Annotated in this window: 68 protein-coding genes, 5 pseudogenes and 1 riboswitch (2 of these 74 running past the window's edge); of the genes and pseudogenes, 33 read left to right on the top strand and 40 right to left on the bottom strand. The window is 65.6% G+C overall.

Going from position 1 to position 115,343, the window contains the following annotated elements; genetic code table 11:
• Together JX552_RS13480 and JX552_RS13475 are read right to left on the bottom strand one after the other, a co-directional pair.
• A protein-coding gene (locus JX552_RS13480) for a PPE family protein, SVP subgroup (RefSeq protein ID WP_205877861.1) crosses the window boundary here: on the bottom strand, positions 1 to 474 show its 5' end (the start). The gene continues 834 nt to the left of window position 1, outside the view; only the first 474 of its 1,308 coding nucleotides appear in the window; the start codon lies at positions 472 to 474; its stop codon lies off the left edge, out of view.
• Entirely contained in the window at positions 474 to 2,381 is a 1,908-nt protein-coding gene (locus JX552_RS13475; protein ID WP_205877860.1) for an NAD-binding protein, read from the bottom strand. Before JX552_RS13475 ends, JX552_RS13480 begins: the two co-directional genes overlap by 1 nt.
• 604 nt (positions 2,382 to 2,985) lie before the next feature.
• Between JX552_RS13475 and JX552_RS13470 the strand changes: the two are divergent.
• Both JX552_RS13470 and JX552_RS13465 read left to right on the top strand, forming a co-directional pair.
• Positions 2,986 to 4,905, top strand: a pseudogene (locus JX552_RS13470) (APC family permease); the annotation flags it as partial.
• Positions 4,906 to 5,000: 95 nt separating this feature from the next.
• A pseudogene (locus tag JX552_RS13465) lies at positions 5,001 to 6,932 on the top strand (APC family permease); the annotation flags it as partial.
• A 68-nt stretch (positions 6,933 to 7,000) separates the two neighbouring features.
• On the opposite strand, the gene JX552_RS13460 reads toward JX552_RS13465, so the two are convergent.
• Positions 7,001 to 8,887 carry a lysophospholipid acyltransferase gene (locus JX552_RS13460; protein WP_205877857.1) on the bottom strand — a complete coding sequence of 629 codons (1,887 nt, stop codon included), beginning with the start codon at positions 8,885 to 8,887 and terminating at the stop codon, positions 7,001 to 7,003.
• A 677-nt stretch (positions 8,888 to 9,564) separates the two neighbouring features.
• Between JX552_RS13460 and JX552_RS13455 the strand changes: the two genes are divergently transcribed.
• Positions 9,565 to 11,607, top strand: a complete 2,043-nt coding sequence (locus JX552_RS13455) for a PPE family protein (protein ID WP_205877856.1) — start codon at positions 9,565 to 9,567, stop codon at positions 11,605 to 11,607.
• 24 nt (positions 11,608 to 11,631) lie between these two features.
• On the opposite strand, the gene dnaE is transcribed toward JX552_RS13455, so the two are convergent.
• Together dnaE and JX552_RS13445 are read right to left on the bottom strand one after the other, a co-directional pair.
• Positions 11,632 to 15,165, bottom strand: coding sequence for a DNA polymerase III subunit alpha (gene dnaE / locus JX552_RS13450; RefSeq protein WP_205877855.1), 3,534 nt, complete (start codon positions 15,163 to 15,165; stop codon positions 11,632 to 11,634).
• A 68-nt stretch (positions 15,166 to 15,233) separates the two neighbouring features.
• Complete coding sequence (locus tag JX552_RS13445; RefSeq protein ID WP_205877854.1) at positions 15,234 to 15,665, bottom strand: type II toxin-antitoxin system Rv0910 family toxin; 432 nt, start codon at positions 15,663 to 15,665, stop codon at positions 15,234 to 15,236.
• A gap of 461 nt (positions 15,666 to 16,126) precedes the next feature.
• Here JX552_RS13445 and JX552_RS13440 point away from each other — a divergent pair, with 461 nt between their 5' ends.
• The 3 genes from JX552_RS13440 to JX552_RS13430 are packed head-to-tail and all read left to right on the top strand — an operon-like array spanning position 16,127 to position 21,458.
• The gene (locus JX552_RS13440) at positions 16,127 to 17,977 is read left to right on the top strand and encodes a serine/threonine-protein kinase (RefSeq protein ID WP_241011030.1); all 1,851 of its coding nucleotides are present in this window, start codon (positions 16,127 to 16,129) and stop codon (positions 17,975 to 17,977) included.
• Complete coding sequence (locus JX552_RS33325) at positions 17,974 to 19,875, top strand: serine/threonine-protein kinase (protein WP_205877853.1); 1,902 nt, start codon at positions 17,974 to 17,976, stop codon at positions 19,873 to 19,875. The genes JX552_RS13440 and JX552_RS33325 overlap by 4 nt, the downstream gene beginning before the upstream one ends.
• Positions 19,875 to 21,458 carry a hypothetical protein gene (locus JX552_RS13430; RefSeq protein WP_205877852.1) on the top strand — a complete coding sequence of 528 codons (1,584 nt, stop codon included), beginning with the start codon at positions 19,875 to 19,877 and terminating at the stop codon, positions 21,456 to 21,458. The genes JX552_RS33325 and JX552_RS13430 overlap by 1 nt, the downstream gene beginning before the upstream one ends.
• Before the next feature lie 3 nt (positions 21,459 to 21,461).
• Here JX552_RS13430 and JX552_RS13425 read toward each other — a convergent pair whose 3' ends face one another.
• Positions 21,462 to 22,265 (bottom strand): SDR family NAD(P)-dependent oxidoreductase, encoded by an 804-nt coding sequence (locus JX552_RS13425; RefSeq protein ID WP_205877851.1) that lies wholly within the window; start codon positions 22,263 to 22,265, stop codon positions 21,462 to 21,464.
• A gap of 4 nt (positions 22,266 to 22,269) precedes the next feature.
• Complete coding sequence (locus tag JX552_RS13420) at positions 22,270 to 23,286, bottom strand: SDR family NAD(P)-dependent oxidoreductase (RefSeq protein WP_205877850.1); 1,017 nt, start codon at positions 23,284 to 23,286, stop codon at positions 22,270 to 22,272.
• Positions 23,287 to 23,610: 324 nt separating this feature from the next.
• Here JX552_RS13420 and JX552_RS13415 point away from each other — a divergent pair, with 324 nt between their 5' ends.
• Genes JX552_RS13415 through JX552_RS13405 form a run of 3 tightly spaced genes read left to right on the top strand, consistent with a single transcriptional unit; the run spans position 23,611 to position 25,798 of the window.
• Complete coding sequence (locus JX552_RS13415; RefSeq protein ID WP_205877849.1) at positions 23,611 to 24,255, top strand: MliC family protein; 645 nt, start codon at positions 23,611 to 23,613, stop codon at positions 24,253 to 24,255.
• Complete coding sequence (locus tag JX552_RS13410; protein ID WP_205877848.1) at positions 24,252 to 25,013, top strand: class I SAM-dependent methyltransferase; 762 nt, start codon at positions 24,252 to 24,254, stop codon at positions 25,011 to 25,013. Before JX552_RS13415 ends, JX552_RS13410 begins: the two co-directional genes overlap by 4 nt.
• A 2-nt stretch (positions 25,014 to 25,015) precedes the next feature.
• Positions 25,016 to 25,798: a class I SAM-dependent methyltransferase gene (locus JX552_RS13405; protein ID WP_205877847.1), complete on the top strand. Its 783-nt coding sequence runs from the start codon at positions 25,016 to 25,018 to the stop codon at positions 25,796 to 25,798.
• Here JX552_RS13405 and JX552_RS13400 read toward each other — a convergent pair.
• Positions 25,781 to 26,707 (bottom strand): RluA family pseudouridine synthase, encoded by a 927-nt coding sequence (locus tag JX552_RS13400; protein WP_205877846.1) that lies wholly within the window; start codon positions 26,705 to 26,707, stop codon positions 25,781 to 25,783. The two genes, JX552_RS13405 and JX552_RS13400, sit on opposite strands and share 18 nt — an antisense overlap.
• Positions 26,700 to 27,314: a signal peptidase II gene (lspA, locus tag JX552_RS13395; RefSeq protein ID WP_205877845.1), complete on the bottom strand. Its 615-nt coding sequence runs from the start codon at positions 27,312 to 27,314 to the stop codon at positions 26,700 to 26,702. The genes JX552_RS13400 and lspA overlap by 8 nt, the downstream gene beginning before the upstream one ends.
• 33 nt (positions 27,315 to 27,347) lie before the next feature.
• Here lspA and yaaA point away from each other — a divergent pair, with 33 nt between their 5' ends.
• Positions 27,348 to 28,106, top strand: coding sequence for a peroxide stress protein YaaA (gene yaaA / locus JX552_RS13390; protein ID WP_205877844.1), 759 nt, complete (start codon positions 27,348 to 27,350; stop codon positions 28,104 to 28,106).
• 49 nt (positions 28,107 to 28,155) lie between these two features.
• Complete coding sequence (locus JX552_RS13385; RefSeq protein WP_205877843.1) at positions 28,156 to 29,094, top strand: asparaginase; 939 nt, start codon at positions 28,156 to 28,158, stop codon at positions 29,092 to 29,094.
• Here the strand turns inward: JX552_RS13385 and JX552_RS13380 are convergent.
• Entirely contained in the window at positions 29,059 to 30,474 is a 1,416-nt protein-coding gene (locus tag JX552_RS13380) for a DNA polymerase IV (protein ID WP_488663605.1), read from the bottom strand. The two genes, JX552_RS13385 and JX552_RS13380, sit on opposite strands and share 36 nt — an antisense overlap.
• 258 nt (positions 30,475 to 30,732) lie before the next feature.
• Between JX552_RS13380 and JX552_RS34110 the strand changes: the two are divergent.
• Together JX552_RS34110 and JX552_RS13370 are read left to right on the top strand one after the other, a co-directional pair.
• A pseudogene (locus JX552_RS34110) lies at positions 30,733 to 30,998 on the top strand (PE family protein); the annotation flags it as partial.
• Between the two features lie 21 nt (positions 30,999 to 31,019).
• The gene (locus JX552_RS13370; RefSeq protein ID WP_205877841.1) at positions 31,020 to 32,225 is read left to right on the top strand and encodes a hypothetical protein; all 1,206 of its coding nucleotides are present in this window, start codon (positions 31,020 to 31,022) and stop codon (positions 32,223 to 32,225) included.
• A 9-nt stretch (positions 32,226 to 32,234) separates the two neighbouring features.
• Here the strand turns inward: JX552_RS13370 and JX552_RS13365 are convergent, their stop codons facing one another.
• Positions 32,235 to 33,197 carry a dTDP-glucose 4,6-dehydratase gene (locus tag JX552_RS13365; protein ID WP_205877840.1) on the bottom strand — a complete coding sequence of 321 codons (963 nt, stop codon included), beginning with the start codon at positions 33,195 to 33,197 and terminating at the stop codon, positions 32,235 to 32,237.
• Positions 33,198 to 33,343: 146 nt separating this feature from the next.
• Between JX552_RS13365 and JX552_RS13360 the strand changes: the two genes are divergently transcribed.
• Positions 33,344 to 34,375: a hypothetical protein gene (locus JX552_RS13360; protein WP_205877839.1), complete on the top strand. Its 1,032-nt coding sequence runs from the start codon at positions 33,344 to 33,346 to the stop codon at positions 34,373 to 34,375.
• Here the strand turns inward: JX552_RS13360 and JX552_RS13355 are convergent.
• The 6 genes from JX552_RS13355 to JX552_RS13330 all read right to left on the bottom strand — a co-directional run bounded on the left by JX552_RS13355 (position 34,359) and on the right by JX552_RS13330 (position 43,439).
• Positions 34,359 to 35,579 (bottom strand): peptidoglycan DD-metalloendopeptidase family protein, encoded by a 1,221-nt coding sequence (locus tag JX552_RS13355; protein ID WP_205877838.1) that lies wholly within the window; start codon positions 35,577 to 35,579, stop codon positions 34,359 to 34,361. The genes JX552_RS13360 and JX552_RS13355 overlap by 17 nt on opposite strands.
• 24 nt (positions 35,580 to 35,603) lie before the next feature.
• A complete protein-coding gene (gene ileS / locus JX552_RS13350) occupies positions 35,604 to 38,729 on the bottom strand; it encodes an isoleucine--tRNA ligase (protein ID WP_205878421.1) in 3,126 nt (1,041 codons plus the stop codon).
• A gap of 382 nt (positions 38,730 to 39,111) precedes the next feature.
• Entirely contained in the window at positions 39,112 to 39,342 is a 231-nt protein-coding gene (locus JX552_RS13345; protein WP_205877837.1) for an Rv1535 family protein, read from the bottom strand.
• 273 nt (positions 39,343 to 39,615) lie between these two features.
• Positions 39,616 to 39,785, bottom strand: a riboswitch (M-box (ykoK) riboswitch).
• Positions 39,786 to 39,960: 175 nt separating this feature from the next.
• The gene (locus JX552_RS13340; protein WP_205877836.1) at positions 39,961 to 41,079 is read right to left on the bottom strand and encodes an NAD(P)H-dependent flavin oxidoreductase; all 1,119 of its coding nucleotides are present in this window, start codon (positions 41,077 to 41,079) and stop codon (positions 39,961 to 39,963) included.
• A gap of 17 nt (positions 41,080 to 41,096) precedes the next feature.
• On the bottom strand, positions 41,097 to 41,678 hold the full coding sequence (locus JX552_RS13335; protein ID WP_205877835.1) for a carboxymuconolactone decarboxylase family protein: 582 nt from the start codon (positions 41,676 to 41,678) through the stop codon (positions 41,097 to 41,099).
• A gap of 9 nt (positions 41,679 to 41,687) precedes the next feature.
• Positions 41,688 to 43,439 (bottom strand): AMP-binding protein, encoded by a 1,752-nt coding sequence (locus JX552_RS13330; RefSeq protein WP_205877834.1) that lies wholly within the window; start codon positions 43,437 to 43,439, stop codon positions 41,688 to 41,690.
• A gap of 206 nt (positions 43,440 to 43,645) precedes the next feature.
• Here JX552_RS13330 and pks2 (JX552_RS13325) point away from each other — a divergent pair, with 206 nt between their 5' ends.
• The 7 genes and pseudogenes from pks2 (JX552_RS13325) to JX552_RS13295 all read left to right on the top strand — a co-directional run bounded on the left by pks2 (JX552_RS13325) (position 43,646) and on the right by JX552_RS13295 (position 74,962).
• Positions 43,646 to 49,846: a sulfolipid-1 biosynthesis phthioceranic/hydroxyphthioceranic acid synthase gene (gene pks2, locus JX552_RS13325; RefSeq protein ID WP_241011130.1), complete on the top strand. Its 6,201-nt coding sequence runs from the start codon at positions 43,646 to 43,648 to the stop codon at positions 49,844 to 49,846.
• Between the two features lie 66 nt (positions 49,847 to 49,912).
• Positions 49,913 to 51,352: a condensation domain-containing protein gene (locus tag JX552_RS13320; RefSeq protein ID WP_205878420.1), complete on the top strand. Its 1,440-nt coding sequence runs from the start codon at positions 49,913 to 49,915 to the stop codon at positions 51,350 to 51,352.
• Positions 51,353 to 51,776: 424 nt separating this feature from the next.
• On the top strand, positions 51,777 to 58,070 hold the full coding sequence (pks2, locus tag JX552_RS13315) for a sulfolipid-1 biosynthesis phthioceranic/hydroxyphthioceranic acid synthase (protein WP_205877832.1): 6,294 nt from the start codon (positions 51,777 to 51,779) through the stop codon (positions 58,068 to 58,070).
• Positions 58,071 to 58,803: 733 nt separating this feature from the next.
• Positions 58,804 to 65,012: pseudogene (gene pks2, locus JX552_RS13310) on the top strand (sulfolipid-1 biosynthesis phthioceranic/hydroxyphthioceranic acid synthase).
• A 55-nt stretch (positions 65,013 to 65,067) separates the two neighbouring features.
• Complete coding sequence (locus JX552_RS13305; protein WP_205877831.1) at positions 65,068 to 66,513, top strand: condensation domain-containing protein; 1,446 nt, start codon at positions 65,068 to 65,070, stop codon at positions 66,511 to 66,513.
• 887 nt (positions 66,514 to 67,400) lie between these two features.
• Positions 67,401 to 73,715 (top strand): sulfolipid-1 biosynthesis phthioceranic/hydroxyphthioceranic acid synthase, encoded by a 6,315-nt coding sequence (pks2, locus tag JX552_RS13300; protein WP_277396070.1) that lies wholly within the window; start codon positions 67,401 to 67,403, stop codon positions 73,713 to 73,715.
• Complete coding sequence (locus JX552_RS13295; RefSeq protein ID WP_205877829.1) at positions 73,712 to 74,962, top strand: glycosyltransferase; 1,251 nt, start codon at positions 73,712 to 73,714, stop codon at positions 74,960 to 74,962. Before pks2 (JX552_RS13300) ends, JX552_RS13295 begins: the two co-directional genes overlap by 4 nt.
• On the opposite strand, the gene JX552_RS13290 is transcribed toward JX552_RS13295, so the two are convergent.
• From JX552_RS13290 to JX552_RS13280, 3 genes are read right to left on the bottom strand one after another with little or no spacing between them, the layout of a single operon-like run.
• A complete protein-coding gene (locus JX552_RS13290; protein WP_205877828.1) occupies positions 74,959 to 75,729 on the bottom strand; it encodes a glycosyltransferase family protein in 771 nt (256 codons plus the stop codon). The genes JX552_RS13295 and JX552_RS13290 overlap by 4 nt on opposite strands.
• A 49-nt stretch (positions 75,730 to 75,778) precedes the next feature.
• Positions 75,779 to 77,026: a glycosyltransferase gene (locus JX552_RS13285; protein ID WP_205877827.1), complete on the bottom strand. Its 1,248-nt coding sequence runs from the start codon at positions 77,024 to 77,026 to the stop codon at positions 75,779 to 75,781.
• A gap of 36 nt (positions 77,027 to 77,062) precedes the next feature.
• A complete protein-coding gene (locus tag JX552_RS13280) occupies positions 77,063 to 77,896 on the bottom strand; it encodes a phthiotriol/phenolphthiotriol dimycocerosates methyltransferase (protein WP_241011029.1) in 834 nt (277 codons plus the stop codon).
• Positions 77,897 to 78,152: 256 nt separating this feature from the next.
• On the opposite strand from JX552_RS13280, the gene JX552_RS13275 reads away from it, so the two are divergent.
• The gene (locus tag JX552_RS13275; protein ID WP_205878419.1) at positions 78,153 to 81,563 is read left to right on the top strand and encodes an MMPL/RND family transporter; all 3,411 of its coding nucleotides are present in this window, start codon (positions 78,153 to 78,155) and stop codon (positions 81,561 to 81,563) included.
• A gap of 124 nt (positions 81,564 to 81,687) precedes the next feature.
• Here JX552_RS13275 and JX552_RS13270 read toward each other — a convergent pair whose 3' ends face one another.
• The gene (locus JX552_RS13270; RefSeq protein WP_205877825.1) at positions 81,688 to 83,442 is read right to left on the bottom strand and encodes an AMP-binding protein; all 1,755 of its coding nucleotides are present in this window, start codon (positions 83,440 to 83,442) and stop codon (positions 81,688 to 81,690) included.
• 64 nt (positions 83,443 to 83,506) lie between these two features.
• Here JX552_RS13270 and JX552_RS13265 point away from each other — a divergent pair, with 64 nt between their 5' ends.
• On the top strand, positions 83,507 to 84,862 hold the full coding sequence (locus JX552_RS13265; RefSeq protein WP_241011028.1) for a hypothetical protein: 1,356 nt from the start codon (positions 83,507 to 83,509) through the stop codon (positions 84,860 to 84,862).
• Here the strand turns inward: JX552_RS13265 and JX552_RS13260 are convergent, their stop codons facing one another.
• Together JX552_RS13260 and JX552_RS13255 are read right to left on the bottom strand one after the other, a co-directional pair.
• On the bottom strand, positions 84,863 to 85,816 hold the full coding sequence (locus tag JX552_RS13260; RefSeq protein ID WP_277396094.1) for a glycosyltransferase family 2 protein: 954 nt from the start codon (positions 85,814 to 85,816) through the stop codon (positions 84,863 to 84,865). It abuts the gene before it with no gap.
• A gap of 28 nt (positions 85,817 to 85,844) precedes the next feature.
• Positions 85,845 to 86,603 (bottom strand): GAP family protein, encoded by a 759-nt coding sequence (locus tag JX552_RS13255; RefSeq protein WP_205877824.1) that lies wholly within the window; start codon positions 86,601 to 86,603, stop codon positions 85,845 to 85,847.
• Positions 86,604 to 86,883: 280 nt separating this feature from the next.
• Here JX552_RS13255 and JX552_RS13250 point away from each other — a divergent pair, with 280 nt between their 5' ends.
• From JX552_RS13250 to JX552_RS13240, 3 genes are read left to right on the top strand one after another with little or no spacing between them, the layout of a single operon-like run.
• Positions 86,884 to 87,903: a glycosyltransferase gene (locus JX552_RS13250; RefSeq protein ID WP_488663604.1), complete on the top strand. Its 1,020-nt coding sequence runs from the start codon at positions 86,884 to 86,886 to the stop codon at positions 87,901 to 87,903.
• 45 nt (positions 87,904 to 87,948) lie between these two features.
• Complete coding sequence (locus JX552_RS13245) at positions 87,949 to 88,803, top strand: class I SAM-dependent methyltransferase (RefSeq protein ID WP_205877823.1); 855 nt, start codon at positions 87,949 to 87,951, stop codon at positions 88,801 to 88,803.
• A 39-nt stretch (positions 88,804 to 88,842) separates the two neighbouring features.
• The gene (locus JX552_RS13240; RefSeq protein ID WP_205877822.1) at positions 88,843 to 89,643 is read left to right on the top strand and encodes a glycosyltransferase family 2 protein; all 801 of its coding nucleotides are present in this window, start codon (positions 88,843 to 88,845) and stop codon (positions 89,641 to 89,643) included.
• Positions 89,644 to 89,667: 24 nt separating this feature from the next.
• Here the strand turns inward: JX552_RS13240 and JX552_RS13235 are convergent, their stop codons facing one another.
• From JX552_RS13235 to JX552_RS32300, 6 genes are all read right to left on the bottom strand, one after another.
• Positions 89,668 to 90,402, bottom strand: coding sequence for an FkbM family methyltransferase (locus tag JX552_RS13235; protein ID WP_205877821.1), 735 nt, complete (start codon positions 90,400 to 90,402; stop codon positions 89,668 to 89,670).
• Positions 90,399 to 91,361 (bottom strand): GDP-L-fucose synthase family protein, encoded by a 963-nt coding sequence (locus tag JX552_RS13230; RefSeq protein ID WP_205877820.1) that lies wholly within the window; start codon positions 91,359 to 91,361, stop codon positions 90,399 to 90,401. Before JX552_RS13230 ends, JX552_RS13235 begins: the two co-directional genes overlap by 4 nt.
• Positions 91,358 to 92,380 carry a GDP-mannose 4,6-dehydratase gene (gene gmd / locus JX552_RS13225; protein WP_205878415.1) on the bottom strand — a complete coding sequence of 341 codons (1,023 nt, stop codon included), beginning with the start codon at positions 92,378 to 92,380 and terminating at the stop codon, positions 91,358 to 91,360. Before gmd ends, JX552_RS13230 begins: the two co-directional genes overlap by 4 nt.
• A 173-nt stretch (positions 92,381 to 92,553) precedes the next feature.
• Positions 92,554 to 94,011: a glycosyltransferase family 87 protein gene (locus JX552_RS13220; RefSeq protein WP_241011027.1), complete on the bottom strand. Its 1,458-nt coding sequence runs from the start codon at positions 94,009 to 94,011 to the stop codon at positions 92,554 to 92,556.
• A 147-nt stretch (positions 94,012 to 94,158) separates the two neighbouring features.
• Positions 94,159 to 94,659 (bottom strand): GtrA family protein, encoded by a 501-nt coding sequence (locus JX552_RS13215; protein ID WP_205877819.1) that lies wholly within the window; start codon positions 94,657 to 94,659, stop codon positions 94,159 to 94,161.
• 67 nt (positions 94,660 to 94,726) lie between these two features.
• Positions 94,727 to 95,515, bottom strand: coding sequence for a class I SAM-dependent methyltransferase (locus JX552_RS32300; protein WP_241011026.1), 789 nt, complete (start codon positions 95,513 to 95,515; stop codon positions 94,727 to 94,729).
• Between the two features lie 512 nt (positions 95,516 to 96,027).
• Between JX552_RS32300 and JX552_RS13205 the strand changes: the two genes are divergently transcribed.
• Positions 96,028 to 96,915: a glycosyltransferase family 2 protein gene (locus JX552_RS13205; RefSeq protein ID WP_205877818.1), complete on the top strand. Its 888-nt coding sequence runs from the start codon at positions 96,028 to 96,030 to the stop codon at positions 96,913 to 96,915.
• Positions 96,916 to 96,991: 76 nt separating this feature from the next.
• Here the strand turns inward: JX552_RS13205 and JX552_RS13200 are convergent, their stop codons facing one another.
• Positions 96,992 to 97,882 carry an NAD-dependent epimerase/dehydratase family protein gene (locus tag JX552_RS13200; RefSeq protein ID WP_205877817.1) on the bottom strand — a complete coding sequence of 297 codons (891 nt, stop codon included), beginning with the start codon at positions 97,880 to 97,882 and terminating at the stop codon, positions 96,992 to 96,994.
• A gap of 543 nt (positions 97,883 to 98,425) precedes the next feature.
• Between JX552_RS13200 and rfbF the strand changes: the two genes are divergently transcribed.
• Genes rfbF through JX552_RS13185 form a run of 3 tightly spaced genes read left to right on the top strand, consistent with a single transcriptional unit; the run spans position 98,426 to position 101,014 of the window.
• A complete protein-coding gene (gene rfbF / locus JX552_RS13195; RefSeq protein ID WP_205878412.1) occupies positions 98,426 to 99,199 on the top strand; it encodes a glucose-1-phosphate cytidylyltransferase in 774 nt (257 codons plus the stop codon).
• A gap of 43 nt (positions 99,200 to 99,242) precedes the next feature.
• Complete coding sequence (locus JX552_RS13190) at positions 99,243 to 99,794, top strand: dTDP-4-dehydrorhamnose 3,5-epimerase family protein (protein ID WP_205877816.1); 552 nt, start codon at positions 99,243 to 99,245, stop codon at positions 99,792 to 99,794.
• A complete protein-coding gene (locus JX552_RS13185; RefSeq protein WP_205877815.1) occupies positions 99,791 to 101,014 on the top strand; it encodes a class I SAM-dependent methyltransferase in 1,224 nt (407 codons plus the stop codon). Before JX552_RS13190 ends, JX552_RS13185 begins: the two co-directional genes overlap by 4 nt.
• Positions 101,015 to 101,054: 40 nt before the next feature.
• On the opposite strand, the gene JX552_RS13180 is transcribed toward JX552_RS13185, so the two are convergent.
• The 6 genes from JX552_RS13180 to JX552_RS13155 form a co-directional block, all read right to left on the bottom strand.
• On the bottom strand, positions 101,055 to 102,113 hold the full coding sequence (locus JX552_RS13180) for a class I SAM-dependent methyltransferase (RefSeq protein ID WP_205877814.1): 1,059 nt from the start codon (positions 102,111 to 102,113) through the stop codon (positions 101,055 to 101,057).
• Positions 102,110 to 102,943: an NAD-dependent epimerase/dehydratase family protein gene (locus tag JX552_RS13175; protein ID WP_205877813.1), complete on the bottom strand. Its 834-nt coding sequence runs from the start codon at positions 102,941 to 102,943 to the stop codon at positions 102,110 to 102,112. The genes JX552_RS13180 and JX552_RS13175 overlap by 4 nt, the downstream gene beginning before the upstream one ends.
• A 58-nt stretch (positions 102,944 to 103,001) precedes the next feature.
• Positions 103,002 to 103,976 carry a glycosyltransferase gene (locus JX552_RS13170; RefSeq protein WP_241011024.1) on the bottom strand — a complete coding sequence of 325 codons (975 nt, stop codon included), beginning with the start codon at positions 103,974 to 103,976 and terminating at the stop codon, positions 103,002 to 103,004.
• Positions 103,977 to 105,002: 1,026 nt separating this feature from the next.
• A complete protein-coding gene (locus tag JX552_RS13165; RefSeq protein ID WP_205877811.1) occupies positions 105,003 to 106,487 on the bottom strand; it encodes a glycosyltransferase in 1,485 nt (494 codons plus the stop codon).
• A gap of 29 nt (positions 106,488 to 106,516) precedes the next feature.
• Entirely contained in the window at positions 106,517 to 107,536 is a 1,020-nt protein-coding gene (locus JX552_RS13160; protein ID WP_205877810.1) for an NAD-dependent epimerase/dehydratase family protein, read from the bottom strand.
• A complete protein-coding gene (locus JX552_RS13155) occupies positions 107,533 to 108,792 on the bottom strand; it encodes a nucleotide sugar dehydrogenase (protein ID WP_205877809.1) in 1,260 nt (419 codons plus the stop codon). Before JX552_RS13155 ends, JX552_RS13160 begins: the two co-directional genes overlap by 4 nt.
• A 190-nt stretch (positions 108,793 to 108,982) precedes the next feature.
• On the opposite strand from JX552_RS13155, the gene rfbG reads away from it, so the two are divergent.
• Positions 108,983 to 110,050: a CDP-glucose 4,6-dehydratase gene (gene rfbG / locus JX552_RS13150; protein WP_241011023.1), complete on the top strand. Its 1,068-nt coding sequence runs from the start codon at positions 108,983 to 108,985 to the stop codon at positions 110,048 to 110,050.
• A gap of 25 nt (positions 110,051 to 110,075) precedes the next feature.
• On the opposite strand, the gene JX552_RS13145 is transcribed toward rfbG, so the two are convergent.
• Positions 110,076 to 111,695, bottom strand: coding sequence for a hypothetical protein (locus JX552_RS13145; protein ID WP_205877808.1), 1,620 nt, complete (start codon positions 111,693 to 111,695; stop codon positions 110,076 to 110,078).
• A 230-nt stretch (positions 111,696 to 111,925) separates the two neighbouring features.
• Between JX552_RS13145 and JX552_RS32295 the strand changes: the two are divergent.
• A pseudogene (locus JX552_RS32295) lies at positions 111,926 to 112,131 on the top strand (dodecin family protein); the annotation flags it as partial.
• A gap of 51 nt (positions 112,132 to 112,182) precedes the next feature.
• Here the strand turns inward: JX552_RS32295 and JX552_RS13140 are convergent.
• A complete protein-coding gene (locus JX552_RS13140) occupies positions 112,183 to 113,238 on the bottom strand; it encodes an acyltransferase family protein (RefSeq protein WP_205877807.1) in 1,056 nt (351 codons plus the stop codon).
• 492 nt (positions 113,239 to 113,730) lie between these two features.
• On the opposite strand from JX552_RS13140, the gene JX552_RS13135 reads away from it, so the two are divergent.
• The gene (locus tag JX552_RS13135) at positions 113,731 to 113,943 is read left to right on the top strand and encodes a dodecin (protein WP_205878410.1); all 213 of its coding nucleotides are present in this window, start codon (positions 113,731 to 113,733) and stop codon (positions 113,941 to 113,943) included.
• 8 nt (positions 113,944 to 113,951) lie between these two features.
• Here JX552_RS13135 and lipL read toward each other — a convergent pair whose 3' ends face one another.
• Positions 113,952 to 115,238 (bottom strand): esterase/beta-lactamase LipL, encoded by a 1,287-nt coding sequence (gene lipL, locus JX552_RS13130; RefSeq protein ID WP_205877806.1) that lies wholly within the window; start codon positions 115,236 to 115,238, stop codon positions 113,952 to 113,954.
• A 64-nt stretch (positions 115,239 to 115,302) separates the two neighbouring features.
• Positions 115,303 to 115,343, bottom strand: the 3' end of a protein-coding gene (gene meaB / locus JX552_RS13125) for a methylmalonyl Co-A mutase-associated GTPase MeaB (protein WP_205877805.1). Its footprint extends 934 nt past the window's final position; the window shows 41 of its 975 coding nt (coding positions 935–975); its start codon lies off the right edge, out of view — the gene reads right to left on this strand; the stop codon is at positions 115,303 to 115,305.

The following is a 115,343-nucleotide window of genomic DNA, read 5'->3' as shown; positions in this document are numbered from 1 at the left end:
GGCCTCACCCGCGTAGCCGTACATCGCGGCCACGTCCTGCGCCCACATCTCGCCGTACTCAGCTTCGGTCACCGCGATCGCCGGTGTGTTCTGTCCCAGCAGATTGGTGGCGACCAGGGACATCAACAGGCTGCGGTTGGCCGCAACCACCTCCGGCGGCACAGATCCCGCGAATGCCACCTCGTAGGCGACAGCAGCCGCGGTCGCCTGCGCGGCTGTCTCTTCGGCCTGCGCAGCGGTACTGCGAATCCACGCCACGAACGAGGCAGCGGCGGCGGCCATGCTCGTCGACGACGCACCTAACCATGGCCCGCCAGCCAATGCGCAGACGACCGATCCGTAGGCGCTGGCCGCCAGGTACAGTTCCGCGGCGATGCTTGCCCAGGCGTCCGCGGCAGTCAGCATCGACCCCGAGCCCGGGCCAGCGTAGATCCGGCCCGAGTTGACCTCGGGCGGCAAAAAGGCAAATTCCATTACGACCGATAGCTATTCATCCCAGTGGGCAAACTGACCGGGCCCGCGTCGGCAGGTTCGCTTGCTCTCCACTCCTCCGTGCCACCTTCGTCACCGCACCGGATCGATCTTGATTCGGACTCAAGCTGGTTGCGCGTGTCACCGAGCGACCTGACGTTCGACGGCTGCCCGTCGCGCCCCGGCTCGTCTTCGATGGGAGGCTGGCCGGCGGCCTGCCCCTTCCGCAACGTCGCCAACAGTTCCCGGTACGGACCGACCAGGTAGACGGTGTCGCCGGCGTTGAGGCGCACGTCGCGGCCCAGGTTCAACTGAACCTGCGCGTCCTCCCGGGCGACCGCGATGACGCGCGTGTGGGTGGACATCTTGAAGATCTGCATGCCGTCGAGTTCGCTGCCCGGCGCCACGTGCATCCCACCGATCAGGAAGGAACGGTTACTGACCGAGAACGTACCCAGAACGTGTAGGCCTATCGCCGCGCCGATGAACCACGGGGCGGCCAGTTCGACTGTGGAGCGGACGTTTTCGAAGCCGAAACGCTGCGCCACCGCGGAGCCGAGCTCGTGGTCGTACACCCGCAACACCACCGGCACCTCTGGACTGGTTCGGTTGGCAGGGGAACGCTTCTTGTGGCCCAACATTTCCCGCAGCACGATCCCGGTTTCGATGTTGATCATGTCGTCCCGAGTCAACACCGCGACCGCCCGCGCTCGATCGATGCGAGCCGCTGCCAACGTCTGGGGCAACGTGGCGTCTCCGAAAATCACCGGCACGTCGAGTTGATTCGCCTCGGCGAGGAAGCGATTGTTCGGGTCACGCTCGATGACAGCCACATCGTGTCCTGCCGCGGTCAGATCTGTCACCACCCGGATGCCGAGGGCGCTGAGTCCGACCACAATCACGTGGTTATGCAGATGCCGGGCCCGGGGACGCCCGAACTCCAATACGAACCGACGCGACAGCAACACGTCGGCGACGAATGCGACCAGCAGTGCGGTCGTGGTGACGCCGCCCAGCATCAGACAGGCCGCAAACAGCCGCAGCCAGGTGGGTTGCTCAGCGAAGCTGAAGTCACCGTAGCCCGTAGTGGTGATGGTTTCGTTAGTGAAATAAAAGGCGTCTACCCACGACATTCCGGGGTTTGTGTAGGCGAAATGCAGCAAGGTGGTCGATCCGATAACCAGCACCGCCAACGCGACCATTACCGGGTAGAACGCGGGGTTGACGTCGCTGGGCAAGGCCCGTAAGGCCGCGATCGCACGGCGCAGCCGAGACTGACGCGACCGCTTCGTGGTATCGCGCGGAATCTCGATACCGAAAGCGTTGAGCTCACGGCGGGTGCCGATCATCGAGGTCCAGTCGCCGGCATGCACCTTCAGATCGCGGCCGGGGCACGCGATCACCTCACCCGCGCTGGCAGCGCCAGCAGGTACCACAGCTACCGGTGCCAATTTGCCGTATATCTCTCGCAGCGTCGCATCCCGCGGCGCATCGGCTCCGAACACTACGAAGTCGATACCGGCGACCTCGAAGGGGTGCGTGGTCCGCGCCAGGCAGGTCTCGACGACCGCCGCAGCCGCCAGGCTGGCCACGTCGAAGATTGCGCTGGGCCCCTCGTCGGCAGCCACTGCCTCGCGGAGCACGTCGTTAGCCAGCCGAGCGACCACGCGAATATCCGGGTTGGCCTTGCGGGCCAGCAGTGCTATCTCCAGATTGGTCGCGTCGTCATCGCCAGCGCAGACGACGGCTGCCGCCCGGGCTATCCCCGCACTTGCCAGCTCGGCCTTGACCCGCGTGCCAGCCCGCTCGGCACCGGTGAGCCGGACCACATTAGCGCCGGCCCGCTTCAATTCTTCAATGATCGTCGTCGCGAGCGCGTCGTCGCCGCTGACGATCACCCGCTCGGACATAATTCCTGCTCTTTCATCAATCTTGTTGCAGGAAAACGTGAATCAGCACACCCACGACGCCGCGGCACGTTCACCGATCGAGAACCAGTGCAATTACCCATAGCTCCGATCCATAACTTCTTCTGTGCGATAGGCAGACTCACATCGCTGAGCCCGACTCCCCCCGCAACCACAACGGGTTGAGAACATGCACTGATGCTAACAAGGCGATGCAGCTTGCCACGTGATGATCGAGCGGGAGACCGCGGTCCGGTTTCATTAATTGCCAAGTCGCACAGAGATATTGCCGAATATTGAGACTTGCTGTGGATACCCTGTCATAAAGTTGTGTACTGAATTCGCTGTAGCGCAACATGTCTCCTAGGCACGAAATGTAATATCTTGGTGCCACTTTCGTGTCGTGTTGTTAACTATCTGCTGCAGCTGCTTTTTCAGACAAAGTGATGATTTTACATGTGATTTGTGCGTCAACCTGAGAATCCGCTTGAGATGCACCTGGAATGTTCTGCGTCCCGCCCGTTGCATGCGGACCAGAACGCCCGGAAGCGCTAGTGTCTTACCGGCATCGGCAAATGATGAAGGAATGTGATCTGTGACAACAACTTTGGATGAGAGTCAGGGATCATGGTGGTCGCTCTCCGACGTCTGCAAGCGCGGACTGCTGGGGAAGCCACTGATAAATGACCAACTCCGGCATGAGCGGTTGTCCAATCCTGTTGCTATGGGCGTGCTTTCGCCGGACGCAATCTCTTCGACCGCATACGGTTCAGAACAGATCATGATCGAACTGCTACCGGCGGCGGGCATGGCGGCGTTCGCACTCTTGCTGCCGATCACCGGGGTGATCCTGCTGATCTTGGTGCTGGTGGCCGCGTGCTATCGGCAGGTTGTCATGGTGTACACCCGATCGGGCGGTTCCTACGTGGTCGCTCGGGAGAACTTCGGGCCGCGCGTCGCGCAGATCGCGGCAGCGGCACTGCTGATCGACTACGTAGTTACGGTGGCGGTGCAGTGCTCCGCGGGAACGGTGGCGGTCGTGTCCGCCGTGCCGATGCTAGGTCCCTACAGCCTGGAAATCACCGTCGGCGTGGTGCTGCTGATGTGCTTCGCGAATCTGCGCGGCTTGCGCGAAGCCGGCGTCCGGTTCGCTCTGCCGACCTATGCCTTCGTCGCGATGGTCACGCTGACGATCCTGGTCGGCGGCGCTCGCGCGACCTTCGGAAACCTGCCGATTTACGACCCCGAGCACATGCCGGGGGTGGTACCAGTTCACCACGGCAGCGGTCTCATCATGGGTGCGACCGTCCTCATCGTGTTGCGTGCCTTCGCCAACGGCGGCTCGTCGCTGACCGGCGTCGAGGCGATCTCGAACACGGTGAACAGCTTTCGTCCACCGGAGGGAATCAACGCCCGCCGCGTCATGACCGTGATGGCAGGCATCCTCGCCTTCCTGCTCGCGGGGGTCGCCTGGCTGGCCTACGCGACTCACGCGGCCCCCTATGTGGATGGCTACCCGTCGATGCTGTCCGAGATCGCCCGGGCGGTATTCGGTCATGGGCCGATCGGCAACGGGTTGTACCTGCTGGTGCAGGCGTCCACCGCGGCAATTCTGTTCACCGGCGGTAACACCAGCTTCAACGGCTTCCCGGCGCTGGCCAGTTTCGTCGCTGAGGACCGCTTCCTGCCGCGTCCGCTGACCAAGCGTGGCCACCGACTGGTGTTCTCCAACGGAATTCTCACGCTCACCGCGCTGTCGGTGACGCTGCTGATCGTCACCGGCGGTTCGGTCGACGCCCTGGTTCCGTTTTACGCAATCGGCGTGTTCACCGGATTTTCGATGGCCGGCTACGGCATGAGTAAGCACTATCTCGACCACCGCGGTCCTGGCTGGCGGGCCAAGGTTGCACTCAACCTGTCCGCCGGACTCTTGTCGACAACGGTGGTAGGCATTTTCGCGGTCGCCAAATTCACCGAGGGCGCCTGGCTCATCGTGTTGGTGTTCCCGATTCTGGTATTCGCCCTGACACGGCTCAATCGTCAATACCGTGCTGAGGCTTCGGTGCTCGAGATGTCACGCGACGACCGCCCCGATGCAGCCCGATACACCCGTCACCGGGTCTTTATTTTCGTGGACTCGGTCGACCTCGCCGAAGTCGAGGCACTGCGTTACGGGAATGGACTGCACGCCGACGATCTCACCGCCGTTCACTTCGTGATCGACGGCGACCGTGCCGAGCGGTTGCAGGCCCGGTGGGCGCTCTTCGAACACGAGACACCGCTGCGCATCGTCGACTGCCCCGATCGGCAGCTGAGCCGCGTCGCATACGAACTCGTTAACGACGCGCTCGACGACCATCGCGATACCAAGGTGACTGTCCTGCTGCCGCGTCGAATGTATTCACCACTCTTGGGCCGGCTGCTGCACGACCGAACCGCCGACAAGATCGCGCGGGCGGTCAGCCGGGTCCCTGGCGCAACCGCGCAGATCGTGCCGTATGACATGGGATCGCGAATTGCCGAAGCGACCCGCGCGCCGAGGTCAGCAAGGCAGGTTCCGTTACCGCCGGTTGTCGGCCGCTGATCTTCAACCGCCTTGAGACCCTAGGAAAGTGATGTGCTGTGACCACACGGAATAGCGGGCTGGCACCGTCGTTTTCGGACAGGTGCAAGCGGATCTTGCTGGGCAAGCCGCTGACCAACGATCAGCTTGATTCTGAGCGATTGCCCAACCACGTTGCGCTCGGTGCACTTTCACCGGACGCAATCTCGTCGACCGCATACGGTCCGGAACAGATTATGGTCGAGTTGCTGCCTGCGGCCGGCATGTCCGCGTTCGCCTTGCTGTTGCCGATCACCGGGGTCGTCCTGCTGATCCTGGTGCTGGTGACCGCGTCCTATCGCCAGGTCGTGGTCGCCTACGCCCGCAGGGGCGGTGCCTACATGGTCGCTCGAGAGAACTTCGTTCCCCGAGCCGCGCAGGTGGCCGCAGCTGCGCTCTTGATCGACTACGTCGTCACCGTCGCGGTGCAACCGGCGGCGGGAACGGTCGCTGTAGTCTCGGCCCTGCCGGCGCTGCGCCCCTACCACCTAGAAATCACCGTGGCCGTCGTGGTGTTGATGTGTTTTGTCAACCTGCGCGGCCTACGGCAGTCGGGTCGCTTGTTCGCCTTCACGACCTACGCGTTCGTCACGATGATAACGCTGACCATCGTGACGGGCTTCGTCCGCGAAATCTTCTGGAACTTACCCACATACAACCCGCAACAAATGACCGGAGTGGTGCCCGTACATCAGGGTAGTGGGCTGATAATGGGTGCGACGATCTTGATCGTGTTGCGGGCGTTCGCCAATGGAGGCACGTCGCTGACCGGCATTGAGGCGATCTCGAACACGGTTAACACCTTCCGCCAGCCCCAGGGGGTCAACGCCCGTCGGGTTTTGACCGCAATGGCCTGCATCCTGGGCTTCCTGCTGGCCGGCGTGGCCTGGTTGGCCCATGTCACCCACGCCACGCCGTACCTCGACGAATACCCCTCGATGCTGTCGGAGATCGCACGTGCAGTCTTCGGCCACGGCCTGATCGGCAACATCCTCTACATCCTGGTGCAGGCATCCACCGCAGCGATCCTGTTCACCGGGTGCAACACGAGCTTCAACGGCTTCCCAGCGCTGGCCAGTTTCGTCGCCGAGGATCGCTTTTTGCCCCGGCCGATGACCAAACGTGGTCATCGGCTGGTGTTCTCCAACGGAATTCTCACCCTCACCGCGCTGTCGGTGACCCTGCTGCTCATCACCAAGGCCTCGGTCAACGCGCTGGTTCCGTTCTATGCGATCGGGGTGTTCACCGGCTTCGCGATGGCCGGGTACGGCATGAGCAAACACCACCTCGTCCATCGCGGCCGGCGCTGGCGTGGCAAGTTCGCGGTTAACCTGGCGGCTGGCATCTCGTCGTCGATCGTGGTGGCGATCTTTGTCATCGCTAAGTTCACCGACGGTGCTTGGCTTATCGTCGTCGTCTTCCCATTGCTGGTATTCGCCCTGATCCGACTCAATCGCCAGTACCGCGCGGAGGCCTCGGTGCTGGAGACATCGATCACCGAGCGGCCCGATGTCGGCCGACACGACCGGCTGAGGGTGCTGGTGTTTGTTGATTCCGTCGACCTAGCCGTGGTCGAGGCGCTGCGCTACGGAAACGGATTGCACGCCGACGACGTAACCGCGGTGCACTTCGTGATCGATGCCGACCATGCTGACCGCCTGCGGGACCGCTGGGCACACTTCGAACAAGCGACACTGCTGCGGGTGGTCGATTGCCCCGACCGTCACGTGAGCAGGGCCGCACACGACCTGGTGCGCCGGGTACTCACCGAGCACCCCGACTCACGCGTGACAGCACTGCTGCCGCGACGGACGTACTCGCCGCTGCTGGGCCGGCTGTTGCACGACCGCACGGCCGACAAGATGGCACGCGCTGTCAGCCGGATCCGGGGCGCAACCGCAATCGTCGTGCCCTACGACATCGAATCCCGCATTGCACGGGCCGCCCCCGACGGTGTCGATTTCCCGCGCCCGCCAGCACGCGATGAAGTCCCGGCGCCGCTCGGCAGCCTGGTGGGCGACTAGAACGCCGCACTTCGGGCCCGGTCCAGTTCCGCGATCACGTTCACCCGCCGGGATGCCGTGGCGATCTCGTCGGCGAACTCACGGCGCCGCTTGGCGATGTCGGCCTGGTCGGGCCCGTCCACCAGCTCGCGATGCCGGGCCAGTCGCAGCGCGGTCTTGAACAGCTCCATCGACCGCGATTCGGCGTTGGCGATTCTGCGCTGCAACTCCCACTGCTTGCCCACCTCGAGGCACTCAGTGAGAAACGCGTCCTCGTCCAGCGCCTCGTCCTCCAAGGCGGCGAGCCGATCGGCGACGATGTGGTAAGCGTCCAAGAACGGGCGCAGGACCAGATGGGCCAGCAGCAGATCCGCCGACTCCAACAGGCGCCGGACATCGGCCGCGACGACCTCCTTGGACGTGTCCTCCACCGGCCCGATCAGCTTGACCTCATCGGCGAGCTCCATCTCGAACTGCGCGCGCGCCGAGAACAGAAACTCGAACTTCAGCAACTCGCGCAGGCCGAGCGCTTCGTCGCGCACGGCCGCCGGCGACACAAACCCCTCTCCAGAGCTCTCGGCACTCTCCGACGCCGCCAGCAACGCCAGCTCCGCAATCGCACGGTCGACGAGGATGTGGATGGCGGTGTTGCGGTAGAACGCCGCGACCAAATGCTGATCGGCGCCGATCCCCCACACCGCTTCGGTGCCGGCGTCGTAGACGCTCACCACCCCGGAGTTCACCATCTGATGCAGCGTCCAGCGGATCGTGGAGCGGTTGGTCAGGTCCGCGGCGCCGGCGACCGCCCAGTTGCGGGCGTTGATGTAACTGGCCAGCGGGCGCACCGTGGCCAGCACCTCGCTGATGGACAACGACCGGTCGGCGCCCAGCAGCGCCAGGCTCACCACCGCCGTGGGCGTCACCGGGGTGGCGCGGTTGATCCGGTGCTCGACGTCCAATGCGATACGTTCGACCACCGTCCCGGTTCCCGACGGGTCGGCGCGTAACTCCTCGAGGCGCTTACGCAGCGGGAGCGGCTCACCGAAATCGAGGTAGGCGCGTCCCAGCCGCTCACCCTGCTGGCGGGATAACCGGACCAGGAACCGCAGGTCTTCCGGCCGCTTGGTGGCGCCGTAGGCCTCGGTGGTCATCGCCTCCACCTCGTGCAGCTGGTCGTAGACGATCGATGTCGGCACCAAATACACTTCCGGCCCGTCGATTTCGTCCACCGCGTCGGTCAAGTAGCGCAGGATGCCGAACACCGGCGGCCGCAACTTGCCGGTGCGGGTACGTCCACCTTCGATCGACCAGGTGAGGTTGGTGTGATTCTGCACCAGCTGTGCGGTGTAGGCGCGCAGCACGAACCGGTAGACCGGGATGTCCTTGGTCTGGCGCCGGATGAAAATCGTGCCAGTGCGCTTGGCGAAGCCGCCCATCGGGAAGAAGTTCAGGTTGGCCCCGCCGAAAGTGAATGCCGACGACAGGCGGTTGGCCGCGATCTCCTCGGGCAGCAGCATCCCGTCCAGGTACGAGCGATGCGAGAACGCGAACGCGAGCGTCGCCTTGCGGTCCAGCGAACGCAAGGCAGCGATCTGATCCTCGTCCACGAGCACGTCGTACGCCCGCATCAGCCACCGGCTGAACCCGCGCCACGCCTGCACCGCGCGCTCGTCCAGCGAGGCCGCCACCTCGCGCAGATACCCCGCGGCCTCCACCCGCACGCTCTCGGGATCGCGGCCCAGTTCGGCGGCCAGCGCCTCGAGCCGCTTGCCAAACCAATCGGCGTCCAGCAACTGGGTCACCGCTTCCGGATCGGTACCTAACGCCGTCGTCGACTCATCGACCAATCCGGTGCGCTGCAACAGCTTTCGCACTCCGCTGCGGCCGACCTCCCGTGCCGTCATCACCCCACCCCCTGTCAGGCCGACTGTGCCGTCGGCGCGGCGCTGGGCTCGTGAGCGTGCGGTCGCGCGTCACCCATGTCAGCTCCTCGATTCCGGCGGTGTCTGAGCGTGCTCCACAACCCGCGTTGTGGTGGTTGCTCCCCCTGGAAATGCTAGACCGTCACCAGCGCGGCGCGCCGTTATTGGCCGCTGCCGGGCAATGACTACCTGGGCCGGCGGCCCGCTGCCTAGGTCGCAGGGACCAGGATATTGACTGCGCGAAGAATATCCGGCGCTCACTCGGCAGACGCTAGGTGCAGGCTATTGGCCGAAAGGTCCGCGCGTTTGCTGGTCACACGAAGCCACACCGTTATGCTGTTCAATTCATTTTCTTGGTTTGAGCAAAACCGGAAGCACTGATCGCCTCGCGAGATGTCGGACATAAACTTAGAATGTCATTCTAAAAAATGGCGTCTTGGGAAAGCCGGAGCCGCCGGTATGCATGCCCTCGGCTTGGGCACCATTCTGGGCCTCCGGTAGATGGGTTCCCTACCAGCCGATCCCGATGACGCGTGTGTCGAGCTTCACACATCCGTTCTTGAATATCGCTGGGCGCAATTACCGCCGCGGGTAGAGTGAGCCGTCGGCCCAATGTTGCGTCAAAATCGTAGTTCATCTCACCATCTCAGGAAATATCGATGACGAATTTTGCGGTTCTTCCCCCGGACATCAATTCGGCTTTAATGTTTGCCGGAGCGGGCTCTGTCCCGATGGTGGAAGCAGCTTCGGCATGGGATGCTTTGGCGACTGAGCTGGGCCGGGCGGCGGCGTCGTTCTCTTCTGCCATCTCGGACCTGGCGGATGCGGCGTGGCAAGGTGCCGGCGCGAGGGCAATGATGCAGGCGGCTACGTCGTATCTGGACTGGCTCGGCGCCGCCGTAGCACACGTCGATCGGTTGGCGGGTCAAGCCCGGTCGGTTGCGTCGGCCTTCGACGCGGCCAAAAGTCTGATCGTGCACCCCGCCGCGGTGGCCGCCAACCGCGAGCAACTGCTATCGCTGGTGCTCGGCAACGTGTTCGGCCAGAACGCCCCGGCCATCGCGGCCACCGAGGCGACCTACGAAGAAATGTGGACCCAAGACGTAGCGGTAATGCTCGGCTATCACGGCGAAGCGTCGGCTGCGGCCGCCGCGTTGACCGGGATTAGCCAACCGGTTCCCAGCCTTGCCGGTTCGGCAGCTCCAGCGGCACCGATCGTGCCCGGCCGGATCACCGATTTCGACCTCCGCAACATCACCATCGGCGCGTACGATCTCGATCTCGACAGACTCGGCATCGGCAACATCGGCCGCTTCAACGTAGGTTTCGGCAATATCGGAAACCTGAATCCGGGCAGTGCCAATACCGGTGCGCTCAACCTCGGCAGCGGGAACATCGGCGATTACAACCTGGGTTCGGGCAACGCCGGCAACCTCAATGCCGGCAGCGGCAACACCGGCTGGCTCAACCTGGGCAGTGGAAACCTGGGCAATTACAACCTGGGGTGGGGCAACATCGGCAGCTTCAACCCGGGTCATGGAAACATCGGCGACCTCAACTTCGGATCGGGAAATATCGGCGGCACCAACCTTGGACTGGGCAACATCGGTTCTGCCAATATCGGCTTGGGGAACACTGGTGACGGCAACGTCGGAGGCGGCAACACCGGCCTGTCGAACTTCGGTGCCGGCAATTTGGGCGACGGCAACTTCGGGTGGGGAAACAAGGGCAACAACAACTTTGGATTCGGAAACGCCGGCAACAACTGCATAGGCTTTGGCCTGAGCGGAGACAACCAAGTTGGCTTCGGCGCTCTCAACTCGGGCAGCGGCAATTTCGGCTTCGGCAATTCCGGCAAGAACAACATCGGATTTTTCAACTCTGGCGATGGCCAGCTCGGCGTGGGCAATTCCGGCGGCGGCAACGGCCTGCCCAGCTGGGAAATGTTCAGTTCCGGCTACATGAGTTCGGGTATCGGCAACTCGGGAGAGTACAGCACCGGCATCGGCAACTCCGGCGCGTTCAGCACCGGCGTCGGGAATTCAGGACCGCTCAACACCGGCTGGTTCAATTCCGGCAACGTCAACACCGGCTGGTTCAACTCGGGCATCACCAACACCGGAATCGGTAACTCGGGAGGCAGCGGGATTACCGGCAATATGGGATTGTTCAACTCTGGTCACACGAACGTCGGCAGCTTCAACGCAGGCAGCACCAACACCGGCGGGTTCAACTCCGGCGATGTCAACACCGGGTACGGCAACTCCGGCGACTCCAATACCGGATTCCTGAACTCCGGCGATCTCAACACCGGCCTGGGCAACTGGGTCAACCAGCCCGTGGCAAATTCCGGATGGTTGAATGACGGCACCCACAATTCCGGCTATGCGAATTCCGGTCACTACAATTCAGGCGCCGACAACGACAATGGCAAAGAAGGACCGGTCATCGGCAGCGCCGGCTTGGAGAATACCGGCAGCTTCAACGCAGGTTTACTCAATGTAGGCGACTACATTTCGGGATTCCGCAACGGCATACCCACGGTCTTCGGCGCCGCCGGGAATTCCGGCTTCGTCAACGTAGGCAAGTCGAGCTCCGGTTTCTTCAGCTTCGGCGACTTCATTTCCGGCTTTGGCAACTTCGACAACCACGTCTCAGGCTTCCTCAACGCGGATAATTACACTTCAGGCTCGTTTCACTAACGGACAACTCGCTCGACACTGACGCTAGCTGCCCAGGCAGCCCGGGCCGAGCAACTCCTTGAGATCACCCATCAGCGCCGGCGACGGCGTCACCCGCAGCGACTGATCGAGTTCCAACGTGGTGATCCGGTCCCCGCTGATCAGCCGCAGATGCACCTGCGAGGTCCCGGGGTGTCGGGCCAGCACCTGCTTGAGCGCGGTCACCTTGTCGATGGTGCACTGGCGGGTGGGCAGGCTGACGGCCAGCGGCCGATTCGGTTGGGCGTTCGAGAAGTCCGGCACCACAAGTTCATTGGCGATCAGGCTGATGCGGTCATCTCGAATGGCGACCTTCGCGTTGACCAGCACCACCACATCGTCGGCGATCTCGGCACCGTAGTTGGAGTACGTGTGCGGGAAGAACATCACCTCGATACCACCGGTGAGATCTTCCAATTGCGCTGAAGCCCAGGGCATTCCGTTCTTATTGACCCGCCGGTTCACCGAGGCCAGGATGCCGCCCACCCGCACCTGGGTTTCGTTGGCGACATCGCCGTCCAGAATGGCCGGGATGGCCGTGTCCACCTGCGTGGCCAGCAGGTGGGCCACCCCGTTGAGGGGGTGTCCGGAGACGTAGAGGCCCAGCATCTCGCGCTCCAGGGCCAGCTTGTGTTTGTCTTCCCACTCGTCGTCGGGCACCTTGATGGTGAACACGGCTTCGGTGCATCCGTCGTCCCCACCGAACAGGTCGAACTGCCCCATCGCCTCGGCCTTCTTGGTGCCCAGCACCGAGTCGACGGCGTCGGTGTGCACCAGGAACAGACCCTTGCGGGCATGCTTGAGCGAATCGAAGGCACCGGCCTTGATCAACGACTCGGTGACCTTCTTGTTGCAGACCGAAATGTCGATCTTGTTCAGATAATCCGAGAAGTCGGTGAACTTGCCCTTGTCATTCCGGGTCTTGATCAGGGAGCCGACCACGTTGGCGCCGACGTTGCGCACCGCGCCCAGTCCGAACCGGATGTCCTTGCCGACGGAGGCGAAGTTCACCAGCGACTCGTTGACGTCGGGCGGCAGGACGGTGATGCCCAGCTTGCGGCAGTCGGCCAGATAGACCGCGGCCTTGTCTTTGTCGTCACCGACCGAGGTGAGCAGGCCGGCCATGTACTCGGCGGGATAGTTGGCCTTCAGGTACGCCGTCCAATACGACACCAGACCGTAGCCGGCGGCATGCGATTTGTTGAAGGCGTACCCGGCGAACGGAAGAATGGTGTCCCACAACGCTTTCACCGCTTTTTCGGAGAACCCGTTGGTGGTCATGCCTTCGTAGAAGCCCTTGTACTCGGCTTCGAGCACCTCGAGCTTCTTCTTGCCCATGGCCTTACGTAACGCGTCGGCCTTGCCCATCGTGTACGAGGCGACCTTCTGGGCAATGAACATGATCTGCTCTTGGTAGACGATCAGCCCGTAGGTCTCCGACAGGATTTCCCGCAGCGGTTCCTCGAGTTCCGGGTGAATCGGCTTGACGGCCTGACGTCCGTTCTTGCGGTCGGCGTAGTCGTTGTGGGCGTTCATGCCCATCGGACCGGGCCGGTACAGGGCGAGGACGGCGACGATGTCGTTGAACTCGGTGGGCTGCATGCGGCGCAGCAGGTCACGCATCGGGCCGCCGTCGAGTTGGAACACACCGAGGGTGTCGCCGCGGCCCAGGAGTTCGTAGGTGGCCTTGTCGTCCAGGGGAACCGATTCCAGGTCGAGGTCGATTCCCCGGTTGGCCCTGATGTTTTCCAGCGCGTCGCCGATGATCGTCAGATTTCGCAGGCCCAGGAAGTCCATCTTCAGCAGGCCGATGGCCTCACACGACGGGTAGTCCCAGCCGGTGATGATGGCGCCGTCCTGCGGCCGCTTCCACAGCGGGATGGCCTCGGTCAGCGGCTCGCTGCTCATGATCACCGCGCACGCGTGCACACCGGCGTTGCGGATCAGGCCCTCCAGACCCCGCGCAGTCTGGTAGATGGTGCGCACGTCGGGATCGGTTTCGATCAGGCCGCGTACCTCGGCGGCCTCCTTGAAGCGTTCGTGGGCCGGATCGGTGATGCCGGACAGCGGAATGTCTTTGGCCATGATCGGCGGTGGCAGCGCCTTGGTGATCCGGTCGGCGATCGCGAAACCTGGCTGGCCGTAGTGGATGCGCGCCGAATCTTTCAGCGCGGCTTTGGTTTTAATGGTGCCGAAGGTGATGACCTGGGCGACACGGTCCTGCCCCCACTTGTCGGCGGCGTAGCGCACCATCTCCCCGCGGCGGCGGTCGTCGAAGTCGATGTCGATGTCGGGTGCCGACGGGCGCTCCGGGTTGAGGAATCGCTCGAACAGCAGACCGTGCGGAATGGGGTCGATGTTGGTGATGCCCATGGCGTAGGCCACCAACGAGCCCGCTGCCGATCCACGCCCCGGCCCCACCCGGATGTCGACCGAGCGCGCGTAGTTGATCAGGTCGGCCACGATCAGGAAGTAGGACGGAAAGCCCTTGTCGCAGATGACCTTGATCTCGTACTCGGCCCGGTCGATGTAGTCCTGCCCGACGCCGGCGGGGAAGCGCCGCTGCAGACCCGCCATCACCTCGTGATGCAGCCACGACGCGGTGTCATGCCCGTCGGGCACCGGGAAGATCGGCATCCGGTCGCGCGGGGTCCACACGTCGGCGTAGGACTGCACCCGCTCGGCGATCAACAGGGTCGAGTCACACGCCCCCGGAACTTGGCTGTCCCACAGCCGGCGCATCTCGGCGGCCGACTTGAGGTAGTAGCCGTCACCGTCGAACTTGAACCGGTTCGGGTCCGACAGCGTCTTGCCGGTCTGCACGCACAACAGCGCCTCGTGGTTGTGTGAGGCGTCGCGGGTGACGTAGTGGCAGTCATTGGTGGCCAGCGGCGGTATACCGAGCTTGCGGCCGATTTCCAGCAGGCCTTCACGAACCCGGTGTTCGATCGAGATGCCGTGGTCCATCAGCTCGAGGAAGAAGTTCCCGGCGCCGAAGATCTCCCGCCACTTGGCGGCCGCCTCCAGCGCCTCGCGATCGTGACCCAGCCGCAGCCGGGTCTGCACCTCACCGGACGGGCAGCCGGTGGTGGCGATGATGCCTTCGGCATGTTCGGCGATGAGTTCGGCATCCATGCGGGACCACTTGCCGAGCTGGCCTTCGAAGGAAGCCAGCGAGGACAGCTTGAACAGGTTGCGCAGGCCGGTCGCGTTCTCGGCCATCATCGTCATGTGCGTGTAGGAGCCGCTGCCCGACACGTCGTCGGACTTCTGGCTGGGATCACCCCAGGTGATGCGCCGGGTATCGAATCGGGAGGCCGGCGCGATGTAGGCCTCGACGCCGATGATCGGTTTGATCCCCACCTTGGTGGCTGAGTTGTAGAACTCGCTGGCGCCGAACATGTTTCCGTGGTCGGTCATGCCGATCGCAGGCATGTCCAGCCGTTGCGCCTCGGCCAGCATCGGCGAAATCTTCGCGGCACCGTCGAGCATCGAATACTCGGTGTGGTTGTGCAGGTGCACGAAGGAGGACTCGCTCATAGGCACGCCAGTCTATGACCGTCCACCGACACATCATCGGCGTGTCGCCGAACGTGTCTTGGCCAGTTTCAGGCGTACCGTTCGACGAACAATTGCAGCGACTTTTCTACGTCCCCCTTGACGGCACGCGCGGCGGCGGAGCCGACCGGCCCGAACAAAGCGCGCCCGCCCAGCTCAAGGCGCAGACCCATCGTCGATCCGTCTTCGTGCGGCGTCACAGTAACGGTCACGCCGTACTTTGCTCCGCCTTTGCCCGAGCCTGACATAGCCACCTCGTGGGGCGGATCCCACTTGGTCACCGTCCATGTCACCCGGTTGCGCAGGCCCTTCGAGCGGGCTACTCCGATGATCTCGGTGCCGACGGTGATCTCATCGGGGACGTCGCTGCGCCACCCCTCGTGCATGACGAGCCATTCGCCCAACTCGGAAAGGTCCGATACGCGCTCCCACATGTCCTGGGGGGCCATCGGGACATTGGAGGTCAACTCAACGGAAGCCATCGGTCGAGCCTAACGAGGGTCGCGAGCCCGGCACAGCCGGGCGCTGCGGGCCCGAGCAATCGGGCACGAGGGTCGCGAGCCCGGCACAGCCGGGCGCTGCGGGCCCGAGCAATCGGGCACGAGGGTCGCGAGCCCGGCACAGCCGGGCGCTGCGGGCCCGAGCAATCGGGCACGAGGGTCGCGAGCCCGGCACAGCCGGGCGCTGCGGGCCCGAGCAATCGGGCACGAGGGTCGCGAGCCCGGCACAGCCGGGCGCTGCGGGCCCGAGCAATCGGGCACGAGGGTCGCGAGCCCGGCACAGCCGGGCGCTGCGGGCCCGAGCAATCGGGCACGAGGGTCGCGAGCCCGGCACAGCCGGGCGCTGCGGGCCCGAGCAATCGGGCGCCTCCACGAGAGCTCCCCCGTGATCTTCGGCGGGATGTTTCGTGGTGCCGTTACGCTCAGCAACAGAGGAGGGGCGCGTGGTGGAGGATCGGGCGGGTTCGCAGTTCGGGCCGTATCGGTTGATCCGGATGTTGGGCAGCGGCGGGTTCGGCGAGGTCTACGAGGCCGAAGACACCGCCATGCACCGCACCGTGGCGCTCAAGTTGTTGAGCAACACCTACTCCCAGGACCCGGTGTTCCGCGAGCGTCTTTTCCGCGAGGCCCACACCGCGGGCCGGCTGCGCGAGCCGCATGTGCTGCCGATCCACAGCTGCGGAGAGATCGACGGCCAGGTCTACATCGACATGCGGCTGGTCCGCGGCGTCGACCTGGAGACGCTGCTCGAGCGAGACGGGCCGCTCGATCCTGCGCGTGCGGTGCGGCTGGTACGCCAGGTCGCCGCGGCGCTGGACGCCGCCCACGCCGAAAAGGTGCTGCACCGCGACGTCAAACCCGCGAACATCCTGCTGTCGGGGGACGACTTCGCCAGCCTGGTCGACTTCGGTCTGGCCAGTGCGGCCGGCGACGCCCGGCTCACCAAGACCGGTAAGGCCGTTGGCACTTTTGATTATGTTGCACCGGAACGGCTTTCGGACGCACCGGTCGACCACCGCTGCGACGTGTACGCGCTCGCCTGTGTACTGTACGAATTGCTCACCGGCAAGGCGCCATTCGACGAGCATCGGGATCTGTCGGCGCTGATGACCGCCCACCTGACGGCGCCGATCCCACGGCCGAGCCAACGGCGGCCAGGCATTCCCGCCGCGCTGGACGAGGTGATCGCCCGCGGCATGGCCAAGAATCCCGACGATCGGTACCGCAGTGCCGGCGAACTCGCCGACGCCGCGCAGCAGGCCCTGACCCCCGCCGCACCGACGCGCGAGTGGACCGTTGAGTCGCCCCCGCCTTTCCCGCACCACCCTCCCGTGTCTCGGCCACCGTGGGCGCATCCGCCCCATCGCAAGCGCCGCGGACGTGCCGTGTTGGTGGTGGCCGCGATCGCGCTGCTGGCGGTGGCGATCACCGTCGGAATTGTCGCGATCGTGCACCGCGACAACGGCGCCCGACCTTCGGCGGCCTCCACTCCGCGGCCCTCCTCCACCATTCCGACCGTGCTGAAGTTTCCCGATCTGGTGAAGCCGCGCGGCGTGGCGGTCGACGAAACCGGGACCGTCTACGTCGCCGAGTTGACCAACCACTCTCCAGAAGGCCGGGTGCTGAAACTGCCGCCCGGGCAGACCTCCCCTACCGAGTTGGCTTTCGGGGAGATTTACGGCTTGGACGTTTCAGTGGACGCAGCGGGCAACGTCTACCTCGCGGATATTCACGCGCCCGGGGTGTGGAAGCTCTCCCCCGGCGCCCGCGGCCCGATCTTGCTGCCGTTCGGCCACATTGGCCGGCCGACGGGTCTGGCGGTGGGAAAGGACGGCAGCGTCTACCTGACCGACAACGCGCTCAAACAGGTGCTGAAGCTGCTCCCGGGGGCAACCAGCGCCATCCAACTGATGCCGACCGTTCCGATGAGCGGGCCTGGGGGCATCGCGGTGGACAACGACGGCAATATCTACATCGCCGACAGCGATGACCGACGAGTGCTCAAATTGCCCGTCGGCGCCACCACCCCCACTGAGTTGCCGTTCGCCGGGCTGCAACGCCCGTACGCGGTGGCAGTGGACCCCGGCGGCAACGTTTATGTCTCCGATCTGGATGGGCACGAGATCTTCAGGTTGTCCGCGGGTGCCACCAGCGCGACCCGGCTCGCCTTCCCCGGCCTGAACTATCCGCTCGGCATAGCGGTCGACAGAGCCGGTGACCTGTTTGTCGTCGACTGCCATCGCACGGACGACTGCGCGACCGGCAAGGTGCTGGAACTGGGACCACCCCAATGACCGACGATCCGGCGGTCAGGAATTCGTCGCGCCCGCGCGTCGGCACCCGCTTCGGGCCGTATCTGCTGCGACGACTGCTCGGTACCGGCGGATTCGGCGAAGTCTATGAGGCCGAAGACACCGTCATGCATCGCGTGGTAGCGCTGAAGCTGCTGTCCAGCAGCTACTCTCACAATCCGGCGTTCCGGGAGCGACTTTTCCGCGAGGCCCGGACCGCCGGGCGTCTGCACGACCCGCATGTGGTGCCGATTCACGGTTGCGGCGAGATCGACGGGCAGCTCTATATCGACATGCGGCTCATCGACGGCACCGACCTGCAGAGCGTGCTGGAGCGCGACGGGGCGCTGGGCCCGGAGCGCTCGGTGAATATCGTGCGTCAGATCGCGGCGGCGCTGGATGCCGCCCACGCCGAGACGGTGATCCACCGTGACGTCAAACCGGCCAACATCCTGCTCGGCAAGGACGATTTCGCCTGCCTGGTCGACTTCGGGCTGGCCAACGCCGCGACCGACACCAAACTCACCAGCGAAGGCACCACGGTCGGTTCCTTCGCCTACCTCGCCCCCGAGCGTCTCGCTTCCGGACACGTCACGCCGGGCGCCGACATCTACGCGCTGGCCTGTGTGCTCTACGAATGCTTGACCGGAGTGTCGCCTTTCCAGAGCCGGACCGAAATACCTGCCCTGGTCGCCGCCCACTTGACGTCGCCACCACCGCGTCCCAGCCAACAACGGCCAGGGATTCCGATCGGTTGTGACGAGGTGATCGCCCGTGGCATGGCCAAGGAGCCTGGGCATCGCTACCGAAGCGCCGGCGAACTCGCCGCGGCCGCCCGGCGCGCCCTGAGCACACCGGTCCCCAACCCGTCCTGGGCGCCTCATGCCGCGCCGCCGACGCAGACGTGGCACCCACCGGCGCCGACCCAAGCGCCGACCCAAGCCCCGACAATGCAAGTGCCCCAGGCATTCCGGCGCAAACTCCGGCGTCGCATCGCGGTCATCGTGGCCGCCCTGGGCGCCATTGCCGCCATCACCGCCGTCGTGGTGACGGTCTCGGGCGCACCGAATGCAGCTCGGTCCGCCCGCAGTACCACGAACGGCCCAACCACCCCGACCACCCCGACCACCCCGACCGCCAGCGCCGCACCACCTTTGAACGCCACCCCGTTGACGACTCTCGGATACGGCGATCTGAGCGGTGTGACGCTCGACGCCACCGGCAACATATTCGTCGTCGACAGCGGCAATAAGAAGGTGTTTAAGCTCGCTGCGAACTCGAACGCCCCCACCGAGGTCCCGATTCGTGGGCTTACTAAGCCCAAGTCTGTGGCCGTGGACTCCGCCGGCAACCTCTACGTCACCGACTGGTCCACCCCCGGCACGGGCCAGGTCTGGAAACTCCCGCCGGGCGCAACGTCACCCGTCGAACTTCCGTTCGGCGCGATGCTGCCGTCCGGTCTCGCGGTCGACGGCGGCGGCAATGTCTACGTGTCCGCGCGCGACCAAGTGCTTCGGCTGGCAGTCGACGCCCCGGCACCCACGGTGCTTCCGTTCGGAGGTGGCTTGTTCGAGAGCGTTGCTGTGGACGGTGCCGGAAATGTCTACGGCCTGCAGATGGGCCGGGTCCTCAAACTGGCACCCGGCGCAAGCAGTCCCACGCAGTTGCCCTTCTCTCAGCTCGGCCGAGCACAAGGCGTTGCCGTCGACGCCAAGTCGACCGTCTATGTGGTCGACAATTCCGGCAATCTGGGCAAACTGTTGAAACTCCCGGTCGGGGCCACGACGTCGACCACACCCACCGCGCCGGAGAACCAGTCTTTCGGCGGTGTTGCTGTGGACGCGGCGGGCAACGTCTACCTGACCGAGAACAATCGACTGCTCAAGGTTGGAGCTGGTTGATGGTCGACCTGAAAACTCAACTGGCGCAACATGGTCCGCTCGAACCGGGTCGTGCGGTGGATGTGGTACGCCAGATCGCGTCGGTGATCGACGACAGTCACGCTCAGCAGACCGTGCACCGCGAAGTCACCACCGACACCATCTTGTTGGCCGACGACGGCTCAGCCCATCTCGGGGATGCCGGCGGCAGCACGCCGTCCACCGACCGGACCCGCGCACTTATCACCAACACCGAGGCGACCCACCGCGCCGACGTCGCCGCGCTGGCTGCGCTGCTTTACGAGTGCCTGACCGGAAGCCCCCCGCAAACCTCGGCAGCACCGCCCAGCCGGCAGCGGCCCGGCATCCCGGCCGGGTTGGACATCGTCATCGCCAGGGGCCTGGCCGCCAACCCCGAAGACCGCTACCGCAGCGCCACCGAATTGGCCAAGGCCGCGCAGGATGCCCTCGCGGCGGCGGTGACCAGGACGATTCCACTTCCGCCGACGCCTCCACCATCGAATCATTCACCGCCGCAATGGAATACCGGACGAACGGTGTCCTACCCGCACACGCGGCCGAGGCCGCTGCCGTCGCCGCCGCGGCGCCGAGGGCGCGCGGCACCGATCATCGCGATCGTCGCGATCGTGACGGCAGTGGTGGCGGCCGCGTTCGCGATCCCCAAACTCGTCCACCGCTCCGGGAGTTCAGCACACACCACGCCCACCACGACAACCGCCTCGTCAAAGCGCAGCTACACCGCGCTGCCCACCGCGCTGCCTTTTCCCGCTCTGGGCGTGACGACAAGCGTAGGCGTCGACGGGGCGGGCAACGTATACGCACTGGCTTCTCTGGTCAGTGAGGGGTCATTTGACTCGCTGCCGTCGATGCTGTTCAAACTGGCTCCCGGTGCCGGGGACGCGGCCGCCGTCGACATACCCGGTGTCAACGTTCGTTCCGCAACGGACCTGGAAGTCGACCCGGCTGGCAACATCTACTACAGCGAAGGCACCCAGGTGTGGGTGTTGGAGGCCGGCAAGAGCAGCCCCATGCGACTACAGTTCCGCGGATTTTCGCGGATCGACGCCATCACCTTCGATGCGGCGGGCAACGTGTATGCGGTCGGCGGTCTGCTGACTTCCGGTCTGAAGCTGAAGTACGGGGTGAAGAAACTGGCCCCGGGCGAGAACCGGCCGACCGACCTGTCCTTCAATGACCTCTACGTGCCCAAAGGCATAGCGGTGGACAAGGCCGGCAACGTCTACGTCAGTTCCGGCGTCGAAGGCACCGGCCACGGCAAGGTCTTCAAATTGGCGCCCGGCGCCACTGCCACCACCACGCTGCCCATTCCCGATCTCTTGGAGCCACGCCATATTGCGTTCGACAGCACGGGCAACATGTTCGTCGCCGACGGTTTCAGCAGGAAATTCGTCGAGGTGCCCGCAAGCGGCGGCAGCCCCGTCTCAATGCCGATTCCAGCGAGCTCGCACGGTGTGGCCGTCGACGCGGCCGACAATCTCTACGTCCTGACGGGCGCGGTTTCCAGCCGATCAGACAAGACCGTGCAACCGGGACAGGTACTCAAGATTGTCCCGGAGAAGTAGCCGTCAGTGGCTCGGTCCGCCGCGCAGCTTGTTTCCGATCCGGATCGCCGGCAGCAGCACACTGCGTGGCAGCAGCCGGCCCGTGGTGCTGGCGACCTTGGGCACCAGACCGGGCACGACGCCGCGTCGGCCGGACAGCATGCCCTGAATGGCCTGTTCGGCGACGTCTTCCGGGGATACCTGCGCAAGGGGAATGCTGAACCGCTCGGCGCTGGCGATCTCGGCCCATTCGGTGGGAACCGGCCCGGGACACAGCGCCGTGACCGACACGCCCGTACCGTGCAACTCCTCTTGAACCGCCTCGGAGAATGTCAGCACAAATGCCTTAGTGGCCGAATAGACCGCCATGAACGGAAGGGGCTGGAACCCGGCAATCGAGGCGATGTTCAGCACTGCGCCGGCGCCCCGCTCCACCATGCCCGGTAGCACGGCCCGGGTGAGCTCCATCAACGCCAGCGCGTTGAGGGTGACCTCCTCGCTCTCGCGTTCGGCCGGCAGTTCGTAGAAGCGCCCGCTGGTACCGAACCCGGCGCTGTTGCACAGTCCCGCAATCGGATCGGTATTCAGCCGCTGCGCGAGGGTGGCTCGCGCAGCGGCGTCCGAGAGGTCCAGCGGCAGCACTTCGACGTCGACTTTGTCACGCTCCCGCAGCCTGTCGGCGAGCTCATCAAGACGTTCGCGACGCCGTGCCACCAGCATCAGCGGAAAACCCCGGCGTGCCAGGCCTTTTGCAAGCTCGGTACCGATGCCCGACGAGGCCCCGGTGATGACGACGGTGCTCTGCGTGTCGGGTTTGGGAAGGCTCATGAGGTCACCAATGTATCCCTCGGGTAGCCTGCAGGAAGGTTTCGCTGCGTTTGTCGAGATCTGTTTCGTCGCTTGGTTTCTCGCTGCCCTTCGCCGCCGAGGAGTCGTCGAACATGCCGAATGCGCGGTTGCGTACCCGATCCATCACAGCCGGATTGACGGCGTCGGCGACCGCGGCGAACTGCCCGAACGGCGAACTGGCACGCCGGGGCCGGTGGATCAGCGCGTCGGTGATCACCCCGGCTGCCTGATCGGGCGTCAGCGTCGGGAAATGGTCGTACATGGTGGTCGGGCTGATCATCGGCGTGCGAACTAGCGCCATGTGAACGGTGGTGAACCGGACGTTGTCGCTCACGGTCTCCGCCTGGAGCGCGTCGCACAGACTGTCCAGCGCGGCTTTGCTGGCGATGTAGGCGCCAAAGCGCGGCGCGCGCGTCTGAACGCCGACCGAGGAGACGTTGACGATGTGGCCGAAACCGCGCTCCCGCATACCGGGGATGAACTTGAGAATCAGCTGGACCGCGCCGAGGTAGTTCAGCTGGATGGTGCGCTGGTAGTCGTGGATCCGGTCGTAGGACAGCGCCAGTGAGCGCCGGATCGAGCGGCCGGCGTTGTTGATCAAAATGTCGACACCGCCGAGGTCCTCGAGCACCTTGTCGGCCATCGCGGCGATGGCGTCGGTGTCGGACAGATCGCAAGGGTAGACGTGCGCGGTACCCCCGTTGGCCCGTATGTCGTCGGCGACCTTTTCGAGGTTTTCCAGGGTGCGGGCGACCAATACGACAGTGCCGCCCGCCTCGGCGATCTTGTGCGCAGCGGCCTCGCCGATGCCGGACGACCCGCCCGTGATGAGAACGACTTTGCCTTGGACCGCATCGCTGAGCTTGCGGCCCTGGACGGCGTCCAGCAGATTCCTCAGATAGAAAGGCCGGTACCGACCCGCGGAATTCGGCGTGTTGATCATGTTCGACACAGCCGCGAACGGTTTTTCGACCAGATGCGTGAGGTCACCAAGATTCATCGACAGTTGCTCCTGATGGCGGTGTGGAAGTTGTGACGGAGGGTCATGAAGCCAACCTAGGACATCAATCGGTGAATAGGTATACAGGCGATGACACGGTCATCGAGATGCCGTGGCCGCGGCCGCGGACTTGCCCTCTCCCCCGCCCGCCGAGAGCCCCGCATGTCGCCACCGACACGCCGCCACGCCCGGCATCTTGCGGACCCTCGCGACCCAACCTTGCGGACCCTCGCGGCAAAGCAGGTGCGTTCAGGTGTAAGTCTGCGGCGCCCTCGACGGCGTGTCGCGGGTGTGCTGCTACCCGCAACCCGGTAGTCAGCAGGTATGAGACTGATCGTCGCCATCCTGGCCGTACTGCTCGTCAGCGCCTGCAGTGGCCAATCCGGCGGGTCCCGGCCCGCGGCGTCCTCGAGCCCCACGTCGTCCGCGACCACCTCCGCCAAGCCGCCCGCCCCGGCCCGGACGTTCGACTGCGCCAAGCCGGCGAACAAGGCGCAGCAGTTGGTCTGCGACGATCCGCAGTTGAGCGATCTGGACCAACGTCTGCAGGCCGCCTACCAGCAAGCGCTGGCGCGGCCGGGCGCCGACCAGCCCTCCCTGACCACCGCACAGGGCGCATTCGCCACCGTGCGCGACGGGTGCGCCGATGCCGTCGAGATGCGGGTCTGCGTGCTCGAGGCCTACCAGACGCGGCTGGTCGAACTGGCCATCGCCGACCCGGCCACCGTCGCGCCACCCGTCGTGACCTACAACTGCCCCGCCGACGCCGGAACGTTGACCGCGCAGTTCTACAACCAGCTCGATCCCAAGACCGCGGTACTGGACTGGAAAGGCGTGCGCGTCATCCTCTTCATCCAGCCCTCCGGCAGTGGCGCCAGGTATGGCCGGCAAGGGTCGGAATACTGGGAGCACCAGGGCGAGGTGACCCTGGATCTAGGCGGCACCAAATTCGTCTGCCACACCCAGTGAGTGATCGCGCCTTCGAAGAGCTGGTGGCGGAAGCCGATTCGGCGTCGGTCGACGGTTGGGACTTCTCATGGTTGGAGGGCCGCGCGACCGAACAGCGCCCGTCCTGGGGTTACCAACGGCTGATGAGCAGTCGGCTGGCGAGCGTCTCGGCGGCACTGGACATCCAGACCGGAGGCGGCGAGGTATTGGCGGGAGCGGAGAGATTTCCGCCGACCATGGCCGCCGTCGAGCCCTGGCCGCCGAACGCCGCGCTGGCCACCAGGCTCCTGCACCCGCGCGGCGTGGTGGTGGTGTCCGTGCCAGACGAGTCGGTGCTGCCGTTCGCCGACGATTCCTTCGACCTGGTGACCAGCCGGCACCCCAACAGCGTGCCCTGGTCTGAGATCGCCCGGGTGCTGCGGCCCGCCGGAACCTATCTCGCCCAGCACATCGGCCCGGCCACAGCGGCGGAGCTGGTCGAATTCTTCATCGGGCCGCAACCGCACGCCTGGGCCCGCCGCGACCCGGAACACGAACGTGCACATGCGGAATCAGCCGGTCTGCAAATCGTTAACATGCGACTCGAACGGCTGCGGCAGGAATTCTTCGACGTCGGCGCCGTCGTCTACTTCCTGCGCAAAGTGATCTGGACATTGCCCGACTTCACCGTCGACCGCTACCGCGGGCGGCTGCGTGAACTTCACGAGCGCATCCAAACCGACGGACCGTTTATCGCCCACGCGGCCCGTGTCCTCGTCGAAGCCCGCAAGCCTGAGTGACAATGCTGAGCATGCGCTCGTTCGATGATCTCGTCACCGAAGCGGTCGTGGCGCCCGTCGAAGGCTGGGACTTCTCGTGGTTGGACGGGCGCGCTACCGAGCAGCGGCCATCCTGGGGGTATCAGCGGCTGATGAGCCGGCGATTGGCGGAGGCGTCGGCGGCACTGGACATCCATACCGGCGGCGGCGAGGTGCTGGCCGGGGCGGAGACGTTCCCGCCGACCATGGCGGCCACCGAATCATGGCCGCCCAATGCGGCACTTGCCGCCCGACGGCTGCATCCGCGAGGCGTGGTGGTGGTCGCCACCGGCAACGAGCCACCGCTGCCATTCGCCGACGAAGCCTTCGATCTCGTGATCAGCCGTCACCCCGTCGCAGTGTGGTGGGTCGAGATCGCCCGGGTATTGCGCCCCGGCGGAACCTATTTCGCCCAGCATCCCGGTCCGGCGACGGTGTCGGAATTGGTGACGCACGTCGTCGGGCCGCAGCCGCAGCTGTGGGCGCTGTACGAGCCGGCCGCCCAGCGCGCCGGCGCACAAGCGGCCGGGCTGCGGGTGCTGGACATGCGCATGGAACGGCTACGGGCGGAGTTCTTCGACATCGGCGCGGTGATCTACTTCCTGCGTAAGCTGATCTGGACGGTGCCCGATTTCACCGCCGAGCCGTACTACTCACGGTTGCGCGAGCTGCACGAAAGAATCACGGCCGAGGGACGTTTCGTCACCCATCCGACGCGGGTGCTCATCGAGGCTCGCAAGCCGGGACGGTCAGCCCTCGGCGCGTAGTACGTCCAGGGCATGCCGCAGATCGTCGGGGTAGGGACTGACAATCTCGATCCGCCGGCCGTCGGCCGGGTGCGCGAAGGCCAGCGATCGCGCGTGCAGCCATTGCCGTTGCAGACCAAGCCTTTTCGCAAGCTTCGGGTCGGCACCGTAGACGAGGTCGCCGCAGCAGGGGTGGTGCAGCGCGGAGAAGTGCACCCGAATCTGATGGGTGCGCCCGGTTTCCAGGTGCACGTCGAGCAGGCTGGCGGCGACGAACGCCTCCATGGTGTCGTAGTGCGTGATGCTGTGCCTGCCGTCCCGGGTGACCGCGAACTTCCACTCCGGTCCGGGGTGGCGGCCGATCGGCGCGTCGATGGTTCCGCTGGACGGGTCGGGATGGCCCTGCACCAGTGCGTGATATCGCTTCTCGACGGTGCGCTGTTTGAACGCCCGCTTGAGCACCGTGTAGGCGCGTTCGGAGATGGCCACCACCATCACCCCGGAGGTGCCGACGTCCAGGCGATGCACGATCCCTTGCCGCTCGTGCACACCGGAGGTGGTGATCCGGTAGCCCGCGGCCGCCAAGCCACCGAGGACCGTCGGACCGGTCCAGCCCACCGAGGCGTGCGCGGCCACCGCAGCCGGTTTGTCGACGGCGACGATGTCGTCGTCGGAGTAGAGGATCGTCATGCCCTCAATGTCGACGGGGGTGTTCTCCGGCGGCTTGGGCGGCTCCGGTAGCCGCACCTGTAACCATGCGCCGGCGTTCAGACGGTCGGACTTGCCCGCGGTGGCGCCGTCGAGCTCGACACCGCCGTCTTCGGCGATAGCCGCCGCGGCACTGCGGGACAGGCCCAGCAGGCGGGCCAGGCCGGCGTCGACGCGCATGCCCGCCAATCCGTCCGGGACCGGCATCGAGCGCTCAGTCAACGGCGTCCTGATCCTCATTGCCGCCGTTAGACTTCCGGCGACCGACGGTGTCGAAATCGAAACCGAAGATGGAGAGCACGACGAGCAGGATGGCGCCGCCGACTACCGATGGGTCCGCGACATTGAACACCGGCCACCAGCCGACCGACAGGAAGTCGACGACGTGACCGCGCAGGGGTCCGGGTGCCCGGAAGAAGCGGTCGACCAGGTTGCCCATCGCGCCGCCCAGAATCATGCCGAGGCCCAGCGCCCACCACGGGGAGACCAGCCGCCGCCCCATCCAGAAGATGCCGACCACGACGCCGGTCGCGATCAGGGTCAACACCCAGGTGTAGCCGGTCGCCATCGAGAAGGCGGCGCCCGAGTTACGCACCAAAGTCCAGGTCACGGTGTCACCGATGATGGAGACCGGCTGGCCTGGTGGTAGCAGCTTGACCGCCAGGACCTTGGTGATGATGTCGAGCGCAAGCACGACCCCCGCAACCGACAGCAGCAGGCGCAAACGCCGGGGCGGCGCCTGCGATGCGGAGGCCACGGGTTCGTCGGCTGCTTCGGCGTTCACGGCTGAAGCACGCGGATCAGCGGATCCTGTTGGTTCGTCAGGCACCCCCCCATCATCCACTAACTAAGGTCTGTACCCGTGATTGTGCTGCTACCTCCGTCGGAGACCAAGCGGACCGGAGGGGACGGACCACCGTTACGACTCGGGGAACTTTCCAGCCCTGGACTGACGCCACTGCGGTCGGCACTGGTCGGCGAACTGGTCGAACTCGCCTCCGACCCGCTGACGTGCAGAGCGGCCCTGGGCCTCTCCCCCGCGCAGGACGCCGAGATCCAACGCAACGCCGCGCTACGCACCGCGCCGGCGTTACCGGCCATCCGCCGCTACACCGGTGTTCTCTACGACGCCCTCGATATCGAGTCGCTTCGTGGCGCGCAGGCGACACGCGCGCGGGCGCGGTTGTTCATCGGTTCGGCGTTATTCGGGCTGCTTCGGGCCGATGATCGGGTGCCCGCGTACCGACTGTCCGCGACATCGAAAATCCCCGACAAACCCACGCTGGCCGTCCGATGGCGGCCCGTGCTGGCGCCGGCGCTCGCCGAGCTGGCCGCCGAAAACCTGATCGTCGATCTGCGCTCGGGCTCGTATGTGGCGCTGGGACGGACACCCAGCGCGATCAGCGTCGATGTCCTGGCCCAGCATCCTGACGGCCGCCGCACCTCGGTGACGCATTTCAACAAGGCGTACAAGGGCCGTCTGGCCCGCGCGCTGGCCACCACGAAAGCGGAGCCCAACGATGCCGCTGCGGTCGCCGCCGTGGCCCGCAGAGCTGGTATGCGCGTGGAGCGCCGTGGCAATGCGCTGACCCTCGTCGTCCCCGCGGGACCGGGACGATAGCCGCTTACTGGCCACGAGCGCCACACACCGGTTAAGGAATGATCCCCTCATGGGCCGCATCACCGTCATCACCACCGGGGGGACGATCTCGACGACCACCGGCGCCGACGGCGTCCGCCGGCCCGCCCGCAGTGGCGCCCAGCTCGCCACCGGTCTCAGGCAGGCATTCGACGTCGACATCGTCGACCTGATGGCGATCGACAGCTCCGAACTCGTCACTGCCGACTGGGACCGCATCCGCGCCGCGATGCTCACCGCGATCGACGACGGCGCCGCCGGAGTGGTCATCGCCCACGGCACCGACACCATGGAGGAAACTGCCCTGTGGTTGGAGTTGGGCTATGCCGGTCCCGCTCCGGTGGTGCTGACCGGGGCAATGCGCAGCGCCGACGCTCCCGACGCGGACGGCCCGGCCAACTTGCGCGACGCGCTTATCGTGGCGTCCAGCCTGCAAGCCCGTGACCTCGGGGTCCTGGTGTGCTTCGCCGGCCGGGTGTTGCAGCCGTTGGGCCTACGCAAGGCCAAGACGCAGGATATGAGCGGTTTCGCCGGGTCCCTGCTTGCCACCGTGACCGGCGAGATGACGGTGACCGGCGCCAAGGTGCGCCCGTTCCTTGGCGACTTGAACGCCGCCGCCGCACCGCGGGTCGATATCGCGGCCGCCTACCTGGGCAGTGACGCCGTCGCGCTGGATGCCTTCGCAGCGGCCGGTGCGCGGGGCGTGGTGCTCGAAGCGATGGGATCCGGCAACGCCGGAGCAGCCGTGGTCGACGGGGTGCGCCGCCTCTGCCGCGACGGGGTGGTGATCGCGGTATCGACCCGGGTCCCCTCCGGCGGGGTCAGTGCGGCTTACGGACCCGGCCACGACCTGGCGGCGGCGGGCGCCGTGATGGTGCCGCAGCTGGCGCCGTCGCAGGCCCGGGTGCTGGTGATGGCGGCGCTGACGGCGGGACTACCGGTTGCCGATGTCGTCGGCCGCTGGGGTTGACGTGGCCGGCACGGAATCCGGTTCCTGGTCGCGCAGTTGGCCGACATAGTCCGGCCAGTCCAGGCTGTCGACCGGGTTGGCAGCGCTGAGATCTGCCGTGTCGAGGGGAAACGTGCGGGCCGTGCCCGGTCCCGAACCGCGAGTCTCAAACCGGACGGTCACCACGCCGTGACCTGCCCCCTGCACCCACCCGTGCCCCCACTCGCGATGCGCGACGTCGTCGCCGATCCGCCACGACGAGCCGTCCTGTCCGGTGAGCAGCGCGGCACGCAACGTGTCGAAATCCTGATGCGCCTCGGTTTCCGGCGACAGGTCCAGCTCAGGGAACAACGATTCCTGTCGTACGTCACTGAGACCGGAAAAGCCAACGCCCAGAAGACGAATCGGTCCGATCTGCAGCGGGTCGAGCAGTAGCCGGCGAGCCACCGTTGTCAGGGCGCTCGCTTCGGCCGTCGCATAGGGCAGCGTCGCGGAGCGGGTGAGGGTACTCATGTCCGACTTCTTGAGCTTCACCGTCACCGTGCGCGCGCCACGACCGTCTTTCAGCAGCCTCCGATGGGCGTGCTCGGCGATCGGCTCGATGGCCTCCCGTAGTTGCTCCAGGGTGGTCAGGTCGGCGGCGAAAGTGGATTCGGCACTGATCTGTTTGGCTTCGGCACGTTCGGCGACTGGGCGGTCGTCGATGCCTCGGGCCAGCCGGTGCAGCGCGGGCCCGATGGTCGCGCCCAGAATGTTGGAAACTTCGGCGTCGCTCAACGCGGCCAACTGCCCGATGGTCTCGATGCCGAGTCGGTGCAGCTTTTCCTCGGCGACCGGGCCGATTCCCCACAGGCGTCGCACCGGCAGAGCGTCGAGCAACGACCGCTCGTCGGGGCGGCGGACCACCCGGACCCCGTCGGGCTTGGCCAGGCCCGACGCGATCTTGGCGATCTGTTTGCCCGAGCCCGCACCCACCGAGGCGATCAAGCCGGTCTCGTCGCGAACCCGGCGTCGCAGCAGTTCGCAGAACTTCTCGGCGTCGCCCGCCGATGCCCCGGCGAGCTGTGCCGGTTCGCCGAACGCCTCGTCGAACGACAGCTGCTCCACCACGGGAACCAGGCTGCGCACGGTGTCGAACACGCGACGGCTGGCGATGCCGTAGACCACTCCCCGGGGCGGCAGCACCACCGCGCTCACCCCGACCAACCGGCGGGCCTGGTGCATCGGCATCGCCGATCGGGCGCCGAACACCCGCGACTCGTAGCTGGCTCCGGCCACGACTCCTCGACCACCCAGCCCACCCACCAGCACCGGACGCCCGCGCAAGGTCGGACGGGTGAGTTGTTCCACGGATGCGAAGAAAGCGTCCATGTCCAGGTGCAGCACCCAACGGGACTCCACGGCTATCGATGCTATTGGCCCGCCGTGGCGTGGTCCGCATCAGGCAGCGCCTGCCTCTGCTTTCGCGCATTGGACAAGAATTTTGTACATCGATTTTCCAATGAGCCGAATAGCGAAGCCCCTATCCGGATAGAGATCTAAAGACCAGGTGACACGAAAGAAACCCATCGCTGTGCGCATGTTTAAGAGCAGCAAACTTTGGTCACTTGCAAGTAGGCGAAGCGCCCGACCGATATCACGGGGTCAAGGGGGATACCTGTGTCCATATTAGTTGTTCCTGACTGGGTTGAATCAGCGGCAGAGGAATTGTCTGGTATTCGATCGGCAATAGCGCAGGCCTCTCAATCAATCGCAGGCACCACTACGGCCATCGCGCCGGCAGCAGCCGACGAGATCTCAGCCGCGATCGCAGCGATGTTCGACGATCTCGGCGTCGAGTACAGGCACTCAACGCGCAGCCGCAGGCATTCCATGCCGAGTTCGTCAAGGCGCTGAATTCGAGCGTCGGGGCGTACCTCAGCACCGAAATCGCCAATGTCGAGCGGATGTTCGCGAACGGAGCGCCTGGCCTGGCGGCAGCGCCTGCCGCCTCGATCCTGGACGGTCTCGGACTGGGCAACCTCGGCGGCCTGGGGATCTTTCCGCCACTGCAATCCTTACTGCCTGGAATATTCGGGTCGACGCCCGGACCCACACCCCCCAGCCTGGCCGCCATCACCGGGCCGTATCAAGCACTCGGATCGAACACCATCGCCAACCTGCAGAGCCTCGGCAACAATCTGACCGCCAACCCGTTTCCATTCCTGCGCCAATTCATCACCAACCAGTCGGGCTACGGGCAGATAATAGCTGCGGCCTTCACAAATGCGAGCCAACACCTGGCCGCCGGGGCCGCCGCGACCCAGATACTGACCGACCTGGCTCCTATCGCCTCGATACCGGGGCGCATCGGACAAAACGCGGTAAACGTGCTGGCGACCGTTAGCGACTTCTCCTACTCCATCGGCGTCAACCTGACCAATCCCCTGCAAATCGGAGCCGCCTTCTTCGGCATGCCGATAGCGCTCGGCATCGACGCCATCGGTTCGCCCATCACCACGGCCAACGCCATAGCCTCGGTCGGAGCGGCCTTCAACAGCGCAGTCCAGAGCGGAGACGGGTTCGGGGCGGCCGTTGCGGTCCTCACCGCACCTGCCGTCGTCGCGGACGGCTTCCTCAACGGCCAGTACACGTTGGGGGTGACGCTGCCCGGAGTGCCCCTGCCTGTGCTCGGTGGTGTTCCTGCCATCACCGTCCCGCTGCACGCAGGCATCCCGGTCGGAGGAATCCTCACTCCCCTGTCGACCGTGACGGTCAACATCGATCCGCTTCCCGGTAGCCCCATCGTCAGCGTCCCGATGGGCGGCACACCGACCGGCGGGATCTTGCCCGGGCTCCTGCTCTACGCACCCCAACAACTCGCACAGGCGATTGGGGCGCCTCCGTTACCGAGCCCTCTGCTTCCCCTGCCCCAGATCACGGTGCCGGGACTGCCGACGCTGGGGTCTCTGTTACCCGGGCTAAGTGTGCCGTCCCTGCCGGATCTGGGATCTCTGCTGGGCGGGCTGGGCAGTCTGCCGTCGCTGCCGTCCCTACTAGGCGGGCTGGGCAGTCTGCCGAGCCTGCCGTCTCTGCCCGGGCTGCCCGGCCTGCCGTCTTTGCCCGGCCTGACCGGGTCGCCATCCTCGCCACTTCCGGGTGGCTTGCTGTAGCGGCGCGGGTCAGTTGGCTGCGAGTTCAATCTCGCTGTCGGATCGGCCCATCGCCCACTCCACGTAACGGTCGATGCCGGCCCAGATTCCGACCCGAGGGGCGAACCCGATGCTGCGCGCCAGCTCGATGTTCGCCGGATAACGGGCGACCTCCCCGGGCCGGGGCGGTCTGTGGACGACGTCCACCTGAAACTTGCCGGCGATGTATTGGGCGATGTCACGCACACTGGTGTTGACGCCGCTGGCGAAGTTGATGGCCCGGCCTCTAAGGCCCGGGTTGGCAAGCACCAGCAGGTAGGCACGGACTACGTCGCTGACATGGAGGTAATCACGGGTCGCGGTACCTGCACCGAAGACGGTGAGATCGTTGCCCGCCATCGCCTGGCGAACCAGTATCGGGATCAGCGCGCCGAACGCTCCGTTTTTCTGCCGCTCGCCGAAGATGTTGAACGGCCGGACCACGCTGATGTCCATTCCGAAGGAACGGAAGTAGGAGTAGCAGAGCCGGTCGGCCGCCGCCTTCGACGCACCGTAGGGGCTGTTCGGCATCAATTCGGCGCTCTCGTCGAGGAGTTCGTCCTCCGCGAGGCCCTGGCCGTCGCCGTACACCTCACAGGTCGAGGCGTAGATGACGCGCGATCCGCTCGCGCGTGCCGCCTCAAGGATGTTGTGGGTGCCCATCACGTTCGTCTCCAGGAAACTCCGGGGATCGGTGAGCGATTTGTCGACGTTGACATTGGCGGCGAGATGGAACACCACGTCGTGTTCGGGCACCGTCTTGGCGGTCAGTTCGGCGTCGGTCACCGAACCGAAGACCACATCGGCCCGCCCGTCAGCCTGAAGGCGGCGGGTGTTTCCCTTGGCGGCACTGGACAGGGTATTGAGCACGGTCACTTGATGCCCCATGCCGAGCAACGCCTCGGCAAGGTGGCTGCCCTGAAAGCCCGCTCCCCCAGTCACGAGAATTCTCACCGCGCAAAGCCCCCCGCGTTCCAAGCCGTTCTTCGCTGAACGGGTTACAGCTTACTGAGCCGACGTGGCTCGCGAGGTTAGCCGAGCCCAACACGTACGGTGGCCGATAGGGGTGCTGCACCAACGGCCGACAGGGGGAATGCTCGGTGTCTCCGTCGAATAACGGACCCGCTGACGTCGAGCACTCGGGCGGCGAGTTCGCGACCGAAGTTCGCCAGGAGATCGAAGCTTGGGCCACCCATCCGGCCCTGACTCAGCTGGTGACGATGTTCGGCGGAGCCGTTCCGTCTGACCTGGGCCTCGTCGCGCGGTTGGCGTGGCTCGACGAGTTCAGCAACGTATGGAACTACCGGGCCCAGGCACGAGCAGGTGCCGGCCGGGTACACAACCAGGACGCCGCGGGCGCGGTGCGATGGCTGATCCCCCGTCTCGATGTGCCCGCAGCCCAGCTGGACCGGATTGTGGCGCTCGCCGACGAACTCGGCCTCATCGGTCAGTCGATGCCCAGGGCAGACGATTTCGACTACATCCTGGTCATCGGCGGCGGCCGCTACACCAACCTGCTGCGGGTCGCCTACGCACGGGAGATCGCGACGGGACGGCGCATCGGTCACGTCGTGTTGGCAGCAGCCTCGCGCGAACTGATGGATTCTGAGCGAGACGCCGTGGCCGCCATTGCGCCACTGGCCCGCACGGAATTCGACCTGCTGGCGGGCGCGGCCGGTGAAGCGCTGGGGCTGGACATCCGAGAAATTCAGCAACATGCACGCCGACGGCTTGATCGGCCGCACCGCGACCGGGCGGTCTGGCGATTACCGCCGGAAAGCAACGACGTGGGTGTGCCGGTAACCCTGTTGGAGACACCGTCCCCCGACCCGGACAACCGTCGGGCGAACTCCGGCGACACGTACACTTTCGCCGCGCAGACGGTGGGCATGCAGCGGTCGACGTGTCTGCTGGTGACCGGCCAACCGGTGGTTCCCTACCTGCACTTCGAGGCGCTGCGGACGTTGGCGTTACCGTTCGGAATCCGTGTGGAATCAGCGGGATTCGGTGTCGAGCGGTATAACCGACTGGGCGAGTTGGATGAGCAGCATCCGGCTAAGATCTTGCAGGAGGCACGATCGGCCATCCGGTCGGCGCGCGCGGTGACCGAGCGGCTCACGCAGGGACGGTGATGCTGCACGGCGTCGCCGCCGGATAGGTACCCGACACCGGACGGGGCCGCCCCCGGGGCGGCCATGGCAGCAGGCCCCGGTTGCCCAGATACCGCAATGGGTTGGTGTGTCGGCCACCGGTGTGGACCTCGAAATGCAGGTAACCGTCTGATGATTCGGCTTCCTGGCCGACGGCGCCGATCCGCGCACCGGCGGCGATCTCATCACCCACGCGGAATTCGCCACCGGACCGGAACACGTAGACCATGTCCGCGTCTGCGTTGGACACCACCACCAACCGCAGCCCGTCGTCATCGAGATCTGTTGTACGGCGGATTGTTCCGGACGTTACAGCGTGGATCGCGGTGCCCGGGCGCGCGGCGAAGTCGATACCGGGGTGGAAAGAGCCGGCGCGGGGGCCGTAGCCGGCGCCGATCGCGAGATGCTCGCGCGCGATCGGCAGGCGGGCGCCCACCTCGACCGCGTCGAAGTCGCCGCCTGCCCGCCTGCGGTAGTCAGCCTTGAGCAGGTCGACCTCGTCGCGGGCATAGCCGAACAACAGCGCACGGTCGTAGGGGACGCCGTAGTTCAGCCGACAGTCCGGGTCGATTCTGCGGTAGTGATCGACCTTGGCCACTCGTTCGGCCAGGGTCGACCAGCCGTGATGCACCAGGCGGACCCCGTACACCATCTCGATGCGACCGTTTTCGGCGATGTTGGCCGGCCAGTGTGGATTGTGAATCATCCTCGTCCCGGCGCGCAGACCCGGACGCCAGCGCCAGAACGGCCCCCGCACCGACTCGGCGGGCCCCATGATCGGGATCATCTCCGGGAACTCTCGGTCGTGCCACGTCGGGATCATCGGGCACATCAGCGCCGTGACGTCGTCCGGAATGCCCGCCAGCAGGTCCCGGACGTCGACATCTGTCTCGACCACCTGATCGGAGTCGATCATCACGATCCAGTCGGGGCGACAGAAATCGGCCATGCGATAAAGCAATTCGAGCCCCGGAGGTTCCGGGATCAGCCACGGGGTGGGCGGGAGATCGGACCGGGCACGCACGACGTTGGTCACGGCGGGGTGCCGAGCCAGGATCTCGGCCGAGTTGTCGGTACTGCGGTCGTCGATGACGTAGATGTCGTCACACCACCCGGACAACGAGCCAAGCACCCGGGGCAGGATGTCCTCGCCGTTATGTACGCGGAACAGCCCGAGAACCCGCATCGTCCCCTCCGTTCTGGCCGTGCCTCACCCGGATACGCGCTGAATGGAGACCCGCACCCCGTCACCAATGTCGGCCCCGTCCGCTGGCTCACCGAATTCGAAGCTGGTGGCCAGGATTTCACCGGCGATGAGGTCGCGATGCCGTGTCGCCCACTCGGCCCGCTCAGTAGGCACCGACATCACCACGGCGATGCGGTCGGACACGTCCAGCCCGGTCGACTTGCGCAGCTCCTGCAGTTCCCGGATGCGGTCCTTGGCCCAGCCCTCGGCCTCCAGCTCCGGGGTCACGGTGCCGTCCAGCACCACCAACCCCGCACCGCCGGGCAACGCCGCGGTGAATTCCGGGTCGGCGGCCACCAATCGGGAGCTGTACTCTTCGGGCTGCAACACCGCGGGGCCCGCGGTCAAGGTGCCGTCGGGATTGACCACGCCCTCACCGGCCTTGACCGCCCTGATGGCGGCCTGCACGTCCTTACCCAGCCGCGGGCCGGCGACCCGAGCGTTGACGGTGAGTTCGAACCGGCCGTAGGTGTCGATCGCGTCGGTCAACTCGACCGCCTTGACGTTCAGTTCGTCGCCGATCAGTTCGGTGAAGGGCTGCAACTGAGACGGATTTTCCACTGCCACAGTCAATTTGAGCAACGGCAAACGTACCCGCAGCTTCTTGGCCTTGCGTAGGGACGACGCCGCCGAGCACACGTCACGCACCTGGTCCATCGCGGCGACCAGATCGGGGTCGACGGGCAACTCGGCGGCCGCCGGCCACTCCGTCAGGTGCACCGAGCGCCCCCCGGTCAGCCCGCGCCAAATGATCTCGGTGATCAACGGCAACAACGGGGCGGCCAGCCGCGCGGTCACCTCCAGTACGGTGTGCAGGGTGTCGATCGCGTCGACGTCTTCCACCCAAAACCGCGAACGGGATCGTCGCACATACCAGTTCGTCAGCGCCTCGGTGAATTGCCGTAGCTGCTCGCAGGCCCCGGAGATGTCGCAAGTGTCGAGTGCCGCGGTCAGGTCGTCGCGCAGCACCGCCAACTTGGCCAGGATGTATCGATCCAGCACGTGCACCGAATCGGTGCGCCACGCTCCCACTTTCGGGGCGTACAGGGCCAGGAAGCTGTAGGCGTTCCAGAACGGCAGCAGCACCTGCCGTACCCCGTCGCGGATGCCCTGTTCGGTGACGATGAGGTTGCCGCCGCGCAGGATCGGCGATGCCATCAGGAACCAGCGCATGGCGTCGGAGCCATCGCGGTCGAACACTTCGGTCACATCGGGGTAGTTGCGCAGCGACTTGCTCATCTTCTGCCCGTCCGAACCGAGCACAATGCCATGGGCGACACAGGTTTTGAACGATGGCCGGTCGAACAGCGCGGTGGCGAGCACGTGCAACGTGTAGAACCAGCCGCGGGTCTGGCCGATGTACTCGACGATGAAGTCCCCCGGATAGTGGCTGTCGAACCAGTCCCGGTTCTCGAACGGGTAGTGAACCTGTGCGTACGGCATTGAGCCGGAGTCGAACCACACGTCGAGCACGTCGGAGATCCGACGCATGGTGCTGTTGCCGGTGGGGTCGTCGGGGTTGGGCCGGGTGAGCTCGTCGATGTAGGGCCGGTGCAGATTGTTCGGCCGCACCCCGAAGTCGCGCTCCAGCTCGTCGAGGCTGCCGTAGACGTCGATGCGGGGGTAGGCCGGGTCGTCGGACTTCCATACCGGGATCGGGGTGCCCCAGTAGCGGTTTCGTGAGATGGACCAGTCGCGGGCGCCCTGCAGCCACTTGCCGAACTGTCCGTCCTTGACATGGTCGGGGTACCAGGTGATCTGCTGGTTGAGTTCCACCATCCGGTCGCGGAACTGAGTCACCCGCACGAACCACGACGACACCGCCCGGTAGATCAGCGGGTTGCGGCAGCGCCAGCAGTGCGGGTAGGGGTGTTCGTAGGTCTCGTGCCGCAGCAGCACCGCGCCGTTGGCCGCGGCGGGACCAGTTGAGTTCTTCAGGTCGCGGATGATCTGCGGGTTGGCCTCGAAGACGTGCTGCCCCAGGTAGTCCGGGACGGTCGCGTCGAATCGGCCTTTGGCGTCGACCGGGGTGACCGGCACGATTCCGACAGGGTCGGTGGTCGCCATGTCGTCCTCGCCGTACGCCGGCGCTATGGAAACCAGCCCGGTGCCGTCCTCGGTGGTGACGAAGTCGGCGGAGAGCACCTGAAAAGCCTTGGGCGAGTCCATGAAATACGGAAACGGCGGCAGATAGCGAGCGCCGAGTAGATCTGCACCCCGGTAGGTGCCCAGCACCTCGGGCTCGTCCCCGAGCTCGCGGGCATACGCGGCCAGTCGCGCCTCGGCCAGTACGAAACGCCGATCGCCGGAACGAACCTGCACATAGCTCACCGCGGGGTTCACCGCGACGGCAAGGTTGGACGGCAGGGTCCACGGAGTGGTGGTCCAGATCAACAGGTAGGCGCCGTCCAACTCGCCCCCCTGTACCTGGAACCCGACCGTGAGCGCGGGGTCCTGGCGGCTCTGATAGACGTCGTCGTCCATGCGCAGTTCATGGTTGGACAGCGGAGTCTCGTCGCGCCAGCAGTACGGCAGCACCCGGCAGCCCTCGTAGGCCAGGCCCTTGTCCCAGAGCTGTTTGAAGGCCCAGATGACTGACTCCATGTAGTTGGGATCGAGTGTCTTGTAGTCGTTGTCGAAGTCCACCCAGCGCGCCTGGCGGGTCACGTACTGCTGCCATTCGTCGGTATAGCGCAGTACCGATGCGCGGCAGGCGTCGTTGAATGCGGCGATCCCCATCGAATCGATCTGCGACTTGTCAGTGATGCCGAGCTGCCGCTCGACTTCCAGCTCGGCCGGCAAACCATGTGTGTCCCAACCGAACCGGCGCTCCACTTTGTCGCCGCGCATGGTGCGATAGCGCGGCACGATGTCTTTGACGTAGCCGGTCAACAGATGCCCGTAGTGCGGCAGACCGTTGGCGAACGGCGGTCCGTCGTAGAACACATACTCCGGGGCGCCGTCGCGGCGGGCGATGCTCGCCCGGAAGGTGTCGTCGCGGAACCAGTAGTCGAGCACGTCAAGCTCGAGCGCTGGGAAGTCGGGCGCACCGCCGGCCAGCTTGGGATAGGCCGTGTGGCCGGCTTCCAGTTGAGCCTTCAATCCAGCTTCGTCGCTCACGTAGGTCGTCTCCGGTGCCTCGAGGAGTTCAGGCACGGGGACGACGGATGCGCTGGTGCGCGAACGCCGCGGTACCACCCCGCTTGCCACGCTGACGCGTGACCACTCGCAAGGCTGTGACGGGCCTGCCCGTTCGGTTCTACTGGGCCGGATCGGCTGTTCTTCCGAAAGCTCCCCGGTGATGGCCGGATCGACGCTGGTGTGTTGATTCTAATTGCGATCGCAAACCCGGCGAAGCCGGGTGCAGCGGGTCGCAACCATCGAGCGGGACTCCGAGGGGTGGGCCGGCCGCAGGACACTCCCTGCGGTCGGCTAACCCCTCGGAGTCCCGAGTTTGTCGCTGTCCATGGCCTTATGCATGAACCTCGAGCACACCAATGCGCCACAGCGCGGCGTACATGTGCCGCAGCGGGATGTTGAGCAGTCGGGCGGCGCCGGCCACCAGCGGGTCGCCGCCAGCGGCGAGCACCTCGTCGGTGCGGCGGGCCTTCTTCGGCGCGGGGGCGGGCGGAACGTCGCGCACCACGTGCAGCTTGGGCGCAGCGGTGACGGTAACTACTTCGTCGTACAGGGCAGCGGTCATGATCGCCTCCTCGGACTGAACGTTGACAGGTGGACCTCAAAAGAATCTTGGGAAGTCCCGTCCCACAACGATTCCGACGTGGAGTCTGGCTGAGAATCAGCCGAGAGTGTCGCGCCGAAGAATGGTCAGGGACGAAACATCGCCCGGATATCGACCCGGACTACCACTGGAACTCATGCGTCCCTCACCTCCTCTCGGTCGCGATCCCACGCGACTATTCGCGTGATCTGCTGCGCACACGTAGGAGAACAGAATGCCGGCGACCGCCGGTAATCCGCACCCCTCTCGTCAGAGCTTCGGCACTACCCGACGTGTCCGGTAAACCGGAAGCCACCTGGGCTCAACCCTTAAGCCGGGAGGAGCTGTCCTGACCCGGGGCGTCTTTCGACGTTCGGGGTCAGTGGCCTGTGTTCGTGTAGCCGCCTCACCTAACGAGGTGCTTGCTTGACCGATCATGCACGACTGACGGGCCGTGGTCAACGCGGCACCAGCCAGTTGGCCCATCTTTATGCTTTCGCTACGGACGCCCACAGCCTTTCCTCAGAAATACAGCCTCTGAGCTGGGCAAACTGCCACCGCTTGGTGGCGATGTCCAGGTTAGGTTCCGCTATGAGTTCGCTATGTCACATCGGTGAGCCGACCGATGGTGTCGATGTACTCCTCGACCATGTCGAGCACCACCGCACGGGTCGGCCGGACCCGATCGAGCGAGCCGACCACCTGACCGACGAAGTACGTCGCCAGCTCGCGTGCCTGGGCGCCGGGGTGGGCGGCGGCCTGGTTGATCCGTACCTGGGAATCGGTGATCAGCGCCGTCTGCAGAGGCATGCCCAATGGATCAGGTGTGTCCGGTCGTTCCCATTCCTCGGTCCAGGCGGTGCGCAGCATGCGGGCCGGTTTGCCGGTCATCGACCGGGACCGCACCGTGTCCGACGACGTCGCGGCCAGGAATTTGTCTTTCACCACCGGCGCGGTCTCGGCTTCCTCGGTGGTCAGCCACACCGATCCGCACCACACCCCTTCGGCGCCGAGGGCCATTGCGGCCGCGATCTGACGGCCCCGGGCGATCCCGCCTGCCGCCAGCACGGGCGTAGGCGCCACCGCGTCCACCACTTCGGGAACCAGCACCATGGTCGCGACCTCACCGGTGTGCCCACCGGCCTCGGTGCCCTGCGCGACGATCAGGTCGACCCCCGCCGCCGCATGCCGGCGTGCGTGCTCGGTGGTGCCGGCCAGCGCTGCCACCAGCACGTCGTGGCTGTGCGCCCGCTCGACCAGGTCCTGCGGAGGCGGCCCCAGCGCGCTGGCGATCAACCGGATGTTGTGCGCGAAGGCCACTTCCAGTAGCGGTTCGTAGCCCTTGGGTGAGATGTTGAGCCCACCCCTGACCGCCTGCTCCTGCTCGGCATGTGGCGCAACGCCGTAGCGCGTCAGGATCTCCTCGACGAACGCCCGGTGCTCGGCGGGCAGCAGATCCTGGGCCTGCCGTGAGTTGACGCCGCCGGTGTCGGCGCCGACGTATTTCGGTGGGAGCAACAGGTCAACCCCATAGGGCTTGCCGTGCGTCCGCTCCTCGATCCACGTGAGCTCGCTCTCGAGCCGCTTCGGGCTGTGGGCGGTCGCGCCGAGTACCCCGAAACCTCCCGCATTGGTCACCGCGGCCACCACGTCGCGGCAGTGGCTGAAGGCGCAGATCGGAAACTCAACGCCGAGCATCTCGGCAACTCTGGTTCGCATGCCGCCGACGCTACGCCTCAGCAATGGGATGACGAGGGCGCCCGGCCGTCGGGCGGCCACCCGGCCACACCGTCTTCCAGCGGAACCTGCAGGCTCCGCAGAATCGACGCAACCATCCGCCACGCGCCGATCACACTGACCAGCTCGATGAGAACTGTTTTGTCGCCGCCGAATTCGCGTTCGCAGGCATCCCAGCTCGCGGCACTCACGGCGCCGTCCCGCACGACGTCGTCGGCCGCCGCCAGCACTGCCCGCTCGGTCGACCCGAACCCGTTGTAGCCCTGCCAATCCCGCACACCCACCAGATCTTCGGCAGACACGCCCAGTCGGGAGGCCACTCGCCAGTGCTGAGTCCACTCGTAGTCGCATTCGGTGAGCCACCCGATCCGCATGATCACCAGCTCACGCAATCTGCGGTCGAGGGCGCCGTGCCAGAGCATGGTGGCGAGCAGGTCGTTGAACACTCCGGCCAATCGCGGATGGTTCAGCAGCGCCTGGAAAATGCTGAGCTCCGCCATATAGTCCGGCACGCCCGCTTCATCGGCGGCGGCCTTGGCCTCGTTGACGGGAAGCAGCGGAATCCGGGCGGCCGTACTCATGCCGGCCCGTCAGACGTCCAACCGCGAGAATGCCTGGTCCTCGTACATCTGCACGGACTGCTGGCGGCGGATCTTGCCGCTGGTGGTGATCGGTATCGACCCGGGTGATACGAGCACCAGGTCGGCAACGTTCAGGCCGTGCGAATCGAAGATGGCGGCCGTGATGTCCCGTTTGAGCACACCGAGCCGCTCGGCCAGATCCTGCGCCGACTCCTCGCTCTTCTGCTTGACCTCGACGATGGCGGCCAGCTTCTCGACACCGTCCTGCGGAACGGCGATCGCGGCGCACCGGCCCGCGCTGATCTCCTGGATGGTCGCCTCGATGTCGTCGGGAGAGTGGTTGCGTCCGTAGACGATCAGCAGATCCTTGATTCGTCCCATGATGAAAAGTTCGCCGTCGGAGAAGAATCCGGAATCCCCGGTTCGCAGCCACGGGCCCTCGGGGGTTCCTTCGGACGGGTTGACGATCGTCGCACCGAAGGTTCCCGCCGTCGTCTCCGGCTTCTGCCAGTAGCCGGACGCGACGTTCCCGCCCTGCACCCAAATCTCGCCGACCGTGCCCTCCGGGCACTCGCTGCGGGTGTCGCCGTCGACAATGCGGATGAGTTGCGATTTCGGCACGCCGTAGCTGACAAGCGGTGTGCCGCTACCATTTTCGACCCGGACCGCCTGGCCGTCCGGCAGCTTCTCGGAGTCGAAATAGACGATCTCCGGGGGCTCACCGACCTTGCGGGTCTGGATGTACACCGTCGCTTCGGCCATGCCGTAGGCCGGCCGCAGCGCCTTGGCGGCGAATCCGAATCGGGCGAACCGGTCGGCGAATCGCTTGAGCGTCGCCGGTTGTACCCGCTCGCTGCCGTTGAGGACGGTGTGCACACCGACGAGATTCAAGCCGGCGAGGTCCTCGTCGGATGTCTTGCGCACGGCGATGTCGAACGCGAAATTCGGTCCGGCCGAGATGGTCTCTCCATACCGCGCCATCAGCTGCGGCCAGCGGGCCGGTCGCTGCAGGAAAGCCACCGGGCTGGTCAGCACCGTGCGGCGGCCGGCCAATATCGGCATGATCGCTCCGAGTAGCAGACCCATGTCGTGGTAGAGGGGCAGCCAGGACACCACGTTCATGTCCGCGGGCGGCACGCCCCCTTCGTGGACGAAGAAGTCCGCCATGATCTGCTCGAAATTGGCGAACACGTTGGCGTTGGAGACAGTGACGCCGGCCGGGGTGCGGGTGGAGCCGGACGTGTACTGCAGGTACGACGTTCGCGAACCCTCGTCCGCAACGCGTTCCGGCCGGGAAGATTTCGGCCGCGAGTCGAGGTCGAGCCGATCGACTTCGAGGATCGCCGGTGGGTTCTCCCCCGCCTGCGGCTCGACGCACTCCTTGACGTTGCCGATGGCCGCCGACGTCGTCAGGATCACCGATGGCGCGGTGTCACCCAGCACCGAGATGGTCCGCTCGTCGTGGGCGCCGCCGTAGGGCACCGACAACGGCACCCCGATGAAACCCGCTTGCAGTGCGCCGAGGAAACCGACGACGTATTCGAGTCCCTGCGGCGCCAGGATCAACGCCCGGTCACCCGGCGAGCCGTTCTGCTTGAGCTGCTCGGCGATGTTGAGCGTGCGGCGGTGCAACTGCGCCCAGGTCAGCGTCTCTTCGACGCCTTCCCAATCCTGGTCGTAGTTGATGTAAGTGAGCGCCGCACCGCTCGGATTCAGACTCGCGCGTTCACGCAGCACGGCAGGGATAGAAGAGCCAACCACGGGATCGCACACTACCCGCCGGAGGACGACCCACGTGGTCCGTATCGCCGAAGTCGAACCGGCCGGCCTGTCGAGAGCAACCGGGACGTCGGCGCGTTGCTCCCGTGTCGGCGGGCCCTGAACAGGGAGGATGTCCTCGAACGCACTCCGTAAGAGATGAGACGACCGTGGAGCAGCGACAGGTCACGGCGGTGGCCGTCATCGGGATGGCATGCCGCCTGCCGGGCAGCATCGACTCACCGGAGAAGTTGTGGGACGCGCTGCTGCGTGGCGACGACCTGGTGACTGAGGTTCCGGCCGACCGCTGGGACGCCGACGATTACTACGACCCCGAACCCGGCGTGCCCGGCCGGTCGGTGTCGCGCTGGGGCGGTTTCCTGGCCGACGTCGCGGGCTTCGATCCCGAGTTCTTCGGCATCAGCGAGCGCGAGGCGACCGCCATCGACCCCCAGCACCGCCTGCTGATGCAGACGTCGTGGGAGGCAGTGGAACAGGCCGGCGTGCCGCCGAAATCACTCGCCGACTCGCTGACCGGGGTTTTCGTCGGCATGTGCCACGACGACTACGCCCACGTGACCGACGCCGCGGGCGCGCTGGGCGACGCCTACGGGTTCACCGGCACCGCGTTAAGCATGGCCTCCGGCCGGGTGTCGTATGCGCTGGGTCTGCGCGGCCCGTCGATCACGGTGGACACGGCATGCTCGGCGAGCCTGGTCGCCGTTCACCTGGCGTGCCGCAGCCTGCACGAGCGGGAGAGCGACCTGGCCCTGGCCGGAGGCTGCACGGTGATGCTTGAACCGCAGCTGTTCGCGTCCGCGTCCGGCCAGGGCATGTTGTCCGCGACCGGGCGCTGCCGGAGCTTCGACGCCAACGCCGACGGGTTCGTCCGGTCCGAGGCCTGCGCCGTGGTGCTGCTCAAGCGCCTGCCCGACGCGCTGCGTGACGGCGACCGCATCCTGGCGGTGGTGCGCGGCTCTGCGATCAATCAGGACGGCCACACCGACACCATCACCGCGCCCTCGGGGCGGGCACAAGTCCTGGCCTACCGCTCGGCGTTGGCGGCGGCCGGCGTCGACCCGGACACGGTCGGGATGATCGAGGCGCACGGCACCGGCACCCCGGTGGGTGACCCGATCGAATTCCGCAGTCTGGCAGAGGTTTACGGCGCCAACGGGAACGCGTGCGCCCTCGCATCGGTCAAGAGCAATCTCGGCCACACCGAGGCCGCTGCCGGCGCGGTGGGAATGGTCAAAGCCATCCTGTCACTGCGACACAGCGTCATACCGCCGATGGCACACTTCACCGGGCTGCCCGACGAGCTTGCCGCCGTCGAGACCGGACTGTTTGTGCCACAAACGGTTACGCCGTGGCCCGGCGGCTCGACCCCCCGACGGGCGGCGGTGTCCTCGTACGGCATGTCGGGAACCAACGCGCACGCGATCCTCGAGCAGGCGCCGGACACGACCACACCGTCCGAGAACGGACCCGAGGCGGTGCCGCGACTGTTCGCGCTGTCGGCCACCTCGCCCGGGGCGTTGCGGCAGACGGCCCGGCGGTTGGCGGACTGGGTGGCGGAGAAGCGGCCGCCCTTCTGCGACCTGGCCTACACGCTGGCATGTCGGCGCGGACACCGGCCGGTCCGACGAACGCTGATCGCCGACAGTCATGACGAATTGGTCCGGGCTCTGCGCGAATTGGCCGCCGGTGACGACCCGCCGGCGCAAGCGGTCGGACTCGACGACCGCGGACCGGTGTGGGTGTTTTCCGGCCAGGGCTCGCAGTGGGGGGCGATGGGTGCCGACCTGTTGGCCGCCGAACCGGCCTTCGCGGAAACCGTCGCCGCCGCCGAGCCGTTGATCATGGCCGAATCCGGTTTCTCGGTGACCGACGCCCTCGCCGCACCGGAGACGGTGACCGGCATCGACCGGGTGCAACCGACCCTTTTCGTCATGCAGGTGGCACTGGCCGAGGCGATGCGGGCACACGGCGTGCGTCCCGGAGCGGTGATCGGCCATTCCCTCGGCGAGGTTTCGGCCGCCGTAGTAGCGGGCGCGTTGTCACTGGAAGACGGGGTGCGGGTGATCTGCCGGCGATCTCGGCTGTGCCTGAAGCTGGTGGGCGCGGGCGCGATGGCGGCGGTGGAACTGCCCGCTCAACAGGTCCGGGAGGAACTGGCCCGGCACGCCGTCAAGGACGTATTGATCGCGGTCGTCGCGTCCCCGCAGTCCACCGTGATCGGCGGCGCGACCCGTGCGGTGCGCCAGCTCGTCGCCGCGTGGGAGGAGCGCGACGTCCTGGCCCGCGAGGTCGCGGTCGACGTGGCCTCACACACTCCCCAGGTCGACCCGATCCTCGACGAGCTGACCGGGCTGCTGGCCGAGTTGAAGCCACGCACACCCCGGCTGCCCTACTACTCGGCCACGCTGTTCGACCCGCGCGAGAGTCCGCCGTGCGATGCCCGCTACTGGGCGGATAACCTGCGCCACACCGTGCGGTTCTCCGCCGCCGTCAAGGCCGCCCTGCAGGACGGCTTCCGGGTGTTCGGGGAGCTCTCCCCGCACCCGCTGCTGATCCGCGCGATCGAGCAGACCGCCGCGGGCTTGGACATGCCGGTGGCGGCGATCGCGGCGATGCGACGGGGCCAGCGCGATTCGCACGCCTTGCTCCGCCTGGTCGGCCAGCTACACAGCGCGGGCGCCGCTTCCGATTTCGGCCAGCTCAATCCGCCCGGGCAGCTGGTGGACGCGCCGCTGCCGGCGTGGACCAACCGGCCGCTGCTCCTCACCGCGGCCCAGTCCGCCGCCCATACCGAAAGTGTTGCGGCACAACCGCTTCTCGGTATGCACGTGCGGCTGATGGAGGAACCGGAGCGGCACGTCTGGCGCAGCGACGTCGGTATCGCGGCGCTGCCGTGGGTGGCCGATCACCAGATCAACAGCGTGCCCGCCCTGCCCGGAGCCGCCTACTGCGAGATGGCGCTGGCCGCCGCCGAAACCGTTCTCGGCGAGTGCGGGGAGGTCCGCGACATCCGCTTCGAGGAGATGCTGCTGCTGGATCACGAAACCCCCGTCGGCGCCGTCGCGACGGTGCAACGGACCGGCGAGGCCGGTTTCGCGGTGCACACCGACACTGGTGGTGAGAAGACGCGGCGGGCCGTTGCGGTCCTGCATTCGACCGCCGAGCCGCCACCGGCCACCCACGACATCGACGCCCTGCTGGCCGCACATCCCCGCCGCCTCGAGGGTGACCGGCTGCGGGACTGGTTCGGGCGCCGCGGCGTGACGTTCGGCCCCGCCTTCACCGGCCTGCTGGCGGCGCGGGTTGCCGAAGCTGCGGTGGGCACCGTGCTGGCCGAAGTCGACGTACCCCGCGCAACGCGCCGGCAGCACGCCGGATATGTCGTTCACCCCGCGTTGCTGGACGCGTGTTTCCAGTCGGTGGCGGCTCACCCCGCGATGCGCGCCGCAGGCAACGGGGGCCTGATGCTGCCGCTGCGCATACGCCGACTGCGCGCCCACCGCGGCACCGGCCACCGGCCCCGTGTCCCCCGCTACTGCTACACCACCGTGACGTCCGGTGGCAGCAACGTCGAAGCCGACATCGACGTGATGGACGAGCACGGCACGGTGCTGCTGGAGGTCCGCGGTCTGCTCATGGGAACCGGCTGCCCCGAGGGCGCAGAGCGGGACCGGCTGCTGGACGAACGTCTGGTGGGCATCGACTGGCAGCGGCGCGAATTACCCGAGCCAACCACAGCGCCCGGGAAGTGGTTGGTGGTCAACACTTTCGATTCGTCGGCGACCGACCTGGCCGCGGCACTGGCATCGGCTGGTGCGGCCTGCGCCACGCTGGACTGGACGCGCGAGCATGCGGCCCTGCGCACCATGCTGGCCGCCGGCGGGTTCACCGGCGTGCTCGTGGTTGTCGGCGCCGCTGGGCCCGACCCGCACGACATCGGTGCCGTCCGTGAGTTGGTAGGCATCGCCCGCGAACTGCTCGACGTCCCCGGCGAAGCGCCGAGGCTGTACGTGCTGACCAGGAACGCCCAGGTCGTGCTCGCCGACGACCCGGTCAACCTCGCTCACGCCGGCGTGCGGGGTCTGCTGCGGGCGATCGGCGCCGAGCACCCCTACCTGAACCCCACGCACATCGACGTCGACGCGCTCGTCGGCCCGGACAAGGTCGCACAGCAACTCCTGGCCGGCTCGGCCGAGGACGAGACCGCCTGGCGCGGCGATCGGTGGCTGACCGCGCGCCTGTGCCCCGCTCCGCTGCGCGCCGACGAACGCGTGCGCAGGGTAATCGACCATCGCCGCGTCGGTATGCGGCTGCAGGTCCGCACGCCAGGGGATCCGGAGACGATCGAGGCCGTCGAGGCCGGCCGTGTCAGGCCGGGCCCCGGACAGATCGAAGTCGCGGTCCACGCATCCAGCGTCAATTTCGCCGACGTGCTGACGGCTTTCGGCCGTTATCCGTCCTTCGGCGAACAGCAGCCGCACCTCGGATCGGACTTCGCCGGAGTGGTGACCGCGGTCGGGCCCGACGTCACCTTGCCCCGGATCGGCGACCGCGTCGGCGGGATCTCACCGAACGGTTGTTGGGCCTCGTTCGTCACCTGTGACGCTGTGTTGGCCGCACCGCTGCCGCCCGAGTTGAGCTGGGGCGACGCAGCGGCGATCAGCACCGCATCGGCCACCGCCTGGTACGGCCTGCACGACCTGGCCAGGGTCAGAGCCGGCGACAAGGTGCTGATCCACTCGGCCACCGGTGGTGTGGGCCAGGCGGCGATCGCGATCGCCCGCGCGGTCGGCGCCGAGATCTTTGCCACCGCCGGGAGTCCACAACGCCGGGACATCTTGTACGACATGGGGATCGACCACGTCTACGACTCGCGCGGCACCGAATTCGGTGCGCAGATCCACTGCGACACCGATGGTTACGGCGTCGACATCGTGCTCAACTCACTCACCGGGGCCGCCCAGCGCGCCGGTCTGGAGCTGCTGGCCTTCGGCGGTCAATTCGTCGAAATCGGCAAGCGCGACATCTACGGCGACACCAGGCTCGACCTGTTCCCCTTCCGGCGCAATCTGTCACTGCACGCCGTCGATCTGGGCCTGCTGGCGAGGACGCATCCGCATCGCGTCCGAGCGCTGTTGGACGAGGTGTACCGGCGCACCGCTGACGGATCGCTACCGAGGCCGCAGCGCATCCATCACCCGGTTGCCCACGCGGCCAGGATCATCCGGATGATGAGCGCCGCCGAGCACACCGGCAAACTCGTCCTCGACATGCCGTCCACCCCTGGCACGGTGATCGTTCCACCCGAACAGGTTCGGGCCTTCCGCGCCGACGGTTCTTACATCATCACCGGCGGTCTCGGCGGCCTCGGACTGTTCCTCGCCGAACAGATGGCCGCCGCCGGTGCCGGGCGTATCGTCCTGAGTTCCCGGAAGGGACCGAGCCGAAAGGCCTCGGAAACAATCGAACTGGTCCGCGCCACCGGCGCCGACGTGGTGGTGGAGTGTGCCGATATCGCAGCTCCGGACACCGCCGGGAAGCTCGTCGCCACGGCGACGGCAACCGGCCTTCCGTTGCGGGGGGTGTTACACGCGGCCGCGGTGGTGGAGGACGCGACCCTACCCAACATCACCGGCGGACTGCTGGAGCGGGACTGGGCGCCAAAGGTGAACGGCGCGTGGCATCTGCATCGGGCCACCGCCACGGCGCCACTCGACTGGTTCTGCGTTTTCTCTTCTGCAGCAGCATTGTTGGGTTCGCCGGGACAGGGCGCATACGCTGCGGCCAACAGCTGGCTGGACGGCTTCACCCACTGGCGTCGCGCGCAAGGGCGTCCCGCCACCGCGATCGCCTGGGGCGCATGGGCGGACATCGGCCGCGGCGCAAGCCTGGCCGACAGCGGCGACACCACGATGATCGCTCCCGACGAGGGCGCACACGCATTCAAAACCCTGCTGCGCCATACCCGTTGCTATTGCGGTTACACCCCGACGACCGGTTCGCCATGGCTTGCCGCCTTGACGGAGCGCTCGGCGTTCGCCGAGATGTTCACTGCAATGTCCGACAGGGCTGGCAGCAGCGGCCGGCGGCGCCAGGACCTCGACCGGTTCCGGGCCGGGCTGGCGGAGTTGGCGCCCGACGAATGGCCAACCCAGCTGAGACGCTTGGTGTCCGAGCAGGTCACCATGATCCTGCACCGCGGCGTCGACCCGGATCGGCCGTTGTCGGAGTACGGACTCGATTCACTGGGAAATCTGGAACTGCGCACCCGGATCGAAACGGAGACCGGAATCCGGCTGCGCTCCACCGATATCACCACGGTGCGCGGGCTGGCCGATGTGCTCTGTGACAGGGTCGCGCCCACGCCTGACGCTCCGGTGTCAATGTGAGGATGCACGGTCGACACGAAATACCCTGATTTGTCGGCACTTCGGACAGGAGCGGACGTGGTTGTGATGGGCCATCTGGGGCTCGGGACAGTCAGGGACTGGATCCCGCCTTCCGGTGTGGTCTGGCTCTGGTCCCCCACTGCGGGTTCGCTGGACAAGGCGCGGCAGGCGCCCGCGAGCGAGGTGCCGCCGAGCTACATCCAGGCCCGGCATCTTCGTGGTTTTCATCGACAACACCGCCGCGGCCTGGATATGTCCCGCCTGCTGGTCATCGCCTTCGACATCCCGGGCGAGTGCGACATCCGGGCGATGACGTACGTGTTCACCGCGCACCTGCGCCGGCACGACACCTATCGCAGTTGGTTCGAGTTCAGCGGCGACCCGCAAGCCGAGCGCATCGTCCGGCACACCATCGCCGATCCCGCCGACATCGAACTGGTCGCCGTCGAGCGCGGTGAGATGACACCGACGCAGTGGCAAGACCATCTGCTGGCCACCCCGAGTCCACAGGAGTGGGACTGCTTCAGGTTCGCGATCATCCAGCGCGACGATCATTTCACTGTCTGCATCAGCGTCGACCACCTGCACGTCGACCCCATGTTCATCGGCACGGTCTTCGGAGAGATTCGCGCGATGTACAACGCGCTGATGGACGGTGACGGCCCGATCGCACTCCCCGCGCCCGGCAGCTACGCCGACTACTGCCTGCGCGAGCGCGCCTACACCTCCGCACTGACCCCGGAGTCCCCGGAGATTCGCCAATGGGTCGAGTTCTTCGAGTACAACGACGGGTCGCTACCTACTTTCCCGCTGCCACTGGGCGACACCTCGCTGGTGACCGGCGGGGAGCTGCTATCGGTGCGTCTGATGGACGCCCAGCAGACGGCCCGCTTCGAAACCGCGTGCACCGCAGTGGGCGCCCGGTTCAGCGGCGGCGTGTTCGCCGTCGCCGCCCACACCGAGTACGAATTGACCGGCTCGCGCACCTACTGCGCCGTGACGCCGGTCGGAACCCGCAGCAGCCCCGCCGAGTTCCTGACCACCGGCTGGTTCATCGGCCACGTTCCCTTCGCAGTGCCGGTCGGCTGCTCGTTCGGGCAAACCGCCCGCGACGCCCAAGCCGCCTTCGACGCGAGGGCCCACCTGGGCAAGGTGCCATTCGAGCGGGTGCTCGAGCTGGCGCCCTGGCTCAGCACGCCCGCTGCCGAGCGCGGCTTTCCCATGCTGTCGTTCCTGGACGGCGGCCTACCGCCCCTCTCGGCGGTCGTCTCGACCCAGTTGAACGCGATCAACACCCGAGCTTTCAGCGACGGCCGGATCGCGGCACGGGTCTGCTTGTGGGTCAACAAGTTCGACGCCGAGACTACGGTGACCGCGTCGTTTCCCAGCAACCCGATCGCCTACGAGTCGGTCTCCCGTTACCTGGACACCATGAAGTCGGTTTACCTGCGGGTGGCCGAGGGCCGCGAGCTCGCGCCGTTGCGCGCCACCGCCCGTCTGCGCTAGCGGCGGCGGGGCCGGCCGACCCCCTGCGCCACCAACGGTCGGCGCGGGCTGTTCGCCATCGCAGGCCGGGGAAGAGCCCGCTCGACCACACGACGCCGGGCGCCTGCCGGACGACCGTCCCACTTTTCGGTTCGAGCGTCATACGCTGGCACTTTGCCGCCGAACGCGAAGAATAACCGGCGGCTCGCACGCGGTGTGATCGCCGTCACCTTGATCGAAATTTTTTGTACGTTCGCACGATTTTTCTACATGCGACGGAGCGACCCGATACGCTTCTGATCGCGCCTGACTATGACGTGGGCGCCGAAGTGTGGGGGTCGGCGAATGCGTCCGCTGCTGCGGGGTTGGGGCAGCAGGGCACGAAGTTCGACACGAACTTGCCGAAGATGGCTTGAAGCGCGGGCTAAGGAGATGACGTACGACCGTGGAAAAAGCACGCGTGACGCCGGTTGCGGTCATTGGTCTGGCGTGCCGGCTGCCGGGGGGTATCAACTCGCCCGAACAGCTGTGGCAGGCGTTGCTGCGGGGTGAAGACTTCGTTACCGAGGTGCCACCGGAGCGCTGGGATATCGACGAATACTACGACCCCGAACCCGGCGTGCCGGGGCGATCCCACTGCAAGTGGGGCGCGTTCATGGACAACATCGGCGACTTCGACCCGGAATTCTTCGGCATCTCGGAACGCGAAGCCGTCGCCATGGATCCCCAGCACCGTCTGTTGCTGGAGACCTCCTGGGAGGCGATGGAGTACGCCGGCCTCACCCCCGCTCAGATGACCGACTCGCTGACCGGGGTGTTCATCGGCTTCACCCACGCCGACTACCAGTTCGTGCAGGCCGAGACGGGCACCCTGGAAGGCCCCTACGGCAATACCGGCACCAACTCCTGCATGGCGTCCGGTCGCATCTCCTACGCCCTGGGACTGCGCGGTCCCGCGGTCACGGTGGACACCGCGTGTTCGTCGGGATTGTTTGCCGCACACCTGGCCGCCCGCAGCCTGAGCGAGGGTGAGAGCGACCTGGCCTTCGCCGGCGGCGTCTACGCGATGCTCGAACCGCGGCGCTTCGCCTCGGGTTCGGCCAACGGCATGCTGTCACGCTCCGGTCGCTGCCACGCATTCGACGTCGAGGCCGACGGGTTCGTCTCCGGCGAGGGCGCGGTCGTGCTGCTGCTCAAACGGCTAGCGGACGCGCAGCGGGACGGTGACCGGGTCCTGGCCGTCATCAGGGGGACGGCGGCCAACCAGGACGGTCACACGGTCAACATCGTGACCCCCTCGGCGGACGCCCAGGAGGCGGTCTACCGGGCGGCATTGGCGGCGGGTGGCGTCGACCCCGCCACCGTCGGCATGGTCGAGGCCCACGGCCCCGGCACCCCGGTCGGCGATCCTCTCGAATACGCGAGTCTGGCCGCGGTCTACGGGATCGACGGCCCCTGCGCCGTCGGGTCGGTGAAGACGAACTTCGGCCACACCCAGTCCACCGCCGGCGCACTGGGGTTGCTGAAAGCAATTCTGGCCGTGCAGCACGGCGTGATACCGCAGAACCTGCACTTCCACACCATGCCCGACAAAATGGCCGAGATCGAGACCAATCTTTTTGTGCCGCAAGAGGTTACGCCGTGGCCGGGCACTGACGCCGACCAGCCTCGGCGGGCGGCGGTGTCGTCGTACGGCATGTCGGGCACCAACGTGCACGCCATCGTGGAGCAAGCGCCCGCACCGGCCGGCCAGACGGTGTTGCCCGACGGCAGCACCGGCCTGGAAGGCGCCCTGGTATTCCCCTTTTCGGCGAGCTCGGAGGAGGCGCTACGCGAAACCGCGGGCCGGCTTGCCGACTGGATCGACGCGCGAGAGGATGTCGCGCTGTCGGATCTGGCGTACACGCTGGCGCGCCGCCGTGGGCATCGCTCCGTGCGCACCGCCGTGCTCGCCGGCAGTGCCGGCGAGCTGCGCGACGCGTTGCGCGAAATCGCCACTGGTGAGCTCCCCCATCCGCCGGCCGTGAGCCAGGACGACCGCGGTCCGGTGTGGGTGTTCTCCGGGCAGGGATCGCAGTGGGCCGAGATGGGCAAGGACCTGCTGGCCACCGAGCCGGTGTTCGCGGCCACCATCGCCGAGATCGAACCGCTGATCGCCGAAGAATCCGGCTTCTCGGTCACCGAGGCCATGACCGCCCCGGACAAGGTCACCGGCATCGACCGCGTCCAGCCCACCCTGTTCGCCATGCAGGTCGCTTTGGCCGCGACCATGAAGCACTACGGCGTCACCCCCGGCGCGGTGATCGGCCACTCCCTGGGCGAGTCCGCGGCCTCCGTCGTCGCCGGCGCACTGTCGCTGGAAGACGGAGTCAAGGTGATCTGCCGGCGCTCCAAGCTGATGACCCGCATCTCCGGAGCCGGCGCCATGGCCTCGGTGGAACTGCCCGCCCAACAAGTGTTTTCAGAATTGCTGGGCAGCGGCATCACCGATGTGACCGTCGCGGTGGTCGCCTCGCCGCAGTCCACCGTGATCGGCGGGGCCACCGACGCGGTGCGCGAGTTGATCGCGGCGTGGGAAGCACGCGACGTGATGGCCCGCGAGGTGGCCGTCGACGTGGCCTCGCACTCCCCCCAGGTCGACCCGATCCTCGACGACCTCACCGAGGCGCTCGAAGAGATCAGCGGTCAGGAGTTCGAGGTCCCCTACTACTCGTCGACTTCATTCGACCCGCGCGAAGAGCCCTACTTCGACGCCTACTACTGGGCGGACAACCTGCGCCACACCGTGCGCTTCGCCGCCGCGGTCCAGGCCGCCCTCGAAGACGGCTTCCGCGTCTTCACCGAACTGTCCCCGCACCCGCTGCTCACCCACGCCGTCGACCAGACCGCCCGCGGGTTGGACATGTCGGCCGCAGCCCTGGCCGCCATGCGCCGCGAACAGCCGCTGCCACACGGCCTGCGCGGCCTGATCGGTGACCTCTACGCCGCGGGGGCCGCGGTGGACTTCTCGGTCCTCTACCCGGGTGGCAACCTGCTGCAGACGCCGCTGCCGGCGTGGACCCATCGTCGACTGTTGCTCGAAGAGAGCACCGATCGGCTCGCCCACGCCAATACCGTGGCGGTACACCCGTTGCTGGGCGCGCACGTACGCCTGCCCGAGGAGCCGGAACGGCATGTCTGGCAGGGCGATGTCGGCACCGAGGCGCAGCCCTGGTTGGGCGACCACCAGATCCACCGGGCCGCTGCGCTACCCGGTGCGGCCTACTGCGAGATGGCACTGGCCGCCGCACGCACCGTGCTCGGCGAGAACGCCGAAGTCCGCGACATCAAGTTCGAACGGCTGCTGTTGCTCGACGCGGTGAGTCCGGTCGGGGCCACCGCGACGGTCGAGGCGCCCGGCGTCGTCCCGTTCGTGGTGGAGACCAACGAGGCGGGCGAACGCGCCCGGCGTGCCTCGGCAATGCTGCATGCCCGGCCCGACGCCGACAACGACGCAGACGCGCCCGCGACCCACGACATCGAAGCGCTGCTCGCCTCGCATACGAACCCTGCCGACGGCGACGACCTGCGCCACGAGTTCGACAGTCGCGGAATCCAGTACGGCCCGGCCTTCAGTGGTCTGACCGCGGCGCACATCACCGACGAAGCCGGCGACACGGTATTGGCCGAAGTCGCCGTGCCCAGTTCGATTCGCGCGCAGCAGAGCGCCTACGGGGTGCATCCAGCACTGCTGGACGCCTGCTTCCAATCGGTGTCCGCGCACCCCAGTGTCACCAACGCCGGAGGCGGCGGGCTGCTGTTGCCGCTGGGGGTTCGCCGGCTGCGCGCTCACGGTCCGGCTCGGCACGCCCGGTACTGCCTGACGACAGTGACCCCCGATGGCACCGGGCTGAACGCCGACATCGACGTCCTCGACGAGCACGGCACCGTGTTGTTGGAGGTACGCGGCCTGCAGATGGGCACCGGCGCCTCGGCGACCAGCGAGCGCGACCGGGTGCTGGCCGAGCGGCTGCTGACCATCGAATGGCAGCAACGCGAGCTGCCCGAGAAGACCGTGACCGAACCCGGCAACTGGCTGCTGATCAGCACCGCCGACGCCACCGACATGATGGCGACTCAGCTGACCGACGCCCTGAAGATGCACGACGCCGACAGCGCGACGGTCTCCTGGTTGCTGCACGACGACCACGAGGCCCAGGCCGGGTTGCTGCGCGATCAGCTCGGTGCCAACGCGTTCAACGGCGTCGTCGTGCTCACCGCACCCGGAAACTCCGAGGCCGGCAGCGTTGTCGAGCGGGGCCGAGAGTACGTCGAGCACATCGTGCGCATCGCGCGTGAACTGCCCGATATCGAGGGCCAGACCGCGCGTCTGTACGTCATGACCCGTGCCGCCCAGACGGTGCTTGCCGAGGACTGCGCCAACCTGGAACAAGGCGGCCTGCGTGGCTTGCTGCGGGTGATCAGTGCCGAACACCCCCACCTCAAGGTCACCTATATCGACGTCGACGAACACACCGGCGCCGAGCAAGTGACGCGTCAGCTGCTGCTCGGCGAGTCCGAGGAAGACGAGACGGCCTGGCGCAATGACGAGTGGTACACCGCGCGCCTCAGCCCGACTCCGCTGGGCCCCGACGAGCGCCAGACCACCGTGGTGGAGCACGAGCACCAGGGCATGCGCCTGCAGATCCGCACCCCCGGCGACCTGCAGACGCTCGAGTTCGCCGCGTTCCAACGGGTCGCACCCGGTCCCGGCGAGGTCGAGGTCGCGGTCGGGGCGTCCAGCATCAACTTCGCCGATGTCCTGGTCACCTTCGGCCGCTACCAGACAGCCGACGGACAGCAGCCTCAGTTGGGTACCGACTTCGCCGGGGTAGTGACCGCGGTGGGACCCGACGTCACCGACCTGAAAGTCGGGGACCGTGTCGGGGGCCTGTCCGCAAGCGGCTGCTGGGCCACCTTCGCCACCTGCGACGCACGTCTGGCCACCCCCATTCCCGACAGCCTGACCGACGCCCAGGCGGCCGCGATCACCACGGCCTCGGCCACCGCCTGGTACGGCCTGCAGGACCTGGCCCGGATCCGCTCCGGCGACAAAGTCCTCATCCACTCCGCGACGGGTGGGGTGGGCCAGGCCGCGATCGCGATCGCGCGTGCCGTCGGTGCCGAGATTTACGCCACCGCGGGTAGCGAGCAGCGTCGAGAACTGCTGCGCGCCATGGGCATTGAGCATGTGTACGACTCGCGCAGCGTCGAGTTCGCCGAACAGATCCGCCGCGACACCGACGGCTACGGGGTGGACATCGTCCTGAACTCGGTATTCGGCGCCGCCCAACTGGCGGGGATCAAGCTGCTGGCACGGGGTGGACAGTTCGTCGAGATCGGCAAGCGCGATATCTACGGCGACACCAAGCTCGGCCTGTTCCCGTTCCGGCAAAACCTGTCGTTCCACGGCCTGGACCTGGGATTGCTGTCGGCCACCGACCCCACGGCGGTCCGTGAGCTGTTGAGCACGGTCTACCGCGCGACCGCCGACGGCACGCTGCCGATTCCCGAGAGCACCAGCTACCCACTGGCCGACGCCGCCACCGCGATCCGGGTGATGGGCGCGGCCGAGCACACCGGCAAGCTGATCCTCGACGTACCGCACGCGGGTCGCAGCAGCGTGGTACTGCCACCCGATCAATCGCAGGTCTTCCGCAGTGACGGCGCCTACATCATCACCGGTGGCCTGGGTGGCCTGGGCCTGTACCTGGCCGAGAAGATGGCTGACGCCGGCGCCGGGCGCATCGTGCTCAGCTCCCGCTCGGCACCCGGCGAAAAGACTCTGGAAACAATCGAATTGATCCGATCGATCGGGTCGGACGTCGTGGTGGAGTGTGGTGACATCGCCGAAGCCGGCACCGCGCAGCGGCTGGTGTCCGCGGCCACCGCCACCGGCCTGCCGCTGCGCGGGGTCCTGCACGCGGCCGCGGTCGTGGAGGACGCCACCCTGCCCAACATCACCGAGGAGCTCATCCAGCGTGACTGGGCGCCCAAAGTGCACGGCGCCTGGTATCTGCACGAAGCGACCGCAAGCCGGCAGCTGGACTGGTTCTGCTCCTTCTCCTCGGCGGCGGCGCTGGTGGGGTCGCCAGGGCAGGGTGCCTACGCCGCGGCCAACAGCTGGCTGGACGCCTTCACCCACTGGCGGCGCGCCCAGGGGCTACCGGCCACCTCGATCGCCTGGGGCGCCTGGGAGGAGATCGGTCGCGCAACGACGTTCGCCGAGCAGTCGGGCGAAGGCGAGGCGATCGCCCCCGACGACGGCGCGTACGCGTTCGAAGCGCTGCTGCGGCACAACCGGGCCTACACCGGCTACGCCCCGGTGATCGGCTCGGCCTGGCTGACCGCCTTCGCCCAGCGCAGCCCCTTCGCCGAGTTGTTCAAATCCGCCAAGGGCCGGTCCGGCACCAACAAACTCGTGTCCAAGCTCATGGAGTTGCCCGTCGAGGAGTGGCCCGGCCAACTGCGGCGGGTGATATCCGAGGGGGTGAGCCTGATCCTGCGACGTGCCATCGACCCGGACTGGGCGCTGTCGGAGTACGGACTCGATTCGCTGGGCAATCTCGAGCTGCGGACGCATATCGAGACGGAAACCGGCATACGGCTGACGTCCAATGAGATCACCACGGTGCGCGATCTGGCCGATCGGATCTGCGAAAGGCTCGCCGCGACCCAGGATGCCGCCACGCCCGCCTGATCGTCAGCGAAGAACCCCGCTTGCCGGTCTGCGCTGCCGCCCTCCGGCAGACCGGGAAACCCGGGGCCCCGCGCCCGCTCCGGTTTTCACGTCGGTTGAGTCGTGCGGTTGCCCCGCGTCGTACGGGGTACTGCGCTCCTCTCCCACGTTGGCTGACCGATTAATGGCCACGTAGACCAGGCTTCGCGCGACAAGCAGAAACGCCCATCGACACCCGTCGCAAGGCACTCCCGCAACAAGTACGTTCGGCGGCCAGCTACCTAAATCGATTCACGCCACATCGGCCGTTCACCATCACGGGGCAAGGAAAGGCGTCGTTGACCGGGCGCCGGCGGGCAGCCGCCGAAAAATGCCTCACACTGCTACCACAACGCCATAAGCTGCGGATTTGTCTTGAAACGAAAAAGTGATCGCAGAATGAGAGCCGATGTGATTGCTGTCACCTTGGCGAATTATTTTTGTACGTTCGCACGATTTTTCTACATGCGACGAACCAACCGGTTACGCTTCTGAACGCGCCTAACTATGACGTTGGCGCCGAAAAATGGGGGTCGGTGTATGCGTCCGTCGCTGCGGCTGGGGCAGCGCGGACCGAAGTTCGACGGAACTTGCCGAAGAGGGTTCGAAGCGCGGGCTAAGGAGATGACGTACGACCGTGGAGAAGACACGCGTACCGGTTGCGGTCATTGGTCTGGCGTGCCGGTTGCCGGGGGGCATCAACTCACCTGAACAGCTGTGGCAGGCGTTGCTGCGGGCGAGGACTTCGTCACCGAGGTGCCGCTGGACCGCTGGGACGTCGAAGAGTATTACGACCCCGAGCCTGGCGTGCCCGGCCGCTCCCACTGCAAGTGGGGCGCCTTCGTGGAAAACATCGGCGACTTCGACCCCGAGTTCTTCGCTATTGCGGAGAAAGAAGCCGTGGCGATGGACCCCCAGCACCGCATGCTGCTGGAAACGTCGTGGGAAGCCATGGAACACGCCGGCCTCACCCCGGCGCAGCTGGCCAACACGCCCACCGGGGTGTTCATCGGCCTCAATCACGGCGACTACCAGTTCGTGCAGGCCGAGACGGGCACCCTGGAGGGCCCCTACGGCAACACCGGCACCAACTCCTGCATGGCGTCCGGCCGGGTCTCCTACGCCCTGAGCCTGCGCGGGCCGTCGGTCACCGTCGACACCGCATGCTCGTCCGGTTTGTTTGCCGCGCACCTGGCTTTCCGCAGCATTCAGGACGGCGAGAGCGACCTGGCTTTCACCGGCGGCGTGTACGCGATGCTCGAGCCGCGGCGCTTCGCCTCGGGTTCGGCCAACGGCATGCTGTCGCGCTCCGGTCGCTGCCACGCGTTCGACGTCGAGGCCGACGGGTTCGTCTCCGGTGAGGGCGCGGTCGTGCTGCTGCTCAAGCGCCTCGACCATGCCCAGCGCGACGGTGACCGGATCCTGGCCGTCATCAAGGGGACCGCGGCCAACCAGGACGGTCACACCGTCAACATCGTCACGCCGTCCGTCGACGCCCAGGAGGCGGTGTACCGCACCGCGCTGGACGCCGCCGACGTCGACCCCGCCACCGTCGGCATGGTCGAAGCGCACGGCACGGGCACGCCGGTCGGTGACCCGGTCGAGTTCGAGAGTCTGGCCGCGGTTTACGGCAACGACGGACCTTGCGCCCTGGGGTCGGTGAAAACCAACTTCGGCCACACCCAGTCCACCGCCGGCGCGCTGGGGCTGATGAAGGCGGTGCTGGCCGTGCAGCACGGCGTGGTTCCGCAGAACCTGCACTTCAACACCATGCCGGAGAAGATCGCCGCGATTAAGAGCAATCTCTTTGTGCCGCAAGAGGTTACACCCTGGCCGAAGGACGACGAGGCGATGCCTCGGCGGGCGGCGGTGTCGTCGTACGGCATGTCGGGCACCAACGTGCACGCCATCGTGGAGCAAGCGCCCGCACCGGCCGGCCAGACCGTGTTGCCCGACGGCAGCACCGGCCTGGAAGGCACGCTGATCTTCCCGGTCTCGGCCAGCTCCGAGGAGGCGCTGCACAAGACCGCCGGCCAGCTCGCGGACTGGGTGGAGGCCCAGGACGACCTGGATACCTCGGACCTGGCCTACACGCTGGCCCGTCGCCGCAGTCACCGGCCGGTGCGCACCGCCGTGCTGGCGGGTACCGCGGCCGAGCTGCGCGACGCGTTGCGTGCGGTGGCCGACGGCGAGACACCGTACCCGCCCGCAGTCGGCCAGGACAAGCTGGGACCCGTCTGGGTGTTCTCCGGACAGGGATCGCAGTGGGCCGAGATGGGCAAGGACCTGCTGGCCACCGAGCCGGTGTTCGCGGCCACCATCGCCGAGATCGAACCGCTGATCGCCGAAGAATCCGGCTTCTCGGTCACCGAGGCCATGACCGCCCCGGACAAGGTCACCGGCATCGACCGCGTCCAGCCCACCCTGTTCGCCATGCAGGTCGCTTTGGCCGCGACCATGAAGCACTACGGCGTCACCCCCGGCGCGGTGATCGGCCACTCCCTGGGCGAGTCCGCGGCCTCCGTCGTCGCCGGCGCACTGTCGCTGGAAGACGGAGTCAAGGTGATCTGCCGGCGCTCCAAGCTGATGACCCGCATCTCCGGAGCCGGCGCCATGGCCTCGGTGGAACTGCCCGCCCAACAGGTCCTGTCCGAACTGATGGCCCGCGGCGTGAACGACGCTGTGGTCGCGGTGGTCGCCTCACCGCAGTCCACCGTGATCGGCGGAGCCACCCAGACCGTGCGGGAACTGGTCGCCGCCTGGGAAGCACGCGACGTGATGGCCCGCGAGGTGGCCGTCGACGTGGCCTCGCACTCCCCCCAGGTCGACCCGATCCTCGACGACCTCACCGAGGCGCTCGAAGACATCACCGCGCTGGAACCGCAGGTCCCCTACTACTCCGCGACCTCCTTCGACCCGCGCGAAGAGCCTTACTGCGACGCCTACTACTGGGCGGACAACCTGCGCCACACCGTGCGCTTCGCCGCCGCGGTCCAGGCCGCCCTCGAAGACGGCTTCCGCGTCTTCACCGAACTGTCCCCGCACCCGCTGCTCACCCACGCCGTCGACCAGACCGCCCGCGCGTTGGACATGTCGGCCGCAGCCCTGGCCGCCATGCGCCGCGAACAGCCGCTGCCACACGGCCTGCGCGGCCTGGTCGGTGACCTCTACGCCGCGGGGGCCGCGGTGGACTTCTCGGTCCTGTACCCCGGCGGGCGTCTGGTGGATGCCACGCTGCCGGCATGGGCGCACCGCCGGCTGATGCTGCTGGAAAGCACCGACCGCCTCGCGCACACCCACGCCGTCGCCGTGCATCCGCTGTTGGGCGCCCATGTCCGGCTGCCCGAGGAGCCGGAACGGCATGTCTGGCAGAGCGACATCGGAACCGAAACGCTGCCGTGGCTGGCCGACCACCAGATCCACGGCGCCGCGGCGCTGCCCGGTGCGGCCTACTGCGAGATGGCATTGACCGCCGCACGCACCGTCCTGGGCGATGCCGCGGAGATACGCGACGTCAAGTTCGAGCAGATGCTGCTGCTGGACGAGGAAACCTTTGTCGGCGCCACGGCAACCGTCGACGCGCCGGGCGTGGTCCCGTTCGTGGTGGAGACCACCCAGGGTGGCGAACGCAGCCGCCGGGCGTCGGCCGTCCTGCACGCCCTCGACGACGAGGAAGCCGCCGACCAGCCGCCTGCGCACGATGTCGACGCACTGCTGGCAGCCCACCAGACCCCGATCGAGGGTGACGAGCTTCGGCTGGAAGCCGATCTGCGCGGAATCCAGTTCGGACCCGCATTCGGTGGCCTGGCCATCGCCTACACCGCCGAGACCGAGGAAACGGTACTGGCCGAGGTCGGACTGCCCGGCTCGATCCGGTCTCAGCAAGGCGGCTACGGAATTCATCCCGCGCTGCTGGACGCGTGCTTCCAATCCGTGGCCGCCCATCCCGGCGTCCGCGATGTCGGTAACGGCGGGCTGTTACTGCCGTTGGGCGTCAGCCGGATTCGCTCGTACGGACCCGCACGCAATGCCCACTACTGCCTGACGACGGTGACCCCCGAAGGCACCGGAGTGACCGCCGATATCGACGTCCTCGACGAGCACGGCACCGTATTGCTGGCGGTACGCGGCCTGCAGATGGGCACCGGCGTCTCGGCGAGCAGCGAACTCGATCGCGTACTGAACGAACGGCTGCTGACTATCGAGTGGCAGCAGCACGAACTGCCCGAGAAGACCGTCATCGAACCGGGTAACTGGCTGCTGATCAGCACCGCCGACGCCACCGACATGGTAGCCACCCAGTTGACCGACGCCCTGAAGATGCATGACGCGCAGAGCACCACGCTGTCCTGGCCGCTGCGCGGTGACCACGACACCGCGGCCGAGCGGTTGCGCGCCCTTTTCGAATCCAGCAGCTTCTCAGGTTTAGTCGTGCTGACCGAGCGGCAAAGCGGTACCGATGAGGATTCGATCGTCCGCGGCCAGGAATACGTCAAGCTCGCCGTTCGCATCGCGCGCGAGCTGCCCGAATTGGTGGGCCAATCTCCCCGGCTGTACGTAGTGACCCGCAACGCCCAGACGGTACTGACCGACGACTGCCCGAACCTCGAACAGGGTGGGCTGCGTGGCCTGCTGCGGGTGATCGGCGCCGAGCACCCCCATCTGAAGGTCAGCTACATAGACCTGCCATACGAGCTTAGCGACCAGAGCACCGAGAATGTGGCACGGCAACTGCTGCTGGCCACCGACGAAGACGAAACCGCCTGGCGCGACGACCAGTGGTACACCGCACGGCTGTACCCGACCCCACTGCGGCCGGAGGAACGCCGCAACACCGTCGTCGACCACCGGGAAGGCGGCATGCGGCTGCAGGTCCGGGTTCCCGGTGACCTGCAGACGATGGAGTTCACCGCGTTCGACCGGGTGCCGCCGGGTCCCAACGAGATCGAGGTAGCTGTCAGCGCGGCGAGCATCAACTTCGCCGACGTGCTGGCGGCGTACGGCCGCTGCCCGACGTTCGACGGTGAGCAGCCACCGCTTGGCCTCGACTTTGCCGGAGTGGTGACCGCCGTCGGTGCCGAGGTGACCGATCACAAGGTCGGCGATCACGTGGGCGGTCTGTCCCCCGACGGCTGCTGGTCCACTTTCGTCACGTGTGACGCGGGTCTGGCCGCGACACTGCCGGCCGGGCTGACCGACGCCCAGGCGGCCGCGATCACCACGGCCTCGGCCACCGCCTGGTACGGCTTGCAGGACCTGGCCCGGATCCGCTCCGGCGACAAGGTGCTCATCCATTCCGGTACGGGCGGAGTTGGCCAGGCGGCGATCGCGATCGCGCGTGCCGCCGGCGCCGAGATCTTCGCCACCGCCGGGAGCGAACAGCGTCGACAGATCCTGCGTGACATGGGCATCGAGCACGTGTACGACTCCCGCAGCACCGAGTTCGCCGAGCAGATCCGCCGCGACACCGACGGGTACGGCGTCGACATCGTGCTGAACTCGGTTACCGGCGCGGCGCAGCTGGCCGGAATCCGGCTGCTGGCCATGGGCGGGCGGTTCGTCGAGATCGGCAAGCTGGACATCTACCAGGACACCAAGGTGGGCCTGTTCCCGTTCCGGCAGAACCTCGCGTTCTTCGGCGTCGACCTGGCCCTGATGTCGCGGACTCATCCCGCCCAGGTCCGCGGCCTGCTGAAAAAGGTTTACGAGCAGACCGCCGGCGGCGTGCTCCCGATGCCCGCAGCCACCCACTACCCGTTGGCCGAGGCCGCCGCCGCGGTCCGCATCATGGGCGCCGCCGAACACACCGGCAAGCTGATTCTCGACGTCCCGCACGCGGGTCGCAGTAGCGTCGTGCTGCCTCCAGAGCAGGCTCGAGTCTTCCGCGGCGACGGCTCGTACATCATCACCGGCGGTCTCGGCGGTCTCGGCCTGTTCCTGGCCGAGAAGATGGCCGCCGCGGGCGCCGGCCGCATCGTGCTCAGTTCACGCTCACAGCCCAGCCCGCAAGCGCTCGAGTTCATCGAGCTGGTCCGCTCTGTCGGAGCCGACGTCGTCGTGGAGTGTGGTGACATTGCCGAGCCCGGCACCGCGCAACGGCTGGTGTCCGCGGCCACCGCCACCGGTCTGCCGCTGCGCGGGGTTCTGCACGGCGCCGCCGTCGTCGAGGACGCCACCCTGCCCAACATCACCGAGGAACTCGTCGAGCGTGACTGGGCACCGAAGGTGCGCGGCGCGTGGTATCTGCACGAAGCGACCCGGGACCGCGAACTCGACTGGTTCTGCTCCTTCTCCTCCGCGGCAGCGATGGCCGGCTCGCCGGGTCAGGGCGCGTACGCCGCAGCCAACAGCTGGCTGGACGCCTTCACCCTGTGGCGGCGCGCCCAAGGGCTGCCGGCTGCCTCGATCGCGTGGGGCGCCTGGGCCGAGATCGGTCGCGGCACGGACTTCGCCGAAACCTCGGGCGACGCGATCGAGCCCGGGGAAGGTGCCTACGCATTCGAGGCACTGCTGCGGCATGACCGGGCCTACACCGGCTACGCCCCGGTGATCGGTTCGGCCTGGCTCACCGCATTCGCCCAGCGCACTCCGTTCGCCGAGGCATTCAAGTCCGCCGGCAAGGGGCGTTCGGGCGGCAGCAGGTTCCTCGCCGAACTGGCCGAATTGGAGCGCGACGAGTGGCCGGCGCGGTTGCGCCGGATGATCTCCGAGCAAGTCGGCCTGATTCTGCGGCGTGCCGTCGACGTAGACCGGCCGATTTCCGAGTTCGGCATGGACTCGCTGGGCAATCTGGAGCTGCGCACGCATATCGAATCAGAGGTCAAGATCCGCGTCACGACAACCGACATCACCACCGTCCGCGGCTTGGCAGATCACCTTTACGAGCAATTGACATCAAAAGGCGACGCAGCAACACCTGTATGAGGTAGAAAAGACCAAGCGCCGCTGCTTGGCAGTCGGCAGATATAGAGGAGGAAGCGTGATCATAGGCGGGGGATCAGCAGACGTCACTCTCGGCGTAGGAATCGTCTACGACTGGGAGCCCGGCCCGGGTTCGATCGTCACCTGGCAGCCGACACCGGCATCGCGCGCGAAAGCCGCAAAAGCGCCAGTAGTCGACGTGCCGCCTAGTTCCATGCAGGCCGGCCATTTGCGCGGCTATGTGGAATTCGGCGAGCGTGGCCTCGACTATTCGCGGCTGGTTATGGGCTCCTGGGAGATTCCGGGCAAGTGCGATATCCGGACCATGACGCACGTCATCAATGCCCACGCGCGCCGGCACGAAACGTACCGCAGCTGGTTCGAATACAATGGTCCGAAGGACATTGTCCGACACAAGATTCAAAACCCTCGCGACATCCAACTCGCCCCGGTTCAGCACGGCGAATTGACGCAAGCGGAGTGGCGTGAGCTCGTTGTGTCCACGCCGCCTCCGCTGGAATGGGACTGCTTCCGGTTCGGCTTGATTCAGCACGAGAACCACTGCTCGCTCTTCGCAATTGTCGACCACCTGCATTGCGACCCAGCCGTGGTTTCGTCGCTGTACGTCGAAATCCTGACCAACTATCGCGCGCTGCTCGAGGGCAAACCGCCACTTGTCATGCCCGAGCCCGGCAGTCACGACAACTTCTGCATCCGCGAGGCGAAGACCTCGGCTGAGATGACGCTGGACTCACCCGAGGTCCGCAAATGGATCGACTTCGCCGAGAACTGCGGCGGCGGTCTGCCGGAGTTCCCGTTGCCACTGGGTGAGCAGTCACACGCATGCGGTGGCGACATCATGATCGAGAAGCTGATGACCCCGCAGCAAACGGCCAAGTTCGAGGCCACTTGCATGGCGGCGAACGCCCGCTTCAGCGGCGGACTGTTCGGGTGCGTTGCGTTGGCACACTACGAACTGACCGGCCAGGAAACATACAACGGCATGACTCCGGTCGACAAGAGGAACTCTCCGGAGGAATACCTCTCGATGGGTTGGTTCACCGGCGCGGTGCCTTTCACGGTCGCCGTCGACCCGAATTCGTTCGAAGAAACCGCTCGCTCCACTCAGGCCTCGTTCGACGACAACATGGATATGGCGAACGTGCCTTACGAGCGTGTTCTCGAATTGGCGCCTTGGCTGAAGCGGAATTCGTCGCAGTTCTTCATGACGAACTACATGGACGCCGGCCTGCCGCCGCTTTCCGCGGTCGTTGCCACCGCCCTAAAGGGCGCAAATGCAACGGCCTACAACGACGGCCGGAATCCCGCGTATCTCTACTTCTCGGTGATCCGCCTTTTCGACGAGGTTTCCATTATGGTGAACTTCCCGAACAACCCGGTGGCCCGCGAATCGGTGACTCGCTACCTCGAGGTTCTCAAGTCCGTCTTCGCCCGGGCCTGCGAGGGTCAGTACGCAAAAGCCGCTGTTCAGCTGGCGCAATAATGTTCAGTGTTACGGGCCCCGCCATGCGAATGGCGGGGCCCGTAACACGAAAAGGGCCAATACATAACTTGCATTGAGCCCGAGAAAAGCGAATCGCACGCACAGAAATATAATTGCCGCGATCTTCTAGAGAACCGCCAGCAACGTCGAGCTGTCGCGCCGCGCCAGCGGCGGAGCTGCGGTACTGAGAACCGAAGTGTATGTCGGCCCCGCAGCGCGTGTGGGTGGTTTGGCAAAATCCGACGAAATTCGCCGGCAGCGGACACCCGAGATTGCCAACCCCCGCGCCGGGTCCGCCGGGTGCCGCAAGGGCCGTGCAACCGACCGGTAGCTACGTTTCCCGCGCCTCCCTTTTCCGCCTTCCTCCTTACGAACAGAAGTGCGGTCGCCGGGTTCACCGCCGCCGCGCCCATGCCTCGACGCCCGCCTCGACCACCGTCTCAGCACCGGGGGCAGGTCCCACATGAAGCCCGAGCGCCAACCCGAGCTACCGCCGCTGGGTCCGCCTCACAACACGCTCACCAGCACTTATTACCGAACACCCGGCGTTGTTACACCACACTGCCTGCCGCGGCGCGCTGCGCGGAGCGAGCCGCCGCGGGGAACGCTCCCGCCTCGGTGGCCCGGCACCGCAGCCATCCGCCGCGGAGGTGAAGATACGCACAATTCTTGTACGTCTGCACGATTTTTCCACATCCACCGAGCAAACCGGATACGCTGCTGATCACCTCACGAATGTGAGGATGGCTTCGGCGCGGGGGCAGGGCTTGATCGACCGGGTTGCCTCGCTCGCGCAGCGCAGCGGCACCCCTCAAAGCGAATCGAGATTCGAGCTGATCGCCGGGAAAAGCCGGGCCGAGGCCCGGTAGGACGCGGGGTATGGAGAGGTGAACGACGTGGACAGGACGGGTGTCACTCCGGTTGCCGTCATCGGCATGGCGTGCAGGCTGCCAGGAGGCATCGACTCCCCGGAACGGTTGTGGGAGGCGTTGCTACGCGGCGACGACTTCGTCACCGAGGTTCCCTCGCACCGTTGGGACGTCGAGGAGTTCTACGACCCGGAGCCGGGTGTGCCCGGCCGGACGGTGTGCAAGTGGGGCGCCTTCCTGGACGACGTGGCCGAGTTCGACCCTGAGTTCTTCGGCATCACCGAGCGCGAAGCCACCGAGATGGATCCTCAGCACCGCTTGTTGCTGCAGACGTCCTGGGAGGCCATGGAGCACGCCGGCCTCACCAAGGAGGCGCTGACCGCAGTCCAGACCGGTGTGTTCGTGGGTCTGATGCACGACGACTACCTGTTCATGCACGCCGATGCCGACACCCTGAGCGGCCCGTACGGCTACATGGGCAACAGCTTCGCAATGGGGTCTGGTCGCATCTCCTATGCCATGGGCCTGAGCGGTCCGGCCATGACGGTCGACACCGCGTGCTCGTCGGGGCTGTCGGCCATCCACCTCGCCTGCCAGAGCCTGCACGACGGCGAGAGCGACATCGCGCTGGCCGGCGGCGCCTCGGTGACGCTCGAGCCCCGCAAGGCCGCGTCAGGTTCTGCCATCGGGATGCTGTCGGCCACCGGACACTGCCACGCGTTCGACGTCAAGGCCGACGGCTTCGTGTCCGGCGAAGGTGCCGTCATGCTGATGCTCAAGCGCCTCGCCGACGCGCAGCGCGACGGCGACCGGGTCCTGGCGGTGATCCGCGGGACAGCCGCCAACCAGGACGGCCGCACCGTCAACATCGTCACGCCATCGCTGCCCGCGCAGGTCGCCGCCTACCGGGCGGCCCTGGCCGCCGGCGACGTCGACCCCACTACCGTCGGCATGGTCGAGGCACATGGCACCGGCACGCCGATCGGCGACCCCATCGAGTACGCCAGCCTGGCGGAGGTCTACGGCACCACCCGGCCGTGCGCCCTGGCGTCGGTGAAGACCAACTTCGGGCACACCCAGTCGGCCGCCGGCGCGCTAGGCATGATGAAGGCCGTGCTGGCCGTGCAGCACGGGGTGATCCCACAGAACCTGCATTTCACCCAGCTGCCGGAGAAGTTCGCCGAAATCGAGACCAATCTTTTTGTGCCACAAGACAATACACTGTGGCCCGGTGGCGATGAGGCAACGCCGCGGCGGGCAGCGGTGTCGTCCTACGGCTTCTCGGGCACCAATGTGCACGCCGTCATCGAGCAAGCACCGGCACACGCCCCCGTCAAGACCGTCGAACCGGACGGTGCCACCCCCCTGCAGGGCGCTTTGATCTTCCCGATCTCGGCAAGCTCGGAGAACGGCCTGCACCAGACGGCTACCCGCCTCGCCGACTGGGTTGCGGCCCAGCAGGACCTGGAGATCTCCGACCTGGCCTACACGCTGGCTCGCCGACGTTCCCCACGCTCGGTGCGCACCGCCGTCATCGCCGACAGCCGGACACAGCTGATCGAGGCGTTGCGCGAGGTCGCCAAGGGCGAGGTGCCCTACCCGCCGGCCACCGGCCAGGACGACAAGGGCCCGATCTGGGTGTTCTCCGGGCAGGGGTCGCAGTGGGCCGAGATGGGCAGAGACCTGTTGGCCACCGAGCCGGTGTTCGCGGCCAAGGTCGCCGAGATTGAGCCGCTGATCGCCGCGGAGTCGGGGTTCTCGGTCACCGAGGCGATGACCGCGCCGGAGAAGGTGACCGGCATCGACCGCGTCCAACCCACGTTGTTCGCCATGCAGGTGGCGCTCGCCGCGGCGATGAAGTCCTACGGCGCCAATCCCGGTGCGGTCATCGGCCACTCCCTGGGTGAGTCCGCGGCCTCCGTCGTCGCGGGCGCCCTGTCGCTGGAGGACGGCGTCAAGGTGATCTGCCGGCGCTCCAAGCTGATGACCCGCATTTCGGGCTCCGGCGCCATGGCATCGGTGGAACTGCCCGCTGAGGAAGTGATCACCCAGCTGGTGGCGCGCGGCGTCAGTGACGTCGTGGTGGCGGTGGTCGCCTCTCCGCAATCCACGGTGATCGGAGGCGACACCCAGTCCGTGCGTGACCTGGTCGCCGCCTGGGAAGAGCGCGGCGTGATGGCCCGCGAAGTGGCCGTCGACGTGGCCTCGCACTCCCCCCAGGTCGACCCGATCCTCGACGAACTCTACGAGGTGCTGGCAGACATCGAGCCGCTGGAGCCGGAGGTGCCCTACTACTCGGCGACCTCCTTCGACCCGCGCGAGGAGCCGTACTGCGACGCCGGCTACTGGGCGGACAACCTGCGCCACACCGTGCGCTTCGCCGCGGCGGTGCAAGCCGCGCTCGAGGACGACTTCCGGGTGTTCACCGAGCTGTCCCCACACCCGTTGCTGACGAACGCAGTCGACCAGACCGCGCGCAGCCTGGACAAGTCGGCCGCCGCCCTGGCGAGCATGCGCCGCGAGCAGCCACTGCCGCACGGCCTACGCGGGCTGCTGGGCGATTTGTATGCCGCGGGCGCCGCCCTCGACTGGGCTCTGCTCTATCCGGACGGACGGCTGCTGGATGCCCCGCTGCCCACCTGGAGTCAGCGGCAGCTGTTGCTGGCCACCAGCGGTCTGGATTCGGTGGCGCGCCGCAGCGCGCTGGTGCCCGCGCATCCCCTGATGGGCGTACATGTGCGGTTGCCGGAGGAGCCTGAACGCCACGTCTGGCAGGGCGAGGTCGGCACCGAGGCGCTGCCCTGGCTGTCGGATCACCAGATCCGCAACGCCGACGTGCTGCCCGGCGCCGCCTACTGCGAGATGGCGCTGGTGGCGGCGCGCTCCGTCCTGGGCGATGCTGCCGAGGTCCGCGACCTGCGCTTCGAACAGTCGCTGCCGCTGGACAAGCAGACACCGGTCGGCATCACCGCGACCTTCCAGGGACCCGACGTCGTCGACTTCACCGTGGAAAGCAACCGTGAAGGACGCTACGAACGGCAGGCCACCGCGGTCCTGCATGCGGCAGACCCGGCCGACCAGCCGCCCGCGCTCGACCTGAGCGAGCTGCTGGCGAACCACCCGCGCCCGGTGGACGGCGACGACATCCGCAAGTGGATGGACAAGCGTGGGCACCGGCTGGGACCGGCCTTCGCTGGTCTCGGCGGCGCGCACATCGCCGAGAACGCCGGCAACACCGTGCTGGCGGAGGTCTCGCTGCCGGGCCCGTTGCGCCCGCAGCAGGGCACCTACGGCCTGGTCCACCCGGCCCTGCTGGATGCCTGCTTCCAGGCTGTCGCCGCCCATCCCAGCGTGGGCAGCGCGCTCAACGGCGGCCTGCTGCTGCCACTGAGCATCCGTCGGCTGCGCGCCTTCGGTTCGGCACGGCACGCACGCTACTGCTACGCGACGGTAACCGCCTGTGGCGCCGGCGGCGTGGAGGCGGACCTGGATATCGTCGACGAGAACGGCACTGTTCTTATGACGGTCCGCGGGCTGCAACTGGGCACGGGCGCCTCACCGGATAGCGAACGCGACCGCGTCCTGGGTGAGCGGTTGCTGACCGTCGAATGGCAACCGCGCGAGCTGCCCGACACCACCGTCACCGAACCCGGCAACTGGCTGCTGGTCACCACCTCGGACGCCGCCGACCTGGCGGCCACGGCCCTGACGGACGCGCTGAAGGTGCACGACGCCCAGGCCACCACGCTGTTCTGGCCGTTCGCCGGCGATCACGCCGCGCATGCCGCGCAGCTGCGCACCCAGCTGGAGGAGGGCGCGTTCCACGGGGTGGTATTGCTCACCGCGCCGCAGCAGAACCCAGTCAACGAAGCCGGCGATCGTGGCGGTCAGTATGTCGAACATGTCGTGCGCATCGCCCGTGAATTGCCGGAGCTGCTGGGCTCGCCGCCACGGCTGTACGCGTTGACGCGCAACGCGCAGACCGTGTTGCCCGAGGACCAGCCCAACCTCGAGCAGGGCGGCCTACGTGGCCTGCTGCGGGTGATCAGCTCGGAGAACCCGCAGTTGCAGGTCAGCTACATCGATCTGCCAAACGACCTGGGTGACCACGGCGCCGACCAGGTGGCGCGCCAATTGTTGCTGGCCACGCCCGAGGACGAGACCGCGTGGCGCAACGACCAGTGGTACACCGCCCGGATGCTGCCCACTCCCCTGCAGCCCGAGGAGCGCCGGTCCACCGTCGTCGACCATGCCGATGCCGGTATGCGCCTGCAGATCCGCACTCCCGGCGACCTGGAGACCCTGGAGTTCGCCGCGTTCGACCGGGTTGCGCCCGGCCCGGGCGAGATCGAGGTCGCGGTCAACGCGTCCAGCGTCAACTTCGCCGACGTGCTGGCCACCTTCGGCCGCTACCAGACCTTCGACGGGCAGCTACCCGACTTGGGCCTCGATTTCGGCGGCGTGGTGACCGCCGTCGGATCCGACGTGACCGACCACCAGGTCGGCGACCACGTGGCCGGCCTGTCCACCAACGGTTGCTGGGCCACCTTCGTCACCTGCGACGCCCGCCTGGCCGCCAAGGTTCCGAACGGTCTCACCGACGCCCAGGCTGCCGCGGCGACCACCGCCTACGCCACCGCCTGGTACGGATTGGCGGATCTGGCCCGGATCCGGTCCGGCGACAAGGTGCTGATCCATTCGGCGACGGGTGGTGTGGGTCAGGCCGCCATCGCCATCGCGCGCGGGGCCGGGGCCCAGATCTTCGCCACGGCCGGTAGCCCCGAGCGCCGGGAGAAGCTGCACGCCATGGGAATCGAGCATGTCTACGACTCTCGCAGCACCGACTTCGCCGAGCAGATCCGCCGCGACACCGACGGATACGGGGTGGACATCGTGCTGAACTCGCTGACCGGCGCCGCTCAGCAGGCCGGGATCAAGCTGCTGGCGCTCGGCGGACGTTTCATCGAGATCGGCAAGCGTGACATCTACTCCAACACCCGGCTGGAATTGTTCCCGTTCCGGCAGAACCTGGCGTTCTACGGTGTCGACCTGGCCCTGATGGCCGAAAGCCACCCGGCGCAGGTCCAGCAGCTGTTGAGCAACGTCTATCGGCAGATCGCCGACGGCACGCTGCCGACGCCCGAGGTCACCCACTATCCGATGGCCGACGCGGCCACCGCGATCCGGGTGATGGGTGCGGCCGAGCACAGCGGAAAGTTGGTGCTCGATGTCCCGCACGTCGGGCGCAGCAGCGTGGTGATGCCGCCCGAGCAGGCGCCGGTCTTCCGCGGCGACGGTTCCTACATCATCACCGGCGGCCTCGGCGGTCTCGGCCTCTTCCTGGCCGAGAAGATGGCCAGCGCAGGCGCTGGTCGCATCGTGCTCACCTCGCGCTCCCAACCGAACCAGAAGGCCTTGGAGACAATCGAATTGGTCCGCTCGATCGGGTCCGACGTGGTGGTGGAGTGCGGCGACATCGCCGAGGCCGGCACCGCGGAGAGGCTGGTGGCCACCGCCACCGCGACGGGTCTGCCGCTGCGCGGGGTGCTGCATGCGGCCGCCGTGGTCGAAGACGCCACGTTGCCCAACATCACCGAGGAGCTCATCCGCCGCGACTGGGCGCCCAAGGTGCACGGCGCGTGGAATCTGCACGAGGCCCTGCAAGAGATCGAAGCGCAACAGCCGCTGGACTGGTTCTGCTCGTTCTCCTCGGCGGCCGCCTTAGTGGGTTCGCCCGGGCAGGGTGCGTATGCGGCGGCCAACAGTTGGCTGGACGCCTTCACCCACTGGCGCCGCGCGCAGGGCCTGCCGGCCACCTCGATCGCCTGGGGACCGTGGGGCGAGATCGGCCGCGCCACCTCGTTCGCCGAGGCGGCCGGTGACGCCATCGCACCCGAGGAGGGCGCCTATGCGTTCGAGGCGTTGCTGCGGCACAACCGTGCCTACACCGGCTACGCCCCCATCATCGGATCGCCGTGGCTGAACGCGTTCGCCCAGCACAGTCCCTTCGCGGAGGCGTTCAAGGCCACCGTGAAGCACGGCGGAAACAGCAAGTTCCTCAGCGAACTGGACAAGCTGCCGCAGGAGGAGTGGCCGGCGCGGTTGCGGCGCATGGTTTCCGAGCAGATCGGGCTGATCCTGCGCCGGACCATCGATGTCGACAAGATGCTGACCGAGTACGGCCTTGATTCGCTGAGCAGCCAGGAGCTGCGTACCCGCATCGAGTCCGAGACGGGCATCCGCATCACCGCCACCAACATCAACACCACGGTGCGAAGCCTGGCCGACCTGCTGTACGAAGAGCTGGCGGGCGAAGCGGTCGCGTCGGCGTGAAATTCGTACTGGCAGTCCACGGAACCCGCGGGGACGTCGAGCCCTGCGCCGCCGTCGGTATGGAGCTGCAACGGCGTGGCCACGAGGTCCGAATGGCGGTGCCGCCCAACCTGATCGGGTTCGTCGAAGCTGCGGGCCTGAGCGGCGTGGCCTACGGGCCCGACTCCGGGATCCAGATCAACCAGGTCGCGGCATTCGTGCGAAATCTCACCAAGGCGCAGAATCCGCTCAACCTGGCGCAGGCGGGCAAGGAACTGTTCGTCGAGGGCTGGGCTGAGATGGGCGCGACGCTCAAAGAGCTGGCCGAAGGCGCCGACCTGCTGATGACGGGCCAGACTTATCACGGCGTGGTCGCCAATGTCGCTGAGTTCCATGACATCCCGATGGCGGCGTTGCATCACTTCCCGATGCACGTCAACGGGCAGGTCGGCATCCCGTCGGTACCGCTGCCCAGCACCGTGGTTCGCACCGTCGCCAGGGCCTCCTGGCGGCTCTATTCGTATACGACCAGTGACGCCGACCGCATTCAGCGCCGCGTGTTGGGCCTGCCCCCCACCTCGACCCCGGCCCTGCAGCGGATCGTCAGTCGCGCCGCACCCGAGATCCAGGCCTACGACCCGGCGCTGTTTCCCGGGATCGAGCAGGAGTGGAAAGTGCAGCGCCCCTTCGTCGGGGCGTTGTCGATGCGGCTGCACACCGAGCCCAATCCCGAAGTCCAGCAATGGATCGCCGCAGGCACCGCACCGATCTACTTCGGTTTCGGCAGCACGCCGGTGCAATCACCGGCCGAGACCATCGAGATGATCTCCGATGTGTGCGCCGAGTTGGGCGAACGCGCCCTGATCTACTCCCCCAGTAACGGCCCCGCTCCCGCCGCTTCATCGGAGCATGTGAAACTTGTTGGCCTGGTGGACTACTCGGCGGTGCTGCCGCAGTGCCGGGCCGTCGTCCATCACGGCGGAGCCGGCACCACCGCCGCGGGCCTGCGCGCCGGGATGCCCACACTGATCCTGTGGGACGTCGCCGATCAACCGATCTGGGCGGCCGCGGTGCAACGCGTGAAGGTCGGTGCGGCGAAACGATTCGCGCACGTCACCCGCAAGTCGCTGCTGCGTGGGGTCCGGACGATTCTGGCGCCGGACTATGCCGCCCGCGCCCGCGAGATGTCAACGCAGATGAGCAATCCGGCCGACGCCGTGGCCACAGCCGCCGATCTGCTGGAAAAGGCGGTGCGCGTCAGCGCCTAGCAACTGGTGGTGCAGTTCAGCGGAAAAGACTTGTACCACTTGCGCCGGTGCGCGGCACCCATCTCGCGCAGGATGCCCATCGCGGCGGGCCACCCATGGGTACGGCTCAACCCGCGGATCATCGAAGCACTCGCACCGTACTGGTAGCGCCGGCCGCCGAAATGAGTGTTGGCCGTCTTACGCCCGAAGTGGTTGATGTACGCCATTTCAGTGGTGTACAAACCGAACCCGGCCTTGCGGGCCCGCAGCGCCAAGTCCAGGTCGAGCCCCCACCCGTACCGGCCGAACGTGGTCAAATCCATTCCACCGACGGCGTCCCAGCACTGCCGAGACATCACCAGGGCAGTGCCCTCGACCGCCGGCACCACGCGATACAGCGGTCGGGGAGTGTAATTTTCGGCGTCGGGCTTCTCATCGGCGACCGAGTAGGGAAATCCCAGATCGAACATCGGTCCCACGATTCCCACGTCGGCGGGCAGCCGCGGGTCGAGCAGCGCGTCGACGAATCCCTTGGAGATGCGGGTGTCGTTGTTCAGCGTCATCGCGTGGGAGTAGCCCTCGCAGAACGCAATTCGGAAACCCAGTTCGCTGCCGCCGGCCCAGCCCAGGTTCTCTCCGGGGGTGTTGACCCGTTCATTGCCGATCTTGGGATAGTCACCGCGGTTGTCGACGATCAGGTAGTCGGCGCCCTCCCGCTCCAAGTCGGCTACGAGTGCATGCGTGTACTCGTGCTGACCGAATACCGGCACCGTAATCAGTAGGGACACAGGCGAAGCCTACACCGAGAGCCCCTCCCCCGAGGCCCGTTCGGAGAGCCTAACGATTGCGCCGGAAGGCATCTTCCAGCAGGTCCGCGACGGCGACGACACTGGCGGCGGGCTTGGTCATCCGGGTCGCGAGGTCGCGGGCCCGGTCGACGACATCGGGTGCGAGAACAGTGCGCAGGTCTGCCGCCAGCGACTCCGCGGTGCTGCTCGAGAAACGGCGGCCCCAGCCAACTTTCAGCTGCTTGATCTGTGCCGACCAGATCGGTTGATCAGAGGTCACCCACAGCACCAGGGTCGGAACTCCGGCGCGCAACCCTGCGGCCGTCGTACCGGCGCCGCCGTGATGGACGACGGCGCGGCAGGTGGGAAAAACCGCGGCGTGGCTGACCGCACTCACGACCTTCACGTAGTCCGGCACCCGCACTCCCGCGGCCTGGTCGCGTGGCCCCGAGCAGATCAACGCGCGCTCCCCCAGCCGCGCGCAGGCCGCGCCGATCATGGCCAGGCGATCGGCGAGCGAGCCGACCGGCATGCTGCCGAATCCGAAGTAGATGGGCGGCGTGCCGGCCGCGATCCACGACGCGACTTCGTCGTCCACCTCGGTGGCCCGCTCCAGGGTTAGAGCGCCGACGAACGGGCGCCGGTCGTCCCATTCCGCCGCCAGCCCGGGGAAGCAGAGTTCGTCGTAAGCCTGGATCTCCAGCGAGCCCCGCTCGGCCATCCGGTGTGGCGCCGGGCTCGACGCCGCCGGCAAGCCGAGGTCGCGACGCTGCGCGTTCTCGACCCCCTTGGTCATGCGCCAGTAGAGCTGGTCGAGTGTCTTCATGGTGGCACGCACCACCGGGGCCGGAAAGCGCGCCGGAAAAGCGACCTGCCCGTTGGGCCGCATCGGGAAGAAATGCAACGCCGCCAGCGGAATGTGGTAGCGCTCAGCGACATTGGCGACGACCTCTTGATAAATCTGGCCGGTCAGCAGAATGTCAGCGTCCGCGGCAACCGGGGCCAGCGTGGTGCCCAGCTCCGCCCAGCCCCGGGTGACGGGCGCCATGGCTTCGCGCGCCAGCTTGACCGGGTTCTGGAACCGCCATCCGTTGTGCAGGAACTGCTCGTCCAACTCCTGTTGTGAGTCACGGCGCCCGTAGGCGACCGCCGCAAGTCCGGCTGACTCGACGAAGTCGATCAGGTTCGGCGGGACCGCAAGCAGCACCTCATGGCCCCGGCGCTGCAGTTCGAGCCCCACCGCGGCGCACGGCTCGATATCACCGCGGGTGCCGTAGCTGGCCACGACGGCCTTCATCGTCGATGCGTCCCTCGAAGCATCCCTGCCTGACCGTCAGTCCTTCACGAAGCGGTAGATCCGGTAGGTGAATCCGCCGTCCTTGCGCAGGTCGCGATCCATCAGGTTGGCGGCGTAGCGGGTCACTGCGCCCACGATGGCCGGGGCCCGGTTGCCGACCTGCTCCTGGGTGCGGCGGGTAATCGCGGCCAGCCCGCGCTTGGCCTCCGCTTCGATGTCGCGCTCGGCAACCTTGCGCAGTGGGGCCGCAGCCAAGACGGCTTCCCATCCGGCGATATGCGGAATGCGGCGCGAATCGGTGTACAGGAAGTCGCCGCCCGGACGAAGCACCCGTACCACCTCGTCGAGGAACTTGGGGAAATCGGGATACTGGTGCGAGGCCTCGACGTTGAGCACCACGTCGAACGATGCGTCGGGGAACGGCAGGTTCATCGCGTCGCCCTGGACAAAGTCCAGCCCGGGCAACTGGTGCCGTTTCTGACACAACTCGATGCTGGCCGGGTTCAGGTCCAATCCGGTGTACGACGCCGGCCCGAGAGTGCGCACGATGTAGGACGCTCCGCCGCCCGCGCCACAACTGACTTCCAGCACCTTCTTGCCGGTGAGATCGATCTGGCTCGCCGTCTGGTGGTAGAGCTGGATGCCGTACCGGTTCTGTTCGTCGGCAGCTGACAACGGCAGACCCAGTGGCGGGTCCTCTTCGTAGCCGAAGTTGAAGAAGACCACGTCATTGCCTACCTGGCGGGTGCCAAGCGGCAGGAAGTACTTGGTGGTGAGCTTCGCGACGATGGGGTTGGATTGCAGGCGGTATCTGAGAGCCACCGGGAGAGTGTCGCATGACTTGTTCGGGCGGCGTGCCGAAAGCGTCAACCTGGATGACCGTCAGATAAGCACGTGCGTCCAACTTTCCGCCGACGGAGCTACCTCCGACGGCCCTCGATTCCAGTGTGTTTCGGGTCACAACGGACTGGCATTGCGTCCGAATTCATGGCATTGAGCAGGCATTTTTGGTGGTCGGCGAACTCTTGGCCGCTGCTCCGACCGCGAAATCGCGGAAACTTCGATATCTCTCGTTCCCCCACCTGACCTGAGCTCCTCCCTGTACGGTGATTACGTGGCGCGCCAGGTGAAATCGCACGACGAAGCCAAGGTCGGGGGGATCTTCGATCGTGTTGGCGACTTCGTCGTCAAGCAACCGTGGCTGGTGATCGGATCCTGGATCGCGGTGGTGGTGGTTCTTGTCCTAAGCTTTCCGCCCCTGCAGGTTCAAGCCGCCAAGCACGAGCCGAAGCAACTTCCGGACAACGCGCCGACCATGATCGCCCAGCACGAGATGGCCAAGGCCTTCAGCGGTGGCTCCAGCGTCGGCGGCAAAGGCGGCTCCCTACTGCTGGTGATCCTGACCGACGAAAAGGGCTTGAGCGCCGCCGACGAGGAGACCTACCACAAGCTGATCGACAACCTGCGTGCCGATACGGCGGACAAGATGCAGGTGCAGGACTTTCTGGGCACGCCCAAGGCGCGGGAGATCTTCGAAAGCAAGGACAAGAAGGCGTGGAACCTTCCGATCCAACTTCCGGGTGACGCCACCGCTCCCGAGAGCCAGGTGGCGCTGCGCAACATCACCGCGATCGCCAAGAACACGGTCGCGGGAACCACTCTCAACGCCTACATGAGCGGGCCGGTCGCCACCGTCGCCGACGTGCAGAAGATCGGCGAAGAAGACGTCCAGATCATCGAGGTCGGCACGATCATCAGCGTCCTGGTCATCCTGATCATCGTCTACCGCAATCTGGTCACCATGTTGGTGCCGCTGGCCACCATCGGTGTGTCGATCGTCGGCGCCCAGGGGCTCCTGTCCGCGCTCGCCGAGCTGGGCTTCGTGGTGAACATGCAGAGCATCGTGTTCATGAGCGCCGTCATGATCGGCGCCGGGACAGACTATGCCGTCTTCCTGATCAGCCGATATCACGACTTCGTGCGACAAGGCGAAACCTCGGATGTCGCGGTCAAGAAGGCGTTGATGTCCATCGGAAAGGTCATCGCCGCGTCGGCTGCCACCGTCGCCGTCACCTTCCTCGCCATGATCTTCACCAAGCTGGAGGTGTTCTCGGCCGTCGGCCCGGCAATCTCCATCTCGATCGTCGTGACACTCATCGCCGCCACCACCTTCTTGCCGGCCATCCTGGTGATCGTCGGCCGGCGGGGCTGGATAAAACCACGCCGCGACCTGACCACCCGGTTCTGGCGCATTTCCGGATCGCGCATCGTGCGGCGGCCGGTGATCCACCTCGTCGGCAGCCTGGTGATCCTGCTGGCGCTGGCCGGCAGCACCAGCCTGATCAGGTTCAACTACGACGACCTCAAGACCGTCCCGCAGGACATGGACAGCGTCCGGGGTTTCAACGCGCTGAATCGCCATTTCCCGATGAACTCGATGAGCCCGATGGTGCTGTTCGTGCAGTCGAAGAACGATCTGCGAACGCCCGCCGCCCTGGCAGACCTGGAGATGATGTCCCGTCGGATCGCCGACCTGCCGGACATCGTGATGGTGCGTGGCCTGACCCGGCCCAACGGCGAGCCGTTGAAAGAGACCAAGGTGTCGTTCCAGGCCGGTGAGGTCGGCAGCAAGCTCAACGAGGCGTCCTCTGCCATCGCCGAACATGGCGGAGAACTGGATCACCTGGTCGGCGGCTCCCGGCAACTGGCCGACGCGCTGGCCCAGATCCGAAGCCAGGTCAACGAAGCCGTCGCCAGCTCGGCGGGGCTGGTCAGCATGCTGCAGAACATGCTGCAGCTGATGGGTGGCGACAAGACCATCCAGCAGCTCGACCAGGCGTCCGGTGCTGTCAGCCGCATGCGGGCACTCGGCAACAATTTGAGCGGCACCGTCAGCGATGCCCAGACCACTGCGGTATGGGCCGCCCCCATGGTGACGGCCCTCAACGAAAGCCCGTCCTGCAACGCGGATCCCGCTTGTGTGCGATCGCGCGGACAGCTGGCGGCTATCGTCGAGTCCGGAAACAACGGCCTGCTCCGCTCGATCCAGGCGTTTGCGGTCACGTTGCAGCAGACCGACCAGTACCAGACGCTGGCGCAGACCGTAGGCAAGCTCGACGACCAGCTGAAGCAGATCGTCGACACCATGAAGATGGTGAAGGGGCTGCCCAACACGCTGTCGCAGCTGCAGCAAGGCGCTGGAGCCCTGGCAGACGGCAGTGGCGCCGTGGCGGACGGCGTCCAAGCACTGGTCGACCAGGTCAAGAAGATGGGTGGCGGACTCAATGAGGCCTCGGACTTCCTGTTGGGCATGCGGCGCGACGCCGAGCGCCCCAACATGGCCGGCTTCAACATTCCGCCGCAGATCCTGACTCGCGACGACTTCAAGCAAGGCGCCCAGGCATTCCTGTCGCCCGATGGACATGCGGCGCAGTACCTGGTGCAGAGCGGTCTCAACGGGTTCACCGTGGAGGGCATGAATCAGATCAGAAAGATCGTGCAGACAGCCAACTCCGCGCTGCCGAACACCGAGCTTTCAGACGCCAAGATCGCGCTGATCGGCATGCCGACCGTGATGGCCGACACCCGCGACTACTACAACGGCGACATCCGTTTCATCATCATCGCGACCATCATCATCGTGTTCCTGATTTTGGTCGCGTTGCTGCGGGCCGTAGTTGCACCGCTGTATCTCATTGCGTCGGTGTTGGTTTCGTACCTGTCGGCGCTGGGCCTGGGCGTCATCGTCTTTCAATTGATCTTGGGTCAGGACCTGCACTGGAGCCTGCCCGGCCTGTCGTTCATCCTGTTGGTCGCGGTCGGCGCCGACTACAACATGCTGCTCATCTCCCGAATCCGGGATGAGTCGCCGCACGGGGTGCGGGTCGGCGTGATCCGTACCGTGGGTTCCACGGGTGGGGTCATCACCTCCGCGGGGTTGATCTTCGCCGCGTCGATGTTCGGCCTGCTGGCCGCCAGCATCACCACCATGGCTCAGGCCGGCTTCACCATCGGCATCGGCATCGTCATCGACACGTTTTTGGTGCGGACCATCACCGTTCCCGCGCTGGCCGCGATGATCGGCCAGAAGAACTGGTGGCCGTCGAAGATGGGCCAGACGCAGAATCGCAAGAAGAGCAAGTGGGAGCAGAAGGCCGACGTATGGCTCAGCCGCACCAAGCGGTTTGTGACCGGCAAAGCACCGGCCCCGCCACCCAAGCCCAGAGTCGTCCGCCCGCCGAAACCCAGGCCGGTAGGCAGCACCATCGATCTGCTGCCGGCACATTCGCTACCGCTGTTCGGCCTGAGTACGGTGCCCGACTACGACCTGTCGAAGTGCGCGTCGCAATCCAAGCGCAAGCGCAAGGCGAAGGAGATGCGTCTGGGCAAGCAACAGGTCGACCAGGTGCTGACCCACTCGTTGCCGTTGTTCGGTCTCGCCGATATGCCGGGATATCAAGAGCTGCAACGAGAGTCGAACGGCGATGGCCGGCTCGATGTGGTCAAGCCGAAACCGGACACCCCGGTCATCACCTGATTGCGCCTGCGGCACAACAGCGGGTTGTGCTCAACGGGCTGCAGAGCAATTTCCTCTTGGCGGCGGCAGCGGGCGTCGGCGGTGCTCCCGCTCGGCGCCGCCGATAAATGTTGCCCCTTAAGGGCTATGCGTCCAACCGGACGAACTCGCCCCGCCGGTAGAGTTCCCCGCATTGCGCGCGGCGGGGTTTGCCGCTGGTCGTGATCGGAATCGAACCCTGCGCCGCCAGCACGATATCGGACACACTCAGACCGTGCGCCTTCGAAATCGCCGAGGTCACTTCGCGTTTCACCGAGCTGAACCGCTCGGCCGCCTCCTCCGCCGTTTCATCCTTTTGCTTGAGTTCGATGATGGCGACGAGTTTCTCGACACCGTCCTGGGGAACCGCGATCGCCACGCACCGGCCCGGGCTGACCGTCTGAATAGTCGCCTCGATGTCGTCCGGCGAGTGATTGCGCCCGTACACGATCAGCAAGTCTTTGATGCGACCGAGAATGAACAATTCACCCTCGGAATAGAACCCGGAGTCTCCCGTCCGCAACCACGGACCCTCCGGCGTGCCGGTGGTGGGGTTGACGATCGATGCGCCGAAGGTGGCTGCCGTGGTCTCGGGGTTCTGCCAATAGCCGGCAGCGACATTGCCGCCGTGCACCCAGATCTCACCGACCGTGCCCTCCGGGCACTCGATCCCGGTGTCGGGGTCGACGATGCGCAGTTCCTGCGTGTCCACCAAGCCGTAGCTGACCAGGGGTGCGCTGCTTTCGCTTGGGCCGTCGGTGCGTTCGGCGTGGCCGTCCGGCAACTTTGTCGCATCGAAGTTGACGATCTTAGGCGGCTCCCCAGCCTCGCGTGTCGCGATGTAGACCGTGGTTTCCGCCATGCCGTAGGACGGACGGATCACTTTGGGGTCGAGTCCGAAGGGCTCGAATCGCTCGGTGAACCGCTTCAAGGTGACGGGTTGAACGCGCTCGCTGCCGTTGAGGATGGAATGGATGCCGCTGAGATCGAGGCCTTCAATGTCCTCGTCTTTGGTCTTGCGGGATGCCAGGTCGAACGCGAAATTCGGCGCCGCGGAGAACGCCATGGTGTTGTTGGCGAGCAGCTGCATCCACCGGGCCGGCCGCTGCAGGAATCCGATGGGGCTGGTCAGCTTCGCCGGCATGCCCGTCAAGATCGGCATGATCAGGCCGAGAAAGAAACCCATGTCGTGGTAGAACGGCAGCCACGACACCACCGTTGATCCGGGCGGAGCGAGCTTGCCGTACACGCCGTAGTAGGCGGTCATGATCTGTTCGAAATTGGCGAACAGGTTGTCGTTGGACACCATGACGCCGGCCGGGGTTCGGGTGGAGCCGGAGGTGTACTGCAGATAGATCGTTTCCGGCTGCTCGTACCTGGCCCGGCCGGCCGCGCCGGGCCGACCGTCCAGCTGCAACTTGTCCAGCTCGATGATCTCGGTCTTGATGTCACTGGGCTGCGCCTGCACGTACTCCGCGACGTTGTCGACGATCGACGACGCCGTGAAGACCACGGCCGGCGCCGTGTCAGCCAGCACCGACGCCGTGCGCTCGTCATGGGCACCACCCATCGGAACCGAAAGCGGCACCGCGATGACGCCGGCGTGCAGCGAGGCGAGAAAACTCACGACGTAGTCCAGGCTTTGCGGCGCCAGGATCAGGGCCCGGTCGCCGGTCGTCGCATGTTCTCTGATCAGGGCGGCAAGATTGAGCATTCGCACGTACAGCTGTGACCACGTCAGGGTCAGCTCAACGCCTTCCCAGGAATGGTCGTAGTCGATATAGGTGAGGGCAATGTCGTTGGGCTGCAGACTTGCACGCTCGCGCACGACATTGGGAAGTGAGGATTCAACCACGGACATCAGACTACCTTTGCCGAGGACCCGTCTCCGGGAAACGGGATTCCGAACTTGGCGAGCAACCGACGTGGATAATCGCCATATCGTGGACAACCGGCTCGCGCACATGGATCAGGTGTCGTTCCTTGGTGTGCGGGCGCTCGGTTACGGGACACTGGCGCAGGTCGTCTGGTTGTACAACCGCCCAGTCGATATCGATGCCCTGCGCCGGTTTCACCGCAATCTCGGCCACGGCCTGCTGGGCCGTCGAATTGAACGTTCTCCCTTGCCTTTCGCACGCGATCGCTGGGTGCTGTCCCGTGGGCCCGCGGACATCGAGATAGCGCCGACGCCGCTGCCCCGGCGCGAGGTGAACGCGTGGGCCTACGAGCGCGCTTGCCTGCCCATCGACCCGGAATTCGGACCCGGCTGGCATCTGGGTGTGGTGCCGGTGCAAGACGGTGGGGCGGCGATCAGCCTGGTGACCTCGCACACGCTGGTGGACGGACTCGGCGTGGTCGAGGTGATCGCCGACGCGGTCGAGGGTCGGACTCGAGACCTGGGCTATCCCGTGCCCGGATCGCGCACCCGACGGCGGGCTGTTCTCGAGGACGCGCGGCTCACACTGGCCTCGGTGCCGGAACTGGCCAGAGCGCTGGCCGCCGGACTGCGGCTGGCGCGGCAAGGCCGAAGGGAATTCGCCTCGTCGATCGCGGGTGCTCCGCCGGCGCCGCGGACGGCGCGCGACGACCGTCCCGTCGTGGTACCCACCCTGGTCGCCTACGTCGACCTGGCGCAATGGGACGCGTGTGCGGCAAGGCTGGGCGGCACAAGTAATTCCCTGTTCGCAGGATTCGCTGCCACGCTGGGCGCGCGGATGGGCCGCCACGCCGGCGACGGGACAGTCGCCCTGGCGTTTCCGGTGGGACAACGTGTGGCGGGTGACACCCGCGCAAATGCGATGACGTTTGCCAATATCACCGTCGACCCCGCCCGTGCGGCATCGGATCTGGCGGAGATTCGCGGCAAGCTCAAGCAGGTGCTCACCGAGCGAGCGGAGCACGCCTACGAGTTGTTGGCGCCGCTCCCCCTGGCCGCACTGACGCCGATGTGGGCGGCCCGACGGCTGGTGGGGGTCGGTCTGGGCACGTCCGCCCTTCCGGTCGGATGTTCCAATCTGGGTCCACTGGATCCGGCGGTGGTCCGACCGGACGGCGCCGATGCCGACTATGCCTACGGACGACTGATCGAACCCGGAATCAGCAAGCGCGCACTGGACGGCATGGGCGGCCAGCTTTTCGTGGCGTCCGGACGCACCCCCGGCAAGGTCTTCATCAGCGTGGTCGCCTACCGTCCCGGCCGGCAGAACTCACCGGAAGCGTTGCGCGAGCTGGTTTCCCAGGCGTTCGCCGAATTCGGACTGACCGCCGAGATCGACGGCTAACTAGCCGCCGCGCATGGCGTCACGCAGCTGGCGCGCGCGGCGGAACTCCCGGAAGGGTGCCATGGCTAGGGTTTTGACGTGCCGGCGCCGCTGCGGCCCCAGGATAGCGACCTCGATCAGCAGCGCGAGCCATGCCGGGATCCACCACATGGCCGCGGCGGCGCGGATTCGCTTGGGCGAGAACGGGTCGACCATCATCCAGGTCAGTACGCGTTGCCGGTCGAGCAGGTTACGCCGGGTCGCCATGACTCGGGTCGTCGCCGTCGCGGTGGTGTGATTGCGCACCGAGAGCTCCTGCGGAACAAACCGCACCGTCGACCGCAGCATGAGGCGCATCCAGAAGTCCACGTCGACCAACTGGAAGATATCGGTGCGGAACCCGCCGGCATCAGCAGCCAGCTGCCTGCGGAACATCACGCAAGTCGGTTCGCCGATCCAGTTGTCCTTGGCCCCGCGCGCCACCATCTGAGCGACCAACGACGAACCCCGGTTGCACTCGTCGAGGCGGCGAAAGTGGGTGTGAACACTGCCGTACCGCTGCGCCCATTCACGGTCGTCGGTCTCCACCTGCCGGGGCGCGAACGCCATGCCCACGCCCGGTTCGTCGAAGCATGCGACGAGAGTCTTGAGAGCACCGGGCAGCAACCAGTCGTCACCGTGCACGAACTGGATCAGGTCGCCACGTGCGACTTCCAGGCATTTGTTGTGGTTTCCGTTGAGTCCCAACCGGGGCGCGTTGCGAATCAGCCGGTCCCCGGGCCGCAGCGCCGCCGCAGCAATGGCGGCACCATCGTCCGTGGAGTCGTCGTCGACGACGACGATCTCGAAGTCGACGCCGTCCTGATCCAGAATGCTGCGCAGCGCGCGTTCGATGGTGGTGCTGTTGTTGTACATCGGGATACAGACCGACACCCGCGGACCAGCCGCTGCCTTGCCATGTTCGTCGGAGTACACCGATTCGGCGCTAAGCACCTGGGACAGCTCAGAGAGCCGCCACACCCTGGGCCAGGAAGATGCATCCCACGCCGAAGAGGATGGTCAGGGTCATCTGGCGGCGGTAGGTGCGGACCCAGTTCTGGACCCGCAGCATCAGCTGCTCGGTCTTCTGCGGCACCGTCAGATGTGCGATCAGCGGAATTTCGATGACCGCGAGCACCAGCAGGACGAACACGAAGAAGGCACCGAACTGGGTACCGATACCGCTGCCGGAGGCCATGATGAAGGTCAGCGCGATCAGGCTTTCCAGGGGCGGCACCGACGTAGCGATTCCGACGAGGAACGCCGGCCAGACGACATCGCAGTTCAGCATCTCCTGCATGCGGTTCGACGTGCGGGCCATCAACCCGGGCGGGCGCTGGTCGAGCACCATGGTCGGCAGGCCGCCGCCGCCACCGACCGGTACCGGTATCCCCGCTTGCGCACGCGAACGGGCCACCGAGCGCACCGCCAGCAACAGAATGATCACCCCGACGGTGACCTGCAGGCGGCCGCCCGACAAGACCACGGTGGCTTCTCGGAAGTCCTGAGCCATCGCTCCTGCGCTTTGGATCACGACCACTGCGAATTCACGAATGAAAAGCAGCACTGCCAGTGCCACCGCGCCGGCTGCCACGATCCCGCCCAGCCAGAAGGCAAACAGGTTGGCCATCGGCCGCTTGCGGGACAGCATCACCAGGGCAAGGCCCAACCGCGCGGGGTCCAACGCCATCCCGAAGCCCATGTACAGCACCATTTGCCACATCACCGAGGACGTTACTAAAACCAAACGTTTCCCGTGGGATAACTGAGGAATTGCTAATAAATGGTGCCTGAACTGCAAGAACAATGCGAGATTGAGCCCGGTGGGCAGGCCCGCGTCGAACACCCGGGCGAGCCGCTTGCGCCAATTGGCCACGGACTTCGCTTCCTGCGCACAAGTGTTCGGTCACGGCCCGACTCCGCTCGGTGCTGGCTATACTCCGCGAGACCGTGTGGCGGTGCCCGCCTGCCATTTCGTGCGCAGCAACTGAAGGAGGCTCGCGGTGACCGAACCGACCGCCGGCCTGCCCAAAGTCAGCATCGTGACCACGACCCACAACCAAGAGGCCTACGTCCGGCAGGCTTTCGACAGCTTCGTCGCCCAGCAGACCGATTTCCCGCTGGAAATCGTCGTCGCCGACGACGCCTCGACCGACAGCACGCCCGCGATAATCCGGGAGTACACCAGCAAGCACCCGAATCTGTTCCGGCCGATCTTCAGGCCCGAAAACCTAGGTCTGAACCGGAATCTGGTCGGAGCTCTGTCGGCTTCTCGCGGCCAGTACATCGCCCTGTGTGAAGGTGACGACTATTGGATTGACCCGCTGAAGCTGAGCAAGCAGGTGGCATTCCTGGATCAGCATCCCGAGACGGCGGTGTGCTTTCATCCGGTGCGGGTGGTCTGGGAGGACGGCTACGCCAAAGACTCGAAATTTCCTCCGGTGCACGTGCGGGGCAACCTCAGTGTCGACGGGCTCATCCTGATGAACTTCATCCAGACCAACTCCGTAATGTACCGCCGCCTGCCGCAATACGACGACATACCCGCCGACGTCATGCCGCTGGACTGGCACCTGCACGTCCGGCACGCAGCCCGCGGCGAGATCGCGATGCTGCCCGACACCATGTCCGTCTATCGCCGCCACGCTCAGGGCATGTGGCACAACCAGGTGATGGATCCGGCGAAATTCTGGCTAACCCAAGGACCGGGTCATGCGGCGACGTTCGACGCCATGCTCGACGTGTTCAAAGGTGACCCGGTCCGCGAAGAGCTGATCGCGTTTATGGCCGACTGGATCCTGCGTCACATCGCGGACATCCCAGGCCCAGACGGTGCAGCCGCTCTGCAGAACACCATCGCGGCGCACCCTAGGTTTGCCATGCTGGCATTGCAGCACCGATGGGCGACTCCGGCGAGGCGGCTTAAGATTCAGTGGCGCAAGTTAGCCGCGGCTACACCCAGCCGGAAGGGGCTCGTGGACGTTTGGCCATCCCGTTTGCGGCATGCAGCCTGGTCCCGCTGATCGCTGACTGTGCCCGAGACGACGACGGAAGGATCTGAGCAACAGATGGTGGCAGGAAGATCGGACGCAGCGGTGCAGTTCACCGCACACAACGTGCGCCTGGACGACGGGACTTACACGATCCCCGGGGCCACACAGTCGGTCGACCAGTATTCGTGGTTCAAATCGTCGCGCGGGATCCTGGAGACGGTTTTCCCCGGAGACAAGAGTCAGCTACGCCTGGCCGATATCGGTTGTCTCGAGGGCGGATACGCAACCGAATTCGCACGCTTGGGTTTTCAGGCCCTCGGCGTGGAAGTGCGCGAGTTGAACATCGCGGCGTGCAACTACATCAAATCGAAGACCGACCTGCCGAATCTGCAGTTCGTGCAGGACAATGCGCTGAATATCGCCGACCACGGGGTCTTCGATGCGGTCTTCTGCTGCGGCTTGTACTACCACCTCGAGAATCCGAGGCAGTACCTGGAAACCCTGTCGAGGGTTACCAACAAGCTACTGATCCTCCAAACGCACTTTTCACTGATCAACCGCAGCGACAGACTGCTGCGATTGCCCACCACTGCACGACAGTTCACCGACCGGCTGTTGCGAAGGCCCGAGCCGGTGAAGTTCATGCTCTCGGCGCCTACCGAACACGAGGGACTGCCGGGACGGTGGTTCACCGAGTTTTCCGACGACCGCTCGTTCGGCAAGCGGGAAACCGCGAAATGGGCGTCCTGGGATAACCGCCGGTCTTTCTGGATTCAGCGGGAGTACCTTCTTCAAGCGATGAAGGATGTCGGATTCGACCTGGTGATGGAGGAGTACGCCAACCTCGAGCCGAGCATCGCGGAGTCGTTGCTTGGCGGTTCCTACGCGGCGAATCTGCGCGGAACCTTCATCGGCATCAAAACCAGTTGATTTCGTGGATCGCCGCGGCGGCATTAAGGGGGAATTTCGGTGACGTCGGCTCCGACCGTCTCGGTGATCACGATCTCCTTCAAAGATCTCGACGGGCTGAAGCGCACGGTCGAAAGCGTGCGGGCCCAGCGCTATGAGGGACGCATCGAGCACATCATCATCGACGGCGGGTCCGGCGATGAGGTGCGGGACTATCTGTCCGGGGTTGAGCCGGCGTTCGCGTACTGGCAGTCCGAGCCCGACGGGGGTCGGTACGACGCGATGAATCAGGGCATCGCGCACGCATCCGGTGATCTGTTGTGGTTCCTACACTCCGCGGATCGCTTTTCCGAACCCGATGTGGTGGCTCGCGCGGTGGAGGCGCTCGCAGGCAAGGGGCCGGCCCGCGAGTTGTGGGGCTTCGGGATGGACCGCCTCATCGGCATGGATCGGGTACGCGGACCGATTCCTTTCAGCCTGCGAAAGTTCCTGGCCGGCAAGCAGGTGGTGCCGCATCAGGCGTCTTTCTTCGGGGCTTCGCTGGTGGACAAGATCGGTGGCTACGACCTTGATTTCGGGATCGCGGCCGACCAGGAGTTCATTCTTCGGGCGGCGCTGGCGCGCGAGCCGGTCACCATCGAGCGGGTCTTCTGCGAGTTCGACACCACCGGCGTGGGATCGCACCGAGAACCGAGTGCCGTCTTCGGGGACCTGCGCCGCATGGGCGATTTGCATGGCCGCTATCCCTATGCCGGAAGACTGCTTTCGCGCGCCTACCTACGTGGCCGAGAGCTTTACGCCTACAACAGCCGATTCTGGGAGAACGTCTTCGGACGGTTGGCCGCGCGCGACTCGGGTTAGCGGCCTCGGGGCGGGACCGCCCCGCTAATCGCTGCCCCGGAAGAAGATGCCATCGGCCTGCAACATCCGCCCGTTGCGGGGGTCGGTGAAGCCAGGTATCAGTCCCGCGAGGGTGAAGCCCAGCGAGTCCACCACCTCGAGCGCTTCCCGTATCAGCATGCCGCCGTCATAGAGGGGCTGGAAGGACAATTCGAGCTGCATCCCGACACAGCGATCGCTCACCGTCGATGTGGCCCCGTCGATGACGTGCTTCTCGAAACCTTGTACGTCGATCTTCAAGAAAGCAATATCGTTGGGCCGCAGAACTTCTGGCGCCAACGAGTCAAGCCGATAGGTCGATACCCGTTCGGTGCCCACATAGTTGGCCGGGGGGAAGGCGTCCTGGTGTCGTTGCAGCATCGGCAGTGCCGAACTGCTGGCGCCCTCGTTGCCGGCCACATTGATCGAGATCGTTCCGTCGGTATCGCCGAGTGCACAGTGGCGGGTGTCCCACGCCGGGTCGGCCGAAGCCTTGCGCTCCAGGACGGAATAGGGGCCGGACAGCGGTTCGAACGAGACGATGCGGCCGGTGTAACCCGCCTCTCGCAGACCGGTGGCGTACTGGCCCGAGTTGGCTCCGACGTCGAGCACCACACCGACCCGGTGCGATTGCAGCTGCCGCAGGAAGTTACGCTCCCAGTCCAGTTCCGGAAAGTAATGCGAGATTTCGATACCCCTGCGCCGCAGCGTGTTGCGCAGCAGCCGCTCCAGTTTGTTCACTGGCGAACCGTTCCGGCGTGCTCGCGATACCAGGCCACGGTCGCCTCAACCCCCTCGCGCAGCGCCACTTTCGGCTGCCAACCCGACTCCCCCAATACCGAAACGTCGAGCAGCTTGCGCGGCGTACCATCGGGCTTGCTTGTGTCCCAGCGCGTTTCGCCGCTGTACCCCACCGCGTCGGCGACCATCTGCGCGATCTCGCTGATGGTATGGTCGATGCCGGTGCCCACATTGACCTGGGTGGGCCCGTCGAAATGCTCCAACAGATGCAGACATGCGCTGGCCATGTCGTCGACGTGCAGCAATTCGCGTCGCGGAGTTCCGGTGCCCCAGTTGGTCACCTCCGGCGCCCCAGCGGCTTTGGCTTCCTCGTACCGGCGGATGAGCGCCGGCAACAAGTGGGAGCCCGACGGCGAGAAGTTGTCGCCAGGCCCGTAGAGGTTGGTGGGCATCGCGGAGATCCATGGCAGACCGTGTTGCCGCCGTACGGCCTGGACCTGGAGGATTCCGGCGATCTTGGCGATGGCGTAGGCGTCGTTGGTCGGCTCCAGCGGACCGGTGAGTAGTGCGCTCTCCGGGATCGGCTGCGGGCTCAGTTTCGGGTATATGCACGACGACCCGAGGAACAGCAGCCGCGGAACCTCTGCTGCCACCGCGGCATCGAGCAGATTGACCTGAATCCGCAGGTTTTCCGACAAGAAGTCGGCGGGATAGGTGTTGTTGGCCATGATCCCGCCGACCCGGGCCGCCGCGTCGATGACGACCTGCGGGCATGATTCGAGGATGAAGTCGAAGGTCGCCGCCCGGTCGGTCAGATCGAGTTCCGAGCGCGACCGCAGCAGTAGGTTGCCGAAACCTTCCGCCTGGAATCGGCGCAGCAGAGCCGACCCCACCAGCCCGCGGTGCCCCGCGATGTAGACCGGAGCCGAGCGGTCCAGCTCGCCGATCTCGACGCTCATGCGCGACCTGCGAGCATCGGCTTGTCGATCCACGGCTTGCCCTCGCACTCCAGGGCGGCGATATCGGCGTCGACCATGATCCGGGCCAATTCGCCGGTGTGCACCGACGCACGCCAGCCCAGCGAATCCGCGGCCTTGGTCGCGTCGCCGATCAGCGAATCAACCTCGGTGGGCCGCAGGTAGCGTTCGTCGAATTTGATGTACTGCTGCCAGTCCAAGCCGGCGTGCTCGAATGCGGCTTCGGCGAAATCACGGACGGTATAGCCGCGCCCGGTCGCCAGCACATAGTCGTCGGGTACGGGGGCCTGCAGCATCCGCCACATCCCTTCGACGTATTCGGGGGCATACCCCCAGTCCCGGACCGCGTCGAGATTGCCCATGAAAAGCTCTGATTGGACGCCGGCCTTGATACGCGCCACGGCCCTGGTGATCTTGCGGGTCACGAAAGTCTCACCACGCCGCGGTGATTCGTGATTGAACAAGATGCCATTGACGGCGAACAACCCGTATGCCTCGCGATAATTCCTTGTCGCCCAATAGGAGTAGACCTTGGCCGCGCCGTACGGTGATCGCGGGTAGAAGGGCGTCAGCTCATTCTGCGGCGGGGGCGTGGCGCCGAACATCTCCGATGACGATGCTTGATAGAAGCGGCACTGCACCCGCGAGAGCCGGACCGCTTCGAGCAGCCGCATGGAGCCCATGCCGGTGGTGTCACCGGTATGCACCGGCTCGTCGAAGCTCACCCGCACATGTGACTGTGCCGCAAGGTTGTACACCTCGTCGGGTTCGATGGTGCTCAGCAGAGTGACCAGGCGGGTTCCGTCGATGAGGTCGCCATAATGCAGAAACAGCTTCGCGTCTGGCTGGTGCGGATCGACATAGAGGTGATCGATCCGGGACGTGTTGAACGTCGAGGCACGCCGGATGAGCCCGTGTACCTCGTATCCCTTGCCGAGCAGCAGTTCGGCGAGATACGAGCCGTCCTGTCCGGTGATGCCGGTGATGAGCGCCCGCTTCACTGGGTTACCACTGCTGTCGGTGCATGCTCCCCGTGGCATGTCCGCCGTTCCGTCATCGAGGTCGTCTCGCTTCTCGTTGTGCTGTCGCGGTCGCTTCATAGTAAATGTCGAGGGCGGGCCGAGGTTCAGCAACGGCCTGGCCGACTGGGTTCCGACCTGGGTATGGAGGTCAACTACGTTGCAGGCTGAGTGGCGGGCGCCTCCACCTGCGGAGCGGGGGAAGCGTCGTTCGCGACAAGCGGAGCAGGCCGCCGGGCATACGAAACAATGATCGCGACGCATGCGATCAGCCAGAGGATGGGAGCGAGGAACGCCGTGGTGTGAACGACCGCTCGGGAGGCCGATTCGACAGCGCCCAGTTGCCCCGTCGTGTTTCCCACGTGCATAGGCGGCCCGGGTAGAGCGATGTGGGCGATGCTGAGCGCCACTGCCAGAGTCACAGATAAACCCACCGCACGACGACGATCGCCGACGCTCGCAAGCTGATCGAAGATCCCGGCTCCCGGCGGACCGTTGGGATCACGGACCACCAGTGCGGCCACCGGCAACACGAACACCAAGTAGTAAGGAAAACTCAACGCGGGAAAAAGAGCGGCCGTGGCCAGCAGCACGATGCCCACCATGACAGGCGGGATCCGTCGTCCGAGGACAACAACCGATGCGACGACGAGCAGAACGATGACGTAACCGATCAAGGTGCGCGGGCCGGCAAGGAACCCGTCCGGAATTTTGCCGCCCGTTTCCTGAGCCTTCAGGCCGTCGGGCACCGCGAGCAGCGCCTTGCCGAAGGACACGTTAAGGTGAGTGACAAGCGCCTCGAAGGAGTTATCACCGTATCCCGCGATGCTGCGCGCCGACTGCGTGATGGTTTGTGGAAAGTCCCGCGGCCAAAGCAGATATGCGGCCATGTTCGAGACAAGGATTCCGGCCAGCGCGGCACCGCCCCACCGCCACTGCCGGGCTGCGAACAAAACGATGACCAGTAGAGCGAACTGCGGTTTCACCATTGCGGCCAGCACCACGAAAACGGCGACGAGGATCCAGCGCTGCCGGGCGAGCGCCACCAGGAAGGCGAGCGCGATAGGCACCAGGAAGCCAGCAGAGTTGCCTCGGTCGACCGCCATCCAGGCCGGGACGGCGGCGACGCCGCAGGCTATGAACACCACAATTCGCTCTATCCCACGTGCACCGTGGGCCGCCCACGCGGCGGGCGTGAGAACCGCGATCGTCAGGGCCATCAGATAGCCCACCAACCCAATCTGCGGCGATCCAATCCACTTACCCAGAACCCCGAAAATCACCAACGGCACGAGCCCTGCCGCGGGGTAATTGCTGCTGGCAAGCTTGACGCCCGCCTGCAGGTGCACAGGGAAAGGTTCCCAGGGGTTGGCGCGCAGCCCGAAACTCACCGGCAGCGTGTAGTCGCTGAAGCAATGTCTGCCGACCTTGACGCCGCCATCCAGATAGCAGTCGTCAGGGATGAAAACGAGCGAGGACAGCGCGTCAACTGAGAGATATTGACTGAGTACGAAGACGGTCACAGCCGAGACCGCCGACAGCGACAGGACAGTGCCGATCAGGATGGTGCGCTCCGATTGGAACCTGATGAGGGTCCCGAATGGCTTCCCCACCGACGCCCTCGCACCCCGCAATAGGTCGCGGTGTCGGCTCACAGCGTGCTCCCCCGTCCTCACTCAGGCTTCGGCTGGTAACTGTGTGCTGGCAGTCCGGCCGCCCGGGAGTTTAGCCGACGCCGGTGGCCGGAGCCGCTGCGATGACTATTTGCGCGAACCCTCGTCGGTCTTGTTGTGCGCGTCGGCAGCGCTGCGCCGGAAGGAGAAGTAGCGGTGGCCGAAGTAGTTAAGCACCAGAATCGGCACGAACAACAGTGCCTGCGCCAGAACGCGTTGCACGCCGAACTCAACCAGCACCGGAAGGGATACGGCGTTGAGGCCGAACGTGGTGAGGTAGACGCTCTCGAAGCGCACGAGGTCACGCAGCACGTGGCCCCGGACGCGGAACACCAGCCGGCGATGCATGACGAAGGCGAAGAGCACGCTCAGCACGTGCGAGATACCTACCGTCACCAGCGACCCGGCGACGGTGCCGTAGCGGCGGTCTACGAGGTCGCCCACCGTCACCGAGCAGGCGACGAAGATCCCGAACCCCACGACAGTGTTGATGCCGCCGACCACAAGGAACGCCACCCGTTGGTCATGGATGAGCCGCATCAGCGGCCCTGGGGGCGCCGATTCGGGCGGCAGGTCGAATTCACTCATGCTCGGCCCTCGCATGCGGCGATTGCCCGCTTCACCGAAAGCGATGCTCGACCAGTCGCATGGGCGGTCACCCGGTGACGCGCCCCGCGAACACGATCTCGGCCCCTGTCCCGTCGTCTGAACCGGCGTACACCTCCGGCTCGAACCCGGCCTCGCGCACGTATTCGACGATGTCGCGGCCGAACTCAGTGAACGCGAGCAAGTCGACACCCACCGGGATGAACTTGTAGGCCCCGCTGCCCCTGCCGTGGTAAAGGGCCGGCAAAAGGTGCACGATCTGGCCGTCGTCACCTATGCGCGCCCGCACTTCCGTCGTCTCGTGCGTCCAGACAACCGGCACAGTGAAGATGTGGCGGCCTCCGGGCCGCAGAACACGCCGCGTCTCTGACAGCGCGGCCCGAAAGTCCGGGACGTGCTCCAGGGTGTCAGAAGACAGGATGATGTCGAATGCAGCGTCTGGATAGGTGAAGCGGGACATGTCCTCGTTACGGACGCCGTCGATGAGCTCGCCCAGGCGCTCAGGCCCTCGGTAGTCCGAAAACATCAATTTCGGCAGCTGCCGCAGCAAGTTGTGCAGCGATCCCAGCGAACCGATGGTGTTCACTTCGGCGACGTCGAGCTTGCGGAACTCCGGATTCTCGACGAGTTCGGCGAACGACTTGCACCCAGGCGGGCCGTAGAGGTCGACGAGGACTTGGGCGATCCGCCTTACTCTGAGGTTGCTGCAGCACTCCCGGCAAAACAGACTTTCGCGCCGCGCGTTCGCCCGGGACACATTCTGATCGGCCCAGTAGGCGTGCATCTCGTCGGGCAGGGTCCACGAATTAAAGGCGAAGGTGGTGTCGGTGCCGCACACCACGCAACGGCCCGCCTCGTCAGCGCGCCGGTCGCGTAGCGGCCGAAGATTCAGCAGCACCGGGCGGCCTACCCGAGCCTTCACCGCTGCCGTCACGCTCACTGGCCTGTCGCTCCCGTCGGAGAGACCGCTGTCGATCCCGCCTTCTGATAAGCAGACGCAGCGCTGAGAGTGGTCATGACTCGCTTTCCGTTCACAAATGGCGTGCGGGGGTAGACACATCGTTGCAGATGTCTCGCTTGCCCACCTGCGATATGCCGGGGCGATATGGCAGAAGCCTAGCGCCGCGATAAGTTGGGAACTAAGTTACTGCCATAACTCTGGCCCCACCGCCGGCGCTGCCGGAGGAGGCGGCTCCCAGGCGAGGAGGATCTGCTGCCCACGTTCGTTTGGCTGCCGAAGCTCAGCGTCGTGGACGTGACCGGAGCCGACCGCCTGTTCGCTGCCGGCAGCCGTCCGGTCCACCTCGGTCGCATCGGACGCTGCGTGGACAACTCGCAGGAGGCAAACTCGTGACGCCGAAAGTATCGGTCGTCGTGCCGGTCTATAACGGCGTCAAGTTCATCGATCAGACGATGCAGTCGATCTTGGCGCAGACGTTCACCGACTTCGAGCTTCTGGTTTCCGAGCGATACTCGACGGACGGCACCTGGGAGGCGCTGCAGCGCTACACCGCTGACCCCCGAGTCCGGTTGACCCGGCTGGCCGAGAGCGGGCCGGCCATCGTCAACTTCAATCATGTGACCGACATGGCCACCGGCGAGTTCGTCAAGGCAGTTTGCGCAGACGACGTGCTCTACCCCGACAACCTCGAGGTGCTGGTGGCGGAACTGACCGCGCACCCGTCGGCGTTGCTTGCCGTGAGCTCCAGGGATGTCATCGACGCCTCGGGAAGGATGGTGTTGCGTAACCGCGGGCTGGCCGGACTGCGAGGCGAGGTCAACGGTGTCGACGCCATCCGGCGTAGCGTCCTCGCCGGTACGAACATTTTCGGCGAGCCGCCAACGGCTTTGTTCCGTCGCGAGGCCCTGGTCGCCGTGGGAGGTTGGGATCGTCGCTTCCCCTCGCTCTTCGATCTGGCGACCTACTGCGAGGTGCTTCTTCAGGGGAAGGGCAATCTCATCGCGGTACCCCGGCCCCTCTGGGCATTTCGACTCAACGAGTTCCAGGAGACGGTACGTACCTACATGCACTCCCAGACTCAGTCGGTGATCGACTTCTTCAACGAATTGGCCGCTGAGCGCCCGGGACTGCTGGACCGGCGGCATCTGATGATCGGTGCCGCCCGCGCCCGCTCCACCGCCCTGGGACGGCAAGCGGTATACCGCTGGCTCGGTCTGCGAACGCGACTCGGCGGCACTACGGCCGGCGCACACCGGTCTGCCGGCGATACGGACTGAAAACCTTGCGGCGCAGAGTTTTCGCAAGTCCGACTGGTAGAGCCGCCTCGGGTGCGGAGCACGCACAAGGGGGTCGTCAGCGGTTGGACATCGCTTGCTGCCGCAGGACATCGTCGTAAACCCGCTTTACCGTGACCGGGAATGGTGTGATGGCCACGTCCCCGAAGTCGTCCGGGAAGTTTGTGCAGAGCCGCAGATCGCGAACGTGATACCGAGAGGACGGGCTGGTACCGAGCGCGATGCGGACCGAGCGGTGGGCGACCTGCTGCACTGTTCTCACTACCGTGCAGACGGACACGGGCCGTTGGGAAGAAATGTTGCGCACCAACGGCTTTTGAGGCTGCTCACTGATCGATCTCCGGACCAGAGTGCGCACCATCGCGGCGGCATCGTCGACGTACAGGTAATCGCGGAGAGTCTCCATCGGGACGAAAATGTTCAGGGATCGTCTCAGCACCGACGCTCGGCACAGCTGGCTGACGAGACCTTGCTGTTTCGCCAGGTTCTGTCCGGGTCCGACGAGGTTCGAGAAGCGTCCGATGACGACCGGCACGCGGCCTTCCAATGCGGCCCGGACCATTTCCTCCTGTGCGAGTTTCGTTTCACCGTAGGGACTCAGCGGCCGCGGTGCGGTCGACTCACTGAAGGGTGGATGCGAGGAGCCGGCGTAGATGCCTCCCGCCGAGGACGAGAGGAACAGAGCACCTCGCCCGCTTGGGTGCGACTCTCGCAACCTGGTGACGAAATGAGACAGCACACGCGTCTCAGCAGCGAGCTTCTCCGCCGTGGACCCGATGACACCGCTGCCCGCGGCCCAGATGATTGCCCACTCACGCTCGCGCGCGCCGCGGATGAATCGGTCGAGGTCGGATTCGAGAACTGCCACAGCCGCACCGTGATCCGCCCATGGAACGGGTAGCCCGGCAAAACTCGGGCCGAGCGACTTCGACATGGCGCTGCCGAGCAACCCACCGCGGCCTACTACCCAGTTATGCACCCTGCATGCCTCCGAGCAGTCGGCCGCTGCACCGAGATCGCGCTTCTGCACGGCTCAATTCAGCGTCACTAAGCACGAAATGCCTCCGCAGACTCGTTACCCGAGACGCAACTGTACCGACCAACGGCAGGCGGAACCCGGAAAGATATGCACGTCGACCGATCCTGAGCTCGGTGTGCCGGCAGGGCAGGCTTGTCTCGCGTACCGGCCGTCTGCACAGTCGAGTCGGTGTACGCTCTCCGCGTGTCCCTCCTTCTTGGGGTCCGGTGTTCGGGCAGCGAATGTGCAGGCATTGGCGCAGAAGCGACTTGGAGTGTGCGGACGCAACAGATCTAACCGACGGGGGTCGTTCTTTCTGATTCGCCATCTTGAGGAAAGAGTATTCAAAAATCTTGGGGATAGTTAAAACTTTATGACTACCATTTCAACGGGTAACCGGAGTTGTGCCCGAGAATCGACCCAGTGGCCGCGATATTGGTCGAGTCGCTGTCGCCTGATGAACAAGTGAGTCCCATGAAAGCCGTAATTCTGGCCGGTGGCCTCGGCACCCGCCTCAGCGAGGAAACGACGATCCGACCCAAACCGATGGTCGAGATCGGCGGGCGGCCGATCCTCTGGCACATCATGAAGCTTTACTCGCATCACGGTATTCGCGATTTTGTCGTTTGCTGCGGATATAAGGGTTACGTCATCAAAGAGTATTTCGCCAACTATTTCCTGCACATGTCGGACGTGACTTTCGACATGTCCGACAACAGGATGGAAGTGCATCGGCGCCATGCGGAGCCGTGGCGAGTGACACTGGTGGATACTGGCGACGAAACGTTAACGGGCGGGCGTCTCAAGCGCGTATCGAACTACATCGAGGACGATGAGGCTTTTTGCTTCACCTATGGCGATGGACTCAGCGATGTGAACATAGGTGCGAGCGTCGAGTTCCACCGTCAGCACGGGCGCCACGCCACCGTCACGGCGGTCCTTCCGCCAGGCCGCTACGGAGCCATCGAGTGTTCAGGTGACAAGGTGACGCGCTTTGTCGAAAAGCCACGTGGCGACGGCGGCCTCATCAACGGCGGTTTCTTCGTGCTGTCCCCTGCAGTGCTCGATTACATCGAGGGTGACCACATCGCGTGGGAGGGGGCACCCCTGGCTCGCCTCGCGTCTGACGGCGAAATGATGGCATTCGAGCATTCTGGGTTCTGGCAACCCATGGACACGCTCCGAGACAAGATCATGCTCGAAGAATTGTGGAGCACCGGTCAAGCGCCATGGAAATGCTGGCATTGAACACTTTCGCTACCGGAATGTCAGCCGCGGGTCGAGCGACAACATGAAAATCCTCGACACTCCCCTGGCAGATCTGCAGATCGTGCAGTCTGTGCCCCACCGTGATGCCCGCGGCGCTTTTATGCGTCTGTTCTGCGCGGACGAACTGCAGTCTGTGCTGGGTGACCGCCATATCGTGCAGATCAACCATTCCCGGACCAGCCACGTGGGAGCCGTCCGTGGCATGCATTTCCAATATCCGCCACACGCGGAGATGAAGATGGTGCGTTGCCTTCGGGGCCGCGTGTGGGATGTCGCCGTGGACGTGAGAGCCGAGTCCGCCACTTTCTTGAAGTGGCACGCCCAGGAATTGGTACAAGACGACGCACAGATGATGGTCATCCCGGAGGGCTTTGCGCACGGATTCCAGGCGCTGGAGCCCGACAGCGAATTGCTCTACCTGCACACGGCCTTCTACCAGCCGACTTCAGAGCGAGGTCTGCTGCACGATGACCCGCGGCTCGCGATCACCTGGCCCTTGCCTCCGCAGGATGTTTCACCCCGTGACCGATCCCATTCGCGAATTGATGCCGACTTCACCGGAGTCCTGTTATGAAGTGCCGACACTGCAGTACGCCGCTGGAGCACAGGTTCGTGGACCTGGGTTATGCGCCCCCGTCCAACGCCTACCTGCAAGCTCAGGACTTGTCTGCCCCGGAGGTGCATTACCCGCTGCGCGTGAACGTGTGTCACCAATGCTGGTTGGTGCAGACGGAGGATTACGCCCGCGCCGAAGAACTGTTCAGCGCCGAATACGCGTATTTTTCCAGCACCTCCAGCAGTTGGCTGCACCACGCGGCCGGCTACGCGCGCATGATCACCGAACGGCTACGGCTTGGCCGCGAAAGCTTTGTCATTGAGGTGGCGTCCAACGACGGCTACCTTTTGAAGAACTTCGTCGCAGCGGACATCCCCTGCCTCGGGATCGAGCCGACGGAAAGCACGGCGGCCGCCGCCGAGGCGCTGGGAGTCCCGGTTCGGCGAGAATTCTTCGGCGAGGCGCTCGGGCGTCGACTGGCAGATGAAGGGCGAGGCGCAGATCTGATCCTGGGCAACAACGTCTACGCGCACGTGCCTGACATCAACGATTTCACCCTGGGACTGACCGCCGCGCTCAAACCGGAAGGTACTGTCACACTGGAATTTCCACATCTGGTGCCGCTGATCGACCGGACACAGTTCGACACCATCTACCACGAACATTTCTCGTACCTGTCGCTCACAACTGTGGTACGCATCTTTGCCCAGGCCGGTTTACGGGTGTATGACGTGGAAGAGTTGCCGACCCACGGCGGCAGCCTGCGAGTGTATGGATGTCACGCCGCAGCGGCGGTCGATGCTACCGAACGTGTCGAGTCGTTGCTCGCGCGTGAAGACAAGTTCGGGGTGACGCGCCTCGAGACGTACACCGAGTTCCAGCAGCGTGCGGACCGCGTGAAAGACGATCTTGTGGCGTTCCTGATAGAACAGAAGCGCTGCGGCCGGCGCGTAGCGGCCTACGGCGCCGCCGCTAAAGGCAATACGCTCCTTAACTACGCAGGGGTCAGGCCCGACCTGTTGCCGTATGTCTGTGATGCTGCGGTATCCAAGCAGGGCAAATTCATGCCCGGCAGCCACATACCCATCCGCTCGCCTGCAGCGTTACGTGACAATCCCCCGGACTTTGTGCTGATACTGCCGTGGAACATCGCTACCGAGGTGCGAAACGAGTTGGCGGACCTCGCCGATGGCGGAATACGTTTCGTCACCGCCGTGCCGGAATTACGCGTCGGGTGAATTCGCACACCCGTTGAAAGCCACCTGGCCGGTGGTCAACTCAGTTGCGCTCCAACGTAATCAAGTTGAACTGACCTTGCGTCATCTTGCGGATCTCGTCGAGGTAATTCGAGTTCATCACACAGATGTCCGAGCCTGGCGCGAGTGCCGCCATCCCCTCGTCCGGGGACATCACACGAAGTCCGGTGGCCGGCACGAACTTGCTGCATTTCGCCGGATTGATGTCGATGAGGAAGTCGACCGGATTGCCGCTGCGTTCGCGCAGCAGCGAATAGATCACGCCCTTCGACGCCGCACCCCACACGGCGCTTGATGCGCCTGACCGGTCAGCCGGCGCGGCATTTGCCACCTCCAGAAAATCGTCCGGAAAATCCACCCGATCCTCCGGGCCGGCGGCGGGGGGCTTCAGAGTGGCGAGATCGGCAACAACATACAGGTATTGGCCACCGAACAAGTGGCCGCCTTCCACCACTCGACCGAACATCCTGGAAAAATCTTCCAGCCGAAAGTAGTTGACGTGCTCGTAGAAAATGTCGAACCATGCTCTGGCACGCAAGATCCAGTCGAGGCACGGTACCTCGATGTAGATCAGGCCGCCGCCGTTCGCGTCCCTCAGACCTTCGAGAAAATCGACGGGGTTCTGCACATGTTCCAGGACGTGACGCAGGATAAGCCCTCTACCCGAAACCGTTACGCCAGCATCGAAGTAGTGGCGTTGCACAGCGGGATTCTCGCCCTCATAGGTGGGGTCGAAGCCCGTGATCGAGCGACCCCGTGACTGGAGCAGTTCGAGGAAATACGCCTTCCCGCAACCAACCTCGACCAGTCCCTCGGTACCCAGAGTGCGCTCGACAATGGCGGCCACTTGCTCCAGATGACTCTGGAACAGCGGACTGTGCGCCTGCTCGTTCTGGTAGGCGGCGTCATAGTTCATCAACTCCGGCCGGAAGGCCGCGTTGTAGACGAGGCCGGTAGTACTGTTCTGCACCAGGTTGATATCACCCCTGGGACAGGCCCGCGCCTCATCCGCTGAGTCGTACATCCGGTTCTGGAAAATCGGAAAATCCGACTGCTCGTACAATTCTCTCATCACACTCATCGCGTCTCCATCCCGACGCCCACGACCCGCGGTGGGTCAACCAAGTTGTCAGGTCTTGCTCCAAATCGCAACAGTTCACGCAGACCGTACTCGTCGGCAATCCGTTCGGCCAACTGCCGGACCGTGATGCCTTCGCCGGAACAAATGTTCACCGCGCCCTCCACTTCACCCAGCGCGACATCGGCGATCATCCCGGCGGCGTCCTGCACGTCCGAGAAATCACGAATCTGATCGCCACGAGTGAGCAGCACTTCCTTCCCCGCTTCCAGTTGGGTCCGGATATACGGCACCAGTCGCCGCTCGTCTTCTCCTTCGCCGTACAGGTAGAAGACGCGGCACCACGCGAAGCCCACCCCCTCGGCGGCAAAAAGGTTGCGCAGCACCTGGTAGGCCGAAGCCTTGCAGGCGGCATACAAAGTATCCGGCGCCAACGGCGTGTCTGTCGTCAGGAGGCCAGCGGAAAGGTCGTATTCCATGCAGGTACCGATACCGACGAATCGCTTGCCCCCAACCGCCATGAATGCCTGGGCCAGGTTGAGCGTGCCGGTGAGGCACGCCATGTTCAGTGGCGACGTCAGGTACTTGCCCGGCTCCGCATACCAGGCTGCATGCACGACGGTCTCGGAGCCGTCGAGCAGTTCCTTTAACCGACCGCTCGACTCTGCGAACAAGTCAGGTGTCTGCACAATCTCCAAAGCCGCGCCGGGCGGCACATCCTCTAAACGGGATGGGTCGCGGACAAGCACCCGCACCGCGCAGCCCCGTTGAAGGAGGTGACGCAGTATCTGTCTACCGACGAATCCCGTAGCGCCCGTCAACGTCACTGTCATCGGGCTACAGCTCGAATTCGTCCGGTGCAGGGGCGAGCCGTGATCGAGGTGCGCATCCTCAGTCCGCGGAGCTATCGAAGACGTCGGCCGGATCGCGCACGATCACGTACACGGGTTTGCCCATCGCCATCGTGGCTGCGGCGGCGATGTACTCGGCGATGATTCCGAGCGCGAACAAGACGGCTCCCCCGACGACGAGTGTCGCCACAAACACCGACGTCCACCCCTGCACGGTGATGTCACCGACCATCTTCTGAATCACGCTGTATATGGCGACGCCAAAACCCAAGAGGGCAAACAAGATTCCCATCATGGACACAAAACGAAGGGGCCGGGTACCCGACGAGATGACAAGGCGCCAGAAATGGGACACCAGGCGCCGAAAGTTGTACGCGCTTGCCGGTCGCCCCTCTTGGCGCATCGGCACCGAACAGGTCGAGGGATTGGTGACAACCCAGGAAAGAGCGACGTCGAGGAATACCCCGGCACCGGTGTAGGCCGCGACACTTCGTCCGGCCTCCCCAAGGATCAGCCGGTAGCTGTTGAACGCTTTCGGCCCGTCAGAGGGTACGAGGACGCGCACGAACAACCATTTGGTGAGCCAAGAGGCGACATTGCGAAAAAGTCCGTGTGGTGGTTGATTCGACGGCGAGGCATAGACCAGTTGCGTGCGATCGCGGTAGGCCGTGTCGAGCAGCTCGCCGATGTATGACGGATCATGCTGTCCGTCCTCATCCATCGTGACGATCCAGTCCCCACCCGAAGATGTCATACCGGCGAGAGTCGCTGGATGCTGTCCGAAGTTGCGGGACAACCAGACCGGATGGACCCATTCGTCGCGCGCCGCCAGCTGCCGTACAACTTCCTGACTACCTCCGATACCGCGGTCCCAGACGAGAAGGACCTCGTCGACCCGGAACCTACGACCGGCAGGGGTTTCTTGGGTGGAACGCAGCTGTTCGAGCTCCTTGACCACGTCAGGCAAGGTCACGGCACCGTTGTAGACAGGAATCACAACGCTGACCGAGTCCACACGGCCTGATTGACCGCCACCAGCCACGCGATGCCTCCCCATACATACGGATCCGTCAAGTAACAGTAGCGATGCACAACCTAGCAAGTGAGGTTATTCGGCGATGCTGCTGCCGGAGCCCGCGGAGTTACGACTGACCGAGCTCTCGTTAAGTCGGTCACCCGCGCTCCGCGCGCGTTGGCCCCAGTCTTTGCGCAGATCTGGCTCCGAAAAACAACGCGACCCCAAGCGCTAGGAAGGAGCGTCCGGAGGCCAGAGTCGCCTCCATCGCGATATCCGTCTCGTCGGCGGGCACCCCTGGAAGAAGCATGCGGTCGCGCAACCGGCGACCGTTGCGACAGCCATCACGGCGAACACCCAGAACAGCGGCCACGCCCCGCTCACGGACCGACTTCAGTGGTGCGCGCTCTGTCCGAGTGTGCGAACGCCGTCACCAGAGTCACGGGATAGACGAGCAGCACGACATCGAGTTAGCACGGCGATCCGGTTTCCGTCCGTTGCAACCAGCACGAGTTGGAAGGTGGCCCAACCCGAAATTCTTAGAAGCAGCCCTGCGTGATCGGAGACATCGGGCCGCTCGGCCAGAAGGTGCCGACTGTACACGACAATTCGGATAGCTCCCGCGACCGTCAGAGCGGCGAAGATGCCGAGTCCCAGAACGAAAGTCCATGGGGTGGACTTCGCTTCGGTGTTGCGGGCGCCGCAGAGCGCCATCGCTGCCGCGATCGACGCCATGACGACAAGTGCAGCGACTTCGCCGGCCGGACCGCTTCCTCGCGTTCGTTGCCAGTTGCAGCGCCACGAACAATCGGACGGCGGGCACGGTCGCCAAGACCCGTGGCCAAGCTGAAATGGCCGAAGACCGCGGCAACCACGCCACCGAGCCAGCGCGGCGAGAACGGCGACGCGGTCGGTACAGTCGACTGCGGCGAGCAGGCCGTTTCGCTTCGTCGGCGCATCGGCTGCTACGTCCGTCGATGAGATCTCGTCACGCATCCGCTTCGCACGCATCGACTGAAGCCTCCCTCAGCCGAATCCTCTAAGAGGAAGCGCCTTTCGCTGCCGGTACCGCTGCATGACATTCAGCACCCCCAGCCCGGCCGCCCCGCTGCCCACCCACCGCAGCGCGGGACGCCGCATCGCAAGCCCGTACCACCGCAAGTACGCCGGCACCCATCCGACCAGGTCGAACTTGCTCTCCCCAGCAGTTCGGTCCTCCCAGCTGCTGGGCACCTCATCGACTCGGTACCCCAGCAGATGCGCCTTGGTGGTGAGTTCCAAACCCACCTCGAATCCACGCACGCTTTCCACCGCGACCTCGCTGAGGAACCGACGGCTGTACCCGCGGAAATTGGTCGTGGCATCGTGGGTCGGCAGCCTGCCGACGTAGTGCAGACTCAGACCGGCCGTGCGCGACATCATCGTCTTCAACCGCGGCCCACCCGTCTGCGAACCTCCGGGCATGTAGCGCGAGCCGCTGACGACATCTGCACCCTCGTCGCGAATCTTGGCCGCCATCAACGGAATCACCGACGGCGGATCGGAAAGATCGGCCATGCTGCTGACGATGACATCGCCACGGGCTGCGGCGAAACCCGCGATCAGCGCGTTGGCCACGCCCTTGCCCAGGGAGTTGCGCACCAGCCGGACCGTCGGAGGGCGGTCGGGCATCGCGGCAAGCGCCGGCAGCGTCGTGTCCTCGTCGAAGTCGTAGCAGATCAGCATTTCGTGCGGGGTGTCCGCCAGGGTTTCCGCGAGCCGCCTGACGCAGACCTGGATGTTCGCGCCCTCGTTGTAGACCGGGATCACGACGCTGATCAGCCGCTCGTTGGCGGTCGGCTCGGGCGGCTTGCGGGCTCGAATCACGAATTGCTTGCCGAACACCGGCCAGGCCCACTTGGACCGCAGATACATCTGGACCAGGATGGGCGCCTTGGGCAACCGCGAATACGTCGAATAGGGCAGGAACTGCTGGTGAGTCTCGATGACCTCAAAGTCGTTGATCCGCAACAGTTCTGTCAGAGAGCGATCGCTGATCGGTACCGAGTGATCCCAGAAGTCCCAGTAGGCGCCGGCGAGAAACCTGATGTTGGGGCCCAGGGCAATGAAGTGCCCACCCGGCCGCAGTATCCGCCGAACTTCGGCGATGGTGCGCTCGACGTCGGTCTTGCTCGGCAGGTGCTCGAGCATGTTGCTGCTGAAGACGACGTCAACCGACCCATCGTCGAGGAAGTCGAGTTGGTCTGCGCGGGCTTCATGGAACTCGATGTCCGGATCGACCATCCGTGCGCTGTCCGGATTCAGGTCGACGCCGATTCGCCGCGCGGCTTTCAGCTGATTCAGAAACTCACCGTAACCGCACCCCAGGTCGACGACGGTGTCGCTGCGCCTGATCCAGGCCTGGAAGAAGTCGCGGACCAGCACGTTCCAGATCTCCGAACGTGCCTCGAGATCATGGCCGAATCGGTTGCGGTACAACTGCTGTAGGTCGGTTTCCCCCGCGCCGCGCATGTCGTCCTCCGGGTCCGCTTGACGGCGCGTCAGATCGTTCCCGCTTCGACGGCTTTCACAACCCAGGGGATGACCTCATCGAGCATGGCATCGAGGGTGGTCGTTGCGGAGTACCCCAACACTTCCGATGCCTTCTGCACATCTGGTGAGCGCAGCTGGACGTCGTGCTCGAACGGCGGATCACTCTCGTAACGAAAGGGTGTGTCAGGACGCATCTTGCGCCAGATCACCTCGGCCAGTTCGACTACCGTCGTCGCCTCGGGGGTGGAGAGGTTGAAGTCGCCGTTGAGGGCGGCGGGGTGCTCCATACAGGTGCGGATGCCCCGCGCCAGATCTCCGCCGTAGGTGTAGTGCCTGACTTGGGTGCCGTCGCCGAGTATGTGCAACGGGTCCTGGCCCTTCGCCACCTTCTGAATAAGATCCGGGACGACGTGGCTCATCGCGAGTTTGACGTTTCCGCTGGGAATTTCACGTCCCCCGAGAGCGCGCTGCTCGCCCGTGCCCACACAGTTGAAGGGACGGATGATGGTGTACGGCAGACCGTACTGCTCGTAGGCGCCGTGCGCGAAATACTCGCACGCCAACTTCTGAAATCCGTAAGTGCTGGTGGGTGGCGGGCATTCGGTGATGTGCTTCTCCGGGGTTGGAAAGACGGTGGCGTTCTCGAACACCATCGACGAACTGATCACGTTGACCTTCTTCAGCCAGCCCTTCTGGTAGGCGTAGATTGCCGCATCGAAGTGCGCGGCGGCGATGCGTTCGTTCTCGGCTAGCAGGTCGTAGGCGTATTCGTGGAAGTAGGTGATGCCGCCGATGCGTGCCGCGCTGGCGACCATCTGGTCGCAACCCTCCACCAGTCGGAACATCAGGTCGACGTCTTTGACGTCGCCTTCGACGAACTGGTAATTCGGATGATTGTCATAACTTTTCGCGACGGGACCGTATTTGGAGTAGTTGTCGATGCCGACGACTTCGTGACCCGCCCGCAGCAACTCGTCGACGACGTAACCATTGATGAAACCCGCACTGCCCGTCACGAATACCCTCACCGGGCTGCAGCTCCCATCCCCAAAGTCGCCAATTCGGCTCCATTCGAAGCATTGTCGTCAGCGTCGCTGAGGTCGAGGCAACCCCAGACGTCCTCCACGATCGTTCCCTCGGGCACCCGCAGTCCCCGGTACTCCGAGTGTGGAACTCCGACGACGATGACGTCGGCTCGATCGATCAGGGTGTCCAGCGGCAGGTAGTCCGGTCCGTCCAGGAACGGGTCGTGGCGGATCACCTCTTTGGCTTCCAGCATCAGCAGATGCCGCAGCTTGAAGCTCAGCGAGTCGCGCGTGTCGTCGCAGTCTGCCTTGAACGTCATGCCCAGGATGCCAACGGTCTTGTCCCGCAGATCGACCCGGCGCTTGAGCATGTTGACGATGAACTGCGGCTGACCCTCGTTGATCAGCATGGCCGAATGGCCCAGCATGAAGTTGTTGTTGCTGAACGCGGCGAGCTGCATCGTGTCTTTCAACAGGCATGGGCCGGCGGCCAATCCGGCTCGAGGCAGGCTGTCGACCCGACCGTTCTTGTACGTTGCGGCATGGTGGACACGGTTGTAGTCCAGCCCGGCCTCGCGGCTGAGCAGATAGAATTGGTTGGCAACGGCGAACTGGATGTAGCGGTAGCTGTTGCAGAACAACTTGGCCAGTTCGGCTTCCTGCGGCCCTACTTCGATGATCTCACTGGTGATTCCGGAGAAAAGCTCGCGGACCACCCGAAGACCCTCGTCGTCGAACCCGCTGATGATCTGGGGAATGAGGCGCAGTTCGCGGATCGAGTGTCCCTGTGCAATGCGCTCCGGGCAGAACGTGACGTGCACGCCGATACCGCGCTCCTGGAATAGGTCGTGCACGCGCTGGGTGAGTCCCGGGTAGACGGTGCTCCGCAGCACCAGAGTCTGCTCGTCGTGGAAGTACGGGCTGATCTCGTTGATGATCCGAAAGAAGGTGTGGGCCTGCGGCGTAAGGAACTCGTCGACCGGCGTACCGACGACGCAGATGACGATGTCGGCGTTGCGGACGATCCAGGAATCGGTGCTCGCTGAGAGACGCCCGGTCGGCAGTAGCCGTTTGAGCAACTCCTCGGCGCCATTCTCGATAAAGGGCATCCTGCCGGCCATGATCGTTTTCAGTGCCAGGGCGTTCGTATCCAGGATGTCGACCGTGTAGCCCTCGTCCGCCAACACCAGCGCCAACGGCAATCCGACGTGTCCCGCGCCGCCCACAATGCAGATGCGCTTGTTGTGCTGATACGCCACGCGAATCGCCCCTCCCTCAATTCATCTGATCACGTCTCAAGCGGACGCGATCAGACGGTCACCGGCAGTCAAGGTGAATGTGCTGGATCGAGCCTACGAAATTTCTTCCCTGATGATGCGGCGTTTCGGGCTCATACCGCAGGTATGCGTGGTGTGGCGTTTCGATCCGAAGCGCATGCGGTAGGTTGCGATGCTGCCGTCTAATGTGCTGATCACCAGCGCAGCCCTCACAGGAGAACTCGTGCATTACCTCGTTACCGGGCACACCGGCTTCAAAGGCCCGTGGCTCTCGTTGCTCCTGTTGGGCCGCGGGCACCAGGTGTCGGGCCTCGCGTTGGATCCTCCCTCCGGGAGCCTCTTCGATCGGGCCGCGTTGGGCGGCCACCTCGTCAACGACTACCGGGTCGACATCCGCGACGCCGAAGCGACGATGTCGGCCATTCAGGCTGCCGCCCCAGACGTCGTAATCCATCTGGCCGCCCAGTCGTTGGTCCGTGAGTCCTACCGGGAACCTCGTTTCACCTACGAGACGAACGCGATGGGCACCATGAACGTGCTGGAGGCCGTCGGGGCCACCCCGTCGGTGCGTGCGCACCTCGTGATCACCACCGACAAGGTGTACCGCAATGTCGATCGGGAGGCGGGTTATGTCGAGACCGATCCACTCGGTGGCGACGACCCCTACAGCGCGTCCAAGGCGATGGCCGATCTGCTGACACAGTCGTGGATCCGCAGTTTCCCGGGCTGCCCCACCGCGATCGCCCGCGGCGGCAACGTCATCGGTGGCGGCGACGTCAGCCACGAGCGGCTGATGCCGGACCTGGTGCGCGCCTACGCGACCGGCCAGGCGCCTCTGCTGCGGTTCCCGCATGCCGTGCGGCCCTGGCAGCACGTGCTCGACTGCCTCAACGGCTACCTCACGATCACTGACGCACTGTTGGACGGTTCGGGCTCGGGGCAGTGGAACATCGGGCCCGGCCGGGACAGCTTCGTCGAAGTCGGTCAAGTAGCGACCTACGCCGCGGAACTGTGGGGCGGCGGCGCGCACTGGGAACGCCAACCCGGCGAGCACCCCCACGAGGCGAACCTGCTGGCCCTTGATGCCACCAAGGCACAGACCGAACTCGGCTGGCAGAACCGACTCGGCTTCCGCGACGCCGTGGGCTGGACGATCGACTGGGAACGACGCGCCCATGGCGGCGCCGACCCAATGATGTTGACCCAGAAGCAAATTGAGGACTTCGAGAAGCTCGACTGATCGCGCAATGTCGCGGACGAAAAGTTCAACCGCTCGACTCACGCCGGCCGCGCGGGTTATCCGCCGTTCCGAGAGCGAAGAACACGCCCGTTCCCAACGCCAGCAGCGCGGGACCGACCGCGGATATGGAGTGCACAGCGGTCGCCGTCGCATTGGCGAATCTTCCCTTGAGTAACATACGGTTTCGCGCGTTGGTGTTGTCAGCGTCCGCGGGCCGCAGTTCCGGTGGCAGGATAGCCTGGATATCCGGATCCCGCAGGACTCGACCCTGCCGCTGAGGATCGGGAAACACGAGAGCTACGCCATGGCTGGGGGTACCCCGCTCTGCAAGGCGGTTGACGTCTCCGGTCGCCAGGTAGGCCCGGACATCGGCGACCTGTTGATCTGTCGCTTTGGCCCAGTAGCTGGACGCCAACACCGACAGATAGCCCGCGACTGCAATGACTGTCACGACGGCGAACACCCATGCCGAGGGAGCGGGCAACGCCCGCTGCCTGGATCTCGCCGCATGCGCTCGACCGGCAATCGTGATCACCGCCACGAACGCCAGCGGATACGGGAGCAGCACGACGTCCATATAGCGCGGCGCGATGACGGTCCCGCGTCCGTATGCGAGCAACACCAGCTGAATGACGACCCAACCAAAAATGCCCGCAATCAACCACACCGGGTCGGTGATGCTCGCACCTTGCCTTATCTTCTGCCGACACAACAGGACAAGCGGCACCGCTGCCGCGAGGATCAGACCGGTGAACATCCCCAGTCCTTCCAGGAACGTCCACAAGTTGGATTTGGGTCGCGCACCCTGAGCGCCCCAGACGACTAAGACGACCGCAACCAATCCAAGTACTCCTACGGCAGCGAGTTCGCGGCCGCAACGCCTCCTCGCGCGGGTGATCAGCTGCACGCCCACCACGATCACGGCGGCAATGATCGCTGCTAACCCTAGGGCGAAGGAGAAATAACTAAGCGTCGCAGCAGCCAATCCGCCGAACCAACGCGGCGAAAATGGTCGCGCTTGCGCGAACGCGACCAGCGTCGCGAGCCCAAACAGTAACGACAGGTAGACCTGAGACTGAAATCCCCACAGCGTGTTCTCGAAGTCGAGGGGCAACGCGAACAGCAACGCGATGAAACACGCCGTCAGCACCCGGTGGCGCGGCGCAACCAGTGGCAGCAACAACGCCGCCAGCCAGGTGACCAGCACGGCGAGCGCGATCGCGCCGATGATCATCTCCAGGCGCGTGTTCCACTCCCCCGCCAGTTCGAGATGGACCAAGGCAAGCAGGCGAGTAAAGACGATGCGATGCTCGTTATGTGGAGCGAAAAGATCCGTGACATTCAGAACACCTTTCAAGTACCGCGAATACAGTCCCGATGCCTCCGCATCCCACTGATCAAGGATCGGCACGCCGGAAGCGAATGATGAGATGATGGTGAGGCGGAAACCTAAGACGGTGCAGGCGATCGCCGTCAAGAGCGCTTTGGTGCCCGAGCCCGCCGTCGAGACGGTCGGTGGGATGCCTGCCGACGCCGACACAACCATGTCTTCGTCCACGCACTCGGCCGGCGGATCCCCGCGTCGGCCCTCGGCCACATTTTCTGCCGGAAACCCAACGTCCCTGTGCATTTCTGTCCCCGTCATCCAAGTAACTCCGGCGCAAGCCAGTCGCTGCGCACCTGCTCCGTATCGGTGGTCTAGAGGGTTTTACCCGCTTCTCCGCTCGTCCCACGCACAATCGTGCGTTTGGTGGCCACGGACCGCAACAAGCCTTGGTGCCCCGATGTCCGTCGGCGCGGACCTGAGCGGCGCGCCTCGGCCACCACGGTCATCACCTCGATAAGAGTTCATACCACCGAAGCGATGTGGAGCCGTTGAGCAACCACACCTACCGTGTGATCGAGATCGTGGGAATTTTCCCCGACGGGGCCGATGCGACCCCGCAAAGCGGACTGGCGTGCGCCAAGCAGACGATGCGCGCGACTGGTTCGAGGTGCAATCCGTTCGCGGCCGCCTGGCGGACGGCGCCGTCGCGCAGTACCAGACGACCATCAAAGGTGTTTCCCGCATACAGGATTCGTCGTTGGCGCGGCATCTCACACGCGTACCGTCCAGCCCGCTCACGGTGGCTTCAGCTGACCGAGGCGGCCCTCTTCGACCATCTGCGCAGCAGACGCGATTTCAGCGACATCGCCGGCTTTTCCACGAGGAACCAGCTCAGCGCGGCCGTCGGCAGGGTCACCATCGTGGCAAGGATGGCAAACACCATCGGATGCAGCGTGCCCAGTCCGCCGATGACCAGCAATTGCTGGAGCGGGAAAGCGTAGATGTACACGCCGTAGGACAGGTCGTTGGTGAGCCGGAATCGCTCGTCGCGGATCAGCGTGCCCGCGACGATCACGGCGTATGCGACGGGGAAGGCGGCGACCAACCGGTAGTCCGGCAGCCACGCAGCAGCCACGGCGATGAGCAGACTGCCGGCAACCAGTGACCACCGGGCGGGAATTGCGTGCTGCCACTGCTGGATGAGCGCGCCGGCCAGAAACATCAAAGCCAGGCGCGCCGGTTCCATGGCCGCCGCCGGCCAGGCCAGCAGCATGGATGCCAGTAGCAACGACCACGCCAACGCCGTGAGGACGGGAAGGAACCAGCGACGTCCGAGCAGTCCTGCTACACCGAAGCATGCGACACCGATGTAGCAGAACAGCTCATATCCGAGTGTCCACAGCGAACCGTTCCAGGCTCCTGACCAGGGCACCCCAGTGGGCGTTCCACCAACATCGAATTGCGCCATCAGCACCGCGGCATTTCGCACGACGTAGTCGATCGGGCCGCTGGACAACAGCAGCTTGGTGGCCGAACCCCCTTGCATCGCCACTCCGATCGGAGCGATCACGAAGGCGGTCACGATCATGCACACGTAAAAACCCGGCAGTATTCGCAAACCCCGCGCCACGGAGTAATCGCGCAGGCGCGGATGTCGGAGCCAACTCGAGGTAATCAAGAACCCTGATATGGCGAAGAAGCCGTCGACGCCGATCGAACCCACAAATTGTTGAATCGCCGCCGATGGCATGTAGTGGGCCGTCAGAGGATAGGAGTGCCAGATGATGACCGAGAGTGCCAGCCCCAACCGCAACGCGTTCAGGGCGTTTCTTCGGGGATCGAAAGACTGCGCGAGCTTCATATATCTCTATCTGTGGTCCGTTATGCGAAGCCCCCAGGGCATCATGCCTCAGTCCGCCGGTTGGCCTCGGCGAAATAATGAACTCAGCAGAGAATTCGCAGGTGCTGTGTGATCTATGCGACAACGGACCGCGGCCGTCCGCCCCAGCACGAGTCGGCGTACGGCTGCTCGTAGGCGGGCGCGCACGTCTGATCCACCCGCACCTTCACCCGTTCCCGCGCCGGTCACCGACCGGCTCTTCAGCCCGCGACCTGACTCGGGCGCGGTGTAGGGGGCTCCGAGCCCTTGCACCAGACGACAACTGCAGATGCAACCAGGAGGCGGGTTACGTGGAGACCGATCCACTCGGCGGAAACATCTCTGCAGCGCGTCCACGGCGACGGCCGATAACAGACCGCGCACGACGACGCCGACCCGCTCATCGTGACCACAGCGCAAATCGCCGCATTCGATAGCCTCGATCAGCCCACAGGCGGGTATATCGTCGCCACCGTGAGCAACCACACCTACCGCGTGATCGAAATTGTCGGCACCTCACCCGATGGGGTTGACGCAGCCATCAAGAGTGGCCTGAACCGGGCCAAGCAGACCATGCGCAACCTTGACTGGTTCGAGGTGGGATCCGTTCGTGGTCACCTGGTGGACGGCGAAGTCGCGCACTACCAGGTGACCATGAAAGTTGGCTTCCGCCTCGAAGATTCGTAACACTCGGCTCAGCCCGCGACCTGACCCGGCTCCGTGTAGGGCGCCCCGAGCCCATGCACCGGTCGGTATCCACGCTTGCGCGCCTTGCCGGCGGCGTCCCGGATCATCTTGTACAGCGCCACGAACGCGGCGTGGTCGGTGGCAACGAACGGCGTCAGCAACCGGTTGTGCACGATGGAGAACGCCACCCCGGTCTGGGGGTCGTTCCAGCCCACCGAGCCGCCCAATCCGACGTGACCGAAGCCGGGCATCACATTGCCGATCGGCAGACTGTGGTAGCCGAGGTGGAAGGCCATCGGCACGAAGAGGTTGCGGTCGCGCTGGATGACTTTCTCGCCCGTCAGCCCGGCGACCAACTGCCGGGACAGGAAACGGGTCCCGTCGACTTCTCCGCCGTTGGCGATCGCACCGTACATCCGCGCCAGCGCGCGGGCTGTCACGACCCCGTTGGCGGCGGGAATCTCGGCGTCCAGCATCGCCATGTTGCCTTGCACCGCGGCAATCACGCCCGGGAAATACATCGAGCGGTACCCGCCGGAGAGCTGATTGGCTATCCGCTGCACCACGCACGTCAGGATCGGGTTGGCCGCGATGTCCTGCGGCATGATGATCTCAGCCGCCCGGGTGGGCGATCCGGCGGGCGGGCGGCCCAGGTGGAAGCCGTCGGTTCCCAGCGGTTCGGCCAGCTCTTCCCGGAACAGGACGCGCATGTCCTTCCCGGTGACTGCCCGGGCCAGCCCGGACATCAGCCAGCCGAACGTCAGCGCGTGATAAGCCGGTTTGCCCAGCAGCCGTCCGGGCGACGCCGCGGCCAGCCGTTCCTCCATCAGGACGTGGTCCAGCAACTCTTCCTGCTTGGCTCCGCGCAGGCCGGACAGGCCGGCGGTGTGCTTCATCACCTCGCGAACCGTCATGTCCGCCTTGCCGTTGGCGCCGAAGGCGTGCCAGTACTCGGCGACCGGTGCGTCGTAATCGATGAGACCGCGGTCGGCCAAGCGGTGAATCACCGTGGCGGCCATGCCTTTGGTCGCCGAGAACACCATCGGCGCGGAGTCGGCCGACCACGGCACCTTGCCGTCGCGGTCGGCCCAACCCTTCCAGACGTCGACGACGGGCTGCCCGTCGAGATAGACCGCCAGCGCCCCACCGCCGAAGCGGTGACCAGGGAACATGGTGGAGAAAGCACGAACGACGCAACCAAAGTGGGAGTCCGCGGCACCGAACACACCATGCCCTGCGTCTGGGGCATCGTGAGAAGGAACAGCGCGGCGATCGACTCCGATGTCTACCGTCACAACGTTAAATTTACTTTGCTTTCGTAGAGTCCACGGGGCAAACCGGGACAAAGTTACCTTTCCGTTAGGGCGTCGCGATCTCAAGTATTTGCTGGGCCGCTAGAG

It is taken from the genome of Mycobacterium gordonae, from assembly GCF_017086405.1.
Lineage (GTDB): Bacteria > Actinomycetota > Actinomycetes > Mycobacteriales > Mycobacteriaceae > Mycobacterium > Mycobacterium gordonae_D.
Note: the sequence above shows the minus strand (reverse complement) of the source record. Positions and strands in the feature narration are given on the sequence as shown.

What these genes read in the sequence shown, in the direction of transcription:
- JX552_RS13475 (WP_205877860.1), bottom strand. Translation starts at nt 2,381, where the DNA reads ATGTCCGAGCGGGTGATCGTCAGCGGCGACGACGCGCTCGCGACGACG.
- JX552_RS13460 (WP_205877857.1), bottom strand. Translation starts at nt 8,887, where the DNA reads ATGACGGCACGGGAGGTCGGCCGCAGCGGAGTGCGAAAGCTGTTGCAG.
- JX552_RS13455 (WP_205877856.1), top strand. Translation starts at nt 9,565, where the DNA reads ATGACGAATTTTGCGGTTCTTCCCCCGGACATCAATTCGGCTTTAATG.
- dnaE (WP_205877855.1), bottom strand. Translation starts at nt 15,165, where the DNA reads ATGAGCGAGTCCTCCTTCGTGCACCTGCACAACCACACCGAGTATTCG.
- JX552_RS13445 (WP_205877854.1), bottom strand. Translation starts at nt 15,665, where the DNA reads ATGGCTTCCGTTGAGTTGACCTCCAATGTCCCGATGGCCCCCCAGGAC.
- JX552_RS33325 (WP_205877853.1), top strand. Translation starts at nt 17,974, where the DNA reads ATGACCGACGATCCGGCGGTCAGGAATTCGTCGCGCCCGCGCGTCGGC.
- JX552_RS13430 (WP_205877852.1), top strand. Translation starts at nt 19,875, where the DNA reads ATGGTCGACCTGAAAACTCAACTGGCGCAACATGGTCCGCTCGAACCG.
- JX552_RS13425 (WP_205877851.1), bottom strand. Translation starts at nt 22,265, where the DNA reads ATGAGCCTTCCCAAACCCGACACGCAGAGCACCGTCGTCATCACCGGG.
- JX552_RS13420 (WP_205877850.1), bottom strand. Translation starts at nt 23,286, where the DNA reads ATGAATCTTGGTGACCTCACGCATCTGGTCGAAAAACCGTTCGCGGCT.
- JX552_RS13415 (WP_205877849.1), top strand. Translation starts at nt 23,611, where the DNA reads ATGAGACTGATCGTCGCCATCCTGGCCGTACTGCTCGTCAGCGCCTGC.
- JX552_RS13405 (WP_205877847.1), top strand. Translation starts at nt 25,016, where the DNA reads ATGCTGAGCATGCGCTCGTTCGATGATCTCGTCACCGAAGCGGTCGTG.
- JX552_RS13385 (WP_205877843.1), top strand. Translation starts at nt 28,156, where the DNA reads ATGGGCCGCATCACCGTCATCACCACCGGGGGGACGATCTCGACGACC.
- JX552_RS13370 (WP_205877841.1), top strand. Translation starts at nt 31,020, where the DNA reads ATGTTCGCGAACGGAGCGCCTGGCCTGGCGGCAGCGCCTGCCGCCTCG.
- JX552_RS13355 (WP_205877838.1), bottom strand. Translation starts at nt 35,579, where the DNA reads ATGCGGGTTCTCGGGCTGTTCCGCGTACATAACGGCGAGGACATCCTG.
- JX552_RS13345 (WP_205877837.1), bottom strand. Translation starts at nt 39,342, where the DNA reads ATGACCGCTGCCCTGTACGACGAAGTAGTTACCGTCACCGCTGCGCCC.
- JX552_RS13340 (WP_205877836.1), bottom strand. Translation starts at nt 41,079, where the DNA reads ATGCGAACCAGAGTTGCCGAGATGCTCGGCGTTGAGTTTCCGATCTGC.
- JX552_RS13335 (WP_205877835.1), bottom strand. Translation starts at nt 41,678, where the DNA reads ATGAGTACGGCCGCCCGGATTCCGCTGCTTCCCGTCAACGAGGCCAAG.
- pks2 (WP_241011130.1), top strand. Translation starts at nt 43,646, where the DNA reads ATGGCATGCCGCCTGCCGGGCAGCATCGACTCACCGGAGAAGTTGTGG.
- JX552_RS13320 (WP_205878420.1), top strand. Translation starts at nt 49,913, where the DNA reads ATGGGCCATCTGGGGCTCGGGACAGTCAGGGACTGGATCCCGCCTTCC.
- JX552_RS13285 (WP_205877827.1), bottom strand. Translation starts at nt 77,026, where the DNA reads ATGAAGGCCGTCGTGGCCAGCTACGGCACCCGCGGTGATATCGAGCCG.
- JX552_RS13270 (WP_205877825.1), bottom strand. Translation starts at nt 83,442, where the DNA reads ATGTCCGTGGTTGAATCCTCACTTCCCAATGTCGTGCGCGAGCGTGCA.
- JX552_RS13255 (WP_205877824.1), bottom strand. Translation starts at nt 86,603, where the DNA reads ATGTGGCAAATGGTGCTGTACATGGGCTTCGGGATGGCGTTGGACCCC.
- JX552_RS13245 (WP_205877823.1), top strand. Translation starts at nt 87,949, where the DNA reads ATGGTGGCAGGAAGATCGGACGCAGCGGTGCAGTTCACCGCACACAAC.
- JX552_RS13230 (WP_205877820.1), bottom strand. Translation starts at nt 91,361, where the DNA reads ATGAGCGTCGAGATCGGCGAGCTGGACCGCTCGGCTCCGGTCTACATC.
- JX552_RS13215 (WP_205877819.1), bottom strand. Translation starts at nt 94,659, where the DNA reads ATGAGTGAATTCGACCTGCCGCCCGAATCGGCGCCCCCAGGGCCGCTG.
- rfbF (WP_205878412.1), top strand. Translation starts at nt 98,426, where the DNA reads ATGAAAGCCGTAATTCTGGCCGGTGGCCTCGGCACCCGCCTCAGCGAG.
- JX552_RS13190 (WP_205877816.1), top strand. Translation starts at nt 99,243, where the DNA reads ATGAAAATCCTCGACACTCCCCTGGCAGATCTGCAGATCGTGCAGTCT.
- JX552_RS13185 (WP_205877815.1), top strand. Translation starts at nt 99,791, where the DNA reads ATGAAGTGCCGACACTGCAGTACGCCGCTGGAGCACAGGTTCGTGGAC.
- JX552_RS13180 (WP_205877814.1), bottom strand. Translation starts at nt 102,113, where the DNA reads ATGAGTGTGATGAGAGAATTGTACGAGCAGTCGGATTTTCCGATTTTC.
- JX552_RS13175 (WP_205877813.1), bottom strand. Translation starts at nt 102,943, where the DNA reads ATGACAGTGACGTTGACGGGCGCTACGGGATTCGTCGGTAGACAGATA.
- JX552_RS13165 (WP_205877811.1), bottom strand. Translation starts at nt 106,487, where the DNA reads ATGCGCGGCGCGGGGGAAACCGACCTACAGCAGTTGTACCGCAACCGA.
- rfbG (WP_241011023.1), top strand. Translation starts at nt 108,983, where the DNA reads ATGCTGCCGTCTAATGTGCTGATCACCAGCGCAGCCCTCACAGGAGAA.
- JX552_RS13145 (WP_205877808.1), bottom strand. Translation starts at nt 111,695, where the DNA reads ATGACGGGGACAGAAATGCACAGGGACGTTGGGTTTCCGGCAGAAAAT.
- JX552_RS13140 (WP_205877807.1), bottom strand. Translation starts at nt 113,238, where the DNA reads ATGAAGCTCGCGCAGTCTTTCGATCCCCGAAGAAACGCCCTGAACGCG.